Annotated in this window: 97 protein-coding genes, 2 tRNA genes, 3 rRNA genes and 2 pseudogenes (2 of these 104 running past the window's edge); 61 read left to right on the top strand and 43 right to left on the bottom strand. The window is 61.2% G+C overall.

Annotation, left to right across the window (positions count from 1 at the left end; translation table 11 throughout):
- The 3 genes from LUU92_RS03650 to LUU92_RS03640 form a co-directional block, all read left to right on the top strand.
- Positions 1–808 carry the 3' portion of a GntT/GntP/DsdX family permease gene (locus LUU92_RS03650; protein WP_102591649.1) on the top strand. Its footprint begins 563 nt before the window's first position, so the window shows 808 of its 1371 coding nt (coding positions 564–1371); its start codon lies beyond the left edge, outside the window; its stop codon occupies positions 806–808.
- Between the two features lie 159 nt (positions 809–967).
- Positions 968–1492: a HEPN domain-containing protein gene (locus tag LUU92_RS03645; RefSeq protein ID WP_257103175.1), complete on the top strand. Its 525-nt coding sequence runs from the start codon at positions 968–970 to the stop codon at positions 1490–1492.
- The gene (locus tag LUU92_RS03640) at positions 1489–3060 is read left to right on the top strand and encodes an ATP-binding protein (RefSeq protein WP_257103174.1); all 1572 of its coding nucleotides are present in this window, start codon (positions 1489–1491) and stop codon (positions 3058–3060) included. The genes LUU92_RS03645 and LUU92_RS03640 overlap by 4 nt, the downstream gene beginning before the upstream one ends.
- Positions 3061–3188: 128 nt before the next feature.
- On the opposite strand, the gene LUU92_RS03635 is transcribed toward LUU92_RS03640, so the two are convergent.
- Entirely contained in the window at positions 3189–4472 is a 1284-nt protein-coding gene (locus tag LUU92_RS03635) for an MFS transporter (RefSeq protein WP_257103173.1), read from the bottom strand.
- A gap of 186 nt (positions 4473–4658) precedes the next feature.
- On the opposite strand from LUU92_RS03635, the gene LUU92_RS03630 reads away from it, so the two are divergent.
- Positions 4659–6077: a short-chain fatty acid transporter gene (locus tag LUU92_RS03630; protein WP_092240514.1), complete on the top strand. Its 1419-nt coding sequence runs from the start codon at positions 4659–4661 to the stop codon at positions 6075–6077.
- A gap of 36 nt (positions 6078–6113) precedes the next feature.
- Here LUU92_RS03630 and LUU92_RS03625 read toward each other — a convergent pair.
- Positions 6114–6398, bottom strand: a pseudogene (locus tag LUU92_RS03625) (HepT-like ribonuclease domain-containing protein).
- Between the two features lie 151 nt (positions 6399–6549).
- Between LUU92_RS03625 and LUU92_RS03620 the strand changes: the two are divergent.
- The 4 genes from LUU92_RS03620 (at position 6550) to LUU92_RS03605 (ending at position 10625) form a co-directional block, all read left to right on the top strand.
- Entirely contained in the window at positions 6550–6870 is a 321-nt protein-coding gene (locus LUU92_RS03620; RefSeq protein ID WP_257103172.1) for a hypothetical protein, read from the top strand.
- 93 nt (positions 6871–6963) lie between these two features.
- Positions 6964–8664 carry an acid phosphatase gene (locus LUU92_RS03615; protein WP_071490988.1) on the top strand — a complete coding sequence of 567 codons (1701 nt, stop codon included), beginning with the start codon at positions 6964–6966 and terminating at the stop codon, positions 8662–8664.
- A 122-nt stretch (positions 8665–8786) separates the two neighbouring features.
- Positions 8787–9956 carry a hypothetical protein gene (locus LUU92_RS03610; RefSeq protein ID WP_257103171.1) on the top strand — a complete coding sequence of 390 codons (1170 nt, stop codon included), beginning with the start codon at positions 8787–8789 and terminating at the stop codon, positions 9954–9956.
- A 147-nt stretch (positions 9957–10103) separates the two neighbouring features.
- Positions 10104–10625: an SET domain-containing protein gene (locus tag LUU92_RS03605; protein ID WP_257103170.1), complete on the top strand. Its 522-nt coding sequence runs from the start codon at positions 10104–10106 to the stop codon at positions 10623–10625.
- On the opposite strand, the gene can is transcribed toward LUU92_RS03605, so the two are convergent.
- Positions 10622–11266, bottom strand: a complete 645-nt coding sequence (gene can / locus LUU92_RS03600; RefSeq protein ID WP_010213394.1) for a carbonate dehydratase — start codon at positions 11264–11266, stop codon at positions 10622–10624. The genes LUU92_RS03605 and can overlap by 4 nt on opposite strands.
- Before the next feature lie 154 nt (positions 11267–11420).
- Here can and LUU92_RS03595 point away from each other — a divergent pair, with 154 nt between their 5' ends.
- On the top strand, positions 11421–11786 hold the full coding sequence (locus tag LUU92_RS03595) for a serine kinase/phosphatase (RefSeq protein WP_071490985.1): 366 nt from the start codon (positions 11421–11423) through the stop codon (positions 11784–11786).
- Between the two features lie 115 nt (positions 11787–11901).
- Here the strand turns inward: LUU92_RS03595 and rimI are convergent, their stop codons facing one another.
- Together rimI and LUU92_RS03585 are read right to left on the bottom strand one after the other, a co-directional pair.
- A complete protein-coding gene (gene rimI / locus LUU92_RS03590; protein WP_003188286.1) occupies positions 11902–12354 on the bottom strand; it encodes a ribosomal protein S18-alanine N-acetyltransferase in 453 nt (150 codons plus the stop codon).
- Entirely contained in the window at positions 12347–13093 is a 747-nt protein-coding gene (locus tag LUU92_RS03585; protein ID WP_071490984.1) for an energy transducer TonB, read from the bottom strand. Before LUU92_RS03585 ends, rimI begins: the two co-directional genes overlap by 8 nt.
- Positions 13094–13280: 187 nt before the next feature.
- Between LUU92_RS03585 and mksB the strand changes: the two genes are divergently transcribed.
- Genes mksB through mksF form a run of 3 tightly spaced genes read left to right on the top strand, consistent with a single transcriptional unit; the run spans position 13281 to position 18092 of the window.
- Positions 13281–14558 (top strand): Mks condensin complex protein MksB, encoded by a 1278-nt coding sequence (gene mksB / locus LUU92_RS03580; protein ID WP_071490983.1) that lies wholly within the window; start codon positions 13281–13283, stop codon positions 14556–14558.
- Positions 14548–15255 carry an Mks condensin complex protein MksE gene (gene mksE, locus LUU92_RS03575; RefSeq protein WP_071490982.1) on the top strand — a complete coding sequence of 236 codons (708 nt, stop codon included), beginning with the start codon at positions 14548–14550 and terminating at the stop codon, positions 15253–15255. The genes mksB and mksE overlap by 11 nt, the downstream gene beginning before the upstream one ends.
- On the top strand, positions 15252–18092 hold the full coding sequence (gene mksF / locus LUU92_RS03570; RefSeq protein ID WP_222540922.1) for an Mks condensin complex protein MksF: 2841 nt from the start codon (positions 15252–15254) through the stop codon (positions 18090–18092). Before mksE ends, mksF begins: the two co-directional genes overlap by 4 nt.
- A 61-nt stretch (positions 18093–18153) precedes the next feature.
- Here the strand turns inward: mksF and LUU92_RS03565 are convergent, their stop codons facing one another.
- The 10 genes from LUU92_RS03565 to aptA all read right to left on the bottom strand — a co-directional run bounded on the left by LUU92_RS03565 (position 18154) and on the right by aptA (position 30599).
- On the bottom strand, positions 18154–20457 hold the full coding sequence (locus tag LUU92_RS03565; RefSeq protein ID WP_071490980.1) for a PqiB family protein: 2304 nt from the start codon (positions 20455–20457) through the stop codon (positions 18154–18156).
- Positions 20450–21073 (bottom strand): paraquat-inducible protein A, encoded by a 624-nt coding sequence (locus LUU92_RS03560; RefSeq protein ID WP_071490979.1) that lies wholly within the window; start codon positions 21071–21073, stop codon positions 20450–20452. The genes LUU92_RS03565 and LUU92_RS03560 overlap by 8 nt, the downstream gene beginning before the upstream one ends.
- The gene (locus tag LUU92_RS03555; RefSeq protein WP_071490978.1) at positions 21060–21719 is read right to left on the bottom strand and encodes a paraquat-inducible protein A; all 660 of its coding nucleotides are present in this window, start codon (positions 21717–21719) and stop codon (positions 21060–21062) included. The genes LUU92_RS03560 and LUU92_RS03555 overlap by 14 nt, the downstream gene beginning before the upstream one ends.
- 159 nt (positions 21720–21878) lie before the next feature.
- Positions 21879–21994, bottom strand: a 5S ribosomal RNA gene (rrf, locus tag LUU92_RS03550).
- 156 nt (positions 21995–22150) lie between these two features.
- Positions 22151–25042: ribosomal RNA gene (locus LUU92_RS03545) — 23S ribosomal RNA — on the bottom strand.
- Positions 25043–25289: 247 nt separating this feature from the next.
- Positions 25290–25365: transfer RNA gene (locus tag LUU92_RS03540), tRNA-Ala, on the bottom strand.
- Between the two features lie 30 nt (positions 25366–25395).
- Positions 25396–25472 (bottom strand) — tRNA-Ile (locus tag LUU92_RS03535).
- Between the two features lie 83 nt (positions 25473–25555).
- A 16S ribosomal RNA gene (locus LUU92_RS03530) occupies positions 25556–27092 on the bottom strand.
- Together the 16S, 23S and 5S rRNA genes with 2 tRNA genes alongside form the textbook arrangement of a ribosomal RNA operon.
- Positions 27093–27716: 624 nt before the next feature.
- A complete protein-coding gene (locus LUU92_RS03525; protein WP_071491551.1) occupies positions 27717–29210 on the bottom strand; it encodes a CoA-acylating methylmalonate-semialdehyde dehydrogenase in 1494 nt (497 codons plus the stop codon).
- Positions 29211–29249: 39 nt separating this feature from the next.
- Positions 29250–30599, bottom strand: coding sequence for an omega-aminotransferase AptA (aptA, locus tag LUU92_RS03520; protein WP_222540920.1), 1350 nt, complete (start codon positions 30597–30599; stop codon positions 29250–29252).
- A 126-nt stretch (positions 30600–30725) separates the two neighbouring features.
- On the opposite strand from aptA, the gene LUU92_RS03515 reads away from it, so the two are divergent.
- The 6 genes from LUU92_RS03515 (at position 30726) to LUU92_RS03490 (ending at position 36685) form a co-directional block, all read left to right on the top strand.
- Positions 30726–31646 carry a LysR family transcriptional regulator gene (locus LUU92_RS03515; protein WP_071491553.1) on the top strand — a complete coding sequence of 307 codons (921 nt, stop codon included), beginning with the start codon at positions 30726–30728 and terminating at the stop codon, positions 31644–31646.
- A gap of 80 nt (positions 31647–31726) precedes the next feature.
- Complete coding sequence (locus LUU92_RS03510; protein WP_071491554.1) at positions 31727–33121, top strand: uracil-xanthine permease family protein; 1395 nt, start codon at positions 31727–31729, stop codon at positions 33119–33121.
- Positions 33122–33208: 87 nt separating this feature from the next.
- Positions 33209–33868 carry a TetR/AcrR family transcriptional regulator gene (locus tag LUU92_RS03505; RefSeq protein ID WP_058423630.1) on the top strand — a complete coding sequence of 220 codons (660 nt, stop codon included), beginning with the start codon at positions 33209–33211 and terminating at the stop codon, positions 33866–33868.
- A gap of 12 nt (positions 33869–33880) precedes the next feature.
- Positions 33881–34462, top strand: a complete 582-nt coding sequence (locus LUU92_RS03500) for an IMPACT family protein (RefSeq protein WP_058423629.1) — start codon at positions 33881–33883, stop codon at positions 34460–34462.
- 34 nt (positions 34463–34496) lie between these two features.
- Positions 34497–35183 carry an SDR family oxidoreductase gene (locus LUU92_RS03495; RefSeq protein ID WP_222540919.1) on the top strand — a complete coding sequence of 229 codons (687 nt, stop codon included), beginning with the start codon at positions 34497–34499 and terminating at the stop codon, positions 35181–35183.
- A gap of 146 nt (positions 35184–35329) precedes the next feature.
- Positions 35330–36685, top strand: a complete 1356-nt coding sequence (locus LUU92_RS03490) for an 8-oxoguanine deaminase (protein ID WP_257103169.1) — start codon at positions 35330–35332, stop codon at positions 36683–36685.
- Here the strand turns inward: LUU92_RS03490 and LUU92_RS03485 are convergent, their stop codons facing one another.
- Entirely contained in the window at positions 36686–37777 is a 1092-nt protein-coding gene (locus tag LUU92_RS03485; protein ID WP_071491557.1) for a calcium:cation antiporter, read from the bottom strand.
- A 194-nt stretch (positions 37778–37971) separates the two neighbouring features.
- Here LUU92_RS03485 and LUU92_RS03480 point away from each other — a divergent pair, with 194 nt between their 5' ends.
- Positions 37972–38925: an adenosine deaminase gene (locus tag LUU92_RS03480; protein WP_071491558.1), complete on the top strand. Its 954-nt coding sequence runs from the start codon at positions 37972–37974 to the stop codon at positions 38923–38925.
- A 50-nt stretch (positions 38926–38975) separates the two neighbouring features.
- On the opposite strand, the gene LUU92_RS03475 is transcribed toward LUU92_RS03480, so the two are convergent.
- Together LUU92_RS03475 and vimR are read right to left on the bottom strand one after the other, a co-directional pair.
- Positions 38976–39665 (bottom strand): ArsR/SmtB family transcription factor, encoded by a 690-nt coding sequence (locus tag LUU92_RS03475; RefSeq protein WP_102593074.1) that lies wholly within the window; start codon positions 39663–39665, stop codon positions 38976–38978.
- Positions 39666–39802: 137 nt separating this feature from the next.
- Complete coding sequence (gene vimR / locus LUU92_RS03470; protein ID WP_257103168.1) at positions 39803–40729, bottom strand: transcription regulator VimR; 927 nt, start codon at positions 40727–40729, stop codon at positions 39803–39805.
- Positions 40730–40847: 118 nt separating this feature from the next.
- Here vimR and LUU92_RS03465 point away from each other — a divergent pair, with 118 nt between their 5' ends.
- From LUU92_RS03465 to LUU92_RS03455, 3 genes are all read left to right on the top strand, one after another.
- Positions 40848–41141, top strand: a complete 294-nt coding sequence (locus tag LUU92_RS03465; RefSeq protein ID WP_092250040.1) for a putative quinol monooxygenase — start codon at positions 40848–40850, stop codon at positions 41139–41141.
- A 25-nt stretch (positions 41142–41166) separates the two neighbouring features.
- Entirely contained in the window at positions 41167–42180 is a 1014-nt protein-coding gene (locus tag LUU92_RS03460; protein WP_092250037.1) for a zinc-binding alcohol dehydrogenase family protein, read from the top strand.
- A gap of 146 nt (positions 42181–42326) precedes the next feature.
- Positions 42327–42509: a hypothetical protein gene (locus LUU92_RS03455; protein WP_071491563.1), complete on the top strand. Its 183-nt coding sequence runs from the start codon at positions 42327–42329 to the stop codon at positions 42507–42509.
- 8 nt (positions 42510–42517) lie between these two features.
- On the opposite strand, the gene LUU92_RS03450 is transcribed toward LUU92_RS03455, so the two are convergent.
- Entirely contained in the window at positions 42518–43711 is a 1194-nt protein-coding gene (locus LUU92_RS03450; protein WP_257103167.1) for a multidrug effflux MFS transporter, read from the bottom strand.
- Positions 43712–43796: 85 nt separating this feature from the next.
- Positions 43797–43994 carry a heavy-metal-associated domain-containing protein gene (locus LUU92_RS03445; RefSeq protein WP_071491564.1) on the bottom strand — a complete coding sequence of 66 codons (198 nt, stop codon included), beginning with the start codon at positions 43992–43994 and terminating at the stop codon, positions 43797–43799.
- 147 nt (positions 43995–44141) lie between these two features.
- On the opposite strand from LUU92_RS03445, the gene LUU92_RS03440 reads away from it, so the two are divergent.
- The 3 genes from LUU92_RS03440 (at position 44142) to cueR (ending at position 47188) form a co-directional block, all read left to right on the top strand.
- The gene (locus tag LUU92_RS03440) at positions 44142–44522 is read left to right on the top strand and encodes a hypothetical protein (protein ID WP_257103166.1); all 381 of its coding nucleotides are present in this window, start codon (positions 44142–44144) and stop codon (positions 44520–44522) included.
- 66 nt (positions 44523–44588) lie between these two features.
- The gene (locus LUU92_RS03435; RefSeq protein WP_257103165.1) at positions 44589–46790 is read left to right on the top strand and encodes a heavy metal translocating P-type ATPase; all 2202 of its coding nucleotides are present in this window, start codon (positions 44589–44591) and stop codon (positions 46788–46790) included.
- Complete coding sequence (gene cueR / locus LUU92_RS03430) at positions 46787–47188, top strand: Cu(I)-responsive transcriptional regulator (RefSeq protein WP_092250025.1); 402 nt, start codon at positions 46787–46789, stop codon at positions 47186–47188. Before LUU92_RS03435 ends, cueR begins: the two co-directional genes overlap by 4 nt.
- A 133-nt stretch (positions 47189–47321) precedes the next feature.
- On the opposite strand, the gene LUU92_RS03425 is transcribed toward cueR, so the two are convergent.
- A complete protein-coding gene (locus LUU92_RS03425) occupies positions 47322–48221 on the bottom strand; it encodes a PA4780 family RIO1-like protein kinase (protein WP_014716761.1) in 900 nt (299 codons plus the stop codon).
- 124 nt (positions 48222–48345) lie between these two features.
- The gene (locus LUU92_RS03420) at positions 48346–49623 is read right to left on the bottom strand and encodes an acetyl-CoA C-acetyltransferase (protein WP_257103164.1); all 1278 of its coding nucleotides are present in this window, start codon (positions 49621–49623) and stop codon (positions 48346–48348) included.
- 105 nt (positions 49624–49728) lie between these two features.
- On the opposite strand from LUU92_RS03420, the gene LUU92_RS03415 reads away from it, so the two are divergent.
- The 4 genes from LUU92_RS03415 (at position 49729) to LUU92_RS03400 (ending at position 55680) form a co-directional block, all read left to right on the top strand.
- Entirely contained in the window at positions 49729–51072 is a 1344-nt protein-coding gene (locus LUU92_RS03415; RefSeq protein ID WP_071491569.1) for a 3-oxoacyl-ACP reductase, read from the top strand.
- A 2-nt stretch (positions 51073–51074) separates the two neighbouring features.
- The gene (locus tag LUU92_RS03410) at positions 51075–51923 is read left to right on the top strand and encodes a MaoC family dehydratase (protein ID WP_257103163.1); all 849 of its coding nucleotides are present in this window, start codon (positions 51075–51077) and stop codon (positions 51921–51923) included.
- A gap of 301 nt (positions 51924–52224) precedes the next feature.
- Positions 52225–53823: a collagen-like triple helix repeat-containing protein gene (locus tag LUU92_RS03405; RefSeq protein WP_257103162.1), complete on the top strand. Its 1599-nt coding sequence runs from the start codon at positions 52225–52227 to the stop codon at positions 53821–53823.
- Positions 53824–53997: 174 nt separating this feature from the next.
- Positions 53998–55680, top strand: coding sequence for a ShlB/FhaC/HecB family hemolysin secretion/activation protein (locus tag LUU92_RS03400; RefSeq protein WP_257103161.1), 1683 nt, complete (start codon positions 53998–54000; stop codon positions 55678–55680).
- A gap of 20 nt (positions 55681–55700) precedes the next feature.
- Here the strand turns inward: LUU92_RS03400 and LUU92_RS03395 are convergent, their stop codons facing one another.
- Together LUU92_RS03395 and LUU92_RS03390 are read right to left on the bottom strand one after the other, a co-directional pair.
- Positions 55701–56105 (bottom strand): response regulator, encoded by a 405-nt coding sequence (locus LUU92_RS03395; RefSeq protein WP_071491573.1) that lies wholly within the window; start codon positions 56103–56105, stop codon positions 55701–55703.
- 58 nt (positions 56106–56163) lie between these two features.
- Entirely contained in the window at positions 56164–56355 is a 192-nt protein-coding gene (locus LUU92_RS03390) for a Flp family type IVb pilin (RefSeq protein ID WP_058423609.1), read from the bottom strand.
- A gap of 331 nt (positions 56356–56686) precedes the next feature.
- Between LUU92_RS03390 and cpaB the strand changes: the two genes are divergently transcribed.
- The 8 genes from cpaB to LUU92_RS03350 are packed head-to-tail and all read left to right on the top strand — an operon-like array spanning position 56687 to position 64105.
- Positions 56687–57628, top strand: a complete 942-nt coding sequence (cpaB, locus tag LUU92_RS03385) for a Flp pilus assembly protein CpaB (protein ID WP_093128527.1) — start codon at positions 56687–56689, stop codon at positions 57626–57628.
- 19 nt (positions 57629–57647) lie between these two features.
- Entirely contained in the window at positions 57648–58865 is a 1218-nt protein-coding gene (locus LUU92_RS03380) for a type II and III secretion system protein family protein (protein WP_071491575.1), read from the top strand.
- Positions 58862–60055, top strand: a complete 1194-nt coding sequence (locus tag LUU92_RS03375; protein WP_071491576.1) for a CpaE/TadZ family protein — start codon at positions 58862–58864, stop codon at positions 60053–60055. The genes LUU92_RS03380 and LUU92_RS03375 overlap by 4 nt, the downstream gene beginning before the upstream one ends.
- Positions 60052–61323 (top strand): TadA family conjugal transfer-associated ATPase, encoded by a 1272-nt coding sequence (locus LUU92_RS03370; protein WP_071491577.1) that lies wholly within the window; start codon positions 60052–60054, stop codon positions 61321–61323. Before LUU92_RS03375 ends, LUU92_RS03370 begins: the two co-directional genes overlap by 4 nt.
- Before the next feature lie 10 nt (positions 61324–61333).
- On the top strand, positions 61334–62215 hold the full coding sequence (locus LUU92_RS03365; RefSeq protein ID WP_071491578.1) for a type II secretion system F family protein: 882 nt from the start codon (positions 61334–61336) through the stop codon (positions 62213–62215).
- A 1-nt stretch (position 62216) separates the two neighbouring features.
- Positions 62217–63104 carry a type II secretion system F family protein gene (locus tag LUU92_RS03360; RefSeq protein ID WP_071491579.1) on the top strand — a complete coding sequence of 296 codons (888 nt, stop codon included), beginning with the start codon at positions 62217–62219 and terminating at the stop codon, positions 63102–63104.
- Positions 63105–63114: 10 nt separating this feature from the next.
- Positions 63115–63825 (top strand): tetratricopeptide repeat protein, encoded by a 711-nt coding sequence (locus LUU92_RS03355; RefSeq protein ID WP_071491580.1) that lies wholly within the window; start codon positions 63115–63117, stop codon positions 63823–63825.
- A 10-nt stretch (positions 63826–63835) separates the two neighbouring features.
- Positions 63836–64105 (top strand): DUF3613 domain-containing protein, encoded by a 270-nt coding sequence (locus tag LUU92_RS03350; protein WP_071491581.1) that lies wholly within the window; start codon positions 63836–63838, stop codon positions 64103–64105.
- A gap of 3 nt (positions 64106–64108) precedes the next feature.
- Here LUU92_RS03350 and LUU92_RS03345 read toward each other — a convergent pair whose 3' ends face one another.
- Both LUU92_RS03345 and LUU92_RS03340 read right to left on the bottom strand, forming a co-directional pair.
- Positions 64109–64897, bottom strand: a complete 789-nt coding sequence (locus tag LUU92_RS03345; RefSeq protein WP_071491582.1) for a response regulator transcription factor — start codon at positions 64895–64897, stop codon at positions 64109–64111.
- 125 nt (positions 64898–65022) lie between these two features.
- Positions 65023–65472 carry a prepilin peptidase gene (locus tag LUU92_RS03340; protein ID WP_071491583.1) on the bottom strand — a complete coding sequence of 150 codons (450 nt, stop codon included), beginning with the start codon at positions 65470–65472 and terminating at the stop codon, positions 65023–65025.
- Between the two features lie 72 nt (positions 65473–65544).
- Between LUU92_RS03340 and LUU92_RS03335 the strand changes: the two genes are divergently transcribed.
- Together LUU92_RS03335 and LUU92_RS03330 are read left to right on the top strand one after the other, a co-directional pair.
- The gene (locus tag LUU92_RS03335) at positions 65545–65988 is read left to right on the top strand and encodes a TadE/TadG family type IV pilus assembly protein (RefSeq protein WP_257103160.1); all 444 of its coding nucleotides are present in this window, start codon (positions 65545–65547) and stop codon (positions 65986–65988) included.
- Complete coding sequence (locus LUU92_RS03330) at positions 65985–68711, top strand: PAS domain-containing sensor histidine kinase (RefSeq protein ID WP_257103159.1); 2727 nt, start codon at positions 65985–65987, stop codon at positions 68709–68711. The genes LUU92_RS03335 and LUU92_RS03330 overlap by 4 nt, the downstream gene beginning before the upstream one ends.
- On the opposite strand, the gene LUU92_RS03325 is transcribed toward LUU92_RS03330, so the two are convergent.
- The 6 genes from LUU92_RS03325 to pbpC all read right to left on the bottom strand — a co-directional run bounded on the left by LUU92_RS03325 (position 68708) and on the right by pbpC (position 75610).
- On the bottom strand, positions 68708–70654 hold the full coding sequence (locus LUU92_RS03325; RefSeq protein ID WP_222540911.1) for a pilus assembly protein TadG-related protein: 1947 nt from the start codon (positions 70652–70654) through the stop codon (positions 68708–68710). The two genes, LUU92_RS03330 and LUU92_RS03325, sit on opposite strands and share 4 nt — an antisense overlap.
- Before the next feature lie 198 nt (positions 70655–70852).
- Positions 70853–71410, bottom strand: coding sequence for a DUF4136 domain-containing protein (locus LUU92_RS03320; protein WP_071493017.1), 558 nt, complete (start codon positions 71408–71410; stop codon positions 70853–70855).
- 45 nt (positions 71411–71455) lie between these two features.
- Entirely contained in the window at positions 71456–72058 is a 603-nt protein-coding gene (locus tag LUU92_RS03315) for a DUF4136 domain-containing protein (RefSeq protein WP_071491588.1), read from the bottom strand.
- 24 nt (positions 72059–72082) lie between these two features.
- The gene (locus LUU92_RS03310; protein WP_071491589.1) at positions 72083–72832 is read right to left on the bottom strand and encodes a methyltransferase; all 750 of its coding nucleotides are present in this window, start codon (positions 72830–72832) and stop codon (positions 72083–72085) included.
- Positions 72825–73133 carry a MazG-like family protein gene (locus LUU92_RS03305; protein ID WP_016972502.1) on the bottom strand — a complete coding sequence of 103 codons (309 nt, stop codon included), beginning with the start codon at positions 73131–73133 and terminating at the stop codon, positions 72825–72827. Before LUU92_RS03305 ends, LUU92_RS03310 begins: the two co-directional genes overlap by 8 nt.
- Positions 73134–73279: 146 nt before the next feature.
- Positions 73280–75610, bottom strand: coding sequence for a peptidoglycan glycosyltransferase PbpC (gene pbpC / locus LUU92_RS03300; RefSeq protein WP_257103158.1), 2331 nt, complete (start codon positions 75608–75610; stop codon positions 73280–73282).
- A 90-nt stretch (positions 75611–75700) separates the two neighbouring features.
- Between pbpC and LUU92_RS03295 the strand changes: the two genes are divergently transcribed.
- Complete coding sequence (locus LUU92_RS03295; protein ID WP_071491590.1) at positions 75701–75994, top strand: hypothetical protein; 294 nt, start codon at positions 75701–75703, stop codon at positions 75992–75994.
- A 77-nt stretch (positions 75995–76071) separates the two neighbouring features.
- On the opposite strand, the gene LUU92_RS03290 is transcribed toward LUU92_RS03295, so the two are convergent.
- Positions 76072–80970, bottom strand: coding sequence for an alpha-2-macroglobulin family protein (locus LUU92_RS03290; RefSeq protein ID WP_257103157.1), 4899 nt, complete (start codon positions 80968–80970; stop codon positions 76072–76074).
- Between the two features lie 299 nt (positions 80971–81269).
- Between LUU92_RS03290 and LUU92_RS03285 the strand changes: the two genes are divergently transcribed.
- Positions 81270–82637, top strand: coding sequence for an MATE family efflux transporter (locus LUU92_RS03285; RefSeq protein WP_257103156.1), 1368 nt, complete (start codon positions 81270–81272; stop codon positions 82635–82637).
- A gap of 207 nt (positions 82638–82844) precedes the next feature.
- Here LUU92_RS03285 and speA read toward each other — a convergent pair whose 3' ends face one another.
- The 4 genes from speA to LUU92_RS03265 form a co-directional block, all read right to left on the bottom strand.
- Positions 82845–84758 carry an arginine decarboxylase gene (speA, locus tag LUU92_RS03280; RefSeq protein ID WP_071491593.1) on the bottom strand — a complete coding sequence of 638 codons (1914 nt, stop codon included), beginning with the start codon at positions 84756–84758 and terminating at the stop codon, positions 82845–82847.
- Between the two features lie 143 nt (positions 84759–84901).
- Positions 84902–85273: a translation initiation factor Sui1 gene (locus tag LUU92_RS03275; protein ID WP_017849660.1), complete on the bottom strand. Its 372-nt coding sequence runs from the start codon at positions 85271–85273 to the stop codon at positions 84902–84904.
- A 173-nt stretch (positions 85274–85446) separates the two neighbouring features.
- On the bottom strand, positions 85447–85983 hold the full coding sequence (locus LUU92_RS03270) for an NUDIX hydrolase (RefSeq protein ID WP_092249960.1): 537 nt from the start codon (positions 85981–85983) through the stop codon (positions 85447–85449).
- A gap of 2 nt (positions 85984–85985) precedes the next feature.
- Positions 85986–86963, bottom strand: coding sequence for a DUF2333 family protein (locus LUU92_RS03265; protein WP_371322043.1), 978 nt, complete (start codon positions 86961–86963; stop codon positions 85986–85988).
- A gap of 388 nt (positions 86964–87351) precedes the next feature.
- Between LUU92_RS03265 and LUU92_RS03260 the strand changes: the two genes are divergently transcribed.
- The 13 genes and pseudogenes from LUU92_RS03260 to tspR all read left to right on the top strand — a co-directional run bounded on the left by LUU92_RS03260 (position 87352) and on the right by tspR (position 104199).
- Positions 87352–89022, top strand: a complete 1671-nt coding sequence (locus LUU92_RS03260; RefSeq protein WP_093128480.1) for a response regulator — start codon at positions 87352–87354, stop codon at positions 89020–89022.
- Positions 89023–90521: 1499 nt separating this feature from the next.
- Positions 90522–91037, top strand: a pseudogene (locus tag LUU92_RS29340) (methyl-accepting chemotaxis protein); the annotation flags it as partial.
- A gap of 296 nt (positions 91038–91333) precedes the next feature.
- Entirely contained in the window at positions 91334–91789 is a 456-nt protein-coding gene (gene aroQ / locus LUU92_RS03250; RefSeq protein ID WP_010213488.1) for a type II 3-dehydroquinate dehydratase, read from the top strand.
- Positions 91790–91813: 24 nt separating this feature from the next.
- Positions 91814–92278 carry an acetyl-CoA carboxylase biotin carboxyl carrier protein gene (gene accB, locus LUU92_RS03245; protein ID WP_010213489.1) on the top strand — a complete coding sequence of 155 codons (465 nt, stop codon included), beginning with the start codon at positions 91814–91816 and terminating at the stop codon, positions 92276–92278.
- Positions 92279–92295: 17 nt separating this feature from the next.
- Complete coding sequence (gene accC, locus LUU92_RS03240) at positions 92296–93657, top strand: acetyl-CoA carboxylase biotin carboxylase subunit (RefSeq protein ID WP_010213490.1); 1362 nt, start codon at positions 92296–92298, stop codon at positions 93655–93657.
- Between the two features lie 234 nt (positions 93658–93891).
- Positions 93892–94770 carry a 50S ribosomal protein L11 methyltransferase gene (prmA, locus tag LUU92_RS03235; RefSeq protein WP_071491599.1) on the top strand — a complete coding sequence of 293 codons (879 nt, stop codon included), beginning with the start codon at positions 93892–93894 and terminating at the stop codon, positions 94768–94770.
- A 30-nt stretch (positions 94771–94800) separates the two neighbouring features.
- Positions 94801–96003: a DUF3426 domain-containing protein gene (locus LUU92_RS03230; RefSeq protein WP_071491600.1), complete on the top strand. Its 1203-nt coding sequence runs from the start codon at positions 94801–94803 to the stop codon at positions 96001–96003.
- 185 nt (positions 96004–96188) lie between these two features.
- On the top strand, positions 96189–97202 hold the full coding sequence (gene dusB / locus LUU92_RS03225) for a tRNA dihydrouridine synthase DusB (protein WP_257103155.1): 1014 nt from the start codon (positions 96189–96191) through the stop codon (positions 97200–97202).
- Positions 97199–97519: a DNA-binding transcriptional regulator Fis gene (gene fis, locus LUU92_RS03220; protein ID WP_002555375.1), complete on the top strand. Its 321-nt coding sequence runs from the start codon at positions 97199–97201 to the stop codon at positions 97517–97519. Before dusB ends, fis begins: the two co-directional genes overlap by 4 nt.
- Positions 97520–97600: 81 nt before the next feature.
- Positions 97601–99208: a bifunctional phosphoribosylaminoimidazolecarboxamide formyltransferase/IMP cyclohydrolase gene (gene purH / locus LUU92_RS03215; protein WP_222540904.1), complete on the top strand. Its 1608-nt coding sequence runs from the start codon at positions 97601–97603 to the stop codon at positions 99206–99208.
- A 113-nt stretch (positions 99209–99321) separates the two neighbouring features.
- Positions 99322–100614, top strand: a complete 1293-nt coding sequence (gene purD / locus LUU92_RS03210; protein ID WP_257103154.1) for a phosphoribosylamine--glycine ligase — start codon at positions 99322–99324, stop codon at positions 100612–100614.
- Between the two features lie 100 nt (positions 100615–100714).
- Positions 100715–103486, top strand: a complete 2772-nt coding sequence (locus LUU92_RS03205) for a hybrid sensor histidine kinase/response regulator (protein ID WP_071491604.1) — start codon at positions 100715–100717, stop codon at positions 103484–103486.
- A gap of 116 nt (positions 103487–103602) precedes the next feature.
- Positions 103603–104199 (top strand): type III secretion system genes modulator TspR, encoded by a 597-nt coding sequence (tspR, locus tag LUU92_RS03200; protein WP_003171467.1) that lies wholly within the window; start codon positions 103603–103605, stop codon positions 104197–104199.
- Here the strand turns inward: tspR and LUU92_RS03195 are convergent.
- The 5 genes from LUU92_RS03195 to cobG all read right to left on the bottom strand — a co-directional run bounded on the left by LUU92_RS03195 (position 104196) and on the right by cobG (position 109545).
- Positions 104196–104975: a hypothetical protein gene (locus tag LUU92_RS03195; protein ID WP_222540902.1), complete on the bottom strand. Its 780-nt coding sequence runs from the start codon at positions 104973–104975 to the stop codon at positions 104196–104198. The two genes, tspR and LUU92_RS03195, sit on opposite strands and share 4 nt — an antisense overlap.
- A 236-nt stretch (positions 104976–105211) precedes the next feature.
- Complete coding sequence (cobJ, locus tag LUU92_RS03190; RefSeq protein ID WP_257103153.1) at positions 105212–106849, bottom strand: precorrin-3B C(17)-methyltransferase; 1638 nt, start codon at positions 106847–106849, stop codon at positions 105212–105214.
- Positions 106849–107580: a precorrin-2 C(20)-methyltransferase gene (locus tag LUU92_RS03185; RefSeq protein ID WP_071491607.1), complete on the bottom strand. Its 732-nt coding sequence runs from the start codon at positions 107578–107580 to the stop codon at positions 106849–106851. Before LUU92_RS03185 ends, cobJ begins: the two co-directional genes overlap by 1 nt.
- Positions 107580–108206: a precorrin-8X methylmutase gene (locus LUU92_RS03180; protein ID WP_071491608.1), complete on the bottom strand. Its 627-nt coding sequence runs from the start codon at positions 108204–108206 to the stop codon at positions 107580–107582. The genes LUU92_RS03185 and LUU92_RS03180 overlap by 1 nt, the downstream gene beginning before the upstream one ends.
- The gene (gene cobG / locus LUU92_RS03175; protein ID WP_222540900.1) at positions 108199–109545 is read right to left on the bottom strand and encodes a precorrin-3B synthase; all 1347 of its coding nucleotides are present in this window, start codon (positions 109543–109545) and stop codon (positions 108199–108201) included. Before cobG ends, LUU92_RS03180 begins: the two co-directional genes overlap by 8 nt.
- 38 nt (positions 109546–109583) lie before the next feature.
- On the opposite strand from cobG, the gene cbiE reads away from it, so the two are divergent.
- Together cbiE and LUU92_RS03165 are read left to right on the top strand one after the other, a co-directional pair.
- The gene (gene cbiE, locus LUU92_RS03170) at positions 109584–110789 is read left to right on the top strand and encodes a precorrin-6y C5,15-methyltransferase (decarboxylating) subunit CbiE (RefSeq protein ID WP_257103152.1); all 1206 of its coding nucleotides are present in this window, start codon (positions 109584–109586) and stop codon (positions 110787–110789) included.
- A complete protein-coding gene (locus LUU92_RS03165) occupies positions 110786–111505 on the top strand; it encodes a cobalt-precorrin-6A reductase (protein ID WP_071491611.1) in 720 nt (239 codons plus the stop codon). Before cbiE ends, LUU92_RS03165 begins: the two co-directional genes overlap by 4 nt.
- 118 nt (positions 111506–111623) lie before the next feature.
- Here LUU92_RS03165 and LUU92_RS03160 read toward each other — a convergent pair whose 3' ends face one another.
- The gene (locus tag LUU92_RS03160; protein WP_222540898.1) at positions 111624–111830 is read right to left on the bottom strand and encodes a DUF6124 family protein; all 207 of its coding nucleotides are present in this window, start codon (positions 111828–111830) and stop codon (positions 111624–111626) included.
- 101 nt (positions 111831–111931) lie between these two features.
- Between LUU92_RS03160 and LUU92_RS03155 the strand changes: the two genes are divergently transcribed.
- The 5 genes from LUU92_RS03155 to LUU92_RS03135 all read left to right on the top strand — a co-directional run.
- Positions 111932–112225 carry a helix-turn-helix domain-containing protein gene (locus LUU92_RS03155; RefSeq protein ID WP_257103151.1) on the top strand — a complete coding sequence of 98 codons (294 nt, stop codon included), beginning with the start codon at positions 111932–111934 and terminating at the stop codon, positions 112223–112225.
- Positions 112226–112500: 275 nt separating this feature from the next.
- Positions 112501–112896: a DUF2946 domain-containing protein gene (locus LUU92_RS03150; protein WP_257103150.1), complete on the top strand. Its 396-nt coding sequence runs from the start codon at positions 112501–112503 to the stop codon at positions 112894–112896.
- Between the two features lie 47 nt (positions 112897–112943).
- Positions 112944–113426, top strand: coding sequence for a copper chaperone PCu(A)C (locus tag LUU92_RS03145; RefSeq protein ID WP_222540896.1), 483 nt, complete (start codon positions 112944–112946; stop codon positions 113424–113426).
- A gap of 11 nt (positions 113427–113437) precedes the next feature.
- Positions 113438–113827 carry a DUF2946 domain-containing protein gene (locus tag LUU92_RS03140; RefSeq protein WP_071491616.1) on the top strand — a complete coding sequence of 130 codons (390 nt, stop codon included), beginning with the start codon at positions 113438–113440 and terminating at the stop codon, positions 113825–113827.
- Between the two features lie 93 nt (positions 113828–113920).
- Positions 113921–115343, top strand: the 5' portion of a protein-coding gene (locus LUU92_RS03135; RefSeq protein ID WP_257103149.1) for a TonB-dependent copper receptor. It continues 647 nt past the right edge of the window; the window shows 1423 of its 2070 coding nt (coding positions 1–1423); the start codon lies at positions 113921–113923; its stop codon lies beyond the right edge, outside the window.

The raw sequence follows: 115343 nt of genomic DNA, 5'->3' as shown, positions 1-115343 counted from the left end.
GTTGCTGGGTTTCTGCCTGGCGGTGCCGGCGGTGATCCTGGCTGGTCCGATCTATGGCAACTGGCTGTCCAAGCGCCTGCAGGTGGATGAACCGGCGGACATCGGCGCACTGTTCAGCGCCCCGCCCAAGGCGCCGCGCCAGCCGAGCTTTACCGTGTCGTTGCTGATCATTCTGTTACCGGTGATCCTGATGCTGGGCAGCACGCTGGCCAAGGTCGCGCTACCGGCCGACAGCAGCGTCGGCCTGACCTTGAAGTTCCTCGGTGAACCGCTGATCGCCCTCGGCCTGGCCGTGATCGCCGCCGTGATCTGCCTGGGCTGGGCCGCAGGCATGCCAAGAGCCGACGTGGGCAACACCCTGCGCAAAGCCCTCGCCCCCATCGCCGTCTTGCTGCTCACCATCGGCGCCGGCGGCGGCCTCAAGCAAACCCTGCTGGATGCCGGTGTGAGCCAGACCATCAGCAAGGTCGCCGAAGGTGCGCACATGCCGTACCTGCTGCTGGCATGGCTGATCGCGGTTGCGTTGCGCCAGGCAACGGGTTCGGCGACAGTCGCCACCACCACGACGGCGGGCATTCTCGCGCCGATGATGGCCGGGCTGGCGGTGACGCAAAGCTCGCTGGTCGCGCTGGCAATCGGTGCCGGCTCGGTGTTCTTCTGCCACGTCAACGACGCCGGGTTCTGGATGGTGCGTGAGTACTTCGGCTTGCAACTGAAGCAAACGATCTGGGTGTGGTCGGTGTTGCAGACGATTGTTTCAGTCGTCGGTCTGGTGGGGACGCTGGTGCTTTGGCACTTCTTGACCTGATCGCACCTCTCCACCACATAGACGAGCACTGCGCTATAGTGCGATGGCGCAGCTCGCACACAACACATGCAGGACAAAGAAAGAAAAACTCATTCCTACGCCTGTCCCGCAGATGAATTACCATCTGAGAGTTAAGGACAACCAAGTGACGCAACGAACATGGCGACTACAGCACCTCCGGTTCATGAATTAGATTTTTTAAAATTTTCAGCCAATCATCTGGAACTGAATCGAAAGCTCACAATATTAGGATGCACGGCCCCGGAACTTGGATTGTATGCACAGCATGTGTGCATCGCGTGGTTTCGACTAGGTGAAGAACATTTGACAGAAGCGAAGCAAATACAAGCTGCTGGTTGCATTCGGGCCGTGTTCTCCCGTGCATACTATGCTGCTTATAATGCATCAAAAGGAATGCGTTATATGACGCAGGGCTTCGTGAGCCTAAAGGGTGACGATCATGGGAAGGCCTCCTCTGAGCTGCCTGGTGATTTCCCGGAGGTTGCTACATGGGCGGGACGCCTATCATTGCTTTATGAACATAGATTACGTGCGGACTATGACAACTGGTCAAGCACGCAAGCAGAGTTCACATTAAAACCAGCTAAAGCCATCCTTGAAGCCGAAGAGTTTATTGCGGCTGCTCGCTCCTACTTAAACTCAAAGTGCAGTATCGGCCTATGAACATCGAAACCGACGAACAAAGAGACATCCACGAAGCAATAATCGCCTTCGAACGAGAGATTGGTGTTACAGGAGTTCCCTCCACAAAAACGCAAGTTGGAAACCAAGAATTCCTTAAATTCTCTGTGGGTCGCGACGCTCCGCTCTACCGGTACGCCCTATATGAAAGTCAGCGAAAATTAGAAAAAGAAAACACTTTCAAAGGAGCTATGGCACTTGCACCTATAAAGCCAAAGAACTTTCCAGCCTCCATCGAAGCTAGCGCCCTTCTTATATTGCTGACTCGATCTACGCGAGAAGTCTCCCAGGGTAGTTCATCGCGCGGATATGCCGTTCCATACGTACCATTCCAAAAACGTGAAGATCACCAACTGGCTCAACCTGCATCTCATATTGTCAGAGGTCGAAGAGGCGTTGGAAAATCAACACTAATAAGACGAGCAACTGAATTATTAGCTGAAACATCGGCAATTGTTACAGTTCTGGACATGCAATCCTACTCCACTCTTACTGGTGACGATCTTATTAGGGAAGTTGCATACGACATGTGCACCTCTCTAGCTAACGCATGCGAGGCCACTAATAGCGACAAGAAAACTCTGGAGGCAACCCAAAGACTTCTTGAAGCCGCCTCAAAAATTTCATCAGGCACAACTTCAATTGATCGTGCTCCGATCACGATAAAAAGAATATTGTCAGACATCACAAAAATTACCAAGAGTAATGCGTTCGTTTTCCTTGATGACTTTCACTTAATAGAACAGAGTTCGCAACCAGAACTACTGCATTCCATCAACGCAGCTCTAAAAGGCGCAAATGGATGGCTGAAGGTCGCAGGCCTTAGTTCTCTTCTTAACATCTACTCACCCAAAACCAGGAAAGGCCTGCAAATCCCCGGGGATGCGCAATATATCTCATTGGACTTAACACTTGAAAACCCTGAAGCGGCAGAGGCACATCTAAGAGCAATTCTCGATAGTTTTTTAAACTCTGTGGGCTACTCTCTCACAGGAGCAGTAATTCCTGAAGCAGCTTTCCGTAGACTGGCTTGGGCAAACGCTGGTGTTCCAAGAGATTTCTTACAGATGTTTGGCCGCTCTCTCGAGCACGCGACACGTACTCGACATACTACTATTACTCTATCTGATGTAAACGTAGCTATAGGAGAATTTGGCCAACAGAAAATGGATGACCTACAACGCGACGCACGCAATGAAGCGGGCATGCTTCATGAAATGCTAAATAAACTAGAAGCGCTTTGCCTAGATGACAATAAGATTAACGCCTTCTTAATCAGAAGTGACGAGTCGCAGGAACGATCCTTGGTGAAAGTACTAAGCGATTTGCGCATGGTCCATCTAATACATCAATCAATTACTCCAAGAAAGGCTGGCGAACGCTTCGAAGCATTCATACTAGATTACTCTTTGTTTACAGGATTTCGCCGTAGACCAAACGTTAAAGAAATGATACCGAAAGAGCTTCAATTCAAAGCGTCTGAGCTCAGAGCCCTACCAAAAGTTTCGGAAGGTTTTCTTGCTCTACCCGCGACAAAAGAAGAAAAATGAAAACTGTGGCAGACACAACCATGTCTGCCATTTTTTAAGATAGCATTACCATAAAATATTCATTCCCTAACAACTCTCTAATGCAAAAAACCAAAACATAAGGCCTATTTTTATGAATCAGAGTGGGACTACTGAGCAACGCCTTCGCCGTACCGAATGACACTACCCACCCCCACCGCCCCCATCACCACGCAATACCCCACGCAAACCCACGGGCTGGTCGGCATCAACGCAATCAGCAGTAGCGGCGTGGTACTCGCCCACAGCGCGTAGGCAATGTTGTAGGTAAAGGAAATCCCCGACACCCGCACCTGCGCCGGAAACAGGCCGACCATCACCGACGGCACCGCGCCGACCACGCCGCAACTGAGGCCCGCCACGGCATATGCCGCGCCCAGCCAGATCCCGCCGTTGATCAGGCTGGCGTACAGCACCGCAATCCCCACCGGCAGCATCAGGCTGTAGACCAGCACCGCGCGCCAGGCGCCGATGCGGTCCACCAACAGGCCGGCCAGGACGCAGCCGATGTTCAGGAACACAATGCCCAACGCGCTCAGGGCGAAGGTGTGGCTGGGGCTCATGCCGAAGGTTTTCTGCATCATGGTCGGGGTGATCACTACCAGTACGACCACGGCGGAGGTGAGTACGCAGGTGAGGATCATCGCGGGCAGCAACACCGCGCGATGGTCACGCAGCACGGTACGCAGCGGGAGTTCGGCGGCGGCCTGGCGGCGGGCCTGCATTTCGAGGAACACCGGGGTTTCGCTGAGCCAGCGGCGCAGCCACACGCCGATCACGCCGAACACACCGCCGAGCAGGAATGGGAAGCGCCAGGCGTAGTCGAGGATTTCTGCGGGGGTGAAGACCTGCGCCAGCAGCGTGGCGGTGAGGGCGCCGAGCAGGTAGCCGAAGGTCAGGCCGGCTTGCAGGAAGCCCAGGGCATAGCCGCGATGGTGGGGCGGCGCGTGTTCGGCGACGAAGGTCCAGGCGCTGGGCACTTCACCGCCGACCGCCGCACCTTGCAGCACGCGCAGCACCAGCAGGATCAGCGGGGCGAAGTAACCGATTTGCGCGTAGGTCGGCATGATCCCGATCAGCAGGCAGGGCAAGGCCATCATCAGGATGCTCAGGCTGAACACGCGCTTGCGTCCCAGGTGATCGGCGAAGTGCGCCATCAGGATGCCGCCCAGCGGGCGCGCCAGGTAGCCGGTGACAAAGATGCCGAAGCTTTGCAGCAGGCGCAGCCACTCAGGCATTTCCGGCGGGAAGAACAGCTGGCTCAAGGTCAGCGCGAAAAACACGAAGATGATGAAATCGTAGATTTCCAGGGCACCGCCGAGGGCGGCCAGGCCCAGGGTTTTGTAGTCGGAGCGGGAAAAACGCTGCGCCTGCGTAGGAAAGGTGGCAGTCATGTGGAGGCTCGGCAGACAAACGAAATGGCGTGCAGGTTATGAGCTGAGCCCAATGATGGCAATCGCGGCAGATATATTTGTTTTCCTCATGGATCGATGAAGATAACTGCATTCCCATATCAATGGCCGTAGCGGAACATGCCGGAAAAATCGCCTGCACCCTAATAACTATAAGAGGAAAGACTCATGGCCGATGCTATCGAAGAAAGCCGCTATGCCCGATTTGCCCTGCGTTGTTCCAATTTCGCCGAGCGCTGGTTTCCTGACTCCTGGGTATTCGCCGCCCTTGCGGTGATCATCGTTGCCGTGGCGACCCTGGGTATGGGCGCCGCACCGACCGAGGCCGCCAAGGCCTTTGGTGATGGGTTCTGGAGCCTGATCCCGTTCACCATGCAGATGGCCTTCGTGGTGATCGGCGGTTATGTCGTCGCCAGCTCGCCGCCCGCCGTGAAACTGATCGACCGCCTGGCGCGTATCCCAAAGAATGGCCGCTCGGCCGTGGCCTGGGTGGCGCTTATCTCGATGGTCGCCTCGTTGCTGAACTGGGGCTTGTCCCTGGTGTTTGGCGGTTTGCTGGTGCGGGCGCTGGCGCGTCGCACGGATCTGCGCATGGATTACCGTGCTGCCGGTGCAGCGGCGTATCTGGGGCTCGGCGCCGTGTGGGCGTTGGGGTTGTCGTCATCGGCGGCACAGTTGCAGGCCAACCCGGCCAGCCTGCCGCCGTCGATTCTGTCGATCACGGGAGTGATCCCGTTCACCGACACCATCTTCCTGTGGCAATCCGGCGTGCTGTTGTTGGCATTGATCGTGGTGTCGCTGATCATCGCCTACGCCACCGCACCCGGCCCGAACAGCGCCCGCGATGCCAAGGCCTGTGGGGTCGACCCGGCGTTCAACCTGCCCAAACTGCAAGCCCCCGCCCGCCCGGGTGAGTGGCTCGAGCACAGCCCCTTGCTGACCATTCTGCTGGCATTGCTGGCGGCCGGCTGGCTGTTCCATGAGTTCTCGACCAAACCGGCGATCAGTGCCATTTCAGGGCTGAACACCTATAACTTCCTGTTCATCATGACCGGCGCCCTGCTGCACTGGCGCCCGCGCAGCTTCCTCGATGCGGTGGCGCGTGCGGTGCCGACCACCACCGGCGTGCTGATCCAGTTTCCGCTGTACGGCTCGATCGCCGCGCTGATGACCGTGGTCAAGGGTGGCGACGGCCAGACCCTGGCGCACCATATCTCCACCTTCTTCACCTCCATCGCCTCCCATGACACCTACGCGCTGCTGATGGGCGTGTATTCGGCGGTGCTGGGCTTCTTTATCCCGTCGGGCGGCGGCAAGTGGATCATCGAAGCGCCATACGTGATGCAAGTGGCCAATGACCTGCAATACCACCTGGGTTGGGCGGTGCAGATCTACAACGCCGCCGAGGCGCTGCCGAACCTGATCAACCCGTTCTATATGCTGCCGCTGCTGGGGGTGCTGGGGCTCAAAGCGCGGGACCTGATTGGCTTTTCGTTCGTGCAGTTGCTGGTGCACACGCCGCTGGTCTTGTTCCTGCTGTGGGCGCTGGGGACAACGTTGAAGTATTTGCCGCCGGTAATGCCCTGACCAATCGATGAAGCATCTGTTGCTGCAACAGGTGCTTCATTCAGGCGCAACAGGAAAACATTCCAATAGATCAGGCAGGGCGCTCTGGATCGTGTCCCAAACCACATCAAGGTTGATATCGAAATAACCGTGGGCGATTCGGTTGCGCATTCCGCGCATGCTACGCCATGGGATTTGCGGGTGACTTCACGCAAAATCCGGATACTGGTCCATGATTTTCGTCGAAGCTTCACCAATGATGATCAGGCTCATGATCACCGCTTGCTGAGTACACTTGTCTTCCAGAAAACCCTCTTTACCCAAGCCATCAACAAAGGTGATCGCATCAGTGGCAGCTCAGCGGATGTGACTCATGTCTGATCGAGCGCGTGGGCTTATCTCACGCGGATGAATGGCAATCTCTGGCTTCACCCACCAATACCTTTGATTAACCTGACTCGGACTCCTACTCACCTAGCAACAAGGAACTCCGATGACGCCCCTATCCAAATCACTGGAAGAGTTGATCACTGATATCTACCAGTACGGCAACGTTTCAGTCACTGAATACAGGACCTTGCGCGACGACGCAGATCGCCGCATGGACGCGGTGATCAAGGAGTTCGGCCTGCACAACAACGTGACCGCCTTCCAGAAATCGATCGACGTGGCCATGCAGTTGTTGCAGACCACTGTTGTCGATGCAAAGAAGGCCAGGCTGACCGACACGGGCGAGGCCATCGTCAAGGACGCGGTGTCGGCGCAGGTGGAGTACTTGCGCGCCGGCAGCGAGTTGGCGCTGCGCCTGCTGTGATCCGCTGATTCAAATCACTGTCTTCGTTCCGTCACATTGCATTGCTACCGTCCTGCGAAATATCTTGCAACACCTCGCCAAGGACTCCCCGCAATGAGCGACGAGCACGAAGACCGCCCTTCCCCCGATTCCGCAGCCCAACCGCCAGTCGACACCAGCCGTCGTCGTTTCCTGGGGGGCGCGGCGGTGCTGGGGGTTGGCGCAACCTTGAGTGCCTGCGGCAATACCAGCGAAGCACCGGGTAAACCGGTGGCGCGGCCGCTGACGCCGCAAGAGTTGGACAAGGCCTTGCGTGAGCAGGTGAAAACCGTGGTGGTGATCTACGCCGAAAACCGCAGTTTCAACAACTTGTTTGCGGACTTCCCGGGTGTTGAGAAACCGCTGTCGGCGCTATCCGCCGCCGACACGCAGCAGCGTGACCGCGATGGCAGCCTGCTGACGACCCTGCCTCCAACCTGGGGTGGTGTGCTGCAAGTCGGCCCGCAAACGGTGGACGGGGTGACCTACCCCAGCGAAGTGCAATTCCAGGAGAACCTGCCCAACGCGCCCTTCGCCCTCAAGGGCCCGAACGCCGAAGACCTGCCGCTGAGCCTGGTCACCCGTGACCTGTGGCACGTGTTCTACCAGAACCAGATGCAGATCAACGGCGGCAAGAACGACAACTTCGTCGCCTGGGCCGACTCCGGCGGCCTGGTGATGGGCCATTACGCCCAGAGCCGTTATTCCCTGCGCCTGTGGGACGTGGCCAAGGAGTTTGTGCTCTGCGACAACTTCTTCCAGGGGGCGTTTGGTGGTTCGTTCCTCAACCATCAATACCTGATCAGCGCCACCGCGCCGTTTTACCCGAATGCCGCGCAATCGGTGGCCAAGGCGCAGATCGCCACGCTGCAAAGCGATGACCCCACCGACCCGCGCCTCAAGCCCCTGGACAAGTCCCCCGCCAGCGCGATGACCGGCCCGCCGCAGTTCGGCCCCAGCGCGCTGACCCCGGATGGCTACGGCGTGAACACTCTGGCTCCACCGTACTGGCCGACCTGGATCCGTGACCCGGAAAACCCGGACTATTCCAAGCCTGACCTGCCCAACGTGCTGGTGCCGCAAACCCACGAACACATCGGCGACAAGCTGTCGAAGAAGAACGTCGACTGGGCGTGGTACGCCGGCGCCTGGCAAGCGACGCTGGACCAGTTCAAGGATTCGGGCGGCATTCCAAAAATCCCGAACTTCCAGTATCACCACCAGCCGTTCAACTACTTCAAGCAGCAGGGCCCCGAGAACCGCGTCGAGCGCGACAAACGCCTGCGCGATGCTGGTTTGGGGGACGAGTCGAGCACCAACAAGTTCTTCGCCGACGCCCAGGCCGGCCAGCTGCCCGCCGTGACCTTCTACAAACCCCAGGGCAACCTGAACATGCACGCGGGCTATGCCGACGTGGCGTCTGGCGACCGCCATATCGCCCGTGCCTTGAAGGTGCTGCAAGAGAGTCCGCAGTGGAAAAACATGGTGGTGGTGGTGACCGTCGACGAAAACGGCGGCTGGTGGGACCACGTGGCACCGCCAAAGGGCGACCGCTGGGGGCCTGGCACGCGGATTCCGGCGCTGGTGGTATCGCCGTTCGCCCGCAAAGGCACGGTGGACCATACGGTATACGACACCGGGTCGATCCTGCGCTTGATCACCCGGGTGTTCCAGCTCGAGACTCTGGACGGCCTCAAGCAACGCGATGACGCGATGATCGCCCGCGGTCAGAAACCCATGGGCGACTTGAGCAACGCTTTGCAGTTCAGCGTGTAGGTTTTCTTATCCAATAGCGACATGCCCGCTGAATTAGCACGCGGTTTTCCTGGTCAGCCGCTACTGTGTGGAGGTGGGCTTTCACCCCGCGCAGACGGGCTTTCGCTGACAAGGAAATAACAATGTTCAAACCAACCAGGCTGTCCTTCACCCTGGCCGCACTGATGGCGAGTGCGGTCGTACAGGCCGATGTCGATGTACCGCTGGGGAGCACCCAGCGTGTGACCAAGCTGTTCGCTTTCCCCAACAACTGCAACGTAATCTGCTTCCGGCCCTGGACGCTGGAACAGACTGCCGAGCATTACCTGAACCAGAGCCTGCAACGGGATGGGTACACCCGGGCGAAAGTCAGCGTCAAGACCCATGACGGGCAGGTTTCGGCGACCTTCAGCGGTGTGCCGGACAATTATGGCCAACCGCTGACCTCCTTGCTCAATACCGCCGACCTGGCCTATCAAGGCGCGAGCAAGCTCAACAGCGATGGCAAGTGGGCCTACAACTGGTACCTGTTCCTGCCGCTGGGCATGGCCCTGGACAATCGAAAGAGCATCGAGCTGCTGCACTTCCCGCCGGACTACTCGCTGACCCAGGCCCAGGACTACCTTGAATCGGCCACCACCGACCGCTGGGCCACCTTGCTCACGGAGAATGGCATCCCGGCCACCGAAACGCCGGCCTACCAGACCATCATCGATATCGCCCCCATCGCCGCGCCCTCCAATGCGGGCAAGGACCTGGAAACCGTCTACAGCTATTTCACCGATTACCAGACGCGCATGGTCCGGGAGTTGAGCCTGTCCACCAAAGGGGCATTGCCCATGGTGGCGTTCGGCGCACCGGTGCGCAGCTGGATCAAGCAACAATACGGGCAGACCGTGGCAGTACTGGGCCTGGCGCAGATCAGCCCCGCCGCTGGCAAAACTGTTTCGGTGTTGGGTGCCAACCACCCCAGTTACATCTGGTATGCGGCAAGCCCCGACACCTACGACGGCAACGAGCAGAAAGCCGACGAAGCCGGTTTGAAGGTGATGGGCCAGGATCTCAGCGCCGCCTGCTGGCAGGCCGGGATGGGCCAAAAACCCGCGAGCGATCCGAACGTACTACTCAAGGCGTGCATGACTACCTGGCAAGTCACCCGCAAGGAGCAGACGTGCGAACTGTTCTACACCTCGGTGCGCAATCTATCCCCGGAAGATGCGAATGCAAAATGCGCCACGCCAACCATCAAGACCCAATTGAAACAGCTGCGCAATGCAGCACCACTCCCGACGATCAGCGCGCCGGTGCTGTAAATTGCACAAAAAACAGCCGATTTCTACTGTCAACATTGACAGTAGAAATCAGGTCCATGTTCGGCGAGTCTTGAGCCGCGCCCATCCGCTGCAAGACTGGTAGTCAGCCACCACCCGCAGGTCGATGCAGCCTAAACCAGGAGAGTTATGAAAACTCAGGCCATGGATAAGGCTAAAACCGCTGTGGGTGACAGCCTTTACCCTTTCAAGTCCACGCTCGGACAAGGCTACCCAACGGACAGGCAATTTGAGGTGGTGCACAACATTCAAGGGGTGGGCGTGGGAGTCAAGGCGCGCGTGGCCTTTGACAGCCGTGTGTGCATCGCCAAGATCTCAGGCTACGCCCTGAGCGAAAGACGCCTGCACACGTTGCAGTTATCGTCGCGTATCCACCTCTACGACTGCTGGTTCAGTGGCCTGCTGTCGCATTCGTGCAAACCGAACGTGTTTCTCGACTTGCACTACCTGGAGGTCTGGACGTTGCACGAAATCCAGGCCGACACCCTGCTGACCGTGGATTACGCCATGACCGAAGACGTGCTGTTCCGGCAGTTCGCCTGCCAATGCGGCGAATTGAACTGCCGGGGCTGGATTACCGGTCGCGATGAACCATTGAACGCCGAGGGGCAGGCGTTCATGGCCCAGTGGCGCGACCGTAAACGCTCTTAGGCTTCGCCCAGCGGACGCAGGCGGTATTGCGGTGGCAACTGCTCGAAACCACTGATGGTGGTGTTCAAGCTCTTCCAGCGACCGTCCTTGATGCCGTAGATGCAGCCATGGATCGACAGGCTCTGCCCACGGTGCCAGGCGTTTTGCACAATGCTGGTGTGCCCGACATTGGCCACTTGCTGGATCACGTTCAACTCGCAGAGACGGTCGACGCGTTCTTCCTCGGTGGGCAATTGGGCCAGCAGGTCGCGGTTCTCGTAGTAGAGGTCGCGAATGGTGCGCAGCCAGCCGTCGATCAGGCCGAACTGACGGTCCTGCATCGAGGCGCGCACGCCGCCACAGCCATAGTGGCCGGTGACCAGGATGTGTTTGACCTTGAGCACGTCCACCGCGTACTGGATCACCGACAGGCAATTGAGGTCGGTGTGCAGCACCACATTGGCCACGTTACGGTGCACGAACAGATCACCCGGCAGCATGCCGACGATCTCGTTGGCCGGTACGCGGGCATCGGAACAGCCGATCCACAGGTATTCCGGGGTTTGCTGGCGGGCGAGCTTGGCGAAGAATTCGGGATCTTCCTGTTTGATCGCGTCCGCCCAGCGTTCATTGTTATCAAGCAGGTCTTGTAGTTCGTTCATCAGGGAAAGCCTCAGGAATGATGCGCAGTTTTGTGACTGACAACCCCACGTCCAGGTCACGCCCTGCCGGCGAATAACAAGCGTGAATTAGCTTGAATCTTTAGGCCGCGCAGCCTGTCCACACACTATAAGCCCCACAGTATGAGGATTGGCCATGACTGAATCACGACGCCCCTACGGCGCTACACAGCCCGAACCGATTGATGACAATGAAGATCGCATGGGCTCGATGCGCGAGCTGGATTTTGACGAAGACGCGCCCACCACGCATATCGGCGACGAACGGGTGCGGGAGGCCGGGCTGACTGGGGCTTCGACCGAAGACCATGAAGCGACGAACGATGACATGAGCCCTGAAACGCTGATCCATGAAGATGGAGCAAGGGATGCTCAGGAAGCGGGCGAAGGCGAACCGGCGGACTGGGACCTGAGTATCGTCGATGAGGATGAGATCGGTGGGGGCAATGGCCTGGATGAGGCCGAATTGGCAGATATTGATCCAGTAGACGGTAACCGCTGACAGAACGTGTCCTACAGGTGGGAGGGGGCTGCCCACGATAGCGGCATGTCAGACTGATGAGGTGCCTGGTACACCGCCATCGGGGGCAAGCCCCCTCCCACAATGGGCTATGTATTTAGTCGACCAGGGTGCAGGCCATGACGACCGCATCTTCGCGGCCACCGACAGCCGGGTAATAGTCCCGGCGACGGCCGATCTCGTTGAAACCATAGCGCTCATACAGGCGAAACGCGCCGGTATTGCTGTCGCGCACCTCCAGGAAGCACTCCCGCGCATTGGCCGCGTAGGCACGTGACATCAAGTGCTCCAGCAGCGCCAGTCCCAGGCCGCGCCCCTGGTTTTCCGGTTTGACGGTAATGTTCAGCAGATGCGCCTCATCGAGGATGATCTGCACCACGCCGTGCCCCACCTGCTGCTCACCTTCGAACATCAGCCAGATCTGGTACTTGCCCAGCCCATCGAGAAAGATCCCACGGGTCCAGGGATGGCTGAACGCCGCGTATTCGATTTTCAGCACGGCGTCGAGGTCGGCCTCGGTCATCGGGCGGAAGGATAAAGCCTCACTCATCGGTTGTTTTCCAGCGCGCCATCAGCCGGCGCATGGCTTGCCAGACATCAGCCTTACGCTGTGGCTCTTCCATTAATAATTCCAGGCCCGGCAGGACCCACACCAAGCCCAGGCTTTCGACCTGCAGCTCGCGGTACCAGGCTTCGGCATTGGCCTCGCCGGCAAAACGCACAGCGGGCAAGCCGATCAGCCACAGGCACGCGCAGGGTTCGTCTTCCAGGCGCGCCGACACAAAACCTTGCACGAAATCCCGTGCGGCCTCGGGGCCTTGATCCATGTTGCCACGCACCAGCAGCGGCCAGCGCACCGGGTCGCCGACGATTTGCGGGCTGTCGGGCAGGCCGGCGGCGCGCAGCATGTCCTTGAGCAGCATGTAGGCGGGGTCGCGGGTCTGGAAACGTTCGCCGGTGGGCAACTCGACGAGCAGCAGGCAGCGCCCGGCGCGCAGCAATTGCAGGGCAAAGCGCGGTGGCGGCACCACCGGGGCCTTGACCACCGGGGCCGCCTCTTCGACCACCTTGGCGGCCTTGGTCACCGGCACGGGGCGCGGCACTTCGATCTTGGCGCGCTCGACCACCGGTCGCGTCTCCGGCGTGGGCTTGACCACCGCCACCGGCGCAGCCGCTTCCTCGCCCGAAGACTCGAACGCCTCATAGGGCTCAAGCGCCTGCAACAGCTCGGGCCGCGACGGCGCGGCAAACGGCAGTTCGGTGCGGGGCAGCCAGTTGACCACCTGCATGGCGGTCAAGTAAGCGCGACGTCGGGACTCGATAAGCACAGCTCGGCCACTTGTGGATAACTAAAGAGCGGGGATTCTACCGCTGTTCGGCAACAATCGCCCACTGCGTACTGACCGGCTGTGGATAAATCCCGCGTCCGATGCAGTACAATCGCGACTTTTAATCGCCAACCAGCCGGCCATTCCAATGATCGAACCCAAGCGCGTCTTGCGCGCCCTCGCCGAACACTGGGCCCTGCTTGAGCCACTGTGCGAACACTTCGACCAAGGCACCCTGAGCCTGGGCGAACTGCGCGCACAACTGGCCGCCCAACAACTGGACAGCACGCCACAGGACATCACCAGCCTGCTGGACGTGTGGATTCGCCTGGATATCCTGGTGCCTGTTGCCAAGAGCCCGAACCGTTTCGAGCTCAATGCGCAGATCCACGACTTCCTGGCCTATCTTCGCAAGGAGCACCGGCTTGGCCTGTGCCTGGAAATCGAAGCCTACCTGCGCCACCTCGAGCGCCTGGCCGGTTATATCCAGGACGCCTTCGATATCCGTGATGGCCACGACCTGGCCCGTCAGTTACGCCTGCTCGACATGCGCGTGCGCGACGTGCTGAAAAAACTCGCCAACGACGAACAGGCCCTCGCCGCAGTGGCCGATCGCGCCAAGACCAGCGACCGCCAGATTCCGTTGCGCCAGCGTTATGCCGAGGTCCTCGCGACCTGGGACGAATACGTCGAACCGATGATCCAACTGGTGAACGCCGACGGCGCCTTCGAGCAAGGCGTGCGCAAGGTGGAAAATGTGCTGTTGCGCATGCTCACCGAGCAGCAGCGTCTCGGCCATCTGGTGGACGACGACATGCTGCTGCGCACCCACGCGCGCATCCTGGAGATGCAGACCAGCGCCCAGCTGACTCTGCGCCACGCCCGCGAGCTGCTGCTACCGCTGCGCGAAGAAGCGCGTCGGCACAACGCCGTGACCCGTGGCGCGGCGCTGGCGTTGTCGGCCATTCGCCGTAAAGGCCTGGACGCAGTCCCGCAGGCGGCGATGCCGATGTTCACCCGGCCGCAGAGCACCTTCCTCGGCAGTGCCAGCCAGGTGGAAGCCTACGTGTATGCCCTGGCGAATTTCGAGCCGAAACCGGCGCGCTTTCCCAAGGCGCACAAGTCCCACAAGGGCGACGCCCAGCGCGCACCGCGCACGGTCAAGGAAATGCTCGAGCGCTGCGAAGACGCGCTGCCGATGCCGGACCTGATGACCTGGCTGCTGGAGCAGGAACCCGACGGCGCCACCGACGAATTGCTGTACTGGTTCTCGCGCCTCTCGCGGGAAAAACGCTTCAAGCGCGAACGCCTGGAACGCCGCGACTACCACACACACGAGCACCAGGTCAGCCTGCGCTCCTTCGCCCTGCTCCCGGCCAGCCCTGATGCAGCCGAGAATTCTGCGAGCACACCTTATGCATCTTGATCTATCCGAACTGTCCCAGCTGGCGCCGATCTTTCGCGAGCTGTTCAAGGGTTACCACGTCAGCCGCCGCGACCCGGAGCTGTACGCACAACTGTCGAACTTCCAGGACCAGTACCGCACGCTGTTCAAGGCCCTGGGCTTTGAGCTGGTATGCGACACGCGGGGCTTCTACTACTTCGTGCCGGACACCGCCGTGGCGGCCGCGCAGGTCAACAAGACCGCCCAGCGCCTGGCGTTGTTCACCTTCATCATCGTCGAGCACCTGGCCGACCAGGGCCGCGACCCGATTGCCGTGCTCGACGGTGGCAGCCTGGGCCGTGATGAGTTGCCGTCGTTGCTGGAGAAGTACCGCGACCTGTTTATCCAGGCCGAAGTGCAGACCCAGGAAGAACTCGAAGAAAAAATCATGCGCCGTATGACCCAGCTGGGTTTTGCCAGCGAAGACAACGGCATCTATCGCTTCCTGCCGCCGATGCACCGCTTCCTCGATGTGTGCCTGTCGGTGCAGCAAGACCGCGACCTGGCAGCCAGCGTGCACAGCGTGTTGCCGCTGCCGGCACCGGTGATCATCGACGAAGACAGCGATGAGAAATTGCTGAAAACCGATGACCCACTCGACTTGAGCGACTTCGCCGATGAGAGCGATGAAGACGCCCTGGCCCGCGCCATTGCCGAAGAACAGGAGACCGATGCATGAGTAAGGAACGCTACGGCATCCGCCGCTTCGCCCTATTGAACACCGCCGGTTACAGCCTGGGTCTGTTCCCGCTGGAAGAGCCGCTGTCGGTATATGGCGCAAACAACCTGGGTAAATCCGCGTCGATCAACGCCTTGCAGTTCCCGATCCTGGCGCGCATGTCGGACATGAGTTTCGGCAAGTACACCCTGGAACAATCGCGGCGCTTCTACTTTGCCACCGACACCAGCTACATCCTCGTGGAAGTCTCACTGCCCCACGGCCCACACGTGATCGGCGTGGTCGGGCGCGGCCCGGGCGGTGGTTTCGGTCACCAGTTCTTTGCCTATGCCGGCAAGCTGGACCTGGCGCACTACCAGAAGAACGACACCTGCCTGCGTCAGAAGGAGCTGTTCACCAACCTTGAGCGCGAAGGCCTGAAAGCCTACGAACTCAAGCCGGATGAGCTGCGTCGCTTGCTGGTGGGTGGGCATACGTCAATCCCGCTGGACCTGACGTTGATTCCGCTGCGCTCCACCAGCGAGCAGAGCCTGAAGACCTTCCGCGCGCTGTTTATCAACCTGCTGCACATGCGTGAAATCACTGCGGCCAAGCTCAAGCAATTGTTTCTCGATGCCTTCGAACACAGCTTGCGTTCCGGCAGTGTCGATTACATCGCCGCGTGCGAAGAAGCCTTCCGCGATGTAAGGCGCATGGAGCAGGACTACAACTCCCTGGTCGCCGCCGGCCCGCTGGTAGAAGCGCTGTCCAATGGTGTTCGCCAGCGCGACGTGCTGCGTGGCAAATTGCATCGCCTGTCGCCGCTGCTGGATTCGCTGCTGGGCACCTGGTCGGACTACGCCAGTGCACGCAAGGAAGAACTGACGATCCAGGCCGAGCACTACCGCAACGAGCAGGACGCGCTGCAGAACGACCAGCGTGGCGGCACCCAGGAGCTGATGCGCCTGGAGCGGGAAATCAGTGGTATCCAGCGTTGGTTGGGCGAGTTGTCGGTGCTCAAGCATCGATTTGCCCTGGTGGATGACGTCAAGATGCTGGAACAGCAACTGCTGGCGGCCAAGGATGCCCACGATGAGTTGGCCGGCGCCCTGGCGCAGTCGCGGCAGTTCAGCGCCGAGGATCTGGACGAGCGTTTGCGCGACCTTGAAAAGCGCTTGAAGTCGGTCAAGCAACAGCTCGACCATGCGGACAACAACAGCTACGCCAAACTGCGGGAAGAATTCTCACAGCAAGACGTCGAGCGTCTGATGCGCCTGTTCAACAGTTCGCTGTTCAGCCTGCCGTTGGGCGAGCACGGCATCACGCTTGACGAAGACGGCCAGTGGGTCAAATCCCTGGAGCAGATCCTCGACGGCTTCAAGGGCGAGCGCTTTGAAGTGCCGGGGCTGTCCATCGACATCTCACATATCGAACCGCCGGCTTTGCAGGCCCTGGCAGATCGCGCGGCGTTGCGTGACCAGAAGGAACGCCTGGAAAAAGAACTCAAGCAGTTGAAAACCCAGCAGGCTGTAGCCTCCGACCGTGCCGCGAGCAAGACGCAGACCGAAGCGCTGTACCAGCAGGTGCTCGATGCGCAAAAGGCCCTTGAAGACTTCCGCCGTGCACAAACCCTGAGCGCCGAAGAAGGCGAGAAGCTGGAAAACCTGGCGCAGATGGAAGCGGCGCAGGATGAGTTGAAGCGCTCCAGCGATGCGTTCACCGAGCGCGTCCAGCAGCTGTCGGCCAAGCTGCAATTGGTGGGCCGCCAGATCGGCGATATGGAAGCCAAGCAACGTACGCTGGACGACGCGTTGCGTCGCCGTCAGTTGTTGCCGGCGGATTTGCCGTTCGGCACGCCGTTCATGGACCCGATCGACGATTCCATGGACAACCTGTTGCCGCTGCTCAATGACTATCAGGACAGTTGGCAAGGTTTGCTGCGCGCCGATGGCCAGATCGAAGCGCTGTACGCCCAGGTTCGCCTCAAGGGCGTGGCCAAGTTCGACAGCGAGGATGATGTTGAGCGTCGCCTGCAATTGCTGATCAACGCTTATGCGCACCGCACGGATGAAGCGTTGACACTCGGCAAGGCCCGCCGTGCGGCGGTCACCGATATCGCACGGACCCTGCGCAACATCCGCAGCGACTACGACAGCCTTGAGCATCAACTGGCGTTGTTCAACCGTGAGATCAACAAGCGCCAGGTCTCCAACCTGCAAAGCTTCCGCATCGTACTGGCGCCGAACAAGGAAGCGCTCAAGCATATCGACCAGATCATCCACAGTGCCGGTCAATATGAAGAAGGCGAAACCCTCTCGGTATTCGACCTGAGCCAGAGCGCCGAGCAGGACAACAAGAACGAAGAAGCCAAGGAGTACCTGGCGCGGCTGGTGGCGGCCAACCACAACCAGCTGGGCCTGAAGGATTTGTTCGAACTGGCGTTCGAGATTACCAAGGTGCATGGCCAGCCGGTGATTCATACTGACATCGATGGCGCCGCGTCCAACGGCACCACCATGACCATCAAGGCGCTGACCAACATGTACCTGTTGCTGCACTTGATGGACCGCGACCAGGCCGGGCGTGTACGTTTGCCGTATTACCTTGACGAGGCAGCGGATATCGACGAGAAGAACCAGGCCGCATTGCTGGAGACCAGCTTGCAGTTGGGCTTTGTGCCAATCCTGGCCAGTGTGAAGCCGCAGGTGTCCGCCCAGGTGGCGATCGACCTGGAAGGCGGCAGCGGGCCGAATGGGATCTACATTGATGAGGCGGACTGGAAGTACATCCGCCGTCATGATGTGGTGAAGGCAACGGTTAATGTACAGGCGGATGAGCCGGAGTTGGATGAAGTCTGACGTGCTGCGCTGAAATGCAAAAAGGCCGCGATCTTATGGATCGCGGCCTTTTTTGTGGCGCTTATTTGCCGAGCGGGATTTTAGGTGCCCAAGTCAGCCACTCATCTTCGAACTTGTCGAACAGCGGGAAGGTTTGCTGTGGCCGGGCGGCATTGCCCATGCGCTCGCCATCGGGTGTGGCGAAGGCGATACCGCCGGCGACCAGCGTCTCCAGGGACTCCGTGCGTACGGTGGCGCCTTTGAACAGGCCGAAGTCGAGGCCAAAGCCACTGGTGTTCCAGAACCGGCTCCCGCCACGGACCAGCGGGGCATATTTGGGCTCGATCAGAATGTGGATCAATACACGGTCGGCAGTTTGCCCCAGCTCGTAGCCGGTGACTTTGCCCACAGTGACTTCGCGGTAGGTGACCGGCACGCCCTCCTTCAGCGAACCACGACGGGCAGCGCTGAGGGTCAGGCTCAGGCCGGCTTCCTGATGGGCGGCTTCAGGGGGCTGGGCGAGCGCGACAAAACTCTTTTGCGGACCGGCGTTTTTCGCAGCCGGTTGCACTTCGATGTATTGACCGGTGACCAGGGTTTCCAGGTTGGCGGTTTTCATCAGGCCCAGCTCAGGCTTGACCACCCAGAACTGGCTGCCGGCGCGGGCGATGCGGTCAGCCACTTGGGTGATACGCGCACTGAGCAGTACCGATTGCATGTCGGCACTGAGGTTGACACTTTCAATCTTGCCCACGTCCAGGCCTTTGAAACGCACAGGAGTGCCGGGACGCATGCCATCGGCGCGGTCGACCTTGATGGTCACCAGGGTACCGTGCTGGTTGGCAGCATCGCGGTCGGCAAACAGGCGGAAACGCGGGATGCGTTTTTTCAGCGGAACGTTCTGCTCGGGTGTTTCGAAGGCGATGCCACCCGCCATCAGGCTGGCCAGGGATTCACTCTTCACCTGGATTCCGCCAGTGAGACCACCGGTCAGGGTGACGCCACTGGCGTTCCAGAAGCGCGTCGAGCCATTGACCAGGTTTTCGTATTCCTTCTCGATGTGGACGCCGATCACCAACTGCTTGTTCTTGCGCGAGAACTGGTAGCTCTGCACCGAGCCCACCTTGACCTGCTTGTAGAGGATCGGACTGCCGACATCCAGAGAACCGAGGTTGTCGGTGAACAGCACCATGTGCAGGCCAGGGGAACGCAGGTCCAACGGTGGCGCCTTGGCCCGTGCGACGTACTCACGCTGTGGAGGCGTCCCTTTGTCCCCCGGGCGAATGGCGATGTAGTTCCCTTTGACCAAGGCTTCGAGCCCTGTGATACCCGCCAGGGAAATAGACGGTTTGACCACCCAGAACTGAGTGTCCTGTACCAGGTAATCTTCAGCCAGGGGATCGAGGGTCAGTTCGGCGTTAGCACTGGAAAGGTCCGGATTGATCTTCAGCGTTTTCAAGCTACCGACCTGGATACCTTTGTACATCACCGGAGTGCGGCCAGCCTGCAGGCCTTCGAAGTCGGAGAGTGTGACCTTGACCTTGATTCCGGCCGCAGCGGCGTCGAAATCTTCGTACAGGCGGAATGGCAGACTTGGGTCCGTAGGCGGACTGTCCTTGCGGTTCTCCGGCGTGGCGAAGGCGATACCGCCGGCAACGATGCTTGAGAGGGATTCGCTGCGCACTTTCACGCCGGAGAGGTTCGCATCGATGCTGATGCCGCTGGCGTTCCAGAAACGTGTGTGTTTACGCACAAGGCTGGCGTAGGTCGGTTCGATATAGACCTTGATCTCGACGGTACTCTGGTCTTCGGAGAGCAGGTAGCTTTTGACCTGGCCCACCTGGATCTGCTTGTAGAACACCGGGCTGCCACGGTTCAGCGAACCCAGACGGTCAGCCTTGATGGTCAGGTGCAAGCCGGGCTTGGCGTCGGACAAGGGCGGCTCTTCGGAGAGCGCCTTGAACTTGCGAGTGGGCTCACCGTCACCAGGGCTGGCGGCGATGTAGTTGCCCGACACCAGGGTTTCCAGGCCAGTGATGCCGGCCAGGCTGACACTCGGTTTGACCAGCCAGAAACGGGTGTTGGTCTTCAGGTATTGTTCGACATCCTTGTTCATCTCGATGGTAGCAATCACCCCGCGATTGTTACCCTCGTCATCCAGGGCCAGGGCCTTGACCTTGCCCACCGGCATGCCTTTGTAGACCACTTCCGTTTTGTTGATCTGGATACCTTCGCCACTCTCAAAGCGCACCTGAATATCGATGCCCTGTTGAGAATAGGCACGCCACCCCAGCCAGCCACCGATGATCAGGGCAATCAGAGGTAACACCCAAATGGCCGACCAATTGGAGGCGGGGCGGGTTTTAGCTTTTGGCAAATCACTCATGGTCGTCGTCCGACTCCGTGTTATCCCAAATCAGTCGGGGATCAAAAGTTACTGCGGCAAGCATCGTCAAGATCACCACACTGGCGAACGCCGCAGCGCCTAGATTGGCCTCGACACTGGCAAGTCGCCCAAAATTTACAACCGCCACCAGGATGGCGATCACGAAGATATCCAGCATGGACCAGCGGCCAATGAATTCGATAAAGCGGTACATCACAATGCGTTGTTGCGCGGACAACGGTTGGTGACGCTGCACCGAGAACAGTAGCAGACCTATGCCGACCAGCTTGAACGTCGGCACCAGGATGCTGGCGATGAACACCACGGCAGCGATGGGGTACATACCATGCTGCACCAGCTGGATCACGCCCGCCATGATGGTGCTGGGATCACCCTGACCAAGGCTATTGATGGTCATGATGGGCAACACGTTGGCTGGAATATACAAGATGGCCGCCGTGATCAGCAGTGCCCAGGTGCGGGTGAGGCTGTTGGGGCGGCGGGCATGGACCAGCGCACCACAACGCGTGCACAGTTGCTCATCGCTATCAGTGTCCTGTTTGTTCAATTCGTGACATTCGGTACAAATCAGAATGCCTGCATCAATCGCCCGCATGATCATCCTCTCCTGACAACGCTTGCCAGATCTGGTGGGGCGACATCACCACCTCAAGCAGTACTTGAACCATCAGCAGGCTGATAAAACAGACCAAGCCCAGGCCAATGGTGATGGACGCCATATCGGCGAGTTTTACGATCGCCACCAGCACCCCCATCAAGTAGACCTCCAACATCCCCCAATCCTTCAGGTGGTGGTAGATGCGGTACAACAGCAGTCCATAACTGCGGCCGATATTCCAGCGGATGCTGAGCAGTACTGCCAACTGGCAAATCAGCTTGAGCAATGGGATGCCCATGCTGCACAGGAACACAACGGCGGCGACGCCTTGCATGCCGGTATCGAACAGACCGACAACGCCGCTCCACACGGTATCCTCGGAGGACTGCCCAAGTAGATTGAGCTGCATGATGGGTAGAAAGTTCGCGGGTATATACAGCAACAGTGCAGCCAGCACCAAGGCGAGACTTCGCTCAACGACATTGTGGCGGTGAGCGTAAAGCTCGTAACCGCAACGCGGGCATTGGGCTTTTTCGCCGAGGGAGAGCACCGGTTTGCGCATCAGCAAGTCGCACTCATGGCATGCCACCAGGTCGTCCAGTGGTAAATCCGATAGCTCTAGGGCATCAGCCGGATCAGGCATAGATAGGGCTCTGGCTCTAAAAATGGTTAGGTGCCTATTCTAGTGCTCTGGTTCAGAAATAACTGTGCAAATTTGTCGGGGGGTAAGTAGTGCTTGAGTTTCCGACCGCCCAAAACAAAACCCCCGACTGCGTTAGCAATCAGGGGTTCTGGAATTTAATCTTGACGATGACCTACTCTCACATGGGGAAACCCCACACTACCATCGGCGATGCATCGTTTCACTACTGAGTTCGGGATGGGATCAGGTGGTTCCAATGCTCTATGGTCGTCAAGAAATTCGGGTACTGAGTCGTGGCCTGCGCCTCGCTTCAGCAAATTGGGTATGTGACAGCTTTCGGTGTTTTGTGAGCGTCGAACTTTCGGTTCATTTTCGTCTTCACACACCGCAATCTGATGCTCGTTAGAGTAGTCAAATTGCTTGGGTGTTATATGGTCAAGCCTCACGGGCAATTAGTATTGGTTAGCTCAACGCCTCACAGCGCTTACACACCCAACCTATCAACGTCGTAGTCTTCGACGGCCCTTCAGGGAACTCAAGGTTCCAGTGAGATCTCATCTTGAGGCTAGTTTCCCGCTTAGATGCTTTCAGCGGTTATCTATTCCGAACATAGCTACCCGGCAATGCCACTGGCGTGACAACCGGAACACCAGAGGTTCGTCCACTCCGGTCCTCTCGTACTAGGAGCAGCCCCTCTCAAATCTCAAACGTCCACGGCAGATAGGGACCGAACTGTCTCACGACGTTCTAAACCCAGCTCGCGTACCACTTTAAATGGCGAACAGCCATACCCTTGGGACCGGCTTCAGCCCCAGGATGTGATGAGCCGACATCGAGGTGCCAAACACCGCCGTCGATATGAACTCTTGGGCGGTATCAGCCTGTTATCCCCGGAGTACCTTTTATCCGTTGAGCGATGGCCCTTCCATACAGAACCACCGGATCACTAAGACCTACTTTCGTACCTGCTCGACGTGTCTGTCTCGCAGTCAAGCGCGCTTTTGCCTTTATACTCTACGACCGATTTCCGACCGGTCTGAGCGCACCTTCGTACTCCTCCGTTACTCTTTAGGAGGAGACCGCCCCAGTCAAACTACCCACCATACACTGTCCTCGATCCGGATAACGGACCTGAGTTAGAACCTCAAAGTTGCCAGGGTGGTATTTCAAGGATGGCTCCACGCGAACTGGCGTCCACGCTTCAAAGCCTCCCACCTATCCTACACAAGCAAATTCAAAGTCCAGTGCAAAGCTATAGTAAAGGTTCACGGGGTCTTTCCGTCTAGCCGCGGATACACTGCATCTTCACAGCGATTTCAATTTCACTGAGTCTCGGGTGGAGACAGCGCCGCCATCGTTACGCCATTCGTGCAGGTCGGAACTTACCCGACAAGGAATTTCGCTACCTTAGGACCGTTATAGTTACGGCCGCCGTTTACCGGGGCTTCGATCAAGAGCTTCGCGTTAGCTAACCCCATCAATTAACCTTCCGGCACCGGGCAGGCGTCACACCCTATACGTCCACTTTCGTGTTTGCAGAGTGCTGTGTTTTTAATAAACAGTCGCAGCGGCCTGGTATCTTCGACCGGCATGAGCTTACGGAGCAAGTCCTTCACCCTCACCGGCGCACCTTCTCCCGAAGTTACGGTGCCATTTTGCCTAGTTCCTTCACCCGAGTTCTCTCAAGCGCCTTGGTATTCTCTACCCAACCACCTGTGTCGGTTTGGGGTACGGTTCCTGGTTACCTGAAGCTTAGAAGCTTTTCTTGGAAGCATGGCATCAACCACTTCGTCACCTAAAAGGTAACTCGTCATCAGCTCTCGGCCTTAAGATCCCGGATTTACCTAAGATCTCAGCCTACCACCTTAAACTTGGACAACCAACGCCAAGCTGGCCTAGCCTTCTCCGTCCCTCCATCGCAATAACCAGAAGTACAGGAATATTAACCTGTTTTCCATCGACTACGCTTTTCAGCCTCGCCTTAGGGACCGACTAACCCTGCGTCGATTAACGTTGCGCAGGAAACCTTGGTCTTTCGGCGTGGGTGTTTTTCACACCCATTGTCGTTACTCATGTCAGCATTCGCACTTCTGATACCTCCAGCAAGCTTCTCAACTCACCTTCACAGGCTTACAGAACGCTCCTCTACCGCATCACTTACGTGATACCCGTAGCTTCGGTGTATGGTTTGAGCCCCGTTACATCTTCCGCGCAGGCCGACTCGACTAGTGAGCTATTACGCTTTCTTTAAAGGGTGGCTGCTTCTAAGCCAACCTCCTAGCTGTCTAAGCCTTCCCACATCGTTTCCCACTTAACCATAACTTTGGGACCTTAGCTGACGGTCTGGGTTGTTTCCCTTTTCACGACGGACGTTAGCACCCGCCGTGTGTCTCCCATGCTCGGCACTTGTAGGTATTCGGAGTTTGCATCGGTTTGGTAAGTCGGGATGACCCCCTAGCCGAAACAGTGCTCTACCCCCTACAGTGATACATGAGGCGCTACCTAAATAGCTTTCGAGGAGAACCAGCTATCTCCGAGCTTGATTAGCCTTTCACTCCGATCCACAGGTCATCCGCTAACTTTTCAACGGTAGTCGGTTCGGTCCTCCAGTTAGTGTTACCCAACCTTCAACCTGCCCATGGATAGATCGCCCGGTTTCGGGTCTATTCCCAGCGACTAGACGCCCTATTAAGACTCGCTTTCGCTACGCCTCCCCTATTCGGTTAAGCTCGCCACTGAAAATAAGTCGCTGACCCATTATACAAAAGGTACGCAGTCACCCAACAAAGTGGGCTCCCACTGCTTGTACGCATACGGTTTCAGGATCTATTTCACTCCCCTCTCCGGGGTTCTTTTCGCCTTTCCCTCACGGTACTAGTTCACTATCGGTCAGTCAGTAGTATTTAGCCTTGGAGGATGGTCCCCCCATATTCAGACAAAGTTTCTCGTGCTCCGTCCTACTCGATTTCATGACTAAGAGATTTTCGCGTACAGGGCTATCACCCACTATGGCCGCACTTTCCAGAGCGTTCCGCTAATCTCAAAGCCACTTAAGGGCTAGTCCCCGTTCGCTCGCCACTACTAAGGGAATCTCGGTTGATTTCTTTTCCTCAGGGTACTTAGATGTTTCAGTTCCCCTGGTTCGCCTCTTGCACCTATGTATTCAGTACAAGATAACCATCTTATGATGGCTGGGTTCCCCCATTCAGACATCTCCGGATCAAAGTCTGTTTGCCGACTCCCCGAAGCTTTTCGCAGGCTACCACGTCTTTCATCGCCTCTGACTGCCAAGGCATCCACCGTATGCGCTTCTTCACTTGACCATATAACCCCAAGCAATCTGGTTATACTGTGAAGACGACATTCGCCGAAAATTCGAATTTCTCAATTAAGAGAACTCACAAATTTTACCTTAGCCTGATCCGTTACCAGTGAAAGTAACGTTCAGTCTATCTTTCTATCACATACCCAAATTTTTAAAGAACGATCTAATCAAAGACTAGAAATCAACATTCATCATCACCTGGATGGAATGCTCATTTCTAAGCTTTCATACGTCAGAAGCAGTAGTGGTGGAGCCAAACGGGATCGAACCGTTGACCTCCTGCGTGCAAGGCAGGCGCTCTCCCAGCTGAGCTATGGCCCCGTATTTCTACAGGCGTTTCCCACACAAAATTGGTGGGTCTGGGCAGATTCGAACTGCCGACCTCACCCTTATCAGGGGTGCGCTCTAACCAACTGAGCTACAGACCCAATTTCGGGCTGCTTCTTTATCGTCTTCTTCAATGAATCAAGCAATTCGTGTGGGAACTTATGGAGCAGCTGATGTCGTCGATTAAGGAGGTGATCCAGCCGCAGGTTCCCCTACGGCTACCTTGTTACGACTTCACCCCAGTCATGAATCACACCGTGGTAACCGTCCTCCCGAAGGTTAGACTAGCTACTTCTGGTGCAACCCACTCCCATGGTGTGACGGGCGGTGTGTACAAGGCCCGGGAACGTATTCACCGCGACATTCTGATTCGCGATTACTAGCGATTCCGACTTCACGCAGTCGAGTTGCAGACTGCGATCCGGACTACGATCGGTTTTATGGGATTAGCTCCACCTCGCGGCTTGGCAACCCTCTGTACCGACCATTGTAGCACGTGTGTAGCCCAGGCCGTAAGGGCCATGATGACTTGACGTCATCCCCACCTTCCTCCGGTTTGTCACCGGCAGTCTCCTTAGAGTGCCCACCATTACGTGCTGGTAACTAAGGACAAGGGTTGCGCTCGTTACGGGACTTAACCCAACATCTCACGACACGAGCTGACGACAGCCATGCAGCACCTGTCTCAATGTTCCCGAAGGCACCAATCCATCTCTGGAAAGTTCATTGGATGTCAAGGCCTGGTAAGGTTCTTCGCGTTGCTTCGAATTAAACCACATGCTCCACCGCTTGTGCGGGCCCCCGTCAATTCATTTGAGTTTTAACCTTGCGGCCGTACTCCCCAGGCGGTCAACTTAATGCGTTAGCTGCGCCACTAAAAGCTCAAGGCTTCCAACGGCTAGTTGACATCGTTTACGGCGTGGACTACCAGGGTATCTAATCCTGTTTGCTCCCCACGCTTTCGCACCTCAGTGTCAGTATTAGTCCAGGTGGTCGCCTTCGCCACTGGTGTTCCTTCCTATATCTACGCATTTCACCGCTACACAGGAAATTCCACCACCCTCTACCATACTCTAGTCAGTCAGTTTTGAATGCAGTTCCCAGGTTGAGCCCGGGGATTTCACATCCAACTTAACAAACCACCTACGCGCGCTTTACGCCCAGTAATTCCGATTAACGCTTGCACCCTCTGTATTACCGCGGCTGCTGGCACAGAGTTAGCCGGTGCTTATTCTGTCGGTAACGTCAAAACAATCACGTATTAGGTAATTGCCCTTCCTCCCAACTTAAAGTGCTTTACAATCCGAAGACCTTCTTCACACACGCGGCATGGCTGGATCAGGCTTTCGCCCATTGTCCAATATTCCCCACTGCTGCCTCCCGTAGGAGTCTGGACCGTGTCTCAGTTCCAGTGTGACTGATCATCCTCTCAGACCAGTTACGGATCGTCGCCTTGGTGAGCCATTACCTCACCAACTAGCTAATCCGACCTAGGCTCATCTGATAGCGCAAGGCCCGAAGGTCCCCTGCTTTCTCCCGTAGGACGTATGCGGTATTAGCGTTCGTTTCCGAACGTTATCCCCCACTACCAGGCAGATTCCTAGGCATTACTCACCCGTCCGCCGCTCTCAAGAGAAGCAAGCTTCTCTCTACCGCTCGACTTGCATGTGTTAGGCCTGCCGCCAGCGTTCAATCTGAGCCATGATCAAACTCTTCAGTTCAAACATCTTTGGGTTTTTAAGAAACCCTAAACTTGGCTCAGCAATCGTTGGTTACATCTTTGATTTCTCGCGGAGTAACTTGTGATGCTGATAATCTTGTTGACTATCAGTCTGACTCCACAAGCACCCACACGAATTGCTTGATTCAGTTGTTAAAGAGCGGTTGGTTAAGATCTTTCGTCTCAACCGAGGCGCGCATTCTACAGCAGCCTCATTTGCTGTCAAGTGATTATTTTCAGAAGTTTTCGAAGATTTCTTCAACAACTTCAACCACTTGCGCTTCCGATCTCTCGTTAGCGGGAGGCGAATTCTACAGCGTTACACGCTGCTGTCAACACCTCTTTTTCTCCGCTTTCGACCGAGAGGATCGAAACGTCAATAGAGCCAGACAACACTGCCCTACCAACTCCTTCTGGGCTTCGATGAACTGAAGCAAGTCGCTGTCGAATTCTGCGTAACTCATTGTTTACCAAGGAGTTTTCCGTTTCGACTGCGCCGGAAGTGGGGCGAATTATAGACTTCCAGAATCTGCCGTCAACACCTTTTTTAATATTTCTGTCACACAGGTCAAAAAACGCCCAGAAACGCAAAAGCCGGCCCCGAGGGGCCGGCTTTCTGCACTACTTACAAACTAGGGAAAGCAAATTGCGAGGCTTCATGACTGGCCCGCTGCGGCCAACGCTGGGTAATCGCCTTGCGACGAGTATAGAAACGCACCCCATCCGGCCCGTAGGCATGCAGATCGCCAAACAGCGAACGCTTCCAGCCACCAAAACTGTGATACGCCACCGGCACAGGCAATGGAACATTCACCCCCACCATACCCACTTCAATCTCGTCACAGAACAGACGCGCCGCTTCACCGTCACGGGTGAAAATACACGTACCGTTACCGTATTCATGGTCGTTGATCAGTTGCATGGCCGCTTCCAGGCTATCCACCCGCACAACACACAACACCGGCCCAAAGATCTCTTCTTTGTAGATACGCATTTCAGGCGTCACATGATCAAACAGACTACCGCCTAGGAAGAAACCTTCTTCATGGCCCGCAACACTCAGTCCGCGCCCATCAACCACCAACCTGGCACCCGAAGAAACACCGTCTTCTATATAGCCACTGACCTTATCCCGCGCCTGACCAGTCACCAACGGCCCCATATCCAGGCCACAAGACGTCCCCGCCCCGATCTTCAGTGCCTTGACCTGCGGCACCAGCTTGGCGATCAACGCATCCGCCACTTGGTCGCCCACGCACACCGCCACCGAGATCGCCATGCAACGCTCACCGCAGGAACCGTATGCTGCACCCATCAGAGCGCTGACGGCGTTATCCAGATCCGCATCCGGCATCAGCACCGCGTGGTTCTTCGCCCCACCCAATGCCTGTACGCGCTTGCCACGCTTGGTTGCCTCGGAATAGATGTATTCGGCAATCGGCGTCGAGCCCACGAAGCTAAGCGCCTTCACTTCCGGCGCCTCGATCAGCGCGTCCACCGCGCCCTTGTCACCGTGCACCACGCTGAGCACGCCTTTGGGCAGCCCGGCTTCCTGCAACAGTTGTGCAATCAGCAATGTCGAGCTCGGATCACGCTCCGATGGTTTCAGGATGAAACAGTTACCGCAGACGATCGCCAGCGGATACATCCACAGCGGCACCATCGCCGGGAAGTTGAACGGCGTAATACCGGCCACTACGCCCAGCGGCTGGAAATCCGACCATGCATCAATATTTGGTCCTACATTACGGCTGTACTCGCCCTTCAGAATCTCTGGTGCCGAACACGCGTACTCAACGTTCTCGATGCCACGCTTCAACTCACCGGCAGCATCTTCCAGCGTCTTGCCATGCTCTTCGCTGATCAGTTGCGAAATGCGCGCTTCGTTCTGTTCCAGCAATTGCTTGAAACGAAACATCACCTGGGCACGCTTCGCCGGCGGTGTATTACGCCACGCCGGGAACGCCGCCTTGGCTGCGTCGATCGCCTGTTGGATGGTTTCACGGCTGGCCAACGGCACCTGATGAATCACTTGGCCGGTCGACGGGTTGTACACGTCGGCACTACGGCCGGAATCATTGACCAACTCACCGTTGATCAAATGCTGGATAAGGCTCATGCGGGGCTCCTGAAAAGTTGTTCTATATAGAAGGAGAAATCAGTCGATCTTGTTCAGCACTTCGCCGACCGCATCGAACAGGCGATCCAGGTCCTGCGGCTTGCTGTTGAAGGTTGGCCCGAACTGCAGGGTGTCACCGCCAAAGCGCACGTAGAAACCCGCTTTCCACAAAGCCATGCCGGCCTCGAATGGACGCACGATGGCATCACCATCACGCGGGGCAATCTGGATCGCGCCGGCCAGGCCGTAGTTGCGAATGTCGATCACGTTCTTGCTGCCCTTCAAGCCATGCAGCGCATTCTCAAAGTGCGGGGCGACTTCAGCGACGCTCTGCACCAGGTTTTCCTTCTGCAACAGGTCCAATGCCGCCAGGCCCGCCGCGCAGGCCACCGGGTGCGCCGAGTAGGTGTAGCCGTGGGGGAATTCCACCGCGTACTCCGGCGTCGCCTGGTTCATGAAGGTCTGGTAGATCTCGCTGCTGGCAATCACTGCGCCCATCGGGATCGCGCCGTTGGTGACTTGCTTGGCGATGCACATCAGGTCCGGGGTCACGCCGAAGCTGTCGGCACCGAACATCGAGCCGGTACGGCCGAAACCGGTGATCACTTCATCGAACACCAGCAGGATATTGTGCTGGTCACAGATCTCACGCAGACGCTTGAGATAACCCTGTGGCGGCACCAGCACGCCAGCGGAGCCGGCCATAGGTTCGACAAACACTGCAGCGATGTTCGAAGCATCGTGCAATTCGATCAGCTTGAGCAGTTCATCTGCCAGCGCAATACCGCCCTGCTCCGGCATGCCACGGGAGAAGGCATTGCTTGCCAACAAGGTATGCGGCAAATGGTCAACGTCCATCAAGCCCTGGCCAAACAGCTTACGGTTGCCGTTGACGCCCCCCAGGCTGGTACCGGCAATGTTCACACCGTGATAACCACGGGCGCGACCGATCATCTTGGTCTTGGTGGCCTGGCCCTTCAGGCGCCAGTACGCACGCACCATCTTCACCGCCGTATCGGCACACTCGGAGCCAGAGTCGGTGAAGAACACATGGTTCAGGTTGCCTGGGGTCAGGTCGGTAATCTTTTCCGCCAACCGGAAGGACAATGGATGACCGTACTGGAAGCCCGGCGAGTAGTCCAACGTGCCCAGCTGCTTGGCGACCGCGTCCTGGATTTCCTTGCGCGTATGCCCGGCACCACAGGTCCACAGGCCCGACAACGAGTCATACACCTTGCGGCCCTTGTCATCGGTCAACCAGCTCCCTTCGGCGGCCACGATCAGGCGCGGGTCACGCTGGAAGTTTCGGTTGGCGGTGTATGGCATCCAGTGCGCGTCCAGCTTCAATTGGCTGGCCAGGGACGATGGGGCATTTTCGGGCATGTTCATCAGCAAAACCTCGCAGGGCAAAAGGCAGCGTCGGGATTGAAAAAGCGTTGTTGCAGCTAAATTGCCACGGCGATAAAGTCGGTGAAATCCAACTCTTCTAACCTTCAGTCAGGCCTTCACTAAACTATGAGCAGCCGTCGACCCGACCCCCTGGCCCAAGTCAGCGACTTCGATATCCGCCTGCTGCGCATCTTTCGCAGCGTGGTGGAATGCGGCGGCTTCTCCGCGGCGGAAACCGTGCTGGGCATCGGGCGCTCGGCGATCAGCCAGCAAATGAGCGACCTGGAGCAACGCCTCGGATTGAGACTGTGCCAACGCGGCCGCGCCGGCTTCTCCCTGACCGAAGAGGGCCGCGAGGTCTACCAGTCGGCCCTGCAACTGCTGAGTGCCCTGGAAAGCTTTCGCACCGAGGTCAACGGCCTGCACCAGCACTTGCGTGGCGAGTTGATCATCGGCCTCACCGACAACCTCGTCACCCTCCCCCACATGCGCATCACCCACGCGCTCGCACAACTGAAGGAGCGCGGGCCGGACGTGCAGATCCAGATCCGTATGATCGCCCCCAACGAAGTCGAACAAGGCGTGCTCGATGGCCGCTTGCATGTGGGCGTGGTGCCCCAGGCCAGCGCCTTGTCGGGGTTGGAATACCAGCCGCTGTACAGTGAACGTTCATTGCTCTACTGCGCGGTCGGCCACCCGTTGTTCTATGCCGACAACAAGCAACTGGAAGATGCACGCATTGACGCCCAGGACGCCATCGCCCCGACCTTCCGCCTGCCCGCCGAAATCCAGGCCCATTACCAGGCGCTCAACTGCACGGCCAGCGCCTCCGACCGCGAAGGCATGGCGTTCCTGATCCTCACCGGCCGTTACATCGGCTACCTGCCCGACCACTACGCGAGCCTTTGGGTACAACAAGGCCGACTGCGTGCGCTGAAACCGGCTACGCGTTTTTACGATTTAAGCCTCGCATCGGTCACGCGCAAAGGCCGGCGCCCCCATTTGGTGCTGGAAAGCTTCCTGGAAAGTCTCGCGGCAACCCGCTAACTCGGCCTCGCAGCTAAAAGCTGAGCAGTTGGACAGCTTTTTGCAACAGCCCAAGGACATAGACCTTGAGTTTGCCCGCCATGTCACCAGAAACGTCCAACAGCAGCGATCTTATCTACGGGCTCAACGACCGCCCGAAACCCGGACCTGCCTTACTCGCCGCCCTGCAACATGTACTTGCTGCATTTGTCGGCATCATCACCCCGCCGCTGATCATCGGCTCCGCCCTGGGCCTCACCGCCCATTTGCCCTACCTGATCAGCATGGCGCTGATGGTCTCCGGTGTCGGCACCTTCATCCAGGCGCGCAGGCCCTTCGGCATAGGCGCCGGGATGATCTGCCTGCAAGGCACCAGCTTCGCCTTTCTCGGCGCGGTGCTGTCGGCAGGTTTCCTGGTGAAACAACGCGGCGGCAGCCCGGAAGACATCATGGCGATGATCTTCGGCGTGTGCTTTTTCGGCGCCGTGGTGCAGATCGTGTTAAGCCGCTTCATCGGGCAGCTGCGCCGAGTCATCACGCCTCTGGTCACCGGAATCGTCATCACCCTGATCGGCATCAGCTTGATCAAAGTCGGTATCACCGACCTCGGCGGCGGCTTCAATGCCGCCGACTTCGGCGCGCCGACCAACCTGGCGCTGGGCCTGTTCGTGGTGTTGACGATCATTCTGCTCAACCGCTCGAATACACCTTGGGTGCGCCTCTCGGCCATCATCATCGGCCTCGCCCTCGGCAGCCTGGCCGCCTGGTTCAGTGGCAAACTGGTGCCTCAAGCCCTGCCAGATCTGCCGCTGGTCAGCCTGCCGATCCCGTTCCGCTTTGGTTTCAACTTCGACTGGAGCGCTTTCCTACCGATCGCGCTTATTTATCTGATCAGCAGCATCGAAACCGTTGGTGACCTCACCGCCAACTGCATGATTGCCCGCCAACCCATCAGCGGCCCTTCTTATATAGGCAGACTCAAGGGCGGCGTACTCGGTGATGGCGTGAGCTGCATGATCGCCGCCACCTTCAGCGCCTTCCCCAACACCACCTTCGCGCAGAACAATGGTGTAATCCAACTCACCGGCGTGGCCAGCCGCTACGTTGGCCTCTACATCGGCGCGGTGCTGTTTTGTCTCGGTCTGTTTCCAATGATTGGCGCCGTGCTGCAGCAAATCCCCAAGCCGGTGTTGGGCGGCGCCACCCTGGTGATGTTCGGCAGTGTGGCCGCTGCTGGCGTGCGCATCCTCGCCCAGGCACCACTGGACCGGCGCAGCATGCTGATCATCGCCACTTCGTTTGGCGTCGGCCTGGGCATCGCCGCCCAACCGAACCTGCTGCATCTGATGCCGACGCTGGTGCAGAACCTGTTTGACTCCGCCATCACCAGCGGCGGGCTGACGGCCATCGTGTTGTGCCTGTTGCTGCCCGAAAGCAAGGCCCCCAGCGCTGCCGCAAACAAAGCACCGGAAAGCGACAGCCTGGAACCGCTTTGACGGTTTTATTGCATCAGGACTTGTCTGAGGCTTGAGGGTGGGTTATCTGTGCACACGTCGTCTCAATCGATCAGCACGGAAACCTCCATGAGCCTCGAAGTTCCTGCCCACAGCACCCACGCCGGTAAGCCCGCCAGCCGCATTCGGCAAAAGAACGAACAAGCGATTCTGCAGGCGGCTGAAGACGAGTTCGCGCGCCATGGCTACAAAGGCACCAGCATGAACACCATCGCGGCCAGTGCCGGGCTGCCCAAGGCCAACTTGCATTACTACTTCACCAACAAGCTGGGCCTGTATATCGCGGTGCTCAGCAATATCCTCGAGCTGTGGGACAGCACCTTCAACACGCTGACCGCCGAAGATGACCCGGCCGTGGCGCTCACCCGCTACATCCGCACCAAGATGGAGTTCTCGCGTCGCCAGCCCCAGGCTTCGCGAATCTTCGCGATGGAGATCATCAGCGGCGGCGAATGCCTCACCGAATATTTCAGCCAGGACTACCGCGCCTGGTTCAGCGGCCGGGCAGCCGTGTTCCAGGCCTGGATCGACGCTGGCAAGATGGACCCGATAGACCCCGTGCACCTGATCTTCCTGCTGTGGGGCAGCACCCAGCACTACGCCGACTTCGCCACCCAGATCTGCCGCGTCACCGGTCGCACCAAGCTGACCAAGCAGGACATGGAAGACGCCGGCACTAACCTGATCCATATCATCCTCAAGGGCTGCGGCATCAAGCCCGCCTATTAAACGAAGCGACTTATGCCTTTCACGCTCACCGGCCTTTGCGAGTTTCGCGAAGAAATACGCAAAAGCCGCTTTATCACCCTCGCCGCACCGATCACCAGCCCGCAGGACGCCCAGGCGTTTTTCGAGCAACACAGCGACTTGAACGCCACGCACAACTGCTGGGCCTGGAAACTGGCCGATCAATACCGCAGCAACGACGATGGCGAACCCGGCGGCACCGCCGGGCGGCCGATCCTGGCGGCCATCGAGGCCCAGGGCTTCGATCAGGTGGCGGTGCTGGTGATTCGCTGGTACGGCGGCATCCAGCTGGGCACCGGCGGTCTGGCCCGGGCCTATGGCGGTGGAGCGAACAAATGCCTGCAAACCGCCGATCGCATCGAACTGATCAGCCGTGTCCCCTTGAGTTGCGCTTGTGGCTTCGCCGAGTTGAACCTGGTGAAACTGCGCGTCGCCGAACTGGGTGGGCTGGTGGTCGAAGAAACCTTCACCGCCAATGGCGTCGAGCTGCAACTGGCCTTGGGCGAAGCGCATATCGACACCCTGCAAATTCAACTCGCCGACCTCAGCCGTGGGCGTATCCTGCTACAACGCTGAACTCCGTGAACCGCGACGCTAAAGGAAGCTTTTCATGTCTACGCCAAAAACCGCACTGATCATCGGCGCCTCCCGCGGCCTGGGCCTCGGCCTGGTCAAGCAACTGCTTCAGGACGGCTGGGACGTGACTGCCACCGTGCGTGACCCGAACAAGGCCGATGCGCTGAAAGCCGTTGGGCCGGTACAGATCGAAAAACTCGACATGGACGATCAGCAAGCCGTGATCGCCCTGAGCCAACGCCTCAAGGCACGCACCTTCGACCTGCTGTTCGTCAATGCGGGCGTCAAGGGCCCCGCCAACCAGGAGCCGGGCCACGCCACCCTGGCCGAAGTCGGCCGACTGTTTTTCACCAATGCCGTAGCGCCGATCAACCTGGCCCAGCGTTTCGTCGGGCAGATCCGCAAGGACACTGGCGTGCTGGCGTTCATGAGTTCGGTGCTGGGCAGCGTGACCATCCCGGACGGCTCGGACCTGGCGCTGTACAAAGCCAGCAAGGCGGCACTCAACTCCATGACCAACAGCTTCATCACTCAGTTGGGTGATCACAAGCTGACCGTACTGTCGCTGCATCCGGGCTGGGTGAAGACTGACATGGGCGGCGAAAACGCCCATATCGATGTCGACACCAGCGTGCGCGGCCTGGTTGACCAGGTGAACGCCTACACCGGCAAAGGCGGCCATCACTTCATCGACTACAAAGGCGACACCATCGCCTGGTAAGCGGTGCGGGATTGTTATCGACCGATTGCCGTCGATAACAATCCGCGCGTAGACTGCCCACCTCGCCCTCACGGGCGACCCTGGATCAGCAGACAGGGCAACACTGAGCTGGCAAACCTGAACCCATCATTCAGAGGAGCCGGCCAATGCCTGCGACCCGTATCTGGTTAAAAAACCCCCTTGCGATTTTCACGGCCAACGACCTCGACGCCCGTGGCGGCCTGGTGCTGCAGGACGGTGTGATCACCGAAGTGCTGGCCCAGGGCCAAGAACCCACGCAACCCTGCGCACAGGTGTTCGATGCCCGTGAACATGTTGTCCTGCCCGGGCTGATCAACACCCACCATCACTTCTATCAAACCCTGACCCGCGCCTGGGCGCCGGTGGTCAATCAGCCGTTGTTTCCCTGGTTGAAGACCCTGTATCCGGTCTGGGCACGGCTCACCCCGGAAAAACTCGCACTGGCCAGTAAAGTTGCGTTGGCCGAACTGCTGCTCTCGGGCTGCACCACGGCGGCAGACCACCACTACCTGTTCCCCGAGGGCCTGGAAAACGCTATCGACGTGCAAGTGCAAAGCGTGCGCGAATTGGGCATGCGCGCCATGCTCACCCGCGGTTCCATGAGCCTGGGCGAGGCCGACGGTGGCCTGCCGCCGCAACAGACGGTGCAACAGGGCCAGGTCATCCTCGAAGACAGCCAGCGCCTGATCCATGAATACCATCAGCGTGGCGACGGCGCGCAGATCCAGATTGCCCTCGCGCCCTGCTCGCCGTTTTCCGTCACCCCGGAAATCATGGAAGCCAGCGCTGAACTGGCCAATCGCCTGGATGTGCGCCTGCACACCCACCTGGCGGAAACCCTCGACGAGGAGGATTTCTGCCTGCAACGTTTCGGCCTGCGTACCGTGGATTACCTGGACAGCGTCGGCTGGCTCGGTCCGCGCACCTGGCTGGCCCATGGCATCCACTTCAACCCGGATGAAATCGCGCGCCTGGGCGCTGCCGGCACCGGCATCTGCCATTGCCCAAGCTCGAACATGCGCCTGGCGTCCGGCATCTGCCCGACCCTGGACCTGCTCGCGGCCGGCGCGCCTATCGGCCTGGGTGTGGACGGTTCCGCGTCCAACGACGCGTCGAATATGATCCTTGAAGCGCGCCAGGCTTTGTACATCCAGCGCCTGCGTTACGGCGCGGAAAAGATCACCCCGGAAGGTGTGCTGGGTTGGGCGACCAAGGGTTCGGCGCAGTTGCTGGGGCGTACGGATATCGGTGAGTTGGCCGTAGGCAAGCAGGCCGATCTGGCGCTGTTCAAGCTGGATGAGCTGCGCTTTTCCGGCAGCCACGATCCGATTTCGGCGTTGCTGTTGTGCGGCGCCGACCGTGCGGACCGGGTAATGATCGGCGGCAAATGGCGCGTGATCGACGGCCAGGTCGAAGGCCTGGACCTCAAGGGCCTGATCGCCGATCACACCCAGGCCGCGCGGCAGCTGATCGCTGGCTGATTACAACCCCAACAACGACAGCATGATAAAGGTCGCAAACAGCACGAAATGGGTCATCCCTTCGATGGCGTTGGTTTCGCCATCGTTGAGGTTGATCGCGCTGACGATCAGCGTGATAAACACCATCACGGTCTGCACCGGCGTCATCGCCATCTGGAACGGCTGCCCGGTGTAGAGCGCCATCGCCTCCATCACCGGCACCGTCAGGATCACCGTCGACAGCGAAGCACCCAGCGCGATATTCACCACCGACTGCATGCGGTTCGCCAACGCAGCCCGCAACGCGGTCAGAATCTCCGGTGCTGCCGAAATGGCCGCGACCACGATCGCCGTGATCACCGGCGGCGCGCCTGTGCCTTCCAGGCCCAGGTCCAAGGTCTTGGACATCACCTCGGCCAGTGCACCGATCACAATCACCCCAAACACCAGCGTGCCAATGGAAAACGCCAGGTTGACTGGCGGCGCTTCCTGTTCTTCCGGCAGTTTCTTGCGGCGCTTTTCCGGGTAGCTGTAGCTGAAGAAGTAACTGTGCGGCCCAACCTGCATGCGCAGGAACAGGGTGTACAACACCACCATCGCGCCAATGGTGAAGGCCGAATAGATTTTCCAGTCGGCTTCCGGGATAAATTCCGGCACCACCATCGACACACCCATGGCGGTGAGGATCATCACGCTGTAGGTGCGTGCCGAGTCATCGTTGTAGGACTGTTCACCATGCTTGATGCCGCCCATCAGCGCGGCCAGGCCGAGGATCCCGTTGATGTCGAGCATCACCGCCGAATAGATGGTGTCGCGCACCAGGGTGGGCGATGGCTCATTGCTCATCATGATCGCCAGGATCACCACTTCCACCAGCACGGCGGCGAGGGTGAGGATCATGGTGCCGTAGGGGTCGCCGACTTTTTCCGCGAGCTGCTCGGCGTGATGGGCCACGCGCATCGACGCCACCACGATAAAGCCGATCAGCACCACACCGGCCAGCAGCGCAGTGATTTGGCCACTATGGAGCATCCAGTGCTCCAGCGGATAGGCAGCGATGGCGGCAATCAGCGCCAGCAGCATGAATTTTTCTTGCTTGAGGGATGTGAGCATTCCGGGCCTTTTAGTACGGCAAATCAGTCATTGATGGGGTACAGACTGCGCCAAGCCGCTAACGTTTCGTTACACCTTAGTTCACAAGGCCCTTGCGTGAATGCAACGAAAGCAATCCTGCTGGTCAGGTTTTGCCGATTATTTCAGCCATGGCCTGTAGAATGCCTTCATTGCACCTGATGAGAATTTAGAAAATGTACGATTGGCTCAACGCCCTGCCCAAGGCTGAACTGCACCTGCACCTGGAAGGCTCGCTGGAGCCGGAGTTGCTGTTCGCCCTGGCCGAGCGCAACAAGATTGCGCTGCCGTGGAACGACGTCGAAACCCTGCGCAAGGCCTACGCCTTCAACAACCTGCAGGAATTCCTCGACCTGTATTACAAGGGCGCCGACGTGCTGCGCACTTCCCAGGATTTCTACGACCTGACCTGGGCCTATCTGCTGCGCTGCAAAGCGCAGAACGTGATCCACACCGAACCCTTCTTCGACCCGCAAACCCACACCGACCGTGGCATACCGTTCGAAGTGGTACTCAACGGCATCGCTGCGGCGCTGAAAGATGGCGAGCAGCAACTGGGGATCACCAGCGGCTTGATCCTCAGCTTCCTGCGCCACCTGAGCGAAGCCGAAGCCGAAAAAACCCTCGACCAAGCCCTGCCGTTCCGCGACGCGTTCGTGGCCGTGGGCCTGGACAGCTCGGAAATGGGTCACCCGCCAAGCAAATTCCAGCGTGTGTTCGACCGTGCCCGCCACGAAGGCTTCCTCACCGTCGCCCACGCCGGTGAAGAAGGCCCGCCGGAGTACATCTGGGAAGCCATCGACCTGCTGAAAATCCAGCGTATCGACCATGGCGTACGCGCCATCGAAGACGAGCGCCTGATGCAGCGCATCATCGACGAGCAGATCCCGCTGACCGTGTGCCCGCTGTCCAACACCAAGCTGTGCGTATTCGACGACATGGCCCAGCACAACATCCTCGACATGCTCGAGCGTGGCGTGAAGGTGACCGTGAACTCGGATGACCCGGCGTACTTCGGCGGTTATGTCACCGAGAACTTCCACGCGTTGTACACCTCACTGGGCATGACCCAGGACCAGGCCAGACGCCTGGCGCAAAACAGCCTGGATGCGCGACTGGTCAAACCGTAATACCCGTGGGAGCCGGCTTGCCGGCTCCTGCACAGTCAATGCCTGGACCGTCACTCAGGCACGGCCAACCGGCTGATCGCCCTGCGCCCGATGGCACTGACCTGCAAGGCCTGGGACTCATTGCTCACGCAGATCCAGCTCGACTGCAAAAACAGTTGCAACAACCCCGCCCCCAACGCACCGCCCAGGTGCGGCTGCTGCTGGCTCCAGTCAAAGCAGTTACACACCAGCGGCGACGCCAATGCCTGGGTAAAAATCCCCAGTTTTGCCAAGTGCTGGGCGCCCTTCACCGTGACATCGGGACGCTGTTCGTAGCGCTCGATCCAGCCTGCGTCCAGCAGATGTTGATACAACTGCGCCCCCAACTCGCCACCAAGGTGCCCATGGCACAAACGGGCATGACGTAACGACGGCGGAGCAATCAGGGTCGGCGGCAAAGCATCCGGCGCGCTGCGCGCAGCGCAGGCCATGGTGGTCCTGGCCAGGGCATCGATGGCTGCACTGACATCCGGCGCCGCCACGCGAAACAGGCGCTTGCCACGCCTGGCTTCCACACGCAGCAAACCGCCTGCGGTCAGTCGCGCCAGGTGCGCATGGGCGGAGGTCGTGGACAAACCGGCGAACGTCGCCAACTCTATCGGTGACTTGGCTGAACCGTCCATCAAGGCCCACAGCATGGCGGTGCGCTTGGGCTCGGCGAGCAAGCTGGCGATCTGACTGATGCAAGGTGCTGCTTCCATCTTTTCACTCCCTGTTGGCTTATTTTTCTACTGATGTGGGAGCCAGAGTATAGGGGCGCAAACCACCGGTTCCACGGCGTCTGACAGCGCGGATAGGGACAGGACCTGAGTGAAATTTCCTGCTCTGATGGAAGGCGCTACGTCGCGCTCAATCGCTCCGGCCATTGAGCGGTCAACGTCGCACAGCGAGATACGAGCATTTCCCGCAACAGGTTGATGGGCTTGCTCAGTTGCGCCCGATGGGCACACAGCAGATTGAGCGGCGTGCGCTCACCACGCAGCTCCGGCAGGATCAGGCGCAAGCGGCCCGCGAGCACATCGGTGCTGACATCCAGCCAGGATTTATAGGCAATCCCCACACCCGCCACCGCCCAACGACGGACCACGTCGGCATCGTCACTGAAGCGGTCCCCCGTGACGGTCAAGCTCACTTCACGTTTGCCGTCGTGGAACGTCCAGTGGTCATGAACCCGGCTTCCGAGCATATAGAGCAGGCAATTGTGCTGGGCCAATTGCTCCAGGTGCCGAGGCTGACCATAACGGGCGAGGTAGCTGGGGGAGGCACACAGCACGCGAACATTCTCCGGCGCAACGGGCAGCGCGATAAGGCTCGAATCCTCGGGCTCACCGTAGCGCAGGGCAATATCCACCGGCTGGCGAAACAGGTCGGCAATCCGATCACCCAACAGCAGACGCACGTTAAGTTGCGGATACTCACGCTGAAATTCATCCAGCCACGGCAGCAACTGGTTACGCCCGAAATCCGACGGGGCGGACAGCTGCAGCACGCCGCTGACATGGTCCTGGCCGCTGGCCAATAAACGGCGCCCCTCGTCCAGTGAACTCAACGCAGCACGGGCATACTCCAGGAAGCCCTCGCCTTCGGCGGTCAGGCGCAAGCTGCGGGTGGAACGCGCCAGCAAGCGCGCGTCCAGTTGCTGTTCGATACGCTTGAGCGCGGCGCTGGCCACGGCAGGCGACAGGTCCATCACCCGTGCCGCTGCGGACAGGCTCCCGAGGTCCGCCGCCCGTACAAACAACTGCAAATCATCAAAGCGCAGCATACGTTCCCGCCCATTATCAAAATTTCATTGAAACAGACTGCTGTTTTAGCCGCTTTTATCTGCGCTGGAAATAGCCAATCATCTGTGCATCCCGTTTATCACGTGTCTGGAGTTGACTATGTCCACCGCCTTTAACGTCATTGCCACGCTGATCGCCAAACCCGGCCAACAAGCCACCCTGGAACCCTTGCTGCGCGGCCTGCTGGAACCCACGCGCCTGGAAGCCGGTTGCGAACAATACGACCTGCACCAAGACCTGCAACACCCCGAGACCTTCTACATGCTCGAGCGCTGGAGCGACGAAGCGGCGCTCGCCGACCACGACCAGAGCGCGCATATCCAGAGCTTTCGCACCCAGGCCGCTGATGTGATCGAACACTTCGAACTCAAGCGCCTGAAATTTCTCGCCTGATCATCGCCCTTTTTCCGGAGCCATCATGAAAGCCATTGCCTACTACGCCTCGCTGCCGATCAACGATCCAAACGCCTTGCAAGACATCGAGCTGCCAGCGCCCGTCGCCGGCCCGCGTGACCTGCTGGTGGAAGTCAAAGCCATCTCGGTCAACCCGGTGGACACCAAGGTGCGCCAGAACGTCGCCCCGGAAAACGGCGCCGCCAAGGTCCTGGGCTGGGACGTCGCCGGTGTGGTCAAGGCCGTCGGCAGCGACGTGACGCTGTTCAAGACCGGTGACAAGGTGTTCTACGCCGGTTCCCTGGTGCGCCCAGGCGGCAACAGCGAACTGCACACCGTGGACGAGCGCATCGTCGGCCATATGCCGAAAAGCCTGGGCTTTGCCGAAGCCGCCGCGCTGCCACTGACGGCGATCACCGCCTGGGAGCTGCTGTTCGAACGCCTGCAAGTGCGTGAGGGTAAACAGGATGAAGGCCAGAGCCTGCTGATCGTCGGTGCCGCCGGTGGTGTGGGCTCGATCCTGACTCAATTGGCCAGCCAGCTCACCGCCTTGAAAGTGATCGGCACCGCTTCGCGCCCGGAAACCCAGGCGTGGGCCAGGGACCTGGGCGCCGAGCTGGTGATCGACCACAGCCAACCCTTGAGCGAAGCGCTGAAAAGTGCCGGCCACCCGCACGTGACCCACGTCGCCAGCCTGACCCAGACCGATCATCATCTGGACCAGCTGGTCGAGGCTCTGCAACCCCAGGGCAAGCTGGCGCTGATCGACGATCCCAAGGCGCTGGACGTCAGCAAGCTCAAGCGCAAAAGCCTGTCGTTGCATTGGGAGTTCATGTACACCCGCTCGATGTTCGAGACGCCGGACATGATCGAGCAGCACAACCTGCTCAACCGCGTGGCCGAACTGATCGACGCCGGCACCCTGAAAACCACGGTGGGCGAACACTTCGGCGTGATCAATGCGGCCAACCTGCGCCGTGCCCATGCGCTGCTGGAAAGCGGCAAGGCCAAGGGCAAGATCGTGCTGGAAGGGTTCTGAAAAAACGGCTGTCAGCGTCGTCCATTATTCATGTGAGTAATGGACGACACCGCTAGTCAGAGAGTTGATCTTTGTCATATTTGTGAGCGTATTCGGGTTTATATTGGCCGCCTTTGCCACGATTCTTTTACGTGAGGAAGTCAGCAATGAAGATCCTGATAAAAGCGTTAGCAAAATCCGCAGGCAATAAATGGCAGGTGCGTCTCGACCAGGACGCCTTCACCTTCCGCACCGAGGCCGAGGCCCGCGCCTTTGCCGACACCCTGCAAGCCCGTATCCAGGCCCCCCACCGTTTCCCCATCAGCCAGCAACGTTCTGCCGCTGGCTGACCCGCTCTTCAGACCTGCGCCTGCAAGGCCCGTTTGCGTTGCAGGCGCTGGGTCGACATCGCAATCGTCACCGCCAGTACACCGCACAAGCTGATGACCATGGCCATCGGCATCGCCGTGCCGTCGTGCAACACGCCGACCAACGAAGCAGCGCCGGCGGCCACGCCAAACTGAATGCAGCCGAGCAACGCCGAAGCGCTACCGGCCCGTGCACCCTGCCCGCTCATGGCGCAGGCCGAAGTGTTAGGCAGAATGCAGCCCAGGCTGGCAATGCAGATAAACAGCGGCACCAGCAATGGCCACAATGCATCGGTGCGCAATGCCGCGATGCCCAGCAACGTCAACGCCGCCAACAGGTAGACCCACACACTGCGCGACAGCAGGAACGCCGGGCCGCGCTTGGACAGCAGCCGCGCATTGACCTGCGCCACGAGGATAAAACCCGCCGCGTTGGAGCCGAACAGCCAGCCGTAATGCTCGGCCGGCACGCCATAGAGTTGGATAAACACGAACGGTGAACCGGCGATGTAGGCAAACATCCCGGCAATCGAAATGCCACCGGTGAGGGCATACCTGAGGTAGACGCGGTCCGACAACAAGGCCGCATAGCGACGCAACGAGCCGGACAACGGCTGGCGCGGCTGATGGGCCGGAAAGGTTTCCGGCAACCCGACGGCGACCGCGATGGCCGCCATTACGCTGAATATCGACAGCGCCAGGAAAATCGACTGCCAGCCCCACAGCCCCACCATCAACCCACCGGCCAGCGGCGCGAGGATCGGCGCCAGGCCAGTGACCAGCATCAGTTGGGAAAAGACTTTGGCCGACCCCACCGCGTCGCATTTGTCGCTGACCACGGCACGGGAAATCACCATGCCCGCGCAACCGCCCAGGGCCTGCACGAAACGCGCGCCAATCAACCATTCCAGTGAAGGCGCAAAGGCGCAGGCGAAGGAGGCCAAGGTGAACAAGGTGACGCCGCTGAGCAGCGGACCGCGCCGACCAAAGCGGTCAGCCAATGGGCCGTAGATCAACTGGCCGATGGCCAGGCCGCCGAAATACACCGCCAGGGTCAGCTGGATGTGTTTTTCATCGGTGGCAAAGGCCTTGGCCATGGCCGGGAAGCCCGGCAGGTAAAAATCGATCGCCAGCGGCGCGAAGGCGCTCAAGGCACCCAGGATCAGAATTATGCGGAGGTTCATCGGGCACCCAAGTGAGTCGGCAGCCCGATAGTCTAGCCGCGCTTGGGTGCGTTGAACACGATAGCTCGCTAACTATTTGTCCGCGTCAGGCGAGCTTGGCGCTATAGCCCTCGGCGTTGATCGCCTCGATCACTTGCTCGGCAGACAAGCGGCTCTCGACGCCCACCTCTTTTGCCGCCAGGTCGACCTTCACGTTGGCCGCCGGGTCCTGGTTCTGCACCGCCTGGGTCACCGCTCGAACGCAATGGCCGCAGGTCATTCCTTCAACGCTGAATACTTGCATGACATGACTCCTTTGATGAGGTTGGACCCAGTCTCGACCTTGCCACGATGGCAAGGTCAAGTTCCGGAAGTTTCTGCCGGGCTGGTATTTGGCCGCTTCAAAGGCCAAGCTTCACTCATCTTCGATTCACACCACGGAGCATTCGCCATGCGCTGGTCGTTTTTTGCCCTTGCCGGCCTGATGAGCCTGTCGGCCGCCGCGCCCCAAGCCTTCGCCGCAGAAGACTATGCGGTGCTGATCATTTCCCGGGAACGCCTGGAGGTGCCGACCAACTGCGAAATCGGTCTGTACCTGAATGACCAGTTGGCGGGTCGGCTGTTCCAGGAGCAGGCCACCTCGTTCAACCTGCCGGCGGGCAACCTGTCACTGCGCCTGAAGTTGCTGCCGGGCCAGTCCCCGGGTTGCCTGCCGGGCCTGCTGGCACCGCCTGCGCAAAACATTACGCTCAAGGTCGGTGATGTGCGCAAGTTGCGCATTGCCCAGGGCCCGGACGGCATGTACCTCAAGTCCGCCGCCTTGGAATACTGAAGGCGCTTGACCTTCCCCACAGGTCAAGGTTGATGCTAGGGGCAACTTCTCCTGGAGGACTGCCCCATGAATGGATCCACCACCTTTGACCTGCCCATCGGCGGCATGACCTGCGCCAGCTGTGCCGGCCGGGTCGAGCGCGCGCTGGGCAAGGTACCGGGGGTGCAAAGCGTCAGCGTCAACCTGGCCAATGAACGCGCCCATGTCGAAGTGCTCGGCCTGATGGACCCCGGCGTGCTGATTGCCGCCGTCGACAAAGCCGGCTACACCGCCAGCCTGCCCCAAAGCGAAACCTCCACCGATGCCGATCAGGCCCGGCGCCTGCACCGCGAGCGTTGGTCGTTGCTGCTGGCGATCCTGCTGGCACTGCCGTTGGTATTGCCGATGCTGGTGGAGCCCTTCGGCCTGCACTGGATGCTGCCGGCCTGGGCGCAGTTCGCCCTGGCCACGCCGGTCCAATTCATCTTCGGCGCACGCTTTTATATTGCTGCCTGGAAAGCCGTGCGGGCGGGTGCCGGCAATATGGACCTGCTGGTCGCCATCGGCACCAGCGCCGGTTACGGCCTGAGTCTCTACGAGTGGCTCACCGCTCACCCAGGCATGACGCCGCACCTGTACTTCGAAGCGTCGGCGGTGGTGATCGCCCTGGTGCTACTGGGTAAATACCTGGAGAGCCGCGCCAAACGCCAGACCGCCAGCGCCATCCGCGCCCTGGAAGCCCTGCGCCCCGAGCGAGCGATTCGGGTACTGGATGGCCGCGAAGAAGACGTCGCCATCAGCGCCCTGAAGCTCAATGACCTGGTGCTGGTGAAACCCGGCGAACGCTTCCCGGTGGACGGTGAAGTGGTCGAGGGTCAGAGCCACGCCGACGAAGCGTTGATCAGCGGCGAAAGCCTGCCGGTGCCAAAGCAACCTGGCGACAAAGTCACCGGTGGCGCCATCAACGGCGAAGGCCGCCTGCTGGTACGCACCCTGGCCCTCGGCGCCGAAAGCGTGCTGGCGCGGATCATCCGTCTGGTGGAAGACGCCCAGGCCGCCAAGGCACCGATCCAGAAGCTGGTGGATAAAGTCAGCCAAGTGTTTGTCCCGGCCGTGCTGGTGCTGGCGTTGATCACCCTGGTGGGCTGGTGGCTGTACGGTGCTTCGCTGGAAACCGCGATCATCAATGCCGTGGCTGTGCTGGTGATCGCCTGCCCCTGTGCCTTGGGCCTGGCCACACCCACTGCAATCATGGCCGGCACCGGCGTTGCCGCCCGCCACGGCATCCTGATCAAGGACGCCGAGGCCCTGGAACGCGCCCATGAAGTGAGCGCCGTGGTCTTCGACAAGACCGGCACCCTCACCTCCGGCGCCCCGAAAATCGCCCACCTGGCCGCCGTGGATGGCAACGAAGCGCGACTGCTGCAACACGCCGGCGCGCTGCAACGCGGCAGTGAACACCCGTTGGCCAAAGCCGTAGTGGATGCGTGCAAGGAACAAGGGTTGGCAGTTGCCGATGTGACGGCCAGCCAATCCCTGACCGGACGCGGCATCGCCGGAACCCTGGACGGCCAGTCGCTGGCCCTGGGCAATCGCCGCCTGCTCGAAGAAAACGGCTTGAACGCGGGGGGCCTGGCGGACTCGGCCAAGGCCTGGGAAGCCGAAGGCCGCACCTTGTCCTGGCTGATCGAGCAAGGCGCCCAACCGCGAGTGCTGGGGCTGTTCGCTTTTGGCGATACGCTCAAGCCCGGCGCGCTGGAAGCGGTACGGCAACTCAAGGCCCGGCACATCAGCAGCCATTTGCTCACCGGTGATAATCACGGCAGCGCCCGCGTGGTCGCCGAGGCTTTGGGTATCGACGATGTACACGCCGAAGTGCTGCCCGCCGATAAAGCCGCAACTGTCACTGAGTTGAAGAAAACCGGCGTGGTGGCCATGGTCGGCGACGGCATCAACGACGCCCCGGCCCTGGCCGCCGCCGATATCGGCATCGCCATGGGCGGTGGCACCGACGTGGCCATGCACGCGGCCGGTATCACCCTGATGCGCGGTGACCCGCGCCTGGTGCCGGCAGCCCTGGAGATCAGCCGCAAGACCTACGCCAAGATCCGTCAGAACCTGTTCTGGGCCTTTGTGTATAACCTGATCGGCATTCCGTTGGCCGCATTCGGCCTGCTCAACCCGGTATTGGCCGGCGCGGCAATGGCCTTGTCGAGTGTCAGCGTGGTCAGCAATGCCTTACTGTTGAAGACTTGGAAACCCAAGGACCTGGAGGATCGACGCCCATGAACATCGGCCAAGCCGCGCGCCAGACCGGGCTCAGCGCCAAGATGATTCGCTACTACGAATCCATCGGCCTGCTGAAGCCAGCCCACCGCACCGACAGTGGCTATCGCGTGTACGGCGCGGATGACTTGCACACCCTGGCGTTTATCAAACGCTCGCGCGACCTGGGATTTTCTCTGGAGGAAGTCGGCAGGCTACTGACCCTGTGGCAGGACCGGCAACGGGCCAGCGCCGATGTAAAAGCCTTGGCGCGCCAGCATATCGAGGCGTTGAACCAGAAGATTCTTGAGCTGGGGCAACTGCGCGATACCTTGCAGGACCTGGTGGAGCACTGCCAGGGCGATCATCGGCCAGATTGTCCGATTCTCAAGGAGTTGGCGTCCGGAAGCTGCTGCGCCTGACCGAATGTGCACAAATCCAATGTGGGAGGGGGCTTGCCCCCGATTGCAGTGGGTCAGCTACAGATAAGCCGGCTGATCCACCGCTATCGGGGGCAAGCCCCCTCCCACATTGTGATTTCCAGTTATCTGGCAATCACTGCATCCAAGGCGGCGGCGGAGGTTCGTCCGGCACCTTGCTCGGCGGCGCATCGTCCGCCGCGCGAATCGCCTGGCGGCGCTCTTCATCCAACCGCGCCGCTTCGATCTCGCGGATCACACCGCCGACGTCTGCCAGTTCTTCCGGCTCGTCGAACTCACCGGTCAACACGCTGGCAGGGTGCAACGTGCCGGCTTCGTACAGCGCCCACATTTCCTTGGCGTACTTGGTCTTCTTCAACTCCGGGGCAAAGCGCCCGAAATAGGAAGCCATGTTGCCCACGTCCCGCTCCAGCATGCTGAACGCGTGGTTATTGCCCGCCGCATCCACCGCCTGGGGCAGGTCGATGATCACAGGGCCGGTGGGCGTGAGCAGTACGTTGAACTCGGACAGGTCACCGTGCACCAGGCCGGTACACAGCATCAGCACGATCTGGGAAATCAGGAAGGCGTGGTATTCGCGCGCCTGGTCCGGTTCCAGCACCACGTCGTTCAGACGCGGCGCCGCATCGCCGTACTCGTCGGCCACCAGTTCCATCAGCAGCACGCCTTCAAGGAAGTCGAACGGCTGGGGCACGCGGACGCCCGCACCGGCCAGGCGGAACAATGCAGCCACTTCGGCGTTCTGCCAGGCATCCTCGGTTTCTTTCTTGCCGAACTTGGAGCCCTTGGCCATGGCCCGGGCCTGCCGGCTGTTACGGACCTTACGGCCTTCCTGGTATTCGGACGCTTGACGAAAACTTCGTTTGTTCGCCTCCTTGTAAACCTTGGCGCAACGCAATTCGTTGCCGCAGCGCACCACATAAACAGCTGCTTCTTTACCACTCATGAGTGGGCGCAGCACTTCGTCGACCAGACCGTCTTCGATCAGGGGTTCAATGCGTTTAGGAGTCTTCATCAGCTTTTATTGTGGGTCCTGTATTACCAAACACGCGTATGGCACTCGTTATACGGCAATCAGCTCGCCGGTGGGAGAGGCTAGCGACCGTTGATCACTTAAGAATGCATCCAATATGCCAGTTTCAGCGCTCGATGATCGCCGTAACACCCTGACCGCCCGCAGCGCAGATCGAAATCAGCCCACGCCCCTTGCCCGCCGCGTCCAGCAACTTGGCCAGATTGGCAACGATACGCCCACCGGTGGCGGCAAACGGATGGCCAGCGGCCAGGGAACTGCCTTTAACGTTCAAGCGGCTACGGTCGATGGAACCCAAGGGGGCGTCAAGTCCCAGGCGCGTCTTGCAGTAGTCCGCATCCTCCCAAGCCTTGAGCGTGCACAACACTTGGGCAGCGAAGGCTTCGTGGATCTCGTAGTAATCGAAGTCCTGCAGCGTCAGACCGTTCCTCGCCAGCAAGCGCGGTACCGCATACACCGGCGCCATCAGCAGGCCTTCGGCACCGTTGACGAAGTCCACCGCCGCCGCTTCGCCATCGCGCAGGTACGCGAGGATCGGCAGGCCGCGCTCCCTGGCCCACGCTTCACTGCCCAAGAGCACCAGCGATGCGCCATCGGTGAGCGGCGTGGAGTTGCCGGCAGTGAGCGTGCCCTTTGCGCTGCGTTCGAAGGCGGGTTTAAGGGCGGCGAGTTTTTCCAGGGTCAGGTCGGGACGCAGGTTGTTGTCGCGGGTCAGGCCCAGGAACGGCGTGAGCAGATCGTTGTGCCAGCCCTCGGCATAGGCGGCGGCCATTTTCTGGTGGCTTTCCAGGGCCAACTGGTCCTGCTCGGCGCGGGGGATCTGCCAGGTCTGCGCCATCAATTCGCAGTGCTGGCCCATGGACAAACCGGTACGCGGTTCGCCGTTGCGCGGCAGTTCCGGCTTGAGGTGATGGGGACGAAGTTGTAACAGGACTTTTAATCTATCCGCCATGGACTTGCTGCGGTTGGCTTGCAGCAAAAGCCTGCGCAGTCCTTCGTTCACCCCGATCGGTGCGTCGGAGGTGGTGTCGACCCCACCGGCAATCCCGCATTCGATCTGGCCCAGGGCGATCTTGTTGGCCACCAGCAACGCCGCTTCCAGGCCGGTGCCGCAGGCCTGTTGAATGTCATAGGCCGGGGTTTGCGGGGACAGGCGCGAGCCAAGCACACATTCGCGGGTCAAGTTGAAATCCCTCGAGTGCTTGAGCACCGCGCCGGCAGCCACTTCACCCAGGCGCAGGCCGTGCAGGTTGTAGCGTTCGATCAGGCCTTCGAGGGCCGCGGTCAGCATTGCCTGGTTGCTCGCCGTGGCATAGGGGCCATTGGAACGGGCGAAGGGAATGCGGTTACCGCCAATGATCGCTACACGGCGCAATTGAGTCATGGAAAGCTCCCTCTGTCTGTTATGGGCTGGATTACTGAGCCTAGTCGAACGACTGCTACCCTGGGATGGTCAACCCTTTGAACCCCAGCCTTCGGAGAGCGTTCCATGTCTGACCGTTATATCGACTTCGCCAACTCAAGCCTCGGCCATCGTCTGGTCGCCGCCATTGGCCTGCCGTCGCCGGTACGCCTGGAACGCTGGCAGGCCGGGCGCCTGCGCCCGGTGGAAGGCGCATTGCTGCTGGGCGGCGGTGCACTGGTCAGCAAGGTGCAGGCGTTTGCCAACAGACTCACCGATGCCATTTACACCTACGGGACTGAAACGTCGACGTGGATTCCCGGGCACGGTCCCAAACTCAAGGCCGTGGTGTTCGACGCCAGCGACTTGCAACACACCGACCAGCTCAAGCAACTGCGCGAGTTCTTCCAGCCGCTGCTGAAAAACCTGGATAACAGTGCGCACCTGGTGATCCTCGGCCGTGCGCCGGAAAACCTCAGCGATCCGTTCGCCGCCAGTGCCCAACGCGCCCTGGAAGGCTTCAGCCGCTCGCTGGCCAAGGAGTTGCGCAACGGTGGCGTGTTGCAATTGCTGTATGTCGGCGACGGTGCCGAAGACCAGTTGGAAGGCGCCCTGCGCTTCTTCCTCTCGCCGAAAAGCGCCTATATCTCCGGCCAGGTGATCCGCCTGGAGGCTTGCACTACACCGGTGGAAGATTGGACACGGCCGCTGGCCGGGCGCAAGGCGCTGGTCACCGGCGCCGCCCGGGGCATCGGGGCATCCATCGCCGAGACCCTGGCCCGCGATGGTGCCGAGGTGATCCTGCTCGACGTGCCCCAGGCCAAGGCCGACCTCGACGCCCTGGCCGCACGCCTGGGTGCACGCACCGTAGCGCTGGATATCTGCGCCGAAGACGCCGGCAACCAATTGATCGAACACTTGCCCGAAGGCCTCGACATCCTGGTGCATAACGCGGGTATCACCCGTGACAAAACCCTGGCAAACATGACCCCGGAATACTGGGACGCGGTGCTGGCGGTCAACCTCAATGCACCGCAGGTACTGACCCAGGCGCTGCTCGACAGCGGCACCCTGCACGACAACGCCCGTGTAGTGCTGCTGGCTTCGATCAGCGGCATCGCCGGCAACCGTGGGCAAACCAACTATGCGGCGAGCAAGGCCGGCTTGATCGGCCTCGCACAGGCCTGGGCGCCGCTGCTCAAGGAGCGCGGCATCAGTATCAACGCCGTGGCGCCGGGGTTTATCGAAACCCAGATGACCGCGCATATCCCGTTCGCCTTGCGTGAGGCCGGGCGACGCATGAGTTCGCTGGGCCAGGGCGGCCTGCCGCAGGACGTCGCCGAAGCGGTGGCCTGGCTGGGCCAACCGGGTTCCGGTGCGGTCAGCGGGCAAGCGCTGCGGGTGTGTGGGCAAAGTCTGCTGGGGGCGTAACCATGCAATGGAAGACGTTAGACAGTGCACCGTCTCTGCCGCCGCTGTATTGGCGTGCGGCCCTCAAGCGCAAGATCACCGGCCGCACGCTGCCCGAGCACGGGTTGCGCTGCCGGGTCAGCATCGACCCCAAGCGGGTAGCGGCCTATCGCAAGGTCTGCGGCTTTGCCGACAGTCCGATCCTGCCGGCGACGTATCCGCATATCCTTGCGTTCGGTTTGCAGATGCAGTTGCTCACCGATGAGAGTTTTCCGTTCCCGCTGCTGGGGCTGATTCACCTGAGTAACCGCATCCGCATTCATCGCCCCCTGGGGGGTGTGAGCGACCTGTCTGTGGCTGTACACGCGCAGAACCTCAAGCCCCACGCCAAGGGCGCAACCTTCGACCTGATCACCACGGTTGAAGACTCCCTCGGCCTGCTGTGGGAAGCTGAAAGCCGCATGTTGTGCCGGGGCGTGAAGCTGGAAGGCGCGGCAGAAGATATCGCCCAATCGCCCCCCGACCAGGTCAGCGAGCTGACCCGCTGGAAAGCCCCCGTCGATATCGGCCGTCGTTATGCGCGAGTCTCCGGTGATTACAACCCGATCCACCTCAGCGCCCTGACCGCCAAGCTGTTCGGCTTCCCCCAGGCCATCGCCCATGGATTGTGGAACAAGGCACACACCGTTGCCGCGCTCGGCGAACATTTGCCCGCCGCCAATATCGAGATCGACGTCGAGTTCAGGAAACCTGTGCGCCTGCCCGGTGAAGTGACGTTATTGTCCAGCGCCGCCGGTTCCAGCGGAGAGTTGCGGTTGAAAGGCGCGGGCGATATTGAACATATGGTAGGTAAGTGGCGACCGATCGCCTGAAACAAACAGATTAATTGTATATATACACCCTAAGTAATAGCGGACTTTATGAAGTCCGCTTTTTTATTTAACCAATTGATTTATAACCTATATATATCTTGATACATCCACCCTTTACACCCTTGGTATTAGTTGCTTAACCGGTACATCGCTGCTGTATATAAATCGTTAATACCAAGTAGAGCATTGAGAGAACGCACCGCCGGGGCTGTTATAGCCGCACGGACAAACGCATCGCTATCCCCAGAAGTAGCGAGCGCTTGAAGACAACGAAGGTTGTACAGGTGCAAGGAACTCAATCATGAAAACTCAAGTCGTGTTTTGGAAAGCAAGTACCGCGCTGGCCCTGGCAGTAGCACTGGCACTCGGCGGCTGCAGCAGCGGTGGTGGTGGGCACAAATCCAGCGTTGCAGCATCCTCCCCGGATGCAGGTGCAGGAACCGGGGGTGGCACGGGTGGCGGTGATGGCAGTGGCACAGGCGGCACGGGTGGCGGCACAGGTGGTGGCACAGGTGGTGGCACAGGCGGTGGCACAGGCGGTGGCACAGGCGGTGGCACGGGTGGAGGCACAGGCGGTGGCACGGGTGGAGGCACAGGCGGCGGCACAGGCTCGACCAGCACACCTCTGGTCACCGGCCAGATTGCCGGTACCCTGGGCGGCACCGTGGGTAACGTAGGCGCTGCCGTCGGCGATCTGGGCGACACTTTGACCAGCGTCCCCATCGTGGGCACCACCGCAGGAGGCCTGGTCACCGCAACCGGCAATGCGGTCACCAGTATTGGAACCGGCGTCACTGCAGGCCTGGGCTCGCTGGGCACAAATAGCAATTCCTTAGGCATCACCGTGGCGGGTGTAGGTAATGGCGTCGCCGACTTGGGCGACGGCCTTTCGACCACCGGCAAATCCTTGTCCACTACGCTGGGCGGCGTTCCAGTCGTCGGCGGACTGACCGGCGGTGTAGGGGGCGCAGCAGGAGGCCTGGTCGACCAGGTTGGCCAGGCCGTCACCATGCTCGGCGATACCTTGAGTACCGCCAGCACCACCGGCCCGCTGGGCTCGATCACCGGCCGTGTCGGCGCAAGAGTGCTGGTACCCGTGGTGTCGTTGGTGGAAAACACCACCGGCAACCTCGGCAACGCAACCGGTCTGGGAAACCCGGTAAACGGCCTGGTGGATAAGGTCGGTGCCGCAGTCACCGGCCTGGGTGGCCAGGTGGCCAGCGCAGGCGGTACCGGTAACCCCGTCACTGACATCGTGGGTGGCGCATTGACCGGCGTCGGTGGCGTGCTCGACAAATCAGGGGGTTATGTCGCTCCAGCGGGTGGCGCTTCCGCACCTGGCTTGCCTGAGTTGGTAGGTGGCCTGGTGGCAAATGTCGGTAACGGGCTGAATGCTGGCAACACCAACGGCGCGGTCAGCGCAGCAGGTGTCACCGGTGGCGCGCTGGGCGGCACCGTCGCCTCCCTCGGCACGGTCATCGGTGGTACCGGCGTGGCCAACACGGGGGCAACGGCACCCGTCGCAGGCCTGGCAACCAATGTCGGTGCAGCCCTCAATCCTGTGACATCAGGCGTGGCCAGCCTCACGCAAAACATCGGCACAACCACAGGCGTCGGTGCTCCGGTCAACGGCCTGGTGACCAACGTGGGCGCCGCAGTCACCAACGTCGGGACCACGCTGACCGGTGCAAATGCCAACCCGATCACTCACGCGCTGGGCAATACCGTCAGTGCCGTAGGCGGTACGGTAGGCTCGGTCGGGGGCCTGGTCACTGGAGGTACCGGCAGCAGTGGCGGCCTGCTCGGTGGCTTGAGCGTCGGCGCCTCCGCCAATGGCAGTGCAGGCGCTACCACCAACACCGGTGTAGGCGGTTTGCTCACAGGCCTCACCGGTCAATAGAAATGCACCTGGCCGATTAGACGGCCTCACCTACAGCGCCTACGCTTGGTTGAGACGAGAGCCCCCAATAAGTCTCTCGTCTTTTTTATGCGGCTTGGCACCATGTTCCTCCCGAGCCGAGTCCCAGAACCCGGTGGGCCCGAAACGCTGCTGCAGTTGACCATGGAGTGTCCTATGCGCGTGTTGACGCCGTTGTTATTGCTTTCTCTCAGTGCCTACGCCCAGGCCGAGACCCTTCCCAGCTTCCTCAACAGCAACGACACCATCCGCAACTTGCCAGTGCCCAACCTCCCTGCCGATGCTTATCGACCGGTCACGCCGCAAACCCAGGTGCCTGAAGCACCGCCTACCCAGGGCCAGCCGCTGATGATGGACACCAAGGTGACGATTCGCAAACTGCAGATCGAGGGTGGCACGGTCTACCCTCTCGCCGAGAGCGCCAAAGCCTACGAACCGTTGATCGGCCATGAGACCAACCTGGCGCAGTTGATCGAAGCTACCCGCGGTATCACACGTCGGTACCAACAGGACGGCTATCTGCTGTCCTATGCGTTCCTGCCCCAGCAGAACTTTGAAAACGGCCTGGTGCGCGTGGTGCTGGTGGAGGGCTATATCAAGGATTACCAGCAAAGTGGCGACATCGGCTCGGTCTCGACCTACGTCGACAAGTTGGCCGACAAGCTTCTGGTCGAACGCCCCCTGACCCGCAAGACCTTCGAGCGCTACACCACGCTCATGGGCCGCATCCCGGGCGTCACGTTGCAAGCCCAAGTTCCACCACCCCGTACCACTGACGGTGGCACGAGCATGCACATCACCGCAAGCCGCAAACCCTTCACCAGCAGCATGAGCATGACCGACGACAGCCGTGGTGGCCTGCAGGCCTTGCTTACCGGTACCAGCAACGCCCAGACCAGCATGGGCGAGCAGCTCAACATCAGCGGTCTGCTCCCACCTGGCAAGGATAAAGAGCATTACTACCGCGTGGGCTACAGCCAGTTCGTGAATGCCGAGGGGACCCAACTGGCGCTCGGCGCTGAGCGCTATCGCGCCGATCCCAACACCAGCCTGCAACTGGGCGGCGGCTTCGCGCTCAAGCCGCACCAGGCCATCGATCGCTATTCCGTCGGCCTCAGCCATCCGTTGATTGCCTCACCCAATGAGTCGCTGACCCTGGGCACGCGCCTGTACGCAGTCGACCAGACCACGCGCTACCAACTGGTGGGCTACCCCCAGCGCTTCGACATCGAAACCAACCTGCGCGCCCTGGCCTTTGAAGGTGACTGGCGCAAGGCCGACACGCGCCAGTTACGCATTCTCAGTGCAGGCCTGTACCAGGGGATAGACGGCATGGGTGCCAAGACCCGTAGTGATTTCGAAGGACTCAAGCCAGACCTGGATTTCTTCCGCCTGCGCCTGTCCGGCGTCCAGAGCGACACGTTCTTCGATAACTGGCAGGGCGTGCTGTCGGGAGCGTTTTACTGGAGTGATGACACCCTGCCCGACAGCGAACGTGCCACCTTCGGCGGGCAGAACTTCGGGCGTGGCTACCCCGATGACCAAGGTTCCGGCGACAAGGGCTGGGGGTTGGCGTATGAGGTCAACTACAGCTACAACCGCGCCGGTGAGTGGGTGCGGATCCTGCAGCCCTATATCGTGTTCGACCGTGCCAAGTCCTGGTTCAACAACCTGCCGGTCAGGGCCAGCGATATGTCATCTGCGGCGATGGGCCTGCGCTTTGGTGACAACAAGTACTACAACATTGCATTGGAAGCCGCCAAACCCATGTCAGATATTGCGCTGGACAGCTTCAACCGCAGGCCGCGCTACTCACTGAGCTTCAGCTACCAACTGTAATCCCCCATAGAGGCCAGGCTCTAAGGTTTCGCTTTGGGCAGGGGGAAGAGGTTGTTCAACGTATCGATCAACCGCACCAGGTAGATCGGCTTGCGAAACAGGTCCAGCACCTGCAGGCGCAGCATGTCGCTCACATCATCCATTTCGGCATGACCCGACATCACAATCACCGGCAAGTGCGAGCGTGAGGTGTGTTCGCGCAGGCGCTTGATCAAGGAAATGCCACTTTCCTCAGGCATGCGCAGGTCGGTGATGACCAGGGCGATGTCGGGGTGAAGTGTCAATTCTTGCAGGGCGAAGGTGACGGAATTGGCGGTGAAACACACAAACCCTTCGTTTTCGAGGGATTCGGCGAGTTCGATCAGGGCGTCCTCTTCGTCATCCACCAAAAGAATTTGTTGGCGGGAAGTCGAAGAGGCGCTCATGGCTGTACCTGGACAGGAAGAACGTTAATGAGGCGCTTCCACATGGAAAAAGACGCTATCAAGTGGTCATCTTAGTGGCGACGCTGTCGAAGATCGATTTGATCTTAGTTCCCAGCCCAGAACCGGCACCGACGATCACCAATGCAACCATGGCCACAATGATCGCGTACTCAATCCCGGACGCACCGTCTTTGCGTTGAAAAAAAAGTTGGGTTTGGACATACAGCTTCAACATCATGTCAAGGAACATTGGACTTCTCCCTAAAACGCCACTGAAAGCCGGAAAGGCTCTACCACCAGATGATCGCGGCGTGCCATTAGAGCATTGTCAACAAACCCTGGCCTCACAACTGTAAGAACGGATTAATCACAAAGTATTAGTCGCAACGTTGACGCCACAACACCGCAGTTTAAAAGGCCAACTTTCTGCTTCAGATAATTTTTCCCCGCGGTAATGGCATTTCGTCCTAGCTGAGCTACCTTCAAATAGCCAAATCGTTAGATGTTCATCACAGCCAGGTTGCGGATTAACCCGTTTGGATTAACAGGGTGTGCAGTGCAACGGGAAAGGGAGAGCCGTCATGAACAGTCGCATCAGCATGGTCCTGGCCGGCTTGCTGCTGATCGGGGCATTGATTGCCGGGTACTGGGGGCTGGTGTTGAGCCGCGCACCTGAGCCCGTCGCAGCGCCTGCCGCACCTGTCGTTTCCGTTGAAAAAACCCTCGCCGCCGCTGAAGACCAAACCCGCCAGCCGGTGGTCGTCCTGCGGCATGAAGTGCCTGCCTTTACGCCACTGACCGCCGCGGACCTGTCCGTCGAGAAACTGCGCACCGCGCCCGCCGGCAGCCTGACCCAACTCGACCAGGCCATCGGGCGCATACCCCTGAGAACCCTCGGCGCCGGTACCTGGCTCAACGAGGACAGTTTCAACGCCGGCGGCCCCCTCTCGCGCATGATCCGCCCCAACGAGCGCGCGCTGGCCGTGGCCGTGGACGAGGTGGTCGGCGCAGCAGGCCAATTGAGCCCCGGCGATTACGTGGATGTGCTGCTGTTCCTGCGCCAGGATGCCGGCAACGCCGAACAGTCGGCCCAGATCGTCCTTCCGGCGATGCGCCTGCTCAGCGTCGGCGATCAATTGGGCCTGGCCAACGATGGCCAACCGGCAGTGCCACCCCCGGCTACCGCCGAAGAACGCGCCCAGGCCCTACAACGTCGACTCACCGCACGCACCGTGGTGCTGGCCGTGCCGGAGCCTTTATTAAGCCGCATGATGCTCGCGGCACAAGCCGGGACCTTGCGCCTGGCCGTGCGCAGTGCCGAGGAACAACTGCTCAGCCGCTATTGGGCCGGTGAAGACGACACCGCGCAGAAGCTGGAAAGCGCTAACCGCGACCTTTACCAGTTCACTCAACTGGCGTTGACCGGCCCGCCCAAACCCGTCGTGCCGGCTGGCGGTGGGCCTGGTGTACGGCGTGGCATTGAAGTGATTCGCGGTGCCCAGGCGGCACCACAAACCCCGTGATCGAGCAAGGATGCCTTGAATGAGCCATCGCTACGCACCCCTGTTCACGCAACTGGCCTGCGCCCTGATGCTGGCGAGCCTGCCGATCGACATGGCCCTGGCAGCGCCGGGCAACTGCAGTGCCCTGGGCCAGCTGCCCGCCGTGGTCGAGGTGGGAGAAGGCCTGCAACAGGAACTGCAATCGCCCGTGGCAATTACGCGCCTGGCCATCGGCGATCCGAAAATCGCCGACGTGCGGGTCAACGGTGACCGTAACTTCCTGCTCACCGGTGTCAGCAGCGGCGCCACCAGCCTGCTGGTGTGGACCGCCTGCGCCAGCGCGCCGCGCCAGAGCATGGTGTTCGTCAAGGGCAAGGCCACCTCGGCGCTGACCAGCGTGTCGCTGTCGCCCTCGCAAGACCCGTTGCTGCCCAGCCAGGTGCAGACCGACATCCGCTTTGTGGAAGTCAGCCGTACCAAGCTCAAGGAAGCCAGTACGAAGTTTCTCGGCGTGGGTACCAACTTTTTCCTCGGTAGCCCCAGCCTTCTTTCGCCCTCTGAGGGGGTATTCAAGCTGCCGGTGAGCACGGACAGTTTCAACGTCGGATTTGGCGGCGGCCGGGTCAAGGCCATGATCAACGCCCTGGAGCGCAGCGGCTTTGCCTACACCCTGGCCCGCCCAAGCCTGGTGGCCATGAGCGGGCAGAGCGCATCCTTCCTCGCCGGCGGTGAAGTGCCCGTCCCGGTACCCAGCTCTGGTAGCGATACCATCTCCATCGAATACAAAGAGTTCGGTATTCGCCTGACCCTGACCCCCACCGTGATCGACCGCAACCGCATCACTCTCAAGGTGGCACCGGAAGTCAGCGAACTGGACTACAGCAACGCCGTGCAGATTCAAGGCATCCAGGTGCCGGCCCTGACTGTACGCCGTACCGACACCAGCGTGTCCCTGGCCGATGGCGAAAGCTTCGTGATCAGCGGCCTGATCAGCACCAACAACCGCTCGACCATCGATAAATTTCCAGGGCTGGGCGATATCCCCATCCTTGGCGCATTTTTCCGCGATTCCACGATCAGCCGCGAAGAAAAAGAGCTGCTGATGATCGTCACGCCGCACTTGGTGCAGCCGTTGGCCGCCAACGCCCAACTGCCCTCCTTGCCCGGCGAAAAACTGCGCAACTACGACCCGAACTGGTACCGGCTGTTCTTTCTGGAAAACGGCAACTTCGACCGTCGCAGTGGACTTTCCCAATGAGCGATAGCCTGAGCCAGACCTTCCTCGCCATCACCCGCAACACCACTGACCTTGAGTGGCTGCAGGGGGCTCTCGCACCGCTTGGTCAAGTGGTAAGTGCCGGCACCGGCAGCCTCGACGAACTGTTGGCGCTGGTCGATGTGACCTTCGCCAACCTGGTGTTCATCGGCCTTGACCGCGAAAACCTGGTGGCCCAGAGCGCACTGATCGAAGGGGCGCTGGAAGCCAAGCCCATGCTCGCCGTGGTTGCCCTCGGCGATGGCATGGACAACCAGCTTGTGCTGAATGCCATGCGTGCCGGCGCCCGCGATTTCGTGGCCTACGGCTCACGCTCCAGCGAAGTGGCCGGCCTGGTGCGGCGCCTGAGCAAGCGCCTGCCGACCGTGACCCCCAACGCACAACTGGGCGGCCTGACCGTGCTGTTCGGCACCCAGAGCAACGCCGACGGCGCGATGCTGGCCACCCACCTGGCGCTGGTGGTGCAAAAGAGCGGGCAGCAGACCCTGCTGCTCGACCTCGGCCTGCCACGCAGCGACAGCCTGGCGTTGCTGGGCCTGGAGAGCACGTTCAATTTCGGCGATGCGCTGCGGCATTTGCGCCGCCTCGACACCACCTTGATCAACAGCGCCTTCACCACCGCCCTGGATGGCCTGCGCATCCTGGCGTACGCCACCGGTGACGAACCGCTCAAACTCACCAGCGCCGCCGAGCTGTACATGTTGCTCAGCGCCTTGCGCCAACACTTCCAGCACATCGTCGTGAACATTACCGGACAGCCGGACAGCGAAGCCCTGCGCACCTTTGTCAGCCATTGCGACAAACTGCTGTGGTGCACCGACCAGAACGTACTGGACTGCCGTCGCAACCTGGCGGTGATCAATCGCTGGCGTGAAAAAGGCATGAAGCTTGAGCATGCCAAACTGGTAGTGGACCGCTACATCAAGGCCTGCGCACCGGACACCGAAGCCCTGGAAAAGAGCTTCGGCCTCGAATGCGTCGCCGTGCTGCCCCTGAGTGCCGAACTGCGCCTGAATGTGAAAAACCAGGGCCAGACGCTGTTCGCCCTGGCGCCGCGCGAACCCTTGACCCAGGCCGTGCGCGCCTTGGGCGAGCGCCTGGCAAAACGCTCCGAGGGTTTGGCAAAGCCTTCGATGCGCTGGTTTGAACGCATCCTGGGGTCAGGACGATGAACGGAGAAAAGCTGTTTGGCGGCCCGGCCCGCGCTGCCGGTGGCAACACCGATCACGATGGCCTGAAACTGGTGCTGCATCGCTACATCATCGACGCCATCGAAGAGTCGGGCAAGAACCTGCTCGAAGGCACGCGCCAGTCCCTGGCGCAATTCGTCACCGACAAAGTCTCCGAGTACATCACGCGCATGCGCCTGGCGATTTCGCGCTACGAGACGGAGCGCCTGGCCGAAGAGATCGTTGACGAACTCACCGGTTTCGGCCCGCTGGAGGTGTTGTTGCGCGATCCGTCGGTGACCGAAATCTTGGTCAACGGGCCACATCGAGTATTTATCGAACGTGATGGTTTGCTGCACCAGAGCGACCTGCGCTTCATCGACGACCACCACGTGGAGCGCGTGATGCAACGCATCCTCGCACCGCTGGGCCGGCGCCTGGATGAGTCTTCGCCCATGGTGGATGCGCGCCTGCCCGATGGCAGCCGGGTCAATGCGATCATCCCGCCGATCGCCCTGGACGGACCGTGCCTGTCGATTCGCAAATTCCGCAAGGACATGCTCAAGAGCAGCGACCTGGTCGCCATGCAGACCATCGACCAGAGCATTTTCGAGTTCTTTCAGGAGGCCGTGGGCAAGCGCTGCAATATCCTGATCAGCGGCGGCACAGGCACCGGCAAGACTACGCTGCTGAATATCCTCAGTCAGTTGATCAACCCCCACGAACGCCTGGTGACCATCGAGGACGTCGCCGAATTGCAATTGGGCCACCCCCACGTGGTACGCCTGGAAACCCGTCCACCCAACGCCGAGGGCCACGGCGAAGTCAAGTCCAGCGACCTGATCCGCAACGCCCTGCGGATGCGCCCGGACCGCATCATCCTTGGCGAGATCCGTGGTGTCGAAGTGCTCGACGTGATGACGGCGATGAACACCGGCCACGACGGCTCCATGAGCACCGTGCACGCCAACAACGCCCAGGATGCATTGCTGCGCCTGGAAACCCTGGTGGGCCTGACCGGGCGGGCAATCGCCGAAAAAACCCTGCGCCAGATGATCTGCGCCGCACTGGACGTGATCATCCAGCTGTCGCGCATGCCCGATGGGCGTCGCTGCGTGAGCGAAGTGGTGGAAGTGGTCGGTGTGCGTGATGACGTGTACGTCACCAATACCCTGTTTCGCCTGGACCGGCGTACCGGCTTTGGCTTCCTGCGCGAAGCCCTCAACCCGGCCGGCGACAAACTGCGCCGCGAATCGGCGTTGCAGTCCTAGGGAGCGCGTGATGACAGGACCGGTGTTGTTGCTTGTCTGCCTGCTGTTGATCGGCCTGTCGTTCTGGCAGTTTCAGCATGGCCTGCGCAAAGCCCAGACGGACCGCGTGCTGGAGCGCCTGGGTGACGGCCAGCCGCAGACACAGGAACCGAACAACAAGTGGACCGCTCTTGAGCGCATGTTCCAGCGTGCCGGGCTGGGCAAACCCACTGACCGCCTGGGCCTTTGGCTGAGCGCCTGGGTGATCGGCGCGCTGTTCGGCTGGCTGCTGGCCGACGGTCTGGGGCTGATCGCGATGGTCGTGACGCCGCCCCTGGTACTGCGCTTGTACATCAGTTGGCGTTATCAACGGCGCGTGCAGCGCATGGTCGAGCAACTGCCGCAGTTGCTCGACCACAGTGTACGCAGCCTCAAGTCCGGCAGAACCCTGGCAGATGCAGTACTGGGCGGCGTCGAAGGCGTTGAAGACCCGCTCAAGGACGCCATGGCCCGCGTGCAACGCAATGTGCGCATGGGGGTCAGCCTGCCGGACTCGGTGAGCGACTTTGCCGAGTTCTACGAGCAGGACGAATTCCGCCTGTTCGCCCTCGGCCTGAAGGTCAACCACCGCTACGGCGGCAACGCCAGCGAACTGCTGGAAAACCTCATCAAGATGATTCGCGAGCGCGAACAAGGTGCCCGGCAACTCAAGGCCATGACCGGTGAAACGCGCATGACCGCCTATGTGCTGGGCGGACTGCCCATCCTGATCGTCGGCTACTTCATGATCGTCAACCCTGGCTACTTGATGACCATGTGGAACGACGACACCGGGCGCATCATGCTGTTCGCCGCGCTGGGGATGGACCTGACGGGTACCTTCGTCATGTGGCGCATGTTGAGGAGTGTCTGAGATGGTGCTGCTGGCCTGCGCCCTGTTGTTGCTATCCGCCGCGGTACTGGTGGGAGGCCAGGTGCTTGAACATCGCCGGCGTGATCGACGGGTCGCCGAGCGCTTGCAAGGGCGGAGGGCAAGCGACCACAAACTCGGTAGCTTCATGCGTCAACTGGGGGGAAGCGCCCTGGCCCAGCGCTCGGTCAGCCTGGACAACGAGACTCAGGTTCTCCTCAACCGGATCGGTTGGCGCAAGGCCAGCCAGCGCTCGCTGTTCGCCGCCTTCCAGGTCGGCACGCCAATTGTGCTGCTGGGCCTCACCCTGCTCGGCCAGCAGCTATTGTTTCCGCACGCGGCCCCCGCATGGATTGCGCCGATGTTTGCCGTGGGCATCGGCTACCTGCTGCCCAAACGCGTACTCGCCGCTGCGGCCAAGTATCGCCAGCAGACCATCGCCAAGGAAATTTCAACCTTCATTCCACTGCTGCGCATCCTGTTCGAATCCGGCATGGCGATTGAACAGTCGCTGCGGGTGGTAGGCAACGAAGCTCAACGCCTGCTCCCCGCGTTGACGCATGAACTGCGCCTGATCCTGGCACGGGTCGATTCGGGGCTGGAGCTGGGCGAGGAACTGGGCAAGACCGCACGCGTGCTGGAGGTGGATGAGTTCACCGACACCTGCATCATCCTCCAGCAATTGATCCAGCAGGGCGGCGGCGCGATGAAGTCCCTGCTGGCCCTCAAGCAACTGCTCGACGACCGACGCCTGACCCGTTTGCAGGAATACATCTCGAAGATGTCGGCAAAAATGTCGGTGGTGATGATGGTGTTTCTGTTCCCCGCTTTGTTGATCGTGCTCGGCGGCCCCGCCTTTATCGGCATCGCCCGCGCGTTGAGCCACTTTTGAGGAGACCTTGATGAAAGCACTGATTGCCGGCCTGACGCTGTTGATGCTCGGCGGCTGCGCCACCAACGGCCAATCGCCCTGGGCGGCGCTGGCCTCACCGGGCAGTTGCACCAAGCCGAGCGCGGACCAGGAGCTGGCGCTGAACCTGTCCGACGACCTGGCCAACGAAGGCAAGCTGCACGCCAGCCTGGCCAACCTGCAAAACCTGCCCGAGTCCCTGCCCCAGGTGCGCCAGCGCAAGGCCCGCACTTATCGCCTGCTCGGGCGCAGCGAAGCCGAGCCGCTATACCGCAGCCTGCTCGGCACCTGCATGACGGCCGAAGGCGAGCACGGCCTCGGGCAGTTGGCGGCCGCCAGAGGCGACAACGGCCTGGCCATGACCCACTTGCAACGGGCTGCGCAGCTGGCCCCCACTGACGAAAAGATCCGCAATGACTTGGGCGTGGTCTACCTCAACCAATTACGGGTGGAAGACGCCCGCTTTGAATTCATGACCGCCATCGAACTCAAGCAAGGCGACCCGCTGGCCGCCGTCAACCTGGTCACACTGTTGATTTACCAGAACGACTGGGGGCAAGCGGCCAAGGTCGTCAGCCAGTTGGGCCTGAGCCGCGAGCAGTTCACCGAGGCCCAGGCCCGCGCGGAGAAACTCAAGGCCGCCGGCGTGGCGGCACGCAAAGTCGCGGCAGTCAGCCAGGCCCTGCCGGTGACCCTGAAGTAAGGAGAGCGAGATGACAGCACATTACTTCATTGCACTGGCGCTGCTACCGCTGAGCGCACTGGCCATCGAGCCGGGCCCGTCGTCCCCCTACCAGGCGGAGACGGAAAATTGGATGGCCTTGCAGGTCGATGGGCGCGCGGCTTCCGCCACGCCGCAACGGACCACGCCCGCAGAACGGGAACAGGCCATGCAGCGTTGGCTGGACAGCAACAAGCATCCGATTCCGGAGTTCTTCGAGTCGCAATCCGGCGGGTCTTCCAAGGGTGGGAAGAGTCAGTAACCGTCAGTGCGCCGTCACCCGTTGCCGCAGCACCGAGGTAGCCGGCGACAGGGCCAGTGCCAGCTGGGTACGGTTATGCATATGGGTGAGGCGCAGCACCTGGGACACGTACAGCTTGACGGTGTTCTCGGTGATCCCCAGTTCACAGGCGATCTGGTAGTTGGTCTGGCCCTTGCCCACCAGGCGCGCAACATCGAGCTGGCGCGGCGACAGCTGGTTGAAGATGGTCGGGATTTCGATCGGCCCGGCATCATCGACGACCGGCTCGCCCTCATCCGCCAAGCCGGCGCCAGGGCTGCGCCGCACTTTGTCGAGGTCCTGGTACAAATCGTTGATGGATTCGGAAAGGTATTGCAGCTTCTGGTTCAGGTGCCCCAGGTGCAGCTCCTTTTGCCGCTCCTCCAGCGCCGCTTCCTGGCGTTGCAGGCCTTCGAGCAACTCATCGAGGTTGATCGGCTTCTGGTAGTAATCCGAGATCCCCGCACGCAGGGCCTTGATCACGTCCTGTTTGTCGGCACGCCCGGTGAGCATGATGGCCTCGAACGCGCGCTGCTTGCCCGCGACCTTCTGCATGGCCTGCACCAGCTCGATGCCATCCATGTCCGGCATATGCAGGTCGCACAGCACCAGGCCGATCTCGGGGTCTTCACTGAAGCGCTGCAAGGCGTGTCGACTGGACTCACATGGGACGCAGCGGTAGCCGCTGCCTTCAAGAAATTCGCAGAGTTCTTCCACGATCAACGGCTGATCGTCGACCACGAGCACTTTTACTGCCGAGGTAAGCTTGTTCACGCGCTACTCCATGCCTGGCAAGCAAATGGGCGACCCATCCATTTGGACAAAAAATAACTTACGGATACTTCATAAACGTAGACGTACTTTTCGACTATGTACATAGCGGTAGAGCGGTTGTTCGACTAATGGATCCAAAGCCAGTACAGCACAAATCCTGTCAGGACAAAGGGGGCAAATGGCTGTTTGGTCGACACCTGCGCATCTGCCCTCCCCCGACGCGCCCCAAGCCTTTGACTCACAAGCACCCAGCACGCCTGAAAGAGCGCCGCACCGATCAACGACCACAGCAAACAGTCCAGCGTACTGGCCAGGGCCAGGGCAGCCAGCAGCTTCACATCCCCCGCACCAAAGCGGCCCAGCGCATAGCCGGGCAAGGTCAACAACAGGGCCAGGGCAAAGGCCCAACCGCCCTCGCTGGCGGGCGCTCCTAGCCAGGTCGTGCCCGTCCACAGCAAGAAGATCAGCGCCAGCAGCGCTGCCCCCAGGGTCAAGCCATTGGCGATCTGCCGCTGACGGATATCCTGCCACGCACAGAGCCCCAGCCAGAGCAGTATCACCACGCCGTGGATCACGTAAAAAACATCCCTTTTCGCTGATTGATTCTATGCTGATATCAAGTAGTAGCCGTCAGGGTAGACGCAGTCATGAAAACAGGCCTGCCTGGAAAGCAAAAAGGTGCGGCGGCGATTGAGTTCGCCCTGGTCTTCACGATCTTTTTTGCCGTGTTCTACGGGTTGATCAGCTATAGCCTGCCGTTGCTGTTGATGCAATCGTTCAACCAGGCCGCGGCGGAGGCCGTACGCCAGGCCCTGTCGGTGGACCCGATAGCCGCTGGCACCGCTTACGGCACGCAGGTGACCGACCGTGCCAAAACCACTGTGATAGAGCAGTTGAAATGGATCCCGAGCAGTTTCCAGTTCTCCCCCAGTTACATCAGCAGCTCCTATAACGGCACCACGCTGACCGTGGCAATCAACTACCCGACTACCAACCTCTATTCCGTGTTCCCGGCGCTGGTGCTGCCGGGGGTAGGTACCGTCCCGAACCTGCCGGCCAACCTGTCCGCCAGTTCGAGTCTGCAGTTTTGACGTCGGGGGACAAACTCTTCGGCCGCCTGCTCGGCCGCGTCAGCGCGCCGCCCCTCGACATGCCGGGCGTGCCAATGCCAGGCCTGCACGTGCAACTGGATGTTCAAGGCCACGTGCTGGGTATCCGCGGCACCCTGCGCTCACAGCTGGCGACCCACGCCATCGGCGAACGTCGGCTGCCACTGCGTGAGCTGCTGTGCGCCGACAGTGCCCTGGATATCGAAGGCAGCCCTGCCGACTGGCAACACCAGAACCTGGACCTGGACTTCCTGGGCGCAACCGGCCAGGTGCTGCACACCCGCGGCTGGATCGAACCCGACGGTGATGAATGGAGCCTGCGCCTGCAGGACGTGGGTGATTTACTGGCCGGCCGGCAACTGGCCCAGCACCGCGAACAGAACCATCAACTCGCCTGCCAGATGAGCGAGCAGTTGCGGGTGTGCAGCCTGACCCGCCTGCCCGAGGTGTTCAACGAGCACCTGCGCAGCCTGGCCCAGCGCTGGCACATCCCCTGCGTTGCCCTGGCCTTGCTCGATGACGAAGACCGGGGTTGGCGGATCTACAGCCAGTACGCCGCCCACGACGCCCCTGCCTTGTGGCAAGCCGGCCAACACCTGGGCATCAGCCTGGACAGCGTCAATGGCAACGTACCGTTGAGCCTGGCCCGGGAGCGCAGCGATAACCCGCGTCTGCACAGTATTTTCGGCGATGCCGACGGTTTCCTGGTGCCTTACCGTGACAGTCAGGGCGTCGCCGCCTGGTTGCTCTGTGGCCCATACAACGGCCAGCAGCACACCAACGACCGCGACTGGCTGAATCTCACCGCCGCCGTCGCCGCGCCCCTGCTGAGCCGGCTGCGCGAGCAGCGCTATCACCAGCAGCTCGACCGCATGGAGGCGTTGCAGGGCCTGCTCGGCACCGGCTGGTGGGAGCTGCTGCCGGCCACCCACGAAATCCAGTTGGCCCCGCAGTTGCTGCACAGCCTCAGCCTGGAAGACGGTCCGACCCTACAACCTTTGAGCCAATGGCTGGAATTGATTCACCCCGCCGATCGCCAGGCCCTCGACAGCCGTTTGCACGACCTGCAGGCCTTGGGCAAACCCTTGCTGACCAGCGTGCGCCTGCAACGCACCGACGCCGAGCACCACCCGCTCTGGTATCGCGTGCAGGGACAGGTGCTTGGCGTGGGTGACAGCCGCCGCTGGATCGGTTTCATGCTCGACATCAGCGACATCAAGAACCAGCAATTGCAAGCCGCCGCCGCCCATGCACGCCTGGACAAACTGATCGCCAGCTCACCGGCCGTGATCTATGTGCAGCGCTATGTCGACGGCGCCCTGCATCCGGCTTTTTTCAGCGACAGCCTGCTACCGCTGCTGGGCTGGACCCTGGCCGAGTGCAACCACGACAGCCTGGCATCCTTGATCCACCCCGAAGACCGCGACCGGTACTTCGAGCGCAGCCGCCAGTTGCTGCGCGAAGGCAGCGTACGCAGTCGCTACCGCCTGCGCGACAAACAGGGCCACTACCACTGGCTGCTGGACGAGGCCAAGCTGCTGCGCGATGACTTGGGCCTGCCGGTGGAAGCCGTCGGCCTGTGGCTGGATGTCACCGAGGCGACCCTGGCCGCCGAACAGATCAAGCAAAGCGAAGAACGCTATCGCATCCTGGTCGAAGACTCCCCGGCGATGATCTGCCGCTATCGCCCCGACCTGACCCTGACCTTCGGCAACACACCGCTGGCCAATTACCTGGAATGCCCGCCCGCAGAGCTGCCAGGGCTGAACCTGGGCCACTGGATGTCGCAGGAACAGCGCCAGGCGTTTGTGCAGCGTATCGGCCAATTGAGCGCAGAATTCCCGGTCAGCACCGCCGAAATCAGCCTTGAACTGCCGGGGCGCGAGCACGCCTGGTGGGTCTGGTCGGACCGTGGCGTGTTCGATGAACAGGGCACGCTGGTGGAGGTGCAGGCGGTGGGCCGTGACAACACCGAAGTGCGTCGCTCCCAGCAGCAACTGACACAAAGCGCCAAGATGGCCACCCTGGGTGAAATGGCCACCGGTCTGGCCCATGAAATCAACCAGCCGCTGAACGTGATGCGCATGGCCATCGTCAATGTGCTCAAGCGTCTGGGCAACGGCGATGCGCAAATCGACTACCTCACCGAAAAACTCCAACGCATCGACACCCAGGTGCAGCGCGCCACGCGGGTGGTGGACCATATGCGGGTGTTCGGCCGCCGCTCGGAAATCGAACAGCAACCCTTCGACCCGTCACAGGCCGTGGAAGGCACGCTGTCACTGCTCGGCGAGGGCCTGCGCGGCAAGGGCGTTGAGCTGCGGATCACCCCAGCGGACGTCCAGGTCCAGGTCAAAGGCTATGTCGATCAGCTTGAACAGGTGTTGATCAACCTGATGGTCAATGCCCGTGACGCGCTGTTGAGCAAACGGGAAAAACACCCCGAATTTCGTCCCTGGATCGCAGTGCATTGCGAACAGGACAGCCGCCATGTGCGGATCTGGGTGGAAGACAACGGCGGCGGGATTGACCCACGGTTGCTGGAGCGGATTTTCGAGCCGTTCTTTACCACCAAGCCGATCGGCGTGGGCACGGGGCTCGGGTTGTCGGTGAGCTACGGCATTGTGGAAAACATGGGCGGACGCCTGAGCGTCGCCAATGGCGAGCACGGCGCGAAGTTTTGTGTGGAGTTGCCGATCAGCTAGATCACCAGATAGGCGCGGCCCATGTGGCAACTGAGGTTGGCGCCGACTTCGGCGTTGCCGAGGTTGACGCCCAGCGCTGCGAGCAACGTATTGACGATAGGGTCGAGGATCGGCGCCAGGACGTTCTGGACCAGGCTGACCACCGAGCTGACGATGGTCGCCAGTGCACCGGTGACTGTACTGTTCGGCGTAGCGGGCGTGCTCCCCGTAGGTGGGACATAGGTGACCTGCAGGCCGTTCAAGGTAGCGCCCAGGCTGTTAACGATATTGGCGGTGCCGGGTGGGCTTTTGTAGATCGTCGCCGCATTGACGTCATTCACCGGCGAAAACAACACCGTATTGGTTTGCGCCCCCACGGTGGACAACGCCCTCAGGTTCAAGCCACCGCCAACGCCGGCCGTGCGAGGCCCGCACACCAGGGTCAGCAGGCAAAAGCGTTGGCCAAAGTCGATCAGCCGCACCGGCTGCACATTGACAGGCGCCGACGATGAAAACGCCGACACCGGGTCAACATAGCCGACGCCCAGGGTCGCGAGTGACGTGGTGGCCTGCACCGTCAACGACTTGGTGGCCGGTGTGGCGCAACTGAAGTCTGTCACGTGGCTCTCCGCGCTGGCCGCCTCGATATAGATGGATAAGGTCGTGGTGATATCCACATCAGCCACATTGCACCCGACTATGCACACGACACCGGCCACCACATCCAGCAGGTTCAGGTTCAGCAAACCGCCGACCACCTTCGACACAGGCGTCGCCAGCCCGGTCAGTATCGATGAAACCCCCGAGACCACCTTGATGATCGGCGCATCGATGGTGACCAACGTGCGTACCTGGGCAGTTCGTACAAAAATCTGGTCCGTCGGCGGATTATTCAAAAGCCCAGCCTTGGCCTTGGCCGGATTGCCAAACGCAGACAGTTGCGGCGGCTCGATGACTTTGGTCTGGACCGAGACGGTGCCAACCAGAGGAATATTCACCTGCGCTGCCGCACCGACCGCACTTTTGCTACTGGATAGCTGCGCCACGGTCTCCAGCAACTGAAACAGCTGCACACTGGTATTCAAGGCAGCCGCTGGTGTACCGGTAGCGACCTTCAACAGATCGCCCACCTTCAAAAGCTGGGTATTCGGGGCAATCGCTTTCACTGAAATGACATCGTTGATCACCGCCGTGGCGACCGCGCCGTTTTTTTGCAGGACCTTCACCGCTGCGTCGAGCAACTGGCTGGCGGATACGGCGGTGCTCAGCAACGCGTCGTAGTCCCCCGCCTTGACGTTCAATTGAACCGCCAACTGGTCCAGGTAACCGAGCAGGTTCACGTTCGTCGTCAGCAAGCCATTCCAGCCCGCAGCGGTCAGGGACAGGCTGCCGCCCAGCAGATTGCCGATGACCATGTTCAATAGCGGGGAGTTGCCGGAGTTCACAGAGGACAGGCTGCTGCGAATCGTCAGTTGCGCCACCGGCGGTGCATAGGCGGCCACGGCGGTGGCACTCAGCGTCATCTGGGTGGAGACCGGCGCACCACTGAACATGCCCCACAGCCCACTGGCGATGCTGGTGATTACGCTTCGCGTGGCGACCACGCGCACGGCATCGCTTTTGGTGGCGTCGGCAGTGAATACACGGACATTGCCGGCATTGGTGGTCAAGGTGCCGCAGGTGACGGCCAGGCCACGGCTGCTGTCGCCAGCGACCACGGTGAAACCGTTGCGTGTGGCGTTCTGCACGGCGTAGTCATTGGCGGTGGTGGCGGGTGTGCACAGGCCGCCACGGCTGGCGGCTTCCAGCGCGGCGCTGTCGGCGACGGACTGCAGCTTGCGCTTTTCCAGATAGAGACGGCCGCTGTCTACCGCCAGCAGCAGGAACACCATGGCCATCGCCAGGGTAGCCGCCGCCATCAGGCCAATCGCACCACGCTGCCTGTAACCAAGTCGGGGAGACATCAGGCACTCCTTAGCGCTTACTCTCCGTAGATGGTTTTGAGTGTAGACAAGGGCTGGCCCGTTGCCATAAATCGGTTTGGGGGTTTTAGGGTTTTAGGGGGCTGCTTCGCAGCCCAACGCAGGGCAAGCCTGCTCGCCACAGCAAGCCTGCTCTCCACAGCAAGCCCGCCTGCCACAGCGAGCCTGCGCCTGCAGAGGTTAGTGAGGGGGGTAGCTGGAGAGGACGCGGGTGACGGTGGTACGGATGGCTTTGTCACGGTCCTGAGGGTTGGGCGAGGTGGCCATCATCTGTTCGTCGCTGCCACGCCAGACCAGTTTGCCGTCCTTGCCATCGAGCAGGTCGATCTGGATGGTCGCCACTTTGTAGGTGATGTTGCGCGTTTCGTTGTACATCGGCGCGCCCCAATAGCCATTCCACGGGCCGCCCCAGGCGCCGCCGTAGTTGGTGGTGACCTGCTGCTGGCGGTCTTCGACGATCAGGTAGGCCTGCACGTTCAGGTCAGCCCTGGTGCCCGGCGCCGCAGGGCGCAGGCCGCGCTGGTCGAGTTGTTCACCGACGGCCTGGCGGATGCGTTGTTCAGTGAGGTCGCTCTTGATGCGCGGGTCATCCGGGCGGTATTGCAGGGCCGGGTCTTTCCAGGCCCAACTTCGGTAGGCACCGAAGTCCCGGCTGGCGTCAAAATCGTGGTTGACTTGGCTGGTCTGGCAACCGCCTAGCAGCACAACAAAAGCGAGCGTAGCGATACGACGAAACATGGTTGTTCTCCAAAGAGCGACCCGCGCCAAAGATGAGAATAGCGGTTAACTGGGAGGATACGCCGTCATTGCCTTCTGCACCGCCTGGCGCAAAGCATCCGCCCGTTCACTGAGGCTTCCCTGGCTGCCAGTCTCTGCGCTGGCGCTCCACACCGGCTGACCGGTGCGGGCATCGAACAGGTTGACGCGCACCACCACGACCTGGACTTCATAAGTGCGCACGATCGGCACCGAGTTGTACATGCCATAACCGTTGCCGTAGCGGTTATAGCCGCCATAACCGTAGCCGTAGTCATCCTGGACTTGCTTGAGACGCTTCTCCAGGCGCACGTCGGCGCTGACGAAAAGGTCCGCCGGACGGTTGTCATGCAAGGGGCGCAGGCCGCGCTGGTCGAGGGCGCCGCTGACCGCTTCGGCGATCTGTGCCGAATCGGCCCAGGCCGTGCCCGTCGGAAGCTGGCCGTTGCGCCAGGCCCAATTGCGGTAGGCACCGTAATCGCGCACCGGCGCCGGGTAGGCACTGGCATCAAAGGTGTGGGCGGCCTGGGGCGGCGCCGGAGGGATCGGCGCCGACGCGGCAACATAAGGATTGGGGCTTGAACAGGCGCCCAACCCCAGGGACAACAGGATCAAACAGAGACGACGCATTTCGACCTCCGCAGACTGGGCCGCTTAAACCGGACGGCAGATCCAGTGCAAATAACGCCCAAGTCCGGCAAAGCTTGGGTGACGACGGTGAGCGAGTTCCATCTCTACAAGGTCCTGCAAATCCGCACGGGCCTGGAATTCCACCGGCATATAGTCGTGGAACACCCGCACGCCACTTTGGCTTTCGACCTGCCAAAGGCCTTCGAGTTGCGCCGCCAATTCTCGTGGGTCCAGCGGTTGTTGCGGCGTGAGGCTCTGCTTTTCGCCGGCCATGTCATTCTTGCGCATTTTGCGGAAGTGGCCTTTGAGCAGGTTGCGATAGATAAGCGCATCACGGTTGTAGAACGCCAGGGATAGCCACCCACCCGGCGCCGCGAGTTGGTGCAGTACCGGCAGGATTGCATGGGGTTCGGCCAGCCATTCCAGCACGGCATGGCACAGCACCAGGTCGTAGGGTTCGGTGAGCTGGCCGAGCAGGTCTTGCCAGGGCGCATGGATAAACGTCGCGGTCTGCCCCGCCTCGGCGAAACGTTGACGGGCGCCTTCGAGCATCGGTTCGGCGGGTTCGGCCAGGGTCACCTGATGCCCTTGCTCAGCCAGCCACAACGACATATGGCCCAGGCCCGCGCCAATATCCAGCACACGCAGCGGGCGCCTTGGCAGGGCTTCGGTGAGGTCGGCCTGGAGCACCGCCAGGCGGATCGCGCCTTTGGCACCGCCGTAGATTTTCTCGGCGAAGCGCGTGGCCAACTGGTCGAAATGACGGTCACTCATGGGCAAACCGCCGTTCGCTGTCGGCCAATTTGGCGCGCACCACTTCGTTCATGTCCAGGCCCAGCTCACTGCACAGCAACAGCAGATACAGCACGATATCGCCGACTTCCTGCCCGGCATGGGCGAGTGTGTCGGCCGGCAGCTGGCGCGACTGGTCTTCGGTCAGCCATTGGAAGATCTCCACCAGCTCGGCCATTTCCACGCTGGCCGCCATGGCCAGGTTTTTGGGGCTGTGGAACTGCTTCCAGTCGTTGGTATCGCGGATGCGGTGCAGGCGTTCGGTGAGGTGTTCGAGGTTCATGTGGCAGGCTCCTGAAGGTGGATAGCTTCGGGGGGAATGGCCTTCAAGGCAAGTGAACCTTTGGGCCGTCACCGGAGCAAGCCCCCTCCCACCTTTGATAGGCCAACACATCCCAGTGTGGCAGGGGGCTTGCCCTCGATAGCGATCTAATCAACGACGCTGAACTCGACGCGCGCGGTCTGCCCGGCTTCGTCGAGGACACTGAGTTGATAGCGCCCCAGTTGCTCGAAACTGGCATTGATAAAGTCCTGGTTGGCACTGTCGCCCAGGGGCGCGCCGTTAAGGAACCACCAACGCCGGCCGCTGCCGCCCAACGCAGAGAGTTTGAGGCGCAGCGCCTGTTGGCTGGCGGCGGGCAGGCGCAGTTGGTCACCTTCACGCACGCCAACGATGGATAAAGGTGAAGAGGCGGCCAGCGCCGGTGGCGGGCAATCGGGGTCGGCCGCGGGAATGCGCGCTTCGCGGCGTTCGGCCCTGGGCAGCCAAGGCTCCAGGGGCGCGGGCCACAGGGCGATGCTCCTGGGCTCGGCACCGGGGCAACGGGCGTCCACCCGCAAGCCCTTGGCATTGACCCACACACTTTCCATCAAACCCACACTCAACGGTTGGTCCAACGCCTGCAAAGTGGGTGGCGTGGTGTTGTCCAGGGTCCAGGCAAAGCGCTGGCGGCGGCAGTTGGGATCGCTGCGGTTCATCGGCTGGCCCAGCGGCCAACAGATCGCGGCCACACCGACATTCGCCGGCACCGGCTTGACCGGTGCAGTGATACCGCGCTGGCTGTCGCGGTTGGTCAGCACATCGTGCACCTGCAACATCAGCGGTGCGGCCGAAGCCAGGCCGAACTGGCCCGGCACCGGCGTACCATCCGGGCGGCCGATCCACACGCCGATCAGGTAACGCGGCCCCACACCGATCGCCCAGGCATCGCGAAAGCCGTAGCTGGTGCCGGTCTTCCAGGCCAGCACCGGGCGCTGCACCAACTCGGCACGCGGGTCGCGGTCGGGTCGCGCCTGGCCGCTGAGGATGCGCCGCACAATCCAGGCGGACCCTGGCGACAATAATGGCCGTTCCCGGAGCGTATCGTCCGGCTGCAAGCGAAGGGTGGCGCTTTTGCCGTCCCGGGCGAAGGCGCTGTAACCACTCACCAAGTCTTCCAGGCGGCTGCCCGCCCCCCCCAGGATCAGCGCCAGGTTCGGCTCGGCCAATGCCGGCAATGCCAGCGGCACGCCGCCGATGCGCATTTCGGCGGCGAACCGCTTCGGCCCATAGGCTTCCAGCAACTGTACCGCCGGGAGGTTGAGCGAGCTGGACAGCGCCGTACTCGCCGGCACTGCGCCGGTGAAGCCCATGGAGAAGTTGCCCGGTCGGTAATCGCCATATCGTCGGGGCACGTCCTGCAGCAGTGATTCGGAGTGGATCAGCCCATCGTCCAACGCCATGCCGTACAAAAACGGCTTTAACGTGGAGCCCGGCGAACGCAGGGCGCTGATCATGTCCACATGGCCGAAGCGCTTGGCGTCGTTGATATCCACCGAACCGAGGTAGGCCCGCACGGCCATGGTTTCCTCCTCCACCACCAGGATCGCGGCGGAGGTGTGCTCCGGCAAACGCGCGCGCCAGCCCAACAGCAGGTCTTCGAGGCGACGTTGCAAGGTGGCGTCCAGGGTGGTGCGGATCAGCGACGGGCTGTCGGGGCGGTTCAGGCGCCGTGCGAGCAAGGGCGCCAGGCTCGGTTCCAGGCGCGGCGCGAGCAACAGCGGTTCTTCCAGGGCCTCATCGACGGCGGCTTGCGGCCACACCTGGAATTCGGCGAGGCGGCGCAGCACTTTGTCGCGGGCGTCCTGGGCGCGTTGGGGGTGGCGGTCCGGACGCAAGCGGCTGGGCGCCTGGGGCAGCACGGCGAGCAAGGCGGCTTCGGCGCGGGTCAGCTGTGACGGCGACTTGCCCAAGTACGCCCAACTGGCGGCGGCCACGCCCTGCAACGTACCGCCAAACGGGGCGCGATTCAGGTAGAGGTTGAGGATTTCTTCCTTGGACAGGTGCCATTCCAGCTGTGCCGTGCGCCACAACTGACGCAATTTGCCGTGGAAAGTGCGCGAATGCGGATCCAGCAAGCGCGCCACCTGCATCGACAAGGTGCTGCCGCCAGACACCACCCGCGCGCCGGTCAGGTTCTGCCAGGTCGCCCGCACCAGCGCCAGCGGATTCACGCCGGGGTGCTGGTAGAACCAACGGTCCTCATAGGTGAGCAGCGCATCCAGGTAATACGGCGACACCTCGCGGGTCTGTACGGGGTAGCGCCACACACCGTTGGCATCGGCAAACCGCCACAACGGCGTGCCATCCTCGGCCAGCACCACCCGCGCCAGGTCATCCTTGGGCAAGGGCAACGGCCAGATGCGGTCGGCCAGCCAGAGCAGGGCGATCACCAACAAAAGGCTGGCCAGGGTCCAGCGGGCAACTAAACGCAAACTCAAACGGGCAAACCTCTATGCTGGTAGGAAACTAGCCTGTTGCAATAACAACCAAAGGCACAGATACGCCCACCTTCTCATCAGGACACACACATGCAGGTAGAAAGCTTTTTCGAATGGTTGGGCCAGGCGCTCGGTTCGGTCATCCGTTTTATCGTCGACGGGCTCAGCGGCCTGTTTGGTGCGCTGACCCATGCCGGTGGCAACTTCATCGATGGCCTGTCCCGCACCTTGGGCATGGATACCTCGATCATCAGCATCCTCACCCTGATCATCGGCCTGATGCTGCTGTACTCGGCGGTGCGCGCCTTCATGCGGGCGTCGATCATCATGGGGATTATCTGGTTGCTGCTGGGCCTGTGGCTCTTGAGCTGGGTGGTCCACTAACCCTAGAACAGCGCAAATCCCCGGTGGGAGGGGGCTTACCCCCTCCCACATTGAGGCCATCTTTCACAATTGCGGTCTCAGCGCCCCTTGATCACCAGATCGGCCGGCGTCTCCCCCACCGCCTGCCAGTTCGGCCGGTACATCGACTCCACCTGCGGCGGCGGCACACGATAAGTCCCGGGCGTCACCGCCCGCGCCAGGTACAGCAGGTGCGTGGTGCCGGAACCGTCCAGGTTGATCGCTGCCACATAGCGGTCGTCACGGAACTCCTGGTGCTTGAGCGAGGCGTTCTGCATCGACTCACGCCATTCCTTCACCTGGCTGCTGGCGTTTTCCAGGCTGGCGGCGCTTTGCGCCAGGTTCTGGTTTTCCAGTTCCAGGCCGGCCGGCAGCAAATCTACCACCAGGGCATCCGGCACACGCTGCTTGGCGCTGACCGCCAGGTGCACCAGGACCAGCTCACCGCTGTTGAGGTTGCGCAGGTTCAGCGGCTGGCCGTTCATGCCCAGGTATTCGCGGTGGATGCTCAGGTTGTCGCCGCCGGCAGCCGGGGGCACCTGTGGATAACCCGAGATCGTCAATTGCTGGTACACCGGCGTCTCGCCCTGATTGCTCAAGGTCAGATCGCTGGACAGCAGCTTGCCTTCCAGCTCCAGCGTCGATTGCTGATTGTTCAACTCCTGCACGCCGCCACTGCCAGTGAGCGACACCTGCCAGTTCGCATCCGGCCTGGCAAACCCGAGGCGCCCCGCCAGGAACAGCGAGTTGCGCTCCTGGGTCGACAGATACGGGCTGGCCGCCAGTTGATCCGACAGCGTAAACAAACGCTCCTCACGCTTGCCCTTGGCCAGGTCGTTCTCTTCCAGCAGGGCCAGGATCATTGCCTGGTCGCGCAGCGGGCTGCCGTAGTCGGCCAGCCACTCATTGGCGTTACGCTGCGCCGCCAGCCCAGCGAGCAAGGCCTGGTCCGCACGCGGCTGGTCGCCCATCTTCTGCAGCGCGATAGCCAACTGCACCAGCGGCAAACCGGAGCGCGCATCGCTGCGTCGATCGAAAATACTGCGCAGCGCCCCCAATGGCGCCTGCTGACTGCGCGCCAGCACCATGCCAGCGTAGGCCTGTACGGCAAAGCGCGTATGGTCGGCGTTATCGCTGTAGTCGACGTCGATCAGGTTGCGTTCCTGCACGTAGCGCAGCAGGCGCTCGCTGGCTTTCTTCAACGCTTCAGGCGGCACGGCAAAACCCTGGTCGCGGGCACGCAGCAGGAAGTCGGTGACGTAGGCCGTCAGCCAGTATTCTTCTTCGCCATCGGCGCCCCACAACCCGAAGCTGCCGTTGTAGCGCTGCATGCCCAGCAGGCGCTCGATGCCCAACTCGATCTTGCGTTTACGCTCACTGTCCGACTCACCCTTGATCGACAGGCGCTTGAGCAGCGCATCGTCGGCATACAGCGACGGGTACAGGCCGCTCGCGGTCTGTTCCAGGCAACCATAGGGGTAGGCCTTGAGTGCGCTGATCTGAGCACCGAGATTCAGCGGCGGCCGGCTCGACAGGCTCAACAGCGCCTGGCGCCCCGATGAATCGAACTGATCGAGCGTGCCCGCCGGCAGGCTCCACGGCTGATCCTTGAGCACCGCGCGGTAATGCTTGAGCAGTGCCGGGTACGCCGGGCGCACGCCCAATGTCCATTCGCGAGTGAACGGCGGCAGGTTTTCACCCGGCAAGTCCAGCCCGTTCACGGTGACCTTGACCTTGCCCTGCCCCAAACCACCCCAGGCCTTCACCGGGATGCGCAGGGTGGTGCGCTGGCCTTGTTTCAACTCGACGGTCTGCGCGCCAGCGTTGACCAACTCCAACTGCCCTTCGGCGCTCAGTTGCACATCCAGCTTCTGGGCCTTGCCCGACAGGTTGGACAGGTCCAGCGCCAAGGTGGTCTGGTCACCACCGGCCAGGAAACGCGGCGCCGACAGCTCCGCAATCAAAGGCGCGGCGATCACCGTCTTGGCTTCGGCCATGCCGTAGCGGTCGTCGGTCCAGGCCTGGGCCATCAGGCGCAGTTCGCCGTTGAAGTCCGGGATATTGACGCTGACTTCGCCCTCGCCCTGCTCGTTCAGGGTCACCGGCGCACTTTGCAGGGCGACGATGGTCACGCTGGTGTCCGGGCGCTTGCCGCCCTTGGCCAGCGCGGCGTCACCGCCGAATGCCAGGCTGGCCAAGCGCCCCTGCCCGGCTTCGATCAACTGGCCGTAGATGTCGAACTGGTCCACGCCATAAGCCTTGCGACCGAACAGGCTGGAGTAAGGGTCCGGCGTCGGGTATTCGGTAATGTTCAAGATGCCCACGTCCACCGCTGCCACCAGCACGTGCACCTGTTTCGGCACGCTGCCATCGGCGTTTTTCGCAGCGACTTTCACCGTCAGCGGCTGTTTGGGACGCATTTTTTCCGGCGCGGCCAGGGTCACGCCGAGTTTGCGCTGGGTGCGATCCAACGGCAGGTGCAGCAGGCCCACGGCACGTTTGGGCGTGATGTTGGCTTTGCGCTCGCCAGGGCGAATCACCAGGGCACTGACGTACAGGTCATGGCGCGACCACTTCGGGTCGAGCTTCACGGCGAAGCTTTTACCCTCGGCCGGTACATCGATTTCCTGCCACCACAGCGGCCCTTCGGCGGACTCCACCAGCAGGTAGCCTTTGCCGGCAGCGGGCGGGGTGACGGTGACGTTGGCGGTATCGCCGTCGCCATAGGCCGGTTTGTCCAGCGCCAGCTTGACCTGGTCGGGGCGTACGGCGCCGCCTTCGGTGTTGTCCTGGGCCTGGTAGCCGGCCCAGAAGCGCAAGCTGCTGACCAGGCCGGTCTGCGGGTCTTCCACTTCGACGCGGTACGGGCCCCACTCCACCTGGAAGCTGACCTTGGCCGTATCGCCGGCCTTGATGTTCAGGGTCTGCTCGTCGAGGTTGAGGAATTTCTCGTTGAAGTGGTAGCTCCAGCCGTCGTTCTCGGAGTAGTTCCAGTAGTAGTCACGGCGCTCGCGCACCAGGCGCACCTTGAGGTTCTGCGCGGCGAGCTTCTGCCCGTCCTGGTTGGCCAGCAGCACTTCGAATTCCGCCGGGCCATCGCCATTGGTTTCCTTGCCGTCAAACAAGCCGCGCAGGCCCGGCAGTTGCTCGGCCGGCCAGATCGGCTGTACCAGGCGCCGAGTGATCGGCCGCCCGCCCGACTCGTGCAGGCTGGCTTGCACGATCAGTTGCAGCGGCGACTTGGCCTCGGCCCACTTGCTTTCCAGGGTCAGCGCTTCCTGGCCCTTGGCATCGAGCACGCTTTCGTCCAGTTCGAAATCCTGGCTCAGCTCTTCTTCGGTGACAGAGCCGAACTGATAGCCCGGCAGCGACTTGACCGCTTCGCGCAACGGCCGCACATAAACCTGCCCGCTGACCCGGTTGCCCGATGCCGGCGCACCGTAGAGATAGCGCCCGGTGACTTGAATCACCGGGTTATCCGCCGGGCTCAATGCGGTATCGCTGCCCTTGAGTTCCAGCGCCAGGCGCTCGGGCAGGAAGTCTTCGACGAGAAATTCATACAGCTGCGGCTTGCCGTCGCCCAGGTCGAACACCAGCTGCCAGCGCCCGGTTGGCGCTTCGCCAGCCAATTGCAGTTGATATTGATAGAGACCGGAGGCGTCGGCATCCCACACGAATTTGCGGCTCACCTGCTCATCCGGGCGACGCACTTCGACGCTCACCGGTTGCGGTTTGACGGCATTGCCATCCTTGTCGCGCAGCAGGGCGTTGAGCAGCACGGTTTCGCCGGGGCGATACAGGTCACGCGGGCCAAAGACGAAAAACTGCAAGGGGTGGGACGGTTGCCCGCCGATATCGAACTCGGCCAGGTCCAATGCGGCACTGTCCAGGCGCAGCATGCTGGTCTGCTCGCCCTGCTTGGCCAGCAACACCTGGGCCTTTTTCGGCAACGGCAACTCGGCGTGGCCGCCCTTCTCGGTCTTGCCCTGACCGACCACACGACCCTCGGCGTCGAGCACCTCGAGGTCGACACCGTCCAGCGCCTTGCCGCCATCCAACGCCTGGGTGAACACATCCAGGCGATTGGCATAGCGGTGCACCGACAGGCCGATATCGCTCAAGGTGAACAACGTGGCCGGTTGGGAATAGTTGTAGGTGCCGGAGGCACGCATTACCGCCAGGTACACGCCCGGCTGCTGCAGTTGCTTGAGGCCGGCGATCGGCAGCAACAGGGTTTCGCGGGTGTTGCGCGCCGGGTTCAGGTCGAAACGGCCGCCGTAGACCAGGTCGGCCAGTGGCAGCAGTTCGCGGGACTCATAGCTCTGCAGGCTGGTGTTGCGCCCCCACTGCGCGAGAAAAGTCGGCAGGGATTCGGGCTTGATGCGGAAGAATTCGATGTCGATCTTGTCGACGTTCAGCGCGATCACCGGCAACCCTTCAGCCAGACGCGTCGGCAGCAAGGTGCCACGGCTGGCGAAGCCGACGGTGGCTTGCAGGTCGCGGGTTTCCAGGCGGGCGCTGTACTCGGCGGCGAGTGTATTGCCGTTGACCGCCTTCACCCCGGCATCCACCGTGAGCACCAGTTTGCGCTGTGGCTCCAGGTGACGCAGGCGCAATTCCATGAGGTTGTCGGAGATTTCCCAGGCGCCATCGACCTTGCCGGACTTGCTGTCCACCAGGTGGAGTTTGTCGGCGAACTTCTGATCGGGATCCAGCGGAATGGAAAAGCTCACGGACAGGGTGCTGGCCCCATCGAGCTGCACTTCGGACACATCCACCACACTCAACTCACGGCCGGCATAACGCTGCTTCAGCGCCGCCACGTCCACCGCCGCCTTGGCCGGTTTGGGTGCAACCGTCGCCGCTGCTGGAGCGGTCGGGGCAGCCGGTTTATCGGAGGAATCGCAGGCGCTCAGCAGGGCCAGCGCACAAGCAAGGAACAGTCCTTTGTTAAGCATGGGGCACTCGTTGTGAGAGGGGTCCGAGGGGTGAACTATATATCAGCCCGCAGCGGGCCGATGTGGTGCTGGTCACATTGACCGACGGAGGGTGGTTTGGTTCTTGAGCAAACGTAATGCCGAGCCAAATCTTACAAACACTGGAGATCCAAATGTGGGAGGGGGCTTGCCCCCGATGGCAGTATGTCAGCCGATACATTTCCAGCTGACAGACCGCTATCGGGGGCAAGCCACCTCCCACATTGGTTCTGCAGTGAGATTAAGGGCCCGTTACAATGCCGCTCCCCCAAGGAGCCCCCATGCCCACCCTACTCACCCATTGGCGCCACCGCCCCACCCACCGCCGCGTCTGGGCCCTGGCCGCGCCGATGATTCTGTCGAATATCTCGGTGCCCCTCGTGGCCCTGGTCGACAGCATGGTCATCGGCCACCTGCCCCACGCCCATCAACTGGGGGCCGTGGCGGTCGGCGCCAGTCTGTATACCTTTCTGGCCTGGGCCATGGGTTTCCTGCGCATGGGCTCAACCGGTTTTGCCGCACAGGCTGCCGGGCGCAATGATGGGGCCGCGCTGCGACAAATCCTCCTGCAAGGCCTGCTACTGGCGTTGGGGCTGGCCATGCTGCTGGGCACCGTGGGCATTCCGTTCAGCCATCTGGCATTGGAATGGATGCAACCCTCCCCCGAACTCAATCAACTGACCCAGGACTTTTTCCACACGCGCCTGTTCGGCCTGCCTGCCGCCCTTGCCAGCTACGCACTGGTCGGCTGGTTCCTCGGCACGCAGAACGCACGCGCGCCCTTGGCGATCCTGCTGACCACCAACCTGGTCAACATCGCGCTGAACCTGTGGTTTGTGCTGGGCCTGGATTGGGGGGTGGTCGGTTCGGCGCGGGCGTCCGTGATTGCCGAATGGACCGGCGCCTTGCTGGGCCTGGCGATGACGCAAAAAGCCCTGCGCGCCTACCCCGGCCATGTCGCCTGGGCGGCGCTGAAACAGTGGGAAAGCTGGCGCCCGCTGCTGGCGGTGAACCGCGACATCTTCATCCGCAGCCTTGCGCTGCAATCGGTGTTTTTCATGATCACGGTGCAAGGTGCACGCCTGGGCGATGCCACCGTGGCGGCCAATGCACTGCTGCTCAACGGCCTGTTGTTGACAGCCCATGCGCTGTACGGCTTGGCCCATGCGGTGGAAGCCTTGTGCGGCCACGCCATCGGCGCCCACGACCGCCAGGCCATGCGACGTTCACTGGTCGTCGCTGGCGGTTGGTCGCTGATTGCCAGCGTCGGCTTTGCCCTGCTGTTCACGGTCTGCGGCCACCTGTTTATCGCCATGCAAACCGATATCCCCAGCGTGCGCGAAACGGCAGATATCTACCTGCCCTACCTGGCCGTTTTGCCCTTGATTGCGGTGTGGAGCTATTTGCTCGACGGCTTGTTTATTGGTGCGACACGGGCGCGGGAAATGCGCAATGGGATGCTGTTGACCGTGGTTTCAGTGCTACCGGTTGCCTGGGCATTGCAGGGCCTGGGCAACCACGGGCTGTGGATTACCTTCCTGGTGTTCATGTCGGTGCGCAGTCTGTTGCTTTGGGTCATCGCCAGGCGAATCAATCGGGCGAATGGATGGTTCGGCCCTCGTTTGGCACCGCGGTCATATTGGCCGTAACGCAAGGAACTCAGATACGCAATCTGGCGCCGGGACAAGCTATTGATCTGGATATAACCCAGGCAACTGTGTGTACGCTCAATGCGTCAGGGTAGATTGACCTGCCCTATCCGGCGAGGTGACATAGCTCAAATGAAGACCCGTACTCGGCGCTCAGGCCCCACAGCAGGGTAGGAGCGAATGGGCTCGCTCCTACCCTCTCATAGCTTACGACGAAAGATACGACGACCGCGTCAGCCCTAACCGAAGTGCATCCAGGAACTGCGTGCGCTCACTGGCGCTGATCTTCGCGCTCGCACACTTGTCACGGTAGTGCGTCATCAACTCCTCCGGCGACAAGTGCACATAGCGCAGCATGTCTTCGATGGTGTCGTGGGTCTCGATACCGGCGCTGTACACCGAACCGTCTTCACGCTGGTAGATGTTCACCGAATCGGTGTCACCGAACAGGTTGTGCATGTCGCCGAGAATTTCCTGGTAAGCGCCTACCAGGAAGATCCCCAGCAAGTAGTCCTCACCTTCGTTCAAGCCGTGAACCGGCAGGCTGGTCTCGATGCTCTGCTCATCGACGTACTGCTTGATCTTGCCGTCGGAGTCGCAGGTCAGGTCTTGCAGTACGGCGCGACGCAGCGGCTCTTCGTCAAGGCGGTGCAGCGGCAGGATCGGCAATACCTGGCCAATGGCCCAGGTGTCCGGCAGGCTCTGGAACACCGAGAAGTTGCAGATGTACTTGTCGGCCAACTTGTCGTTGAGCTCATCCAGCACCTGGCGGTGCGAGCGCTGGCGGGCCTTGAGCGAGTTGTGCAGGCGGCGGCACACGGCGAAGTAGCACTGCTCGGCCAGGGCTTTTTCGGCCAGGGTCAGCTTGCCGTCGGCGTACTGCGTGGCCACGTCGCTCATGTAGTGGGTGGCGCGCCAGTAGGTTTCGGTGACCATCTCGATGTCGGTCGGGCCGAGCAGGTCCACCAGCCATTGCACGGTTTCCGGCAGGGCTTCCTTGTTTTCGATGGTCGGGATTTCGTCGTTGTGTTTCTCGACGTCAGTGACCTGCACCACCAGCATGGCGTGGTGGGCGGTCAGGGAACGGCCGCTTTCGGAGAAGATATTCGGGTGCGGCAGGCTCTGCGCGTCGCAGAATTCCTTGAGCATGCCCACGACCACGCCGGCATAGTCATCCATGTCGTAGTTGATCGAACTGGCGTTACGCGAGTGCGTGCCGTCGTAGTCCACGCCCAGGCCGCCGCCCACGTCGATGTGGTCCACCGGCAGGCCGAGGTTGCGCAGCTCGCCGTAGTAACGGATGGCTTCCTTGAAACCGTGCTGGTAGTCGGCCAGGTTGGCGATCTGCGAGCCCATGTGGAAGTGCAGCAGGCGGATGCCCTGGTCCAGGCCGGCCGCACGGAAGCGCTCGACCACGGACAGCAGTTGCGCCGCCGACAGACCGAATTTGGATTTCTCGCCACCGGTGTCCGCCCACTTGCTCGACGCCAGGGAAGACAAACGCACACGCAGGCCAACCTGTGGCTTGACCTTGAGGCTGGCGGCTTCTTCGATCACCAGCTCAACTTCGGATTCTTTCTCGATCACGATGAACACGTTGTGGCCGAGCTTCTGGCCCATCAGCGCGAGGCGGATGAATTCGCGGTCCTTGTAACCGTTGCAGACGATGGTGCCGCCCTTGGGAGCCAGGGCCAGCACGGCCAGCAGCTCGGGCTTGGAGCCGGCTTCCAGGCCGATGGACACGTTCTGGGTGGCGATAATGTTCTCGATCACCGCCTCCTGCTGGTTCACCTTGATCGGGTACAGCGCGGTGTACTTGCTCTGGTATTCCAGGCGTTCGATGTTCGAATCGAAAGCGCCGGTCAGCTGGCGTACACGGTCTTGCAGGATGTCGGGGAAGCGCACCAGCAACGGCAACGACAGGCCGCTCTTGCGCAGCTCGTCGACTTGCTCGTACAGGTCGACGGGCGTGCTGTTCGGGCCGTTCGGACGAACTTCAACGCGACCGGCTTCATTGATCGCGAAATACCCGGCCCCCCAATGGCGGATCCCGTAAACACTGCGGCTGTCCGCAACTGTCCATTGGCTGCCATCGTCTTTGCGTGTGCGTCGTACGGACATCGAAGTCCCCTATAAATGAAGGCGAAAGCGCCGCCTCTGGTTGAGGCTGGCGCAGTCTAAAGAATGAAAATGACGATTTGCCTGCGTGCAAGGTAGGACCCCGCGCGCAGGACAGAGTTTAGACACAGGTTGGGAAGAGGCTTTCAGCCGCCGGACTTCTTGGCCTTGTACCCGAGCTTGATCAGCTCGGCCAACAGCAACTCGACGTGATCGCCCTGGATCTCGATAACGCCGTCTTTCAACGCGCCACCGGTGCCACAGCGCTTTTTCAGCGTGGTGGCGAGTTCCTTCAGCGCGTCTTCGGCCAGCGGCACGCCGGTGATGGTGGTCACCGTCTTGCCGCCACGGCCTTTGCTCTCGCGTCGCACGCGGGCAATACCGTCGCCTTCGGGAATCAGGGTCTGTTTGCAGGTGCAAGCGTCCACGGGCTGACGACAGTCCGGGCAGTGTCGACCTGCGTCGGTGGAAAATACCAGGCCACCAAGGGCGGCGAAGGATGCGGCTTTTTTGGCCACCGGCAATCCTCTTGGGAGGATGAAGACTGATCGATCAGACTGACCGACCGCGAAGCCCCACTCAGGCAGGGGCAGCGCTACCGAACCGCCAAGGCGGTTCGGGTGAAAAGTCGCGCAGTGTAACCACAAAAAGCCGACTTGCTAAGAGCCAAATGGCGCCAATTTATGCAACTTTAGCGACGTGAGGCCAGATAGCGGCGCAAGCCTTCCTGGGCGTCCGGGCAGTACGGCTTTTGCTCAGCCTCCTGCAGGACGGTGTCGATAGGTAAAAAGCGCGCTTCCATGACCTCTTCCGGCTGCAGGCGCAGCGGCCCGTCCCACACGGCTGAGTAGGATTTGCACCAGAGCCGGCTATCGCCATCTTCGAAGTAGAAGTGGTCGTGTTCGACCAACGCCACCCCACTGACCCCAAGCTCTTCTTCCAGCTCACGGGCTGCCGACACGGCATAGGACTCACCCGCCGCCACCATCCCGCCTGCCGCCGTGTCCCAGTAACCGGGATACAGGGCTTTGCTCAAGGTGCGCCGATGCACACACAACTCACCGGCGCTATTGAAAAGAAAGATAAAGGTGCAACGGCCGATCAGGCCGCGCTGGCGCAGGTCGGACCTGACAAGGTCGCCGAGCAGGTTGTCATGCTCATCGACCCAGCAGATCAGTTCAGCGTCGGAAGCCGCACGGTGGGCGGCCTCCTTTTGAGTAGCGTCCATCATCAACCCTGGTTGAGGAGCTGACGCAAGTCAATCACTGCAGCGTTTGCCCGGGAAATGTAATTGGCCATCACCAGCGAATGGTTCGCCAGTACGCCGAATCCACTGCCATTAAGAATCATAGGACTCCACACCGGTTCCTGCGAGGCTTCCAGCTCACGAATGATCTGGCGCACGCTGACGGTGGCGTTTTTCTTGGCCAATACGTCGGCAAAGTCCACTTCGATGGCGCGCAACAGGTGGGACAAGGCCCAGGCCTGGCCACGGGCCTCGTAGAACACGTTGTCGATCTGCATCCATGGAGTTTCCACCACTTCTTCATCGACCTGCGGCACTTCACCCGGCGCCAGCGCTTCGGTTTTCAACGCAGTGTTCAGCTTCACGCGGCCCACACTGGCCGACAGGCGTTGCGACAGCGAGCCCAGGCGGGTGGCGACATCGCCCAGCCAGTTGTTCAGGTTGTCGGCCCGCGCATAGAACAATGCGCCTTTCTGGTTCGGGTCGGACAGGCGCGCTTCATAGCGGCTCAGGGAGTTGATGCCTTCCTGGTATTCGGACTCGCTGGATGGCAGCACCCAGCTCTTGTTATCGAAGTTGAAGCGCGGCTCGGCCTTGGCCAAGTCGGCGTCTTCGGCCGACTGCGACTGCGAGCGGGCGAAATCCTTACGCAGGGCGCGGGTCAGGTCGCGCACCTGCACAAGCACGCCGTATTCCCAGCTCGGCATGTTGTCCATCCACAGGCCTGGCGGGAAGCGGTCGTTGGAAATGTAGCCACCCGGCTTGTTCAGCAAGGTGCCAACCACCGTCTTGAGGGTTTCGACGGTGGTAAAGCCCACCACCATCTGCTTGCCGTCTTTTTCGGCGGCAATCTGCGCGTTCTGCTGGACCGGGAACAGCGCCGGCTCTTCGCTCCAGTACCAGCCCAAGGCGCCTGTGACCAACAGGTACAGGCCGAGCACACTGAGCACGGCACGGCTCATCAGCAGGGTACGAAAATAGCTGCGGTTGGCCGACTTGGGCTCAGGGGCGGGGCCTTTGGCGCTGCCTGCACGGTTTTTCCAGTCCAGCATGGCGATATCCTTTCAATCACTTGAGTTCATGCACTTGAATTGATGGCGTGCGTTCAAACACTCCGACCACAACCCTACCCCATCGTGCCCGCCCGTGCGGGGCTTTTCGCCAAACTGGCGCACAGAGGGCGTTCGACTATAAAGAATGCACGCTTTTTCCGCCGCGCGACCAGCGGGTCAGCAACTGAATACTCCGCACGCACAGTTTATTGACGTATGACACTCATCCCATGGGAAAGAGGTGCTAGCATAGAGCCATCAGTCGACCTCAGCATGCACCCTCACTAGTAGTCAGGATATGACCGAGCCAGAAGACCCCAGCCGTGAGCGCCTCAAGCAGCATTTTGCCCAGCGGGTAATTCATCAGGCACGTCAAATTCTTGAGATCTGGCAGCGCCTGCAACGCAGCGAGTGGTCCGGCACTGACCTTTCCGAACTCAGCGAGGCCAATCTGCGCCTGCTGCGCTTTGCCGAGCGTTTCGAACAGCCGGAACACAGCCAGTTGGCGCAGCACATCGGCGAATCCCTCAAGGCCGTGGACGAAAACCGCGGGCGCCTGAGCAGCCAACTGATCACCGAACTCAACCGCCTGATGCAACGCCTGTCCCGCACCGGGCTGCGCCAGGGTGACCAGCTTGAGCAAACCTTCCTGCCGCCGATGCGCAAGCCGATCTACGTGATGCTGGCTGATCACGACCGTGCCGAGCGCCTGGCCAAGCAGTTGGAGTTCTTTGGCATGAGCGCCCAGTCCCTGGACAGTGTCGCGGCGTTTCGCGCGTCGATGGCCGAGCGCCTGCCGTCGGCGATTGTGATGGACGTGGACTTCTGCGGTGCCGGCCTGGGCCTCAAGCTCGCCGCCGAGGCCCAGGAAGGCCTGGAGCAGAAGCTGCCACTGCTGTTTTTCAGCCTGCACGAAACCGACACCCCGACCCGCCTGGCCGCCGTGCGCGCCGGAGGTCAGGAATTCCTGACCGGTACGCTGGAAGCCTCCAGCTTGCTGGAAAAGATCGAAGTGCTGACCTGCGTCGCCCAGTACGAGCCGTATAAAGTGCTGATCATCGACGACTCGCGGGCCCAGGCGCTGCACACCGAACGGCTGCTCAACAGCGCCGGTATCGTCACCCGCACCTTGATCGAGCCGATCCAGGCAATGGCCGAGCTGGCGGACTTCCAGCCCGACCTGATCATCCTCGACATGTATATGCCCGCCTGTACCGGCACCGAACTGGCCAAGGTCATCCGCCATAACGACCGTTACGTCAGCGTGCCGATCATTTACCTGTCGGCCGAAGACGACCTGGACAAGCAACTGGACGCCATGAGCGAAGGCGGCGATGACTTCCTCACCAAGCCGATCAAGCCGCGCCACCTGATCACCACCGTGCGCAACCGTGCGGCGCGGGCGCGCAACCTCAAGGCGCGGATGGTGCGCGACAGCCTGACCGGCCTGTACAACCACACCCATATCCTGCAACTGCTCGAAGACTGCAGCTTCCGCGCACGCCGCGAGAACAAGCCGCTGAGCTTCGCCATGCTCGACATCGACCACTTCAAGCGGGTCAACGACAGCCACGGCCACCCCATGGGCGACCGCGTGATCAAGAGCCTGGCGCTGTTTCTCAAGCAGCGCCTGCGCAAGACCGACTACATCGGGCGCTACGGCGGTGAAGAATTCGCCATTGTGATGCCTGACACCGATTTGGAAGCCGCCTGCAAAGTATTGGATGAAATCCGTGGGCGCTTTGCCGAAATCCATTACCCGGCCCAACCCCAGGATTTGTGGTGCACCTTCAGCGCCGGGGTGGTGGAGCTGTGCGACGGCTCCGACAGCCTGATGATGGCCGCCCAGGCCGACGAGGCGCTGTACCGCGCCAAAGACGCCGGACGCAATCGCGTACAACCCGCACGCGCATCAAAGCAAAGTGCCATCTTTTCACCGGAATCCACTGAATCCGTCATAACGCTGTAATGGAAACGCAATAACTTCAGGCACTTATCTTTTGCTGTCGGTTGAAACCCCGCATGCGCCTGAAGCTGCTGACCAATCTCAATACCCTTCTTCTGGTGGCCGTGTGCCTGGCGCTGGGGGCGACGTTGTGGTGGTCGCAACGGGCGCTGGAGCGACCCTATTTGCTGATGGAACGCTACCTGGGCCTGTCGCAGACGTTCCAGAATGAAGCCGCACGCAATATCGACGATTACCTGGCCAGCGGCGACGCCCTGCGCTTGAGCAGCGCGGGCCAGAGCCTGGAAAGCCTGTTGCAGCATCTGGACGAGTTGCCTGCGGACCTTGCGCAGAACCTGCGCCCGAGCCTGGTGGACCTGGATGCGTTCAGCAAGACTGAGTTGCTGGCGGCCGGTAAGCTGGCAGGCGACCCGCAAGCCTTGCTGCTACAGGCCGAACGTGAATTGGGCGCGAACCTGGAGCAACTGAGCCAGTACGCCATCGGCGTAAACTCTCCCGAAGCCGCGCGCTATCTGCCGCCGTTGCTGGCCGCCTCCCAGCACCTGGGCAAGTTATCCCTGGCCCGCGACAAACTGGTGAGCAGCGGGCGTGCGGAACTGGCCGACGATGTGGAACGCGAAGTCGGCGCTATCCGCAGCCAGGCCGACCTGTTGGAGCAACTGCCGTTGCTCGGCGTCAAGGCCAGCGCCGAATCCAGCGCCGATGACTTTTCCGCGCTGATGGGGCTGCAGAACAGCGAAAAAACCGAAGCCCAAGACACCGGCGTCGACCTCAAGCGTGAACTCAATAGCCTGCTGACCCGCTACCCCGCCGAACTCAAGCGCACCCGCGACCAGATCCAGCAACGCACCGAACTGGCCGCCAAGACCCACCAGAAAATCAACTCCGTTCAGCAAGCCATCGCCGCACTGGAACCGGTGGTGCGCGCGCAACATGGCCAAATCCAGGGTGAAGTGCGCCTGATGCAAGGGCTGATGATTGGCCTGATCCTGTTGATCGCGCTGCTGATCGACACCTTGCAACGCAAGCTGGCGCGGGTGCTGACCAATCTGGCGCCGGCCCTGTCGACTTGGGCCGAGGGTGACTTCAGCCAGCCGATTGCCCTGGGCAAGACCAACCGCGAACTGCACGATATCGAAGCGTCTCTGAACCGCCTGCGCACCTACCTGGTGGACTTGGTCGGCACCATTCGCGGCAACGCCGAAGAAGTTGCCAGCAGCAGCCGTACCCTCGCCGAACTGAGCAGCGGCCTGCACGACGGCGCCGAACGCCAGGCCGGGGATACTGCGCAAATCCGAGATTCATTGGGTGAACTGGAGGCGACGATCCAGCAAGTCGCCGGTGATGCCAGCCAGGCTGCCGGTGCCAGTCGCAGTGCCGGCCAGGCCGTGGAACAAGGCCAGCGCGTGATCGGCCTGAGCCTCACCGGGCTGCGTGCCCTGGTGGGCGAAGTGCAGCAAAACGCGCAGATGATCGAAAAACTGGCTGAGGAATCCGCCACCATCGGCGGCGTGCTCACGGTGATCCGCTCGATTGCCGACCAGACCAACCTGCTGGCCCTCAACGCCGCCATCGAGGCCGCCCGTGCCGGTGAAGCCGGACGCGGCTTTGCCGTGGTGGCCGACGAGGTGCGCTCGCTGGCCCAACGCACCGCTGGCGCCACCGCAGAAATCCAGACCTTGATCGCCGGGCTGCAGAGCGCCGCCCACCAATCGGTGCAAGGCATGCGGGCCCAGGTCGAACACGCCGAAGCCACCGCCCAGCAAGCCCAGGCGGCGGACGGTGCGCTGGATGAGATTGTCGGCGCGATCCAGACCATTTCCGACACCGCCGTGCGCATCGCCGATGTGACCGCGCAGCAGAGTGGTGCCGTCAGCGAGATTCGCGACAACAGTGAGCGGATTCATCAGTTGGGTGAGGACAACTTGCTGCGAATCGGCCAGGGCCGCAGCCAGGGTGAGCACTTGCTGGTGCTAGGTGGGCAGCTCAACACTGCCGTTCAAGCCTTCCGCGTCTGACACGATCTTCAACCTTATAGAGATCAAATGTGGGAGGGGGCTTGCCCCCGATTGCAGTGTGTCAGCCTCAGTGTCTGTAACTGACCCAGCGCTATCGGGGGCAAGCCCCCTCCCACATTTGACCTTCATGGCATTCAGGAGCGTATTACCCATGACCGGATCACCGGCCACAGTCACAAATTTCGCGCTATCCTCGCTAATCGTGCCGCCTACTGCATAGAACTGGACAGTCACAAAGGCTTTGCGGCATAGTCGCCGGGTTCTGCCGTACCCACATCAATAACAAGGAACAGCCGATGGCGACCTTACTGGTTCTTCACGGACCCAACCTGAACCTGCTCGGCACCCGTGAACCGGGCGTCTACGGGGCAGTCACCCTGGACCAGATCAACCTTGATCTCGAACGCAGGGCGCGTGAAGCCGGCCACCATCTGCTCTACCTGCAAAGCAATGCCGAGTACGAATTGATTGATCGCATCCATGCCGCGCGCGGCGAAGGCGTGGATTTTATCCTGATCAATCCCGCCGCTTTTACGCATACAAGTGTTGCATTACGTGACGCGCTGCTGGCGGTGAGCATCCCATTCATCGAAGTGCATTTGTCGAACGTGCACAAACGCGAAGCTTTCCGCCATCACTCCTACTTCTCCGATGTAGCGGTAGGTGTGATCTGCGGCCTTGGCGCCAGCGGTTACCGACTGGCCCTGGAGGCCGCCCTGGAACAACTTGAACAACCGGCCAAGCGCCCCTGACCGACCCTTGGGAGTTGATGATTCATGGATATCCGTAAAGTTAAGAAACTGATCGAACTGCTGGAAGAATCCGGTATCGACGAGTTGGAAATCAAGGAAGGCGAAGAGTCCGTACGGATCAGCCGTCACAGCAAGACCCCGGCCCAGCAGTTCTATGCGCCACAGATGCAAGCGCCGGCTCCGGCCGCTGCTGCTCCGGCCGCCGCGCCTGCTGCCGCCGCTGCACCTGCCGCCCCAGCCGCTCCGGCGCTGAACGGCTTCGTGGTCAAGTCGCCAATGGTCGGTACGTTCTACCGCACCCCGGCACCGACTTCGCCAGCCTTCGTTGAAGTCGGCGCTACCGTGAAAGTGGGCGACACCATCTGCATCGTTGAAGCGATGAAGATGATGAACCACATCACCGCTGAAAAAGCCGGCGTCATCGAATCCATCCTGGTAGAAAACGGTCAGCCGGTTGAGTACGACCAGCCGCTGTTCACCATCGTTTGAACCGCGGAGCGCCTTCGATGTTGAAACCTGCGAAGAAACTGCAAAAAGTCCTGATCGCCAACCGCGGCGAGATCGCGCTGCGTATCCTGCGCGCCTGTAAGGAAGAGGGCATCAAGACCGTCGCTGTTTACTCGACGGCCGATACCGAATTGATGCACGTGAAACTGGCGGACGAAAGCATCTGCATCGGCCCGCCACTGGCCACGAACTCGTACTTGAAAGTCTCGAACATCATCGCGGCCGCGGAAGTGACCGGCGCTGATGGCATCCACCCTGGCTACGGCTTCCTCGCGGAAAACGCCGATTTCGCCGAACAGGTGGAAAAATCCGGGTTTGCCTTCATCGGCCCGAAAGCCGAAACCATTCGCCTGATGGGTGACAAGGTGTCGGCCAAGGACGCCATGATCGCGGCCGGCGTGCCAACCGTTCCAGGCTCCGACGGCCCGCTGCCGGAAGACGAGGAAACCGCGCTGCGCATTGGTCGCGAAGTCGGCTACCCGGTGATCATCAAGGCCGCCGGTGGCGGTGGTGGTCGCGGCATGCGCGTGGTGCACAAGGAAGAAGACCTGATCGAAGCTGCCAAGCAGACTCGCTCCGAAGCGGGCGCCTGGTTCGGCAACCCGATGGTCTACCTGGAGAAGTACCTGACCAACCCACGTCACGTGGAGGTGCAAGTACTGTCCGACGGCCAAGGCCACGCCATCCACCTGGGCGACCGCGACTGCTCGCTGCAACGTCGTCACCAGAAGGTCCTGGAAGAAGCGCCAGCACCGGGCCTGGATGAAAAAGCGCGCCAGGAAGTACTGGCTCGTTGCGTCAAGGCGTGCATCGACATCAACTACCGTGGCGCGGGTACTTTCGAGTTCCTGTACGAGAACGGTCGTTTCTACTTCATCGAGATGAACACTCGTGTGCAGGTAGAGCACCCGGTGTCGGAGATGGTCACCGGTATCGACATCGTCAAGGAGATGCTCAGCATCGCCGCCGGCAACCCGCTGTCCTTCACCCAGGACGACGTGAAGATGCACGGCCACTCCCTGGAGTGCCGCATCAACGCCGAAGACCCGAAAACCTTTATCCCAAGCCCTGGCCTGGTCAAGCATTTCCACGCGCCCGGCGGCAACGGCGTACGTGTGGATTCGCACCTGTACAGCGGCTACAAGGTGCCGTCCAACTACGACTCGCTGATCGGCAAGCTGATCACCTGGGGCGCTACCCGCGACGAGGCCATGGCCCGTATGCGCAACGCCCTGGACGAAATCGTGGTCGACGGCATCAAGACCAACATCCCGCTGCATCGGGACCTGGTCCGTGATGAAGGCTTCTGCGAAGGTGGTGTGAACATCCACTACCTGGAACACAAGCTGGCCAACCAGTAAGTGTGCCAAACGACACAGCCGCCTCCGGGCGGCTTTGTTGTTTCCGGGCTCCGGATTTCCTGGATGTACAGGGTCCAATGTGGGAGAGGGCTTGCCCCCTCCCACAGTTGTCCTGTGTATATTTTGAATACTGCAAATCGCCAGCACAGTCGTCTTCTGACCGCCGCTCGCGTAAACTTGCGCCCTTTCGCAGCCCCACCCCGCTGCACACTCATTTTTTCAAAGGTGCCCGCCATGCCTTGGCTGCAAGTCCGTCTCGCCATCAGCCCAGAACAAGCCGAAACCTATGAAGACGCTTTCCTCGAAGTAGGCGCTGTCTCCGTAACGTTCATGGACGCCGAAGACCAGCCGATCTTCGAACCCGAACTCAACACCACGCCGCTGTGGTCCCACACCCATTTGCTGGCCCTGTTCGAAGACGGCACCGATGCCGCCAGCGTCCTGGCCCATATGGAGCTGCTCACCGGCGGCCCGCTGCCAGAGCACCACAGCGAAGTCATCGAAGACCAGGACTGGGAACGCAGCTGGATGGACAACTTCCAGCCGATGCGTTTTGGCCAGCGCCTGTGGATTGTACCGAGCTGGCATGCCGCGCCCGAGCCCGACGCCGTCAACCTGCTGCTGGATCCGGGCCTGGCGTTCGGCACCGGCACCCACCCGACCACCGCGCTGTGCCTGGAATGGCTGGACGGCCAAGACCTGACCGACAGCCACGTGCTGGACTTCGGCTGCGGCTCGGGGATCCTGGCGATTGCCGCCCTGCTGCTCGGCGCCAAGGAAGCCGTGGGCACCGACATCGACGTGCAAGCCCTGGAAGCCTCTCGCGATAACGCCGGGCGCAACAACATTCCTGAAGGCAAATTCCCACTCTACCTGCCGGAGCAATTGCCCCAGGTACAGGCCGACGTGCTGGTGGCCAACATCCTCGCCGGCCCGCTGGTGTCGTTGGCGCCGCAGTTGTCGAGCCTGGTCAAGCCGGGCGGCCGCCTGGCGCTGTCGGGCATCCTGGCCGAGCAGGGCGAAGACGTCGCCGCTGCCTACGCCAAGGATTTCGAGCTGGACCCGATCGCCAACCGCGATGGCTGGGTACGCATCAGCGGTCGTCGGCGCTAGAATGAGCGCTTGCCTGAATCGGATGGCCGCATGACCGACAGTTTCGTCACCCAGTGCCCGCATTGCCAATCGCGCTTTCGCGTCAACCACGCTCAATTGAGCGTGGCCCGTGGCGTGGTGCGCTGCGGCTCGTGCCTGCAAGTGTTCAATGCGGCTCGCCAGCTGCTGGAGCAACGCGCCCAGGCGCCGGCACCGCAGCCCGAGGCGACTCCCGAGGCGCCGCGCGCCATCAGCCAGAAACAGTGGAGCGCCGAAGAGCTGGACCTGGACAACCTGGACCTGGATGAAGAACTGGCCAAGCTGGAACGCCGCGAGATTCAGCACACGCAGCCTGTTGGCGCGGATCGTCGCCAGCCCGGCACCGACCGCCGCCAAAAGGATGAATCCTTCAGCGCCAGCCGCGACACGGTCAAGGCCGAAGAAGAAAAATGGGCGGCAAGCCTGTTCAGCGAGCCGCCTGAAGAGCGCCTCCACGTCACCGAAGACCAGCCAGAACCTGCGACCAGGCAGCGCACCGAACCGTCCATGTCGTTCCACACCGACGATCGCGACGATGAGCCCCCCCTGCGTTCAACACCAGACGATGACGACATCGACCCACCGTTTACACCGCTGACCAAAGCGGCCGAACCCGACGATCGCCTGCCCCCCCGCCGCAAGCGCCCACGCGCTGAAACCAGCGCCCATGACGACCTGCTGCAGGACCTGGAAGACGATCCGCTGCACCTCTACGCACAAAAACGCCCGACAGGCCTGGGCCGTCGCCTGGTCTGGCTGCTGCTGGTGCTGATCGCCGCCGCCGGCCTCGCAGGCCAATACATCGCCTACCAATTCGACGACCTGGCCCGCCAGGACGCCTATCGCCCGTGGTTCCAGCAACTGTGCCCCACCCTGGGTTGCACCGTGCCATCGCGGGTCGATATTGCCCATATCAAGAGCAGTAACCTGGTAGTGCGCAGCCACCCGGATTTCGCCGGGGCGCTGGTGGTGGATGCGATCATCTACAACCGCGCTACCTTCTCCCAGCCCTTCCCGCTGCTGGAGCTGCGTTTTGCCGACCTGAACGGCAACCTGATTGCCAGCCGTCGCTTCAAACCCGCCGAATACCTCAGCGGTGAGCTGGCCGGCGTTAGCGAAATGCCATCGCAAACCCCGATCCATATCTCCCTGGATATCCTCGATCCGGGCAACAAAGCCGTGAATTACAGCCTGAGCTTCCATTCGCCCGAGTGAATCGGTTCACGCGTTGAAGTTTGACGGCAGGTTATTGACTTTCCCCTGCGTAACCAAACCGCTGGCGATAAAGAAATAACTGTTCAGATTTTATCCAATTCAGCCTTTATCCAGTCATCGAGAGCGGGTATCATGCCAACCCTTTTTCGAACTCTAATGATCCGGCCCCACAACAGGGAAGTCCTATGTCGGCGGTACGCATCGGCCCATACACATTGCAGAACGGCTTGATCCTCGCCCCGATGGCGGGCGTCACCGACCAGCCCTTTCGTCAGCTGTGCAAGCGTTTGGGCGCGGGTCTAGTAGTCTCGGAAATGGTCACCAGCGACATGAGCTTGTGGAACACCCGCAAATCGCGGATGCGCATGATCCACGAAGGTGATCCCGAGCCCCGCTCGGTACAGATCGCCGGTGGAGATGCACAGATGCTGGCGGATGCGGCCCGGGCCAACGTGGAGTTGGGGGCGCAGATCATCGACATCAACATGGGCTGCCCGGCCAAGAAGGTCTGTAACAAGGCCGCCGGTTCGGCCCTGTTGAAAGATGAGCAGTTGGTGGCCGAGATCCTGCAGGCCGTTGTCGCCGCAGTGGATGTGCCGGTTACCCTGAAGATCCGTACCGGTTGGGACCGGGACAACAAGAACGGCCTGACAGTGGCGAAGATCGCTGAACAGGCAGGCATTACAGCGCTGGCGGTGCATGGCCGTACCCGCGCCGACCTTTACACCGGTGAAGCCGAGTACGACACCATCGCTGCGATCAAGCAGGCGGTATCGATGCCGGTATTCGCCAATGGCGACATCGACTCCGCCGAGAAGGCAAGGCGCGTGCTGCACGCAACTGGTGCCGATGGCTTGTTGATTGGCCGGGCCGCCCAGGGGCGTCCATGGATTTTTCGTGAGATCGATCATTTTCTGCGTACCGGCGAAGTGTTGCCGGCACCGGGGCTGATCGAGGTGGAACGTATTCTGCTAGAGCATCTGGCCGCCCTGCACGCCTTCTATGGGGACGTGATGGGAGTACGCATTGCTCGCAAGCATGTCGGCTGGTATCTCGCAACCCTGCCGGGCGCCAGGGAGTTTCGCGCCCACTTCAATCGTTTGGATGATACGCAAGCACAGGTCACCACCGTTCGAGAGTACTTCAGCGAGCGTGAAAAGAGCCTGGGGACAGGGGACGGAGAGGGGGTGGCCGCATGACGATGATGACCGAGACTTTAGTGAGTGGAACAACGCCCGTGAGCGACAACGTCAATTTGAAACAGCACCTCAACACGCCGAGCGAAGAAGGCCAGACCCTTCGCGGGAGTGTCGAGAAGGCGCTGCACAATTATTTCGCCCACCTTGAGGGCGCTTCCGTCACGGACGTGTACAACCTGGTGCTCTCCGAAGTCGAGGCGCCCTTGCTCGAAAGCGTGATGAACTACGTCAAGGGCAACCAGACCAAAGCCAGTGAGCTGCTGGGCCTCAACCGTGGCACCTTGCGCAAAAAGCTCAAGCAATACGATTTGCTGTAAGCATTCAATCAAACCAGAAAGGCGCCCGCGTAAAACCGGTCGCCTTTTTTGCTGACTCCTTTGCTTTTGATGGAAATTGAAATGACCGACCAGACTACCCGCCTGCCGATCCGCCGCGCCTTGATCAGTGTCTCCGACAAGACCGGGATCCTCGAATTTGCCCAGGAGCTGGAAGCCCTGGGCGTGGAAATCCTCTCCACGGGCGGGACCTTCAAACTGCTGCAGGACAACGGCGTGGCCGCAGTGGAAGTGGCGGACTACACCGGCTTCGCAGAAATGATGGACGGTCGGGTCAAGACCCTGCACCCGAAAATCCACGGCGGTATCCTCGGCCGTCGTGGCACCGACGACGCGATCATGGCCGAGCACGGCATCAAGCCGATCGACCTGGTGGCCGTCAACCTCTACCCATTCGAAGCCACCATCAACAAGCCAGGCTGCGACCTGCCGACCGCCATCGAAAACATCGATATCGGCGGCCCGACCATGGTGCGTTCAGCGGCCAAGAACCACAAAGACGTGGCCATCGTGGTCAACGCCAGTGATTACGCCAACGTATTGGAAAGCCTGAAAGCCGGTGGCCTGACCTACGCCCAGCGTTTCGACCTGATGCTCAAGGCGTTCGAACACACCGCCGCCTACGACGGCATGATCGCCAACTACATGGGCACCGTGAACCAGGCCGCTGAAACCCTCAGCACCGAAGGCCGCAGCCAGTTCCCGCGCACCTTCAACAGCCAGTTCATCAAGGCCCAGGAAATGCGCTACGGCGAGAACCCGCACCAGAGCGCGGCGTTCTACGTGGAAGCCAAGCCTGCCGAAGTGGGCATCGCCACGGCGACCCAGTTGCAAGGCAAGGAGCTGTCCTACAACAACGTGGCCGACACCGACGCCGCGCTGGAATGCGTGAAGAGCTTCGTCAAGCCGGCCTGTGTGATCGTCAAGCACGCCAACCCATGCGGCGTGGCCGTGAGCCCGGACGCTGAAGGCGGTATCCGCCAGGCGTACGAACTGGCCTACGCCACCGATACCGAATCGGCCTTCGGCGGCATCATCGCCTTCAACCGCGAACTGGATGCCGAGACCGCTAAAGCGATCGTCGAGCGTCAGTTCGTTGAAGTGATCATCGCCCCAAGCGTCAGCGAAGAAGCCCGCGCCATCGTGGCAGCCAAAGCCAACGTGCGCCTGCTGGCCTGCGGCGAGTGGTCGGCCGAGCGTGCAGCGGCCTGGGACTACAAGCGCGTCAACGGTGGCTTGCTGGTACAGAGCCGCGACATCGGCATGATCGGCAGCGAAGACCTGAAAGTGGTGACCAAGCGCGCCCCGACCGAGCAGGAGATCAACGACCTGATCTTCGCCTGGAAGGTGGCCAAATACGTTAAATCCAACGCCATCGTCTACGCCAAGAACCGCCAGACCATCGGTGTCGGCGCCGGCCAGATGAGCCGTGTGAACTCGGCGCGTATCGCCGCGATCAAGGCCGAGCACGCCGGTTTGCAGGTGGTGGGTTCGGTGATGGCTTCCGATGCGTTCTTCCCGTTCCGTGACGGCCTGGACAACGCCGCGAAAGCCGGTGTAACCGCCGTGATCCAACCGGGTGGTTCGATGCGTGATGCCGAAGTGATCGCCGCCGCGGATGAAGCTGGCATCGCCATGGTCTTCACCGGCATGCGTCACTTCCGTCACTGATTCAACTCGATCGAAATGTGGGAGCGGACTTGTGTGGCGATCGGGCTTGCCACATGAGTTCGGCTCCACATTGAAGCGCACCCTGAGCGCCTACAGAATTTGAGGTTTTTGACATGAATGTTTTGATCATTGGCAGCGGTGGCCGTGAACACGCCCTGGCCTGGAAAGTTGCCCAGGACCCGCGTGTCCAGAAAGTCTTCGTCGCGCCCGGCAACGCTGGCACCGCCATTGAAGCCAAGTGCGAAAACGTTGCCATCGACGTGCTGGCACTTGAGCAACTGGCGGACTTTGCCGAGAAAAATGTGTCCCTGACCATCGTCGGCCCGGAAGTGCCGCTGGTGGCCGGCGTCGTGGACCTGTTCCGCAGCCGTGGCCTGGACTGCTTCGGCCCTACCGCCGGTGCGGCCCAGTTGGAAGGTTCCAAAGCCTTCACCAAGGATTTCCTGGCCCGCCACAAGATCCCGACTGCCGACTACCAGAACTTCACCGAGATCGAGCCGGCCCTGGCTTACCTGCGCGAAAAAGGTGCGCCAATCGTGATCAAGGCCGATGGCCTCGCTGCTGGTAAAGGCGTGATCGTCGCCATGACCCTGCAGGAAGCCGAAGACGCCGTGCGCGATATGCTCGCTGGCAACGCTTTCGGTGACGCAGGTTCCCGCGTGGTCATCGAGGAGTTCCTCGACGGCGAAGAAGCCAGCTTCATCGTGATGGTCGACGGCAAGAACGTCTTGCCGATGGCCACCAGCCAGGACCACAAACGCGTCGGCGACGGCGACACCGGCCCGAACACCGGTGGCATGGGGGCCTACTCCCCTGCCCCGGTGGTCACGGCCGACGTGCACCAGCGTGTCATGGACCGGGTGATCTGGCCGACCGTGCGCGGCATGGCCGACGAAGGCAATGTGTACACCGGTTTCCTGTATGCCGGCCTGATGATCGACAAAGCCGGTAACCCCAAAGTCATCGAGTTCAACTGCCGCTTCGGCGATCCGGAAACCCAACCGGTGATGCTGCGCCTGCAATCGAGCCTGGTGCTGTTGGTCGAGGCGGCATTGGCCCAGGCCCTGGACAAGGTTGAAGCGCAGTGGGATCCACGTCCGAGCGTCGGCATCGTGCTGGCGGCTGGTGGCTACCCTGCCGACTACGCCAAGGGCGATGTGATTGAAGGCCTGGACGCGGCTGCTACGCTGGAAGGCAAGGTGTTCCATGCGGGCACCGCGCTCAAGGATGGCCAGGTCGTGACGGCCGGTGGCCGTGTGCTATGCGCCACCGCCATGGGCGCCAGCGTCGACGTCGCGCAGCAACAGGCGTACAAGCTGGCCGCGAAGATCGACTGGAAAGGCTGCTTCTACCGCAAGGACATCGGCTATCGCGCCATTGCGCGGGAACGTGGCGAGAACCAGTAAGCAGCTATCCGTTCGGCTAGGCAGGGGCCTCTGGCCCTTGCCGTATGCAGGCCTACCCGCGCATAGTTAACCGTGCATCAACCTACGAAGGGATTTCGCCGTGCGCTGGCTCAGGATCGCCATAGGTTTCACTGTCAGTCTGCTGACACTGCTCTGCTTGTTCCCGGCCCAGGCCGCCGCGCAAGGCAGTGGCTGGGCAGTATTGCTTGATGAACAGGCCGACCTGCAACTGAGCGACATCCGTTCCTCGCGCTACACCAACCAATTCAGCCCCATCGAACTGGACCGCATTACCGCCGCGGAACCGGACGGTGCGTTGTGGGTACGTTTCAAGCTGCAACCCGGCAAGCACGAACAAGTGCTGCGGGTATTCGCCCCGGACCTGTCGCACCTGAGCCTCTACGTGCTGGACGGCGACACCCTGGTGGAACAACAGAGCACCGGCACACGCCAGCCCCAGGCTGAACGGCCGTTGCCCAGCAGTGACTTCATGCTGCCGATGCCCCAGAGCCAGAACCCCCTCGAGGTCTACCTGCGCCTGGTCTCGGAACACGAGCTGCGCCCCTACATCACCTTGGAACCGGCCGTGCTCGCCGCCGCCGACCAGACCCAGACGCTGATCTACGGCCTGCTGTTCGGCTGCCTGTTGATGCTGATCCTGCACAACCTCACGCGCTTCGCCTACCACCGCTCGCGCAGCAGCCTGTGGCTGGCGGCCTGCGAAGTGCTGCTGATGCTCAGCCTGGCGCTGCTACTCAACCTGGTGGGCCCATGGCTGCCGAACTGGCATGCGATCCAGACGCCCGGCGCCTACCTGGCGCTATTGCTCACCGCGCCGTGCGGGCTGATGTTTGCCTACCGGTTCTTCATGCCCCTGGGCCCGCACCCGCTGAACAAGCTGTTGATGGCGGACATCCTGTTCATCGTGCTGTGCGGCCTGCTGTTGTTGTTCGTCAACACCCTGCCGCTGAACATCATCACCTACGCCCTGGTGGCCCTGGCCGGCTTGAGCATGTTGTTTGTCTCGGCCTATCACTGGCAGAAAGGCTACCGCCCGGCACGCCTGTTCGTGGTGGCGATGGTGGTGTTCAACATCGGTACGCTGATCATCCTGCCAGCGTTGCTGGGCCTGACGATGGTCTCGCCCCAGGGCCTGATCGTCACGCTGCTGGCGTTTATCTGCCTGAGCGGCCTGCTGATGAGCCTGGCGTTGGGCGAACGCCAGCGTGCGATTGTCGAGGCGCGTTTCAGCCTCAGCCGCGACCTGGCGGCGAGCAATGCCGAAATCGCGGCCAAGGCCGAGTTCCTGGCCAAGATCAGCCACGAAATCCGCACCCCCATGAACGGTGTGCTGGGCATGACCGAACTGCTGTTGGGTACGCCGCTGTCGGTGAAACAGCGCGACTACGTGCAGACCATCCACAGCGCCGGCAACGAACTGCTTACGCTGATCAATGAAATCCTCGATATCTCCAAGCTCGAATCCGGCCAGATCGAACTGGACGATGTGCAATTCGACCTCAATGCGCTGATCGAAGACTGCCTGAGTATCTTCCGCGCCAAGGCCGAACAGCAGAATGTCGAACTGATCAGCTTTATCCAGCCCCAGGTGCCCCGCGTGATCAGCGGCGACCCGACGCGCCTGCGCCAGGCCATGTTGAGCCTGCTGGAAAACGCCCTGCAAAAGACCGACGAAGGCGAAGTGTTGATCGTGGTGGCCCTGGACGACCGCAGCACCAAGCCACGCCTGCGCATTGCCGTGCAGGACAGCGGCCTGCCCATGGAAGCCTCAGAGCGTGACGCCCTGCTGCACAGTGAGCTGCACAGCAAGAATTTCTTCTCGGCCACCCGGCTGAATGGCCACCTGGGCCTGGTCATCGCCCGCCAGTTGATCCTGTTGATGAACGGCGAGTTCGGCATCAAGAGCGGCAGCCACCAGGGCAGCACCCTGTGGCTGACCCTGCCGCTGGACCCGGAGCGCCTGGAACACCCGACCTCCGACCTCGACGGCCCGCTCAAAGGCGCGCGCGTGCTAGTGGTGGACGACAACGACACCTGCCGCAAAGTGCTGGTGCAACAATGTTCCGCCTGGGGCCTCAACGTCAGCGCCGTGCCCTCGGGCAAGGAAGCCCTGGCATTGCTGCGCACCAAGGCGCACCTGCGCGACTACTTCGACGTGGTGCTGCTGGACCAGAACATGCCCGGCATGACCGGCATGCAACTGGCGGCGAAGATCAAGGAAGACCCGAGCCTGAACCACGACATCCTGCTGATCATGCTTACCGGCATCAGCAACGCGCCGAGCAAGATCATTGCGCGCAATTGCGGGATCAAGCGCATCCTCGCCAAACCGGTGGCCGGCTATACGCTCAAGACCACCCTGGCCGACGAACTGACCCAGCGCAGCAAAGGCAACGTGCCGCCACGTCCGGTCCTCAGCACTCCGGCCGCCATCACCGTGCCGGCGGATTTCCGCATCCTGGTAGCCGAAGACAACAGCATCTCCACCAAGGTGATCCGCGGCATGCTCGGCAAGCTCAACCTCGACCCGGACACCGCCAGCAACGGCGAGGAAGCGCTGGAGGCGATGAAGGCCCAGCGTTATGACCTGGTGTTGATGGACTGTGAAATGCCGATCCTCGATGGTTTCTCGGCGACCCAGCAACTGCGCGCGTGGGAAGTCAGCCACCAGCGCATCCGCACGCCGGTGGTGGCGTTGACCGCGCACATTCTGTCGGAGCACAAGGAACGTGCGCGCCAGGCCGGGATGGATGGGCATATGGCCAAGCCGGTGGAGTTGTCGCAGTTGCGCGAGCTGGTGGAATTCTGGGTCGCCCAGCGGCAACAGCGCCCAGAACACGCACCTTCCTGAACTTGAAATGCAGTCAAATGCGGGAGGGGCAAGTCGAATCGTCGCACCGCCCCTCCCGCCTTTGATCTCTTTCGCCTGATAGACTCTCCACACTTTCCTCCTGCGAGCCGCCCCCCATGCTCCACGTGTTATTCAGCGTCTACCTGAAAATGCTGGTGCTCTACAGCCCGTTCTTCGTGCTGTCCTGCTTTATCAGCCTGACTCGTGGTTATTCCAGCAAAGAGCGGCGGCGCCTGGCGTGGAAGGTGGCGCTGGCGACCCTGGTCTCGAGCGTGTTGCTCTACCTGTTCGGCCGGGTGATTTTCAGTGTGTTCGGCATCACCGTCGACGCCTTCCGCATCGGCGCCGGCAGTGTGCTGTTCATTTCCGCCCTGGGCATGGCCCAGGGCAAGTCGGCCGTACAGACCGACAACGTGCAGCAGGATGTGACCATCGTGCCGCTGACCATCCCCCTCACGGTCGGCCCCGGCACCATCGGTGCGCTGCTGGTGATGGGCGTCAGCCAACCGCACTGGGATGACAAGCTCACCGCCATCCTCAGCATCGCCCTGGCCAGCCTCACGGTGGGCGTGGTGCTGTACCTGTCCAACCGTATCGAACGCATCCTCGGTGACCAGGGCTTGCAGATTGTCAGTCGGTTGATGGGATTGTTCGTGTGTGCCCTGGCCGCACAAATCATCTTTACCGGCGTGCGCGGCTACCTGGTGCCCTAGATCCGGTATTTGGCAATTGCCAGTTGTACCTTGTCCCCCGCGCTCTCGCGCATCAGTTGGATCGTCTTTTCATTGATCACCGAGGTATTGAGCACCAGGCACGTCTGCCCGCTGAAGGCCTCGAACGAGGAGCTGTCCCACTCCAGGAAGGGCAGCCCTGTCTGTTTGCTCACGCCGTGAGTGCTGTAGGTCACCAGCACCATCGTCAATTCGCCATCGATTTCGGCACAAGAGGCCAGGCCGAAATCACCGCCCTGGTGCACCGAGCTGTTGCGTTTGAACAATTCAAAAGACGCCGGCGTCTGCTTCAACGCCTCCAATGCATCGGCCGCCAGTTTCGGCAGCATGCCCAGCAGCGGTGCGGACAAGGACGTGGAAGCCAACAGCGTGGCAATAAGATTCAGCGCCGCCAGCTGCACGGTCAGCCCCTTGCCCGAACGTGAGACCCGCTCGAAGCTGCTGCGCACCGGGAGCCATCCCAGGCTGACCATCACCTTGATGAATTCGTCGTACCAGTCCTCGGTACCGCGGTGTATTTTCAATACATCGCTGACGTAACTGCTGGCCAGTAAATAACTCTTACGGACATATTCTCGCTTCAGACCCGACAGGCCTTCGGCAAACGAAATCACGCCGTTGTTGACCACGGCTGCGTTGAAGTCATCTTCGGTGTCCAGCGGTACAGCTGCGTGCTTGCCTGACGCGCCCGGTAATGTGTAGGCGGCAATCAACTTGCGCCTTTTTGTAGTGTTGATCCGTCTGTGATGTCGCTCCATTTTGATTCTCCACAAGCACCCCAACGTGGGGCTTGTGTCCACCCTAGTTCACCGGCCGATGGGCTTTCCAGGCGATAAACATCCCTTGGCGCAACGCGTTAAACCGTAACGCCCAGCAATAATGCGGCATGACCGGCTTGCCTCCATATTTCGTTGTAAAAAAAAGAAAAAACGCCGAATAACGCCAGAAAAATCCCTGGGTTATTCGGCGCTTTCAGGCAACCGACAGACCGTTTTCAGGAAGCGGGTTTTTCACCGTACCAGCGAGGTGTGTAGACCCATTCGCCACCACCGGCACGGGGAAATGCGCAGGTGGTAGACGAGCCGATCAACACCATGGTGCGCATGTCCACTTGATCCGGCGTCAGTTGCCCCAGCGTGGTGACACGCAGGGTCTGCCCCGGGCGACCGATATCGCGGCCCAGCACCACCGGCGTTTGCGGCGTGCGATGCAGGGCGATGATTTCCAGGGCACGCCCCAGTTGCCACGGCCGCGCACGCGAGATCGGGTTGTAGAACGCCAAGGCCAGGTCGGCCTGGGACGCGAGGTCCAGGCGTTTTTCGATGATCGACCAGGGTTTGAGGTTATCCGACAGCGACATCACGCAGAAGTCATGGCCCAGCGGTGCGCCCGCCTGGGCGGCAGTGGCCAGGCTGGCCGAGACCCCGGGCAGGATTTCCAGGTCGACCTGATGCCAGGCCGGATCGCTGGATTCGTGCAGCGCCTCGATCACCGCAGCCGCCATAGCGAACACACCCGGGTCACCGGAGGACACCACCACCACCGAGCGACCTTGGGCCGCCAGCTCGAAGGCGTGGCGGGCCCGCTGCATTTCTTCGCGGTTATCGGTGCAGTGTTGCACTTGATCATCGCGGAACGGGCCGGCCATGCGCACATAGGTTTCGTAACCCAGCACATCGGTGCAACGCGCCAACTCAGCCTTCACCGCAGGCACCATCAACTCGGCGGCACCGGGGCCGAGGCCGATCACGGCAAGGCGGCCACGAACACGACCGATCTGCGACAACTCCAGCGGCTGTTCAGCCACGCTGACCACGATATCGGCGTCCTGGCAAACGCTGGTAAAACGCAACGGCACACCCAGCGCCAACGCCGCCTCATGCAGCGACGCTTCGGCCATCTGCGTTTCGCTGGCCAGCAGGCACGCCAGGGATTGCACGGCCAGACCCGCTTCATGCAACGCCGTGCGTACACGCTCGGCCAATTGCGCGCCGGGTTTGCAGGTCACACTGACGGTCTTCGGGTAGATCAGCAATTCATTGGCGGTGGGTTGGCGCTCGGCACTGCCGACATGAATCGCCAGGCGCGCTTGTGGGTCCTGCGGCAAGTTGGCCTGGTCCAGCCAAGGCGCTGCGCCTTCGATGCGCACGTTTTCACCGGCCAGCAAGTCGGAAACGAAACGCTTGCCCAACTCCAGGTCGGCCAGCTCATAGCCCTGCGGCGGGTTGAGCAGGCAGGTGCCAAAACGCAGTTCGCCACTGGTGGTGATCGCAGCGGCCACGTTCAACGCGGCAGCAATTTCGCGCGCCATGACGTTTACACCGCCAAGGCCCCCCAGCAACGGCACTACGGCGCTGCCGTCTTCAGCCACGGCCAGCACGGCCGGCTCTTCGCCTTTTTCCAGCAGCAGCGGCGCCAGGGTGCGGATCACGATACCGGCCGCGCACAGCGCAATCAGCGGCGTGCCTTGCTGGTACAACTGGCGCAGGGTCGTGCCGAACTCGCTATAGGCCTGGTCAGCACCTTCAACGCGTCCGGCAAGACCGTGGATCAGCGCCTCGGGATAAACCTGTTGGATCCTGCGCGCAGTGGCCAGGCTGCCCTGGCCCAGAATGACAATCGCCGGGTTCATCAACCTTGCCACCTTTCACCCGGCACGATGATCAGCGAGAAATAGGGCGAAGACGCCGGGTCGACCTGATCCAGCGGCACGATCTTCTGGTTGGCCATGGTGGCGCGCTCCACATAGAGGGCACGCTCGGCCAGGCCGAGTTCTTCGAGCACCAGGCGCACTTTCGGGAAGTTGCGCCCCAGCTTCATGATCACCGCCGCGTCGGCGTCGGCCAGGCGGCGCTTCAGGTCTTCATGGGGCAACACGCCCGAAAGCACCGACAGGCTCTGGTTGCGATACACCAGCGGCGCCCCCAACACCGAGGCGCCGCCGAGCATCGAGCACACGCCGGGGATGACTTGCGCTTCGTAGCGTTCGGCAAGTCGGTCATGCAGATACATGTAGGAACCGTAGAAGAACGGGTCGCCTTCGCAGATCACCGCCACATCGCGACCGGCATCCAGGTGCGCGGCAACGTCGACACTGGCAGCGTCGTAGAAATCGCTGATCACCTGCTCATAGGACATCGGCGCCGGCAGTACCTCGGTGGTCACCGGGTACACCAGCGGCATCAAGGTCTGTTGCGGCACCAGGTGATCTTCGATGATGCCGAAGGCATTGCCCTTCTTGCCCTTGGCCACGAAGTACGCCACCACCGGCGATTCGCGCAGCAGGCGCAGGGCCTTGAGGGTGATCAGTTCCGGGTCGCCGGGGCCTACGCCCAGGCCGATCAAACGTCCGCGTGCCGGCATTATTCGACCTCCGTGGCCAGGGCATTCACCGCAGCGGCGGCCATCGCACTGCCGCCCAGGCGGCCCTGCATGATCACGAACGGCACGCCACGGCTGTCCGCCGCCAGCATCGCCTTGGATTCGGCGGCGCCGACAAACCCGACCGGAAAGCCAAGGATCAAGGCAGGTTTAGGCGCACCGGCATCGAGCATTTCCAGCAGGTAGAACAACGCGGTCGGCGCATTGCCGATCACTACTACGCTGCCTTCCAGATGCGGGCGCCACAGCTCCAGCGCGGCGGCGGAACGGGTGTTGCCCAGTTCACGCGCCAGCTCCGGCACGCTGTCGTCGCGCAGGGTGCAGATCACCGGGTTATTGGCCGGCAGGCGCGCACGGGTCACACCCTCGGAGACCATCCGCGCATCACACAGGATCGGCGCGCCAGCGGCCAACGCATCGCGCCCGGCCTTGCCCGCGCCTTCGGAAAACTGCAGGCCGTCGATGGCCTCGACCATGCCGCACGCATGAATCACCCGCACCGCGAGTTTCTCCAGGTCGGCCGGAATGCGCTCCAACCTGGCTTCCGCGCGAATAATGGCGAAGGAGTTGCGATAGATCTCCTGACCGTCGCGGATGTAATCAATCATCGGTGTTGCTCCGTGGACGAGCGCGCAACAGGGCGCCCGCCGCTTCAATGGAAAGGGTGCGCGCGTGCAGCCGGCCGAAACCGGGCTGGGCTGCCTCGCGGAAATAGAGGTCGTAGTGGCCGGGGCTCACCGCCAGCAAGGTGACCGGCGCGACATGCGCGGCGGCACAGGAACGGGGGCAGCCGGACAGGTGCACGTCATGGCCGGGGTTCAGCGCAGCCAGTTGCACGGCGTCAGCCTTGGTGTCGGCCAGGGCCTTGCCGCAACCGCTGGAACCCGTGCAGGCGGTCATGCGCGCCAGGGGTTGGTCGATGGAGCAAAGGAAGCCCAGTTGCGCCAGGCGCTCGGTCACGGCGTGCGGTTTTTCGATGTTGGGCAACAGCACGCCTTGCCAAGGGGTGAAGCGCAAGGTGCCGTCGCCGTACTCACTGGCCAGGTGTGCGGCGCCTTTGAGCATCGTCGCGTCCAGGCGCCCCAAGGGTGCGATGACGGCGACGTAGAACTGATTCCTTTGAACCTGTGGATAAGTGCCGAGGTGCAGCAAAGCCCCGCTGGGCGGGCGTTTGAAGCCTTCAGCCGACAGCAATGGCAGGCGCAGATGCCCCAGCAAGTTATCCACAGCCAAATGCCGCATGCGGGTTTGTTCCGGGCCGGCCAGTTCGAGGAACGCCTCCAGCACGGCCACCACCAGCGCATGACCCTGCTCGAGCGGCACGGCGGCCAGCGGCGCATCCAGCCCCGGGCAACCGGCCAGGCCAAAGGCGAGGAGCGTCTGGCCATTGCGGATAAAGGCCGACAGCCACAGGTCGTGGTGATGTTCGAGCATCGCCAGGGCTTCGCCGCCATCCAGTTGTACGGCGAACTTGGCCGACAGTTCATGGAAACGGGGATGGTTTTGCAGGGTGGCGAGCATCTGCTCAGCCAACGGGCGGGTGTCGAACAGCATCTGCGGGTCGATCCCGGCGCTGGGGCTGAGCATCAGGTTGCGTACATCGTCGCCGGCGGCGTTGTCGGGACCCAGGCCTGCGGCCAGTAGCAGGGCGATCAATGCCTGCTCTTGGGCACCGATCCCGCGAATCTGCAGGTTGGCCCGGTTGGTCGCCTCAATCACCCCGCCCGCATGGGCCTGGGCCGCGTCCGCCACGGCATGGGCTTGTGTAGCGCTGATCGAACCACCGGCCAACTTGATCCGGCAAATGCCGCCGTCCAACGCCTGGACAATGCGCAGCAACCCCGGACAAGCCGAGGGGCGCAAGGTATTCACAGCGGGCGTTGGGTTCACGGGGCTACCGGTTGGTGGGTAAAGGCGCGGTATTATGCCTGCTTTGTCCGGCGGCATGAAAAGCCTGCCCGTCGGATGTCGTTCAAGGAATTCATATGTCGCCCTGGCTGACGGTTGTAGGCATCGGAGAAGACGGCTTCAAGGGACTGGGCAGGAACGCCCGGCATGCCCTGTTGCACGCCACGCGGATTATAGGCGGCCAGCGCCAGTTGGACCTGTTGCCGGTGTGTATCCGAGGCGAGCGCCAGGTGTGGCCGAGCCCGTTTTCCCTGGAACCGGTGCTGGCGCGGCGCGGCGAGCCGGTGTGCGTGCTCGCCAGCGGCGATCCGATGTTCTATGGCGTGGGGGCCAGCCTGGCACGGCAAGTGCCCGCTGAAGAGTTGCTGATTTTACCGGCGCCCTCGTCGGTGTCCCTGGCGGCGGCGCGGTTGGGCTGGCCGTTGCAGGACGTGGTGACGTTGTCCGTGGTGGCCCGACCGTTGGCCGCGATCAACGCGCACCTGGCCAGTGGCGTGCGCTTGTTGGTGCTGAGCAATGACGGTCGCAGTCCTGGCTTGATTGCCTCGTTATTGGCGCAGTCCGGTTTCGGCCAGAGCCGGTTGAGCGTGTTCGAGCACTTGGGCGGCCCGGATGAGCGGCGTATCGAAGGTTTGGCGGATGAGTGGCAGCACGCCTGCGTCGCCGATTTGAATCTGCTCGCCATCGACTGCGTCGCCTCTGGGGCAACACCGCGCCTGTCGCGCCTGGCAGGCCTGCCCGACTCAGCCTTCAAGCACGACGGCCAACTGACCAAGCGCGATGTGCGCGCCATGACCCTCGCCCGCCTCGCCCCCATGCCCGGTGAATTGCTGTGGGACGTGGGCGCGGGCAGCGGTTCCATCGGTATCGAGTGGATGCGTGCGCACCCGAGCTGCCGCGCGTTGGCGATTGAAGCCGATGAAGGTCGCCAAGGCCTGATCGAACACAACCGCGACGCCCTTGGCGTGCCCGGGCTGCAACTGGTTCGCGGCAAGGCGCCCGAGGCGTTGAGCGGCCTGGAAGCCCCGGACGCCATCTTCATCGGCGGCGGCGTCACCCGCAACGGCGTGCTCGATACCTGCTGGCAACACCTGCGCCCCGGTGGTCGGCTGGTGGCCAATGCCGTGACCCTGCAAAGCGAAATGACCCTGATGAACTGGCGTGCCCAGCATGGCGGCGAACTGACGCGCATCCACGTGGCGCAGGCGCAGCCGTTGGGGGAATTCGATACGTGGCGCCAGGCGTTGCCGATTACCTTGCTGGAAGTGGTCAAGCCGCTATGAAACGCATCCTGCTGTTGGGTGGCGTGACTGAAGCGCTGGCCATTGCTCGTACGCTGGGCCCGGAACCTATCTACAGCCTGGCCGGGGTTGGGCGCGTTCCCACCGACCTGACCTGCCAGGTGCGGGTCGGTGGTTATGGTGGTGCCGAGGGCTTGGCGCGATTTGTTCGGGATGAAGGGATTGGGCTGATTGTCGACGCGACCCATCCATATGCCGCGCAGATCAGCCGCAATGCCGCCGAAGCCGCGCGCGCGTGCGGCGTGCCTTGCTGGGCATTGCGCCGACCGGCGTGGCAGCCGCAAACGGGGGATGACTGGCGTGAGGTCAGTGATTGGGCTTCGTTGATTGAAGCGTTGAAGCCCTTCAAACGCCCGCTGTTCACCTTGGGCCGCGAGCCGTTGCAGCATCTGGATGAAATCCCGCCGGAGCAGTTCTGGACGCTGCGCGCGCTGGATGTGTACCCGGGGAATGCGCGGTGTGAAGTGATTGGCGCGCGCGGGCCGTTTTTGATTGCGGATGAGCGTGCGTTGTTCGAGCGGCGCGGCATTGATGTGCTGATCAGCAAGAACAGCGGGAGCACGGCAACGGAGCCGAAGTTGGAGGTGGCACGGGAGCGTGGGGTGCCGGTGCTGGTGTTGAAGCGGCCGGTGTTGGCGATGGTAGATCGAGAATTCACTACTGTGCCTGCGGTACTACAGGCAATCGCCACTCTCTAAACACCATCGATTCAGTGTGGAAGGGGGCTTGCCCCGATTACGGTGTATCAGCCTAAACATCTGTGACGGGTCCATCGCCATCGGGGGCAAGCCCCCTCCCACATTTAGAACGGCATCATCATGCAGCGCTTTTCGTTTGCCCGGCAGCATCGTGTACACGCTCCGCAAGCAACTGCGCCAGCTCAATCAACTGCGCGACGCCGAGCAATGCTTCGCGTGGCGCGCCTTCCAGGTTGAAGGCAATGTCACAACTCAGCGCATTGGCTGAGGCCAGGGTTTCGCTGAGGTTGACCAAAAGGTCTTCACTGCTGATTCCATCGGACACGGTGAAAAGCCGGACGGGTCCATCCCTGAGGGCTCGCCATTACTGACAAGATCTGTAAGCCACCCTCAACTCGACCTGCCGAACAGACGATTAGCGAACACATGATCGCAAATTCCGAGTTTGCGGACGCACTCAGCGTTGAAGCCGAAGCCCTGAAATCGGATGAACCTGAAGTAGCAGCGCGATTAAACCAATGGCTGGAAAAGGCCCAATACCTCCATGACAGAAAGACAGGATTCACTCGTTTCGACGCCGCTGACTATCTCCTAACGCAAAAAGATATGGATGCTTTCCTCGAAGCCTGCATCGAAGAGGACCCAGGCGATGGTTCTTTGATCAAAATAGGGAGAGACGACATTGCTCGCGCAACCCGCAGGCTCAACACCAAGCGATAGCCGAACACTGGCAAAATGTGGGAGGGGGCTTGCCCCCGATGGCGGTGTGTCAGCCACTGGTTTGTTGGCTGGGCTGGCGCTAGCGGTGGCAAGTGAATCGTTGCACCAGCCCTCCCACATTTGAACTGTGCAGCTTTGAAGATCGGCATCCACTCGATTAACCGTCTATCCTCAAACCCGTCACTGCGACACCAAACCACACCGCCCCTTTTTACTTATCCCTACCGATCAGGCTAAATACCCGCCTGATCGTTTAACCCTACGGATTGTCCGCCATGGCCCGTCAACGCTTTGCAATTGCCTGGATCGCCTGCCTTGCAGTGCTGTTCAACGCCTTTGCCATGCCGATGGCCAGCGCAATGCAACAGTCCAGCGACCCGGTCCGGCAATTGCTGTGGGGCAGTTTCTGTTCCTCAAATGGCGCAAGCCTCAAGACCATCGCCCTGGGCAAGCTGGAGATCCCGGCGCCGCAGCAGGACGATCATTCCACCATGCAGCATTGCTGGTGTTGCTCGGGCTCGGCACCGTTGGTGGCGTTGCCGGGGCATGTGCCGCAGTTGTATCTCACCCAATTCAATACTTCACAGCGCTTGCCGCCGCCCCGGCCGCACAGCCCGCCCCCGTGTCAGCAATGGCCAAGCCTCAACCCCCGCGCCTCTCCAACGGTTTGATCTTCTTCGCAAGTGAACTGCGTTTAGAACCGTTCTGGAGAACTGCCATGCTCAAATCTTCCCTGCTTCTGGCTGCGTTGTTGCTGCCGGTGTTCAGTGCTGCCAATGCCGATGACTACAAGGCCGGCGACCTGCTGGTCAGCGATCCCTGGTCCCAGGAATTGCCACCGAATGCGCCAACCGTCGCGGCGTACTTTGTGATTCACAACACCGGAGAAAGCCCGGACCGCCTGCTCAGTGTCGACACCCCCGTGGCAGACAAGGCCGAGCTGCATGAGCATGTAATGCAGGGCGACCTGATGAAGATGCAGCAGGTGCCCAGCGTCGCCGTACCGGCCAAGGGCGAGCTGACCTTCGCGCCCATGGCGTATCACGTCATGCTGCTGGGCCTCAAGGACCGCAGCCTGCTGGCCGACGGCAAGCAATTCCCGCTGACCCTCACCTTCGAAAAAGCCGGCAAGGTCGAGGTAGAAGTGTCGGTGCAGAAAGTGCCGCCGATGACCACCCACGAGCACAAGCACGCCCAATAGGCTGACACTCGATGGGCGCCCCTCGCGCCAGGTTGTCTCCACATTCGCGTATGAAGCGCGGCAGTTGGATCAGCCTGTTCGCCATGCTGATGATCTTTATCGGTCCGCTGATTTCCCAAGCGATGCCGATGGACCATCACGCCGGTATGTCGATGGACATGCCAATGGACCACGGCGCCTCCCATCACCCCAAGGCGCCTGACGAACACCACGCCCTCTGGTCCAAGTGCGGCTATTGCGACCTGCTCTATAGCTGCCCCGCCCTGCCCGGCGGCGTTTCAATCTTCACCCTGAGCAGCCCGCCGCCAGCCAGCGCCCTTACCCCCGCCACACGCCTGGGCCATGCCCGGCAGAGCATCTTCCCCGGCGCCCGCAGCCGCGCGCCGCCAATCGCTTCGTAAGCACTTAACACCGTTACTTCACACCGGCCGACTTTAGACAGACAGCCGCAGGCTGCTGGCCGTGTTGTTTACGATTGCTAGATGGAATGTGTCATGTCCAGGTTTCCTGCTGACTCCCGTATGGGATATACCCCTGTGCTCGCTGCCCTGTGCGGCGCGCTGCTTGCCCCTCACGCTCAGGCCGATGAACACGCCGAACATGAGCTGACGCCCACCGTGATCACGGCGATCGCCCCCAGCTCACCGCTGACCGTTATCACCAACCCCAAAGACCCACGCCAACCGGTGCCCGCCAGCGATGGCGGCGACTACCTCAAGACCATCCCCGGCTTCGCCCTGGTGCGCAATGGCGGCACCAATGGCGACCCGGTGCTGCGCGGGATGTTCGGCTCACGCCTGAACATCCTCACCAACGGCAGCATGATGCTCGGCGCCTGCCCCGGCCGCATGGACGCCCCCACCTCGTACATCTCGCCCGAGACCTACGACAAGCTCACCGTGATCAAAGGCCCGCAAACCGTGCTCTGGGGCCCGGGCGCATCGGCCGGCACCATTCTGTTCGAGCGCGAGCCGGAGCAGTTCGGCGAACTCGGCACACGTCTCAACGCCAGCGTGCTGGCCGGTTCCAACGGGCGCTTCGACAAGGTCGTCGACGCTGCTGCCGGCGGGCCGCTGGGCTACGTGCGGGTGATCGGCAACCAGGCCCACGCCGATGACTACAAGGACGGCAACAACGACACCGTCGCCTCGCGCTATGACAAATGGAATGGCGATGTGGCGGTCGGCTTCACCCCCGACGCCGACACCCTGCTGGAACTCACCGCCGGCCGTGGCGATGGCGAGGCGCGTTATGCCGGGCGCGGTATGGACGGTTCGCAGTTCCTTCGCGAGAGCCTGGGGCTGCGCTTTGAAAAGTCCAATATCGGCGAGGTGCTGGATAAGGTCGAGGCCCAGGTCTATTACAACTACGCCGACCACGTGATGGACAACTACAGCCTGCGCACGCCATCCGGCACCGGCATGATGGCGGGGCCCATGGCGTCCAACGTCGACCGGCGCACCCTCGGCGCACGTATCAAGGCCACCTGGCGCTGGGCCGATGTGCAACTGATCGGCGGCCTGGACGCGCAGACCAACGAACACCGCCAGCGCAGCAGCATGGGCATCGACACCTACAAGGACTTGCCCCGGGTCGAGGACGCCAACTTCCACAACTACGGCCTATTCGGCGAACTGACCTGGTACGCCGCCGACCGCGATCGCCTGATCACCGGTGCGCGGCTGGACCGCGCTTCGGCCAAGGATTTGCGCCAAACCAGCGGCTCGGGGATGATGACCCGCCCCAACCCGACCGCCGACGACACCCGCGCCGACACCCTGCCCTCGGGCTTCGTGCGTTATGAACACGACCTGGCCGACAGCCCCACCACCCTCTACGCCGGCCTGGGCCACTCGGAGCGCTTCCCGGATTACTGGGAGCTGTTTTCCCCCAACACCGGCGCGGTCGGTTCGGTGA

The sequence above is a fragment of the Pseudomonas extremorientalis genome, assembly GCF_024584605.1.
Taxonomy (GTDB): Bacteria; Pseudomonadota; Gammaproteobacteria; order Pseudomonadales; family Pseudomonadaceae; genus Aquipseudomonas; species Aquipseudomonas extremorientalis.
The sequence above is the reverse complement of the archived record's forward strand: the minus strand, read 5'-3'. Positions and strand labels throughout refer to the sequence as shown.

Excerpts from the sequence above, each read along its gene's own strand:
- LUU92_RS03645 (WP_257103175.1), top strand. The coding sequence starts at position 968 with ATGGCGACTACAGCACCTCCGGTTCATGAATTAGATTTTTTAAAATTT.
- LUU92_RS03640 (WP_257103174.1), top strand. The coding sequence starts at position 1,489 with ATGAACATCGAAACCGACGAACAAAGAGACATCCACGAAGCAATAATC.
- LUU92_RS03635 (WP_257103173.1), bottom strand. The coding sequence starts at position 4,472 with ATGACTGCCACCTTTCCTACGCAGGCGCAGCGTTTTTCCCGCTCCGAC.
- LUU92_RS03630 (WP_092240514.1), top strand. The coding sequence starts at position 4,659 with ATGGCCGATGCTATCGAAGAAAGCCGCTATGCCCGATTTGCCCTGCGT.
- LUU92_RS03620 (WP_257103172.1), top strand. The coding sequence starts at position 6,550 with ATGACGCCCCTATCCAAATCACTGGAAGAGTTGATCACTGATATCTAC.
- LUU92_RS03615 (WP_071490988.1), top strand. The coding sequence starts at position 6,964 with ATGAGCGACGAGCACGAAGACCGCCCTTCCCCCGATTCCGCAGCCCAA.
- LUU92_RS03610 (WP_257103171.1), top strand. The coding sequence starts at position 8,787 with ATGTTCAAACCAACCAGGCTGTCCTTCACCCTGGCCGCACTGATGGCG.
- LUU92_RS03605 (WP_257103170.1), top strand. The coding sequence starts at position 10,104 with ATGAAAACTCAGGCCATGGATAAGGCTAAAACCGCTGTGGGTGACAGC.
- can (WP_010213394.1), bottom strand. The coding sequence starts at position 11,266 with ATGAACGAACTACAAGACCTGCTTGATAACAATGAACGCTGGGCGGAC.
- LUU92_RS03595 (WP_071490985.1), top strand. The coding sequence starts at position 11,421 with ATGACTGAATCACGACGCCCCTACGGCGCTACACAGCCCGAACCGATT.
- rimI (WP_003188286.1), bottom strand. The coding sequence starts at position 12,354 with ATGAGTGAGGCTTTATCCTTCCGCCCGATGACCGAGGCCGACCTCGAC.
- LUU92_RS03585 (WP_071490984.1), bottom strand. The coding sequence starts at position 13,093 with ATGCAGGTGGTCAACTGGCTGCCCCGCACCGAACTGCCGTTTGCCGCG.
- mksB (WP_071490983.1), top strand. The coding sequence starts at position 13,281 with ATGATCGAACCCAAGCGCGTCTTGCGCGCCCTCGCCGAACACTGGGCC.
- mksE (WP_071490982.1), top strand. The coding sequence starts at position 14,548 with ATGCATCTTGATCTATCCGAACTGTCCCAGCTGGCGCCGATCTTTCGC.
- mksF (WP_222540922.1), top strand. The coding sequence starts at position 15,252 with ATGAGTAAGGAACGCTACGGCATCCGCCGCTTCGCCCTATTGAACACC.
- LUU92_RS03565 (WP_071490980.1), bottom strand. The coding sequence starts at position 20,457 with ATGAGTGATTTGCCAAAAGCTAAAACCCGCCCCGCCTCCAATTGGTCG.
- LUU92_RS03560 (WP_071490979.1), bottom strand. The coding sequence starts at position 21,073 with ATGCGGGCGATTGATGCAGGCATTCTGATTTGTACCGAATGTCACGAA.
- LUU92_RS03555 (WP_071490978.1), bottom strand. The coding sequence starts at position 21,719 with ATGCCTGATCCGGCTGATGCCCTAGAGCTATCGGATTTACCACTGGAC.
- LUU92_RS03525 (WP_071491551.1), bottom strand. The coding sequence starts at position 29,210 with ATGAGCCTTATCCAGCATTTGATCAACGGTGAGTTGGTCAATGATTCC.
- aptA (WP_222540920.1), bottom strand. The coding sequence starts at position 30,599 with ATGAACATGCCCGAAAATGCCCCATCGTCCCTGGCCAGCCAATTGAAG.
- LUU92_RS03515 (WP_071491553.1), top strand. The coding sequence starts at position 30,726 with ATGAGCAGCCGTCGACCCGACCCCCTGGCCCAAGTCAGCGACTTCGAT.
- LUU92_RS03510 (WP_071491554.1), top strand. The coding sequence starts at position 31,727 with ATGTCACCAGAAACGTCCAACAGCAGCGATCTTATCTACGGGCTCAAC.
- LUU92_RS03505 (WP_058423630.1), top strand. The coding sequence starts at position 33,209 with ATGAGCCTCGAAGTTCCTGCCCACAGCACCCACGCCGGTAAGCCCGCC.
- LUU92_RS03500 (WP_058423629.1), top strand. The coding sequence starts at position 33,881 with ATGCCTTTCACGCTCACCGGCCTTTGCGAGTTTCGCGAAGAAATACGC.
- LUU92_RS03495 (WP_222540919.1), top strand. The coding sequence starts at position 34,497 with ATGTCTACGCCAAAAACCGCACTGATCATCGGCGCCTCCCGCGGCCTG.
- LUU92_RS03490 (WP_257103169.1), top strand. The coding sequence starts at position 35,330 with ATGCCTGCGACCCGTATCTGGTTAAAAAACCCCCTTGCGATTTTCACG.
- LUU92_RS03485 (WP_071491557.1), bottom strand. The coding sequence starts at position 37,777 with ATGCTCACATCCCTCAAGCAAGAAAAATTCATGCTGCTGGCGCTGATT.
- LUU92_RS03480 (WP_071491558.1), top strand. The coding sequence starts at position 37,972 with ATGTACGATTGGCTCAACGCCCTGCCCAAGGCTGAACTGCACCTGCAC.
- LUU92_RS03475 (WP_102593074.1), bottom strand. The coding sequence starts at position 39,665 with ATGGAAGCAGCACCTTGCATCAGTCAGATCGCCAGCTTGCTCGCCGAG.
- vimR (WP_257103168.1), bottom strand. The coding sequence starts at position 40,729 with ATGCTGCGCTTTGATGATTTGCAGTTGTTTGTACGGGCGGCGGACCTC.
- LUU92_RS03465 (WP_092250040.1), top strand. The coding sequence starts at position 40,848 with ATGTCCACCGCCTTTAACGTCATTGCCACGCTGATCGCCAAACCCGGC.
- LUU92_RS03460 (WP_092250037.1), top strand. The coding sequence starts at position 41,167 with ATGAAAGCCATTGCCTACTACGCCTCGCTGCCGATCAACGATCCAAAC.
- LUU92_RS03455 (WP_071491563.1), top strand. The coding sequence starts at position 42,327 with ATGAAGATCCTGATAAAAGCGTTAGCAAAATCCGCAGGCAATAAATGG.
- LUU92_RS03450 (WP_257103167.1), bottom strand. The coding sequence starts at position 43,711 with ATGAACCTCCGCATAATTCTGATCCTGGGTGCCTTGAGCGCCTTCGCG.
- LUU92_RS03445 (WP_071491564.1), bottom strand. The coding sequence starts at position 43,994 with ATGCAAGTATTCAGCGTTGAAGGAATGACCTGCGGCCATTGCGTTCGA.
- LUU92_RS03440 (WP_257103166.1), top strand. The coding sequence starts at position 44,142 with ATGCGCTGGTCGTTTTTTGCCCTTGCCGGCCTGATGAGCCTGTCGGCC.
- LUU92_RS03435 (WP_257103165.1), top strand. The coding sequence starts at position 44,589 with ATGAATGGATCCACCACCTTTGACCTGCCCATCGGCGGCATGACCTGC.
- cueR (WP_092250025.1), top strand. The coding sequence starts at position 46,787 with ATGAACATCGGCCAAGCCGCGCGCCAGACCGGGCTCAGCGCCAAGATG.
- LUU92_RS03425 (WP_014716761.1), bottom strand. The coding sequence starts at position 48,221 with ATGAAGACTCCTAAACGCATTGAACCCCTGATCGAAGACGGTCTGGTC.
- LUU92_RS03420 (WP_257103164.1), bottom strand. The coding sequence starts at position 49,623 with ATGACTCAATTGCGCCGTGTAGCGATCATTGGCGGTAACCGCATTCCC.
- LUU92_RS03415 (WP_071491569.1), top strand. The coding sequence starts at position 49,729 with ATGTCTGACCGTTATATCGACTTCGCCAACTCAAGCCTCGGCCATCGT.
- LUU92_RS03410 (WP_257103163.1), top strand. The coding sequence starts at position 51,075 with ATGCAATGGAAGACGTTAGACAGTGCACCGTCTCTGCCGCCGCTGTAT.
- LUU92_RS03405 (WP_257103162.1), top strand. The coding sequence starts at position 52,225 with ATGAAAACTCAAGTCGTGTTTTGGAAAGCAAGTACCGCGCTGGCCCTG.
- LUU92_RS03400 (WP_257103161.1), top strand. The coding sequence starts at position 53,998 with ATGCGCGTGTTGACGCCGTTGTTATTGCTTTCTCTCAGTGCCTACGCC.
- LUU92_RS03395 (WP_071491573.1), bottom strand. The coding sequence starts at position 56,105 with ATGAGCGCCTCTTCGACTTCCCGCCAACAAATTCTTTTGGTGGATGAC.
- LUU92_RS03390 (WP_058423609.1), bottom strand. The coding sequence starts at position 56,355 with ATGTTCCTTGACATGATGTTGAAGCTGTATGTCCAAACCCAACTTTTT.
- cpaB (WP_093128527.1), top strand. The coding sequence starts at position 56,687 with ATGAACAGTCGCATCAGCATGGTCCTGGCCGGCTTGCTGCTGATCGGG.
- LUU92_RS03380 (WP_071491575.1), top strand. The coding sequence starts at position 57,648 with ATGAGCCATCGCTACGCACCCCTGTTCACGCAACTGGCCTGCGCCCTG.
- LUU92_RS03375 (WP_071491576.1), top strand. The coding sequence starts at position 58,862 with ATGAGCGATAGCCTGAGCCAGACCTTCCTCGCCATCACCCGCAACACC.
- LUU92_RS03370 (WP_071491577.1), top strand. The coding sequence starts at position 60,052 with ATGAACGGAGAAAAGCTGTTTGGCGGCCCGGCCCGCGCTGCCGGTGGC.
- LUU92_RS03365 (WP_071491578.1), top strand. The coding sequence starts at position 61,334 with ATGACAGGACCGGTGTTGTTGCTTGTCTGCCTGCTGTTGATCGGCCTG.
- LUU92_RS03360 (WP_071491579.1), top strand. The coding sequence starts at position 62,217 with ATGGTGCTGCTGGCCTGCGCCCTGTTGTTGCTATCCGCCGCGGTACTG.
- LUU92_RS03355 (WP_071491580.1), top strand. The coding sequence starts at position 63,115 with ATGAAAGCACTGATTGCCGGCCTGACGCTGTTGATGCTCGGCGGCTGC.
- LUU92_RS03350 (WP_071491581.1), top strand. The coding sequence starts at position 63,836 with ATGACAGCACATTACTTCATTGCACTGGCGCTGCTACCGCTGAGCGCA.
- LUU92_RS03335 (WP_257103160.1), top strand. The coding sequence starts at position 65,545 with ATGAAAACAGGCCTGCCTGGAAAGCAAAAAGGTGCGGCGGCGATTGAG.
- LUU92_RS03325 (WP_222540911.1), bottom strand. The coding sequence starts at position 70,654 with ATGTCTCCCCGACTTGGTTACAGGCAGCGTGGTGCGATTGGCCTGATG.
- LUU92_RS03320 (WP_071493017.1), bottom strand. The coding sequence starts at position 71,410 with ATGTTTCGTCGTATCGCTACGCTCGCTTTTGTTGTGCTGCTAGGCGGT.
- LUU92_RS03315 (WP_071491588.1), bottom strand. The coding sequence starts at position 72,058 with ATGCGTCGTCTCTGTTTGATCCTGTTGTCCCTGGGGTTGGGCGCCTGT.
- LUU92_RS03310 (WP_071491589.1), bottom strand. The coding sequence starts at position 72,832 with ATGAGTGACCGTCATTTCGACCAGTTGGCCACGCGCTTCGCCGAGAAA.
- LUU92_RS03305 (WP_016972502.1), bottom strand. The coding sequence starts at position 73,133 with ATGAACCTCGAACACCTCACCGAACGCCTGCACCGCATCCGCGATACC.
- LUU92_RS03295 (WP_071491590.1), top strand. The coding sequence starts at position 75,701 with ATGCAGGTAGAAAGCTTTTTCGAATGGTTGGGCCAGGCGCTCGGTTCG.
- LUU92_RS03290 (WP_257103157.1), bottom strand. The coding sequence starts at position 80,970 with ATGCTTAACAAAGGACTGTTCCTTGCTTGTGCGCTGGCCCTGCTGAGC.
- LUU92_RS03285 (WP_257103156.1), top strand. The coding sequence starts at position 81,270 with ATGCCCACCCTACTCACCCATTGGCGCCACCGCCCCACCCACCGCCGC.
- speA (WP_071491593.1), bottom strand. The coding sequence starts at position 84,758 with ATGTCCGTACGACGCACACGCAAAGACGATGGCAGCCAATGGACAGTT.
- LUU92_RS03270 (WP_092249960.1), bottom strand. The coding sequence starts at position 85,983 with ATGGACGCTACTCAAAAGGAGGCCGCCCACCGTGCGGCTTCCGACGCT.
- LUU92_RS03265 (WP_371322043.1), bottom strand. The coding sequence starts at position 86,963 with ATGAGCCGTGCCGTGCTCAGTGTGCTCGGCCTGTACCTGTTGGTCACA.
- LUU92_RS03260 (WP_093128480.1), top strand. The coding sequence starts at position 87,352 with ATGACCGAGCCAGAAGACCCCAGCCGTGAGCGCCTCAAGCAGCATTTT.
- aroQ (WP_010213488.1), top strand. The coding sequence starts at position 91,334 with ATGGCGACCTTACTGGTTCTTCACGGACCCAACCTGAACCTGCTCGGC.
- accB (WP_010213489.1), top strand. The coding sequence starts at position 91,814 with ATGGATATCCGTAAAGTTAAGAAACTGATCGAACTGCTGGAAGAATCC.
- accC (WP_010213490.1), top strand. The coding sequence starts at position 92,296 with ATGTTGAAACCTGCGAAGAAACTGCAAAAAGTCCTGATCGCCAACCGC.
- prmA (WP_071491599.1), top strand. The coding sequence starts at position 93,892 with ATGCCTTGGCTGCAAGTCCGTCTCGCCATCAGCCCAGAACAAGCCGAA.
- LUU92_RS03230 (WP_071491600.1), top strand. The coding sequence starts at position 94,801 with ATGACCGACAGTTTCGTCACCCAGTGCCCGCATTGCCAATCGCGCTTT.
- dusB (WP_257103155.1), top strand. The coding sequence starts at position 96,189 with ATGTCGGCGGTACGCATCGGCCCATACACATTGCAGAACGGCTTGATC.
- fis (WP_002555375.1), top strand. The coding sequence starts at position 97,199 with ATGACGATGATGACCGAGACTTTAGTGAGTGGAACAACGCCCGTGAGC.
- purH (WP_222540904.1), top strand. The coding sequence starts at position 97,601 with ATGACCGACCAGACTACCCGCCTGCCGATCCGCCGCGCCTTGATCAGT.
- purD (WP_257103154.1), top strand. The coding sequence starts at position 99,322 with ATGAATGTTTTGATCATTGGCAGCGGTGGCCGTGAACACGCCCTGGCC.
- tspR (WP_003171467.1), top strand. The coding sequence starts at position 103,603 with ATGCTCCACGTGTTATTCAGCGTCTACCTGAAAATGCTGGTGCTCTAC.
- LUU92_RS03195 (WP_222540902.1), bottom strand. The coding sequence starts at position 104,975 with ATGGAGCGACATCACAGACGGATCAACACTACAAAAAGGCGCAAGTTG.
- cobJ (WP_257103153.1), bottom strand. The coding sequence starts at position 106,849 with ATGAACCCGGCGATTGTCATTCTGGGCCAGGGCAGCCTGGCCACTGCG.
- LUU92_RS03185 (WP_071491607.1), bottom strand. The coding sequence starts at position 107,580 with ATGCCGGCACGCGGACGTTTGATCGGCCTGGGCGTAGGCCCCGGCGAC.
- LUU92_RS03180 (WP_071491608.1), bottom strand. The coding sequence starts at position 108,206 with ATGATTGATTACATCCGCGACGGTCAGGAGATCTATCGCAACTCCTTC.
- cobG (WP_222540900.1), bottom strand. The coding sequence starts at position 109,545 with ATGCCGCCGGACAAAGCAGGCATAATACCGCGCCTTTACCCACCAACC.
- cbiE (WP_257103152.1), top strand. The coding sequence starts at position 109,584 with ATGTCGCCCTGGCTGACGGTTGTAGGCATCGGAGAAGACGGCTTCAAG.
- LUU92_RS03165 (WP_071491611.1), top strand. The coding sequence starts at position 110,786 with ATGAAACGCATCCTGCTGTTGGGTGGCGTGACTGAAGCGCTGGCCATT.
- LUU92_RS03155 (WP_257103151.1), top strand. The coding sequence starts at position 111,932 with ATGATCGCAAATTCCGAGTTTGCGGACGCACTCAGCGTTGAAGCCGAA.
- LUU92_RS03150 (WP_257103150.1), top strand. The coding sequence starts at position 112,501 with ATGGCCCGTCAACGCTTTGCAATTGCCTGGATCGCCTGCCTTGCAGTG.
- LUU92_RS03145 (WP_222540896.1), top strand. The coding sequence starts at position 112,944 with ATGCTCAAATCTTCCCTGCTTCTGGCTGCGTTGTTGCTGCCGGTGTTC.
- LUU92_RS03140 (WP_071491616.1), top strand. The coding sequence starts at position 113,438 with ATGGGCGCCCCTCGCGCCAGGTTGTCTCCACATTCGCGTATGAAGCGC.